This is a genomic window from Halomonas sp. E19 (genome assembly GCF_052439355.1).
Taxonomy (GTDB): Bacteria; Pseudomonadota; Gammaproteobacteria; order Pseudomonadales; family Halomonadaceae; genus Halomonas.
The window spans coordinates 57,672-169,135 of the sequence record NZ_JBNFWU010000001.1 but is presented as its reverse complement, the minus strand read 5'-3'; the positions used below and the strand labels follow the sequence as shown (position 1 = coordinate 169,135).

Genomic DNA, 111,464 nt, shown 5'->3' with positions numbered 1-111,464 from the left:
GACCGTTTACGCCCGGCGCAACGGCGCGGTGGCCGCGCCCACCGCCGGGCTGCACTTCGACGAGCCGCTGCTGGAGCGCCTGGCGGCGAAGGGCATCGAAAGCGCCTTCGTCACCCTGCACGTGGGCGCCGGCACCTTCCAGCCGGTGCGTGCCGACGATATCCGCGAGCACAAGATGCACAGCGAATGGATCGAGGTGAGCGAGGAAGCCTGTGCCAAGGTGCGTGCCGCCCAGGCTGCCGGGCGCCGGGTCGTGGCGGTGGGCACCACCAGCGTGCGCAGCCTGGAAAGCGCCTGCCTGAAGAGCGCCGACGGCCAGATCGCTCCCTACAGCGGCGAAACCGACATCTACATCTACCCCGGCTACGCGTGGCGCTGTGTGGATGCCCTGATCACCAACTTCCACCTGCCCGAATCGACCCTGATGATGCTGGTCGCCTCGTTCGCCGGCTATGAGACCACCATGGCGGCCTATCGCCAAGCCGTGGCCGAGCGCTATGCCTTCTTCAGCTATGGCGATGCCATGTTCCTGTCCCGCAACACGGCCTGATTCGACAACGGCGCCAACCCGGCGACCTGACACGAGCTGCCCGTGCAAAGAGAAGAGAGTTTCATGCGTAACGAATGCTTCATGTCCTTCGAGCGGCTGGCCAGCGACGGCCGGGCCCGTCGCGGGCGCCTTACTTTCCCTCGCGGCACGGTGGAAACGCCGGCGTTCATGCCAGTGGGCACCTACGGCACGGTCAAGGGCATGACGCCCGCCTCGGTGGAGCAGATCGGCGCCGAGATCATCCTCGGCAACACCTTCCATCTATGGCTGCGCCCGGGTACTGAAGTGATCGAGGCCCACGGCGACCTGCATGACTTTGCCCAGTGGCACAAGCCGATCCTCACCGATTCCGGTGGCTTCCAGGTCTTCTCGCTGGGCGAGATGCGCAAGATCACCGAGCAGGGCGTGCACTTCCGCTCGCCGGTGGATGGTGCCAAGGTCTTCATGGGCCCCGAGGAGTCGATGGCGGTGCAGCGCTCACTAGGCTCGGACGTGGTGATGATCTTCGACGAGTGCACGCCCTACCCGGCCACCGAGAAGGAAGCGGAGCTGTCCATGGAACGCTCGCTGCGCTGGGCCAAGCGTTCGCGGGATGCTCATGGCAGCTCGCCCTCGGCGCTGTTCGGCATCATCCAGGGCGGCATGTACCCAGAGCTGCGCCGGCGCTCGCTGGAAGGCCTGCTGGAGATCGGCTTCGACGGCCTGGCCATCGGCGGGCTCTCGGTGGGCGAACCCAAGGCAGAGATGATCGGAGTGCTGGACTACCTGCCCGAGTGGATGCCGGAGGCGACCCCGCGCTACCTGATGGGCGTGGGCAAGCCCGAGGACCTGGTGGAGGGCGTGCGCCGCGGCGTCGACATGTTCGACTGCGTGATGCCGACTCGCAATGCGCGCAACGGCCACCTGTTCACCTCAGAGGGCACGATCAAGATCCGCAATGCCAAGCACCGCCACGACACCCGCCCGCTGGAAGTCGGCTGCGACTGCTACACCTGCCAGAACTTCTCCCGCAGCTACCTGCACCACCTGGACCGCTGCGGCGAGATGCTTGGCTCGATGCTCAATACCATCCATAACTTGCGCTATTATCAGCGCCTGATGGCCGGTTTGCGCGGTGCCATCGAAGCGGGTACATTGGCTGACTTCGTGGCAGGCTTCTATGCGCAGCGCGGGCTGCCGGTACCTGACGCACCCCATTGACACTCCGGTCGGTGGCGCACTCGCTGCGCGCCGGCCGGCAACGCTATTTTTATTCGCGACCCCACTTACCCTCTCAGGAGACACGCTTCTCATGCTGGACTTCTTCATCTCCCCGGCCATGGCCCAGGACGCAGGCGCCGCAGGCGGCGGCATGGCCCAGATCATCATGCTGGTCGGCTTCGTACTGATCTTCTACTTCCTGCTGTGGCGCCCCCAGGCCAAGCGGGCCAAGCAGCACCGCGAGCTGGTCGGCGGCCTGTCCAAGGGCGACGAAGTGGTGATCGGCGGCGGCCTGGTGGGTCGTATCACCAAGGTGAGCGACGAGTTCATCACCTTGGAAGTGGCCGACAACACCGAAGTTCACGTGCAGAAGAGCGCCGTGGCCAACGTCCTGCCCAAGGGCACCATCAAGTCCATCTGACGTCGATGCGCCTCGCCCTTGCCAGCTGGCCCCACCCGGGCCGGGTGACGGCGAGGGTTGCATGACGACCGGGCGTCCCGCCGCCTTACCGGCGGTGACGCCCGGTCGCACTGCCGTCCTGTAGCCTTCTTACGCAACCTAGGCAGGGCTCCCATGCTCAACCGTTACCCCTTGTGGAAGTATCTGCTGATACTCATCGTGCTGCTTGTCGGCCTGGTCTACTCGCTGCCCAACCTCTATCCGGAAGACCCCGCGGTACAGATCAGCAGCGCCCAGGGCGACTCCACCCTTGATGAGGCGCAGCTCGACCGCGTTCAGCAGACCCTTCGCGATGCCGGCATCGGCATCAAGGCCATCGAGCGCGACGCAGCCAGCGTGCTGATCCGCCTCGACGACGCCGACCACCAGCTGCGCACCCGCGATCTGGTCGCCGAACAGCTCGGCAACGAGTTCGTGGTGGCACTGAACCTGGCCGAGTCCACCCCGGGCTGGCTGCAGGCCCTCGCCGCCTCCCCCATGACCCTGGGCCTCGACCTACGCGGCGGCGTGCACTTCCTTTTGGAAGTCGACATGGCCGCGGCCGTGACCCAGCGCCTCGAGGTCAATGCCAGCGCCATGCGCGAACAGCTACGCAGCGAGCGCATCCGCTACCGCGGCACCGACATCGACGGCCGCACGCTGACCATCACCTTCGCCAGCGAGGAGGATCGTGACACCGCGCGGCGCTTGATCAGCCGCGAGTTCCGCGACTTCGAATACAGCAGCGCCCAGGAGGGGCGAGCCTCGCTGCTGGTGATGACGCTGAGCGAGCAGGCAGTGGCCGAGATCCAGGACTACGCCGTCAACCAGAACCTCACCACCCTGCGCAACCGGGTCGACGAGCTGGGCGTGGCCGAACCGCTGGTGCAGCGCCAGGGCCCCGACCGCATCGTGGTCGAGCTGCCCGGCGTGCAGGACACCGTCGCCGCCAAGCGCGTAGTGGGCGCCACCGCCAACCTCGAGTTCCGCCTCGAAGCGCGCCCGGACACGCCGGACGCCGAGACCGAGACCTTCGCCTTCCGCAACAACCCGGGGCGCACCGCCGATTTGATGCGTGACGTGATCATCACCGGTGACAGCGTCTCCAGCGCCAGCCGCAGCTTCGACGAGAACGGCCGCCCCCAGGTCAATATCAACCTGGACGGCACCGGCGGCACCTTGATGAACCGCGCCACGCGCACCAACATCGGCCGCAACATGGCGGTGCTGTTCATCGAGCACAAGACCCGTGACCGCGTAGTGCTGGAGGATGGCGAGGAGGTCGTCATTCGCGAGCCCTATACCGAGCGCGGCCTGATCAGCCTGGCCACCATCCAGAGCGCGCTGGGCAACAGCTTCCGCATCACCGGGCTCGACTCGCCCACCGAGGCGGCGGAACTGGCCCTGCTGCTGCGCTCCGGCTCGCTGGCGGCACCGATCTACTTCGTGCAGGAGCGCACCATCGGCCCAAGCCTGGGCGCCGAGAACATCGCCCGCGGCGTGCTGTCGGTGCAGATCGGCCTGTTGCTGGTCGTGCTGTTCATGCTGATCCGTTACAAGGTGTTCGGCATCTTCGCCAACGTGGCGCTGGCGCTGAACCTGACCCTGCTGGTCGCCGCCATGTCGATGCTCGGGGCCACCCTGACGCTACCGGGCATCGCCGGCATCGTGCTCACCCTGGGCATGGCGGTGGATGCCAACGTGCTGATCTTCGAGCGAATACGCGAAGAGCTGCGCGGAGGGCTGTCGATCCAGCAGGCGATCCATGCCGGCTACGAGCGCGCCTTCACCTCGATCGTCGATGCCAACATCACCACGCTGCTGGTGGCGGTCATCCTGTTCTCGATCGGCACCGGGCCGGTCAAGGGCTTCGCCGTGACGCTGTCGCTGGGGATTCTCACCTCGCTGTTCACCGCGCTGCTGGTGACCCGCGCCATGGTGAACCTCACTTACAGCGGCAAACCGGTCAAGAAGCTATGGATCTAAGGCATTCCAACATGAGGTGCTTATGAAAACCCTCGTCAATCGACAGTTCGACTTCATGGGCAAGCGCCGGATCGCCTTTACGGTCTCGGCGGCGCTGATCCTGGCGTCGATCGTCTCGCTGCTGTTTCAGCAGTTGAATCTGGGGCTCGACTTCACCGGCGGCACGCTGGTGGAAGTGCGCTACGCCGTGGCGCCCTCGCTGGATGCCATTCGCCAGGTGCTCGAACAGGCCGGCTTTCGTGACGTTTCGGTGCAGACCTTCGGCGCCTCCACCGAGGTGCTGATCCGCCTGCAGCAGGCCTTCGACCCCGACGTAGGCGACCAGGTGGTCGGCCTGCTGCGCGCCGAAGGCGATGCGGTGCAGCTGGTGCGCGCCGAGTTCGTCGGCGCCCAGGTCGGCGAACAGCTGCGCGACCAGAGCGGCCTCGGCATGCTGGTGGCACTGGGCATCGTGATGCTCTACGTGGCCTTCCGCTTCCAGTACAAGTTCGCCATCGGCGCCCTGCTGGCGCTGATGCACGACGTGGTCATCGTGGTCGGTATCTTTTCGCTGTTCCAGCTCGACTTCGATCTCACCGTGCTGGCGGCCCTGCTGGCGGTGATCGGCTATTCGCTCAACGACACCATCGTCGTCTACGACCGCATCCGCGAAACGATTCGCACCTCGCGCATCGACGACATGCCGGCGATCTTCAACGAAGCAATCAACCTCACTCTGTCGCGCACGCTGGCCACGTCTGGCACTACCCTGCTGGTGCTGCTGGCCCTGCTGCTGCTGGGCGGCGACATGATCCACTACTTCTCGATCGCGCTGATCATTGGCGTGGTGGTGGGCACCTTTTCCTCCATCTACGTGGCCGCCGCCCTGCTGCTTGCCGTGAAGCTGGAGCGCAAGGACCTGATTCCGCCGAAGAAGGAAGCACACGAGGAGGAGGAGCAGCTGCCATAAGCCCGCCGATGCACCGTTCTCTGCGCTAAAACGACACCGCCCCGCAGCAGCGCTGCGGGGGCGGTTGTCATTCAATGCCTGAAGCAGGACTCAGAAGTGCGGTTTGAGCTGCTGCACCAGCGCCTTGAACAGGCGCGGGCCGGCCGCCATCAGCGGGCCTTCGGTCTCGATGCCGGGCTGGCCGTCGGGCGTGCCCAGCAGCGCGCCGGTTTCCTTGAGCAGCAGGGTGCCGACCAGGCGGTCCTGCTCTTCCAGCCCGAGCACGAAGGCGAAGTCGACGCGGCCTGCGGCCAGTTCGGCCATGTCGAGCAGGCCGCTGCCGGTGGCCAGCTGGGTCTCGACCTGGGGACCGAGCTGCTGGACCAGGGTCAGGTAGGCAGGCAGGTAGCGCGAGCGCTGCCAGCTTTCCGGCAGGCTCAGGGCCATCCGCGAACCGAGGATGCTGGTGGTCTTGGGCACGCGAATGCGCTTGCCGTTGTGCTGGGCACCGCGGCCGCGGCTGGTCAGGTATTCGTCGTCGCTGAAGGGGCAGATCACCACCGCATGCTCCGGGCGGCCCTTCACCAGGCAGACCACCGACAGGGCAAAGCCCTTGCCGGCCACGCCCAGGCTGGAGTAGCCATGGAAGGGCTCGATCCGCCATTCGATGTCGCGACCTTCGCCTTCGCCGGCGCGATAGGGAGTGAAGCGGCCAACCACGCCGTGCTGGGGATAGCCGCGGCTGAGCTGACGAACGATCAGGGTCTCGGCATTGCGGGCCGTATCTTCGAGCAGGCGCTCGAGGTTGTGTTCCTCGTGAGCATTTTCGATGCGCTCACGAATGCGCAAGAACTGTTCAGCGGCGCTGCGCGTGGCGCGCAGGGCGTATTGGACCATCGGATGCATGATCGGGCCTTGGAGCGTCGGTGATGTTAAAGAACGGGCGGGTTCGAGCGAAATGTCAACGCGATTCGGTCGAACGCGTGGCGCGCATCCTAGCAGAGTCGCTGCATGGGCGCCATGGCCGGTGACGGCATGGTAGACTCGCCCTCCTTTCCTGGGCATTCAACGGCAGAGGCTACATCGCATGCTCGACCGCATCCGCATCGTGCTGATCGGCACCAGCCACCCCGGCAATATCGGCGCCACCGCCCGTGCCATGCACAACATGGGCCTGACCGACCTGGTGCTGGTGGCGCCGCGCTGCGAACCGCTGACGAGCGAGAGCATCTCGCGGGCGTCCGGCGCCGATCACCTGGTGCACCAGGCCAAGGTGGTCGATACCCTCGAGCAGGCCGTGGCCGACTGCACCCTGGCCGTGGGCGCCAGCGCCCGCTCGCGCACCCTGCCCTGGCCGATGATCACGCCGCGGGCGCTGGGCGAGCGGCTGCCGACCGAACTCGCCGGCCCCGAGTCGCGCGTGGCGCTGGTGTTCGGCCGCGAGGACAGCGGCCTCTCCAACGCCGAGCTGCAGCGCTGCCACGCCCATGTGCACATCCCCACCAATCCGGACTTCAGCTCGCTCAACCTGGCCGCCGCCGTGCAGGTGCTAGCCTACGAGTGCCGCCTGGCCTGGCTCGCCGCCGCTGGAGCCGAGACGGAGCAGGAAGAGGAGCCACACCAGCCGCTGGCCAGCCATGACGAGCTCGAGCACTACTTCGCCCACCTGGAACGCACCCTGATCGCCATCGGCTTCCATGATCCGGCGCTGCCGCGCCAGCTGATGGCCCGGCTGCGGCGCTTCACCCTGCGCGCCCGCCCCGAGCGCATGGAACTCAACATCCTGCGCGGCATCCTGGCGGCGACCGAAAGGAGCCGCCGCGCAGCGGCCCGACGCCGCCCCGCTGCAGTCGCCGGAGGAAGCGCGGCGGGAGACTTGAACGCCACCCGCCGCACCCCCATATCGCAGACACTGCCTCCTGCGCCGCCCAGGCCGCTCACCGCCACCAAGGACCGCTGCATGTTTCAACGACTGCGCGAGGACATCAATAGCGTGTTCGCCCGCGACCCGGCGGCACGCAACTTCCTGGAAGTGCTGACCAACTACCCGGGCCTGCATGCGCTGCTGCTGCACCGCCTGGGCCACTGGCTGTGGCAGAAGAACCTCAAATGGCTGGCGCGCAGCCTGTCGACCTTCTCGCGCTGGCTCACCGGCATCGAGATCCATCCCGGGGCGAAGATCGGCCGGCGCTTCTTCATCGACCACGGCATGGGCGTGGTGATCGGCGAGACCGCCGAGGTAGGCGACGACGTCACCCTCTACCAGGGCGTCACCCTGGGCGGCACCAGTTGGAACAAGGGCAAGCGCCACCCCACGCTGGAAGCCGGCGTCATCGTCGGCGCCGGCGCCAAGATCCTCGGGCCCTTCACCGTTGGCGCCGGCGCCAAGATCGGCTCTAACGCCGTGGTCACCAAGGAGGTGCCGGCGGGCGCCGCGGTGGTCGGCATCCCCGGCAAGATCGTCAAGCGCAGCGACCCGGACGCCGCCGCGGTGCTCGACGTGGACCCGGAGCGCCGCGAGGCGATGCGCCAGAAGTTCGGCTTCGACGCCTACGGCATCAGCGAGGACATGCCCGACCCGGTGGCGCGCTCGATCCAGGCCATGCTCGATCACATGCACGCGGTGGACGAGCGCATCGAGCGCATGTGCTCGACGCTGCGCAAGCTCGATGCCAACTACCGCGAAGGCAAACTGCCCGAGCTGCGCGACGAGGACTTCGCCGACATGCTCTCGGATATCGACGCCTGCTGCGGGCCGCACCCGAAGGGCAGCACGCCGCGCACACGCGGCACGCGGCCGGACCCCGACAGTCGCGGCAATGGTTGACCTTAATCGTCGGGTTTTACCATAATGGACGCCTGATCGCCGCGACACGCCGCCCGGCAAATGGCCGGCGCCACGGGAGTCGAGTAGTGATGTCCATCCTGCGTCTGATGAGCCCGCCATGCGTTTGACCACCAAGGGACGCTACGCCGTCACCGCCATGCTCGACCTGGCGCTCAATGCCGAAAAGGGCCGACCAGCCTGGCGGATATCTCGCGTCGCCAGGAGATCTCGCTGCCCTACCTGGAACAGCTCTTCGCCCGCCTACGTCGTGCCAGTCTGGTCACGAGCGTGCGCGGCCCCGGCGGCGGCTACCTGCTGGCCCTGTCTCCCGCCGAAATCTCCATCGCCCGGGTCATCGACGCGGTCGATGAGAGCGTCGACGCCACCCGCTGCCAGGGGCTGTCAGACTGCCAGCAGGGCGACACCTGCCTGACCCACCACCTGTGGTGCGACCTCTCCGAGCAGATTCGCGGCTTCCTGAACAACATCACCCTGGGGCAGCTGGTCGAGCACGGCGACGTTCGCCGCATCGCCGCCCGCCAGCGCAGCCGCAGCAGCGACAACACCATCCTGACCTCACCCTGAGCCGCGACCCGCCTCGCCGCTCGGCCTGGAGACCCCCGCGCCCCCATGAGCGATCTCGTCTATCTCGATTACGCCGCCACCACCCCGGTCGATCCTCGCGTCGCCGCGGCGATGAGCCGCTACCTGACCCCGGACGGCCTGTTCGCCAACCCCGCTTCGCGCAGCCACATGCTGGGCTGGCAGGCGGAGCAGGCGGTGGAGCAAGCGCGTCGCCAGGTCGCCGACCTGATCGGCGCCGACCCGCGCGAAATCGTCTGGACCAGCGGCGCCACCGAGGCCGACAACCTGGCCTTGATCGGCTACATGCGCGCCAACCGGGAGCGCGGCCGGCACCTGGTGACCTCGGTCATCGAGCACAAGGCGGTGGTGGACACGGCCCTGGCGCTGGAGCGCGAAGGCTTCGAGGTGACCTGGCTGACGCCCGGCGCCGATGGCCGGGTCACGCCCGAGCAGCTGCGCCAGGCGCTGCGCCCCGACACCGCGCTGGTGTCGCTGATGGCGGTGAACAACGAGCTGGGCTGCATCCACGACCTGGCGGCGCTGGCCGAGGTGGCGCATGCCGGCGGCGCGCTGTTCCATGTCGACGCAGCCCAGGCCACCGGGCGCATCGACCTCGACGTGAGTCGCCTGGGCATCGACCTGATGTCGCTGTCGGGCCACAAGGCCTACGGCCCCAAGGGCATCGGCGCGCTCTATGTGCGAAGAAGCCCCGACCTCCGCCTCGAGCCGCTGATCCACGGCGGCGGACACGAGCGCGGCATGCGCTCCGGCACCCTGGCCACGCACCAGATCGTCGGCATGGGCGAGGCCTTCGCCCTGGCCGCGACCGAAGGCAGCGCCGAGCAGGCGCGCATCCTGGCCCTGCGGAACCGCCTGCTCGAGGGGCTGTCCGAGCTGAACGGCATTCACCGCAATACGCGGGTCGAAGTGGCTGTCCCGCACATCCTCAACCTGGCATTCGAGGGCGTGGACGGTGAATCGCTGCTCATGGCCCTGCGCCGCATCGCCCTATCGACCGGCTCGGCGTGCAACTCCGCCAGCGTCGAGCCATCCTATGTACTGAAGGGGATCGGCGTGCCGCGCGCGCTGGCACTGGCCTCGTTGCGCTTCAGCTTCGGCCGCTTCACCACCGAAGCCGACATCGACGCCGCCCTCGAGGCCGTGCGCCATGCCCTGCCGGGGCTGCGGCGCTAGGGCACGACACCAGTCCTCGACGCACGCACCCGCGGGTTCGTGCATTGGCCTTACCATCGACTGGCGCAACTGCCGCACGGACGGCAGCATCGCGCCAGCCACCTTCGCTGCAGGAGAATGAACATGGCGCAACTCTCGATTACCGCCGCCGCCGCCGAGCAGATCCAGCGCGCGCTCGACGAGCGTGGCCATGGCCTGGGCCTGCGCGTGACGGTCAAGCCCAGCGGCTGCTCCGGCTACAGCTACGTGCTCGACTTCGCCGACGAGGCCGCCAACGACGACGCTGTCTTCGAGGCCCACGGCGCCACCGTCTTCGTCGCCCCCGAGGCGCTTGAGATGCTCGACGGCAGCGAGGTCGACTATGTCTCGGAGGGGCTCAACCGCTTCTTCCGCTTCAACAACCCCAACGTCAAGGACCAGTGCGGCTGCGGCGAGAGCTTCACCGTCTGATACCAGGCCCGCCGCACGGGACGACGATTGTTCAACGCCCACCGGCAGCGGTATACTCTGCGCCCAACGTTTTCTCGCGCTGACGCATCGCCCTGCCGGCCTGGCCGACGGGGCGATGCGACTGCACCACGATCCGCAGCGCCACGCCCTGAAAACCCGCCACGGCGGCATCATCGCAGCGTGACGCGATCCCCCTGCGAACCTCAACGGAGACAGGCCCCATGGCAACCGAACGCACCCTTTCCATCATCAAGCCCGACGCTGTCGCCAAGAACGCCATCGGCGAGATCATCGCGCGCTTCGAGAAGGCCGGCCTCAAGGTCGTTGCCGCCAAGATGCTGCAGCTCGACGACGAGAAGGCCGGCGGCTTCTACGCCGAGCACAAGGAGCGTCCCTTCTTCAAGGACCTGGTCGGCTTCATGACCTCGGGCCCGGTGGTCGTTCAGGTGCTGGAAGGTGAAGACGCCATTGCCAAGAATCGCGAGCTGATGGGCGCCACCAACCCCAAGGAAGCTGCGCCGGGCACCATCCGCGCCGACTTCGCCGAGACCATCGACGCCAACGCCGTGCACGGCTCCGACTCTCCGGCTTCCGCCGAGCGTGAAGTGGCCTACTTCTTCAGCGCCGACGAGATCTGCCCGCGCTGATCGCCGCACCTGCCCTGCACTTCGCGGGGCGCTCTCGCCCCGCTCTCGCCCTGCCCCGACCTACGTGAAGCCATGACCACCAACACCGTCCAACGCACCAATCTGCTCGGCTTGTCCCGCGAGGAGATGGAAGCCTTCTTCCTCTCGATCGGCGAGAAGAAGTTCCGTGCCGCCCAGGTGATGAAATGGATTCATCACGAGGGGTGTGACGACTTCATGACCATGACCAACCTCTCCAAGGCGTTGCGTCAGCGGCTCTGCGAGGTGGCCGAGATCCGCGGGCCCGGCGTGGTCTACGAAGGCACCTCCAGCGACGGCACCCGCAAGTGGGTGCTGGAGGTGGAGGACGGCAGCTACGTGGAGACGGTGCTGATCCCGGCCGACAACGGCAAGCGCCGCACCCTGTGCGTGTCGTCCCAGGTCGGCTGTTCGCTCGATTGCAGCTTCTGCTCCACCGGCAAGCAGGGCTTCCAGCGTAACCTCACCGCCGCCGAGATCATCGGCCAGGTGTGGGTCGCCCAGCGCAGCGTGGGGCCACGCAAGGATACCGCCAATCGGCCGGTGACCAACGTGGTGATGATGGGCATGGGCGAGCCGCTGATGAACTACGACAACGTCGTGCCGGCCATGAAGCTGATGCTCGACGACAACGGCTACGGACTGTCCAAGCGCCGCGTCACGCTATCAACCTCCGGCGTGGTGCCGATGCTCGACAGGCTCGGCGACGAACTCGACGTGAGCCTGGCAATCTCGCTGCACGCCGCCACCGACGAGCTGCGCAGCGAGCTGGTACCGCTCAACCGCAAGTACAACATCCGCGCCCTGCTCGACGCCTGCCAGCGCTACCTGGCCAAGTGCGACGACACGCGCATGATCACCGTGGAATATACGGTGATCAAGGACGTCAACGACCAGCAGGAACATGCCACCCAGCTGGCCGAACTGCTGCGCGAACTGCCGTGCAAGATCAACCTGATTCCGTTCAACCCGTTCCCCCATTCGGGCTACGAGAAACCGTCGCGCAATCAGGTGATGCGCTTCCAGCAGTGGCTCTATGAACTTGGCTACACGGCGCCGATTCGCACCACCCGCGGCGATGACATCGACGCCGCCTGCGGCCAGCTGGTCGGCCGGGTGAAGGACCGCACCAAGCGCCACGAGCGCTACATCCGCTCGATCCAGATCGACGCGGACTGAAGCACCCGTCGCCTTGACTTCAACCCGTCACGGCGCTTTGATGGTCAGGCTTTTTCGGGGCTGCTGCACCCGCCTGATGCCAGCAGCAACCGGCCGTTTTTTCGTAACGCCTTTCATGAGGTTGCCATGACGCGCTTCCCCTGGTTGCCTAGCCGACGCACGCCGCTGCCGCTGGTGGCCATCGTCGCCGGCTCGCTGTGGCTCGGCGGCTGCGCCGCGCAGCCGGAAGAGCGGGCGGGTGCTGCGCACGATCCGGCCGCGGCGTTCACCGAACTGGGCATCGCCTACCTCGAGCGCAACAACCTGGCCCGTGCCATGGCGGCCCTGGACCGCGCGCTGCAGTTCTCGCCGGATAACCCCGAGGCGCTGCAGGCCATGGCCATCGTCTACCAGCGGCAGGGCGAGCATGCCCTGGCCGACAGCACCTTTCAGCGCGCCCTGCAGGCCGACCCCGGCTTCAGCCGGGCACGCAACAACTATGCGGCCTTCCTCTATTCACGCGGCCAGGTCGAGAAGGCCTGCCGCCAGCTCGAGCAGGCGTCGCACGACACCCAGTACGCCAGCCGCGCCCAGCTGTTCGTCAACCTGGGCCAGTGTCAATGGGAGATGGGCCACGTGCCGCAGGCCAGGCAGAGCCTGGAGCGCGCCAAGAATCTCGACCCGCGCAGCCCAGCGCCCTATTTCATGCTGGCCGAACTCGAGCTTGCCCAGGGCAATCTCGACGCGGCGCAGCAGCAGCTGAACCTTTACATCAGGCTGGCGGGCATGACGCCCGACGCCCAGGCGCTGGCCCGCGACATCGCCCGGGCCGGCGGCGACACCAGGCTTGTCACCCCCGGCCCCGACGGCCTGCGTTGACGTACCTTGACCCACGAATTCATGACGAAGGATGCTCATCCATGAGCGACAACCACGACAACGACGCCGTCGATTTCAGTTCCACGTCCTCCCCCGGGGAGCTGCTGCGCCGCGAACGCGAGACCCAGGGCCTTTCCGTGGAAGAAGTGGCGACGGCTCTCAATCTTCGCCCCGCCGTGGTGGTGGGCCTGGAAGCCGACAACTACGAGCAGGTGCCCATCGCCGCCTACCGACGCGGCTACCTGCGCGCCTATGCACGCCTGCTCGGCATCGATGACGGGCCGATACTCGCCGCCTATCGCCACAGCTTCGGCGGCCAGGAGACGGAGCACCGCGTGACCCCGGTGCAAGTGACCCGGCCGCCGTCGCGCATCGCCGCCTGGCTGTTCAAGCTGGTCACCCTGCTGGTGATCGCCGGTCTGATCGGCTTGACCTTGGCATGGTGGCAGAGCCGCGACGGCACCCAGGCACCGGAGCTCGGCGACAGCGGCCCGGTATCGGTGGAGCGGCTCGACGGCACCACCGTGGTCGAGGAGGAGCCTGCAGCCGAGATCCAGGAAGCCCTGCCACCGCTGCCGGCCGAAGGCGTCGACCCGCTTCGCACGGACGCCGCGGACGCCGAGGCACCGGCCACCGAGGTCGACCCCACCGGGGCCGTAAGGCTGGTGGGAGCAGGCGAGCCGGCGCTGCAGGACGAGGCCGAGCTCGACGGTGCAGTCGTCGAGGCCGCGCCGGAACCCGAAGCGCCCGCCGCCGAGGAAGCCGCCGAGCCGGACGAGGCGCCTGCCGCCACGGCCGATCGCAGCGTGCTGCAGCTGACCTTCAACGAGCAGTCCTGGACCGAGATCTTCGATGCCAACAATCGCCGTGTCTTCGTCGGCCTGCAGGAACCCGGCACCTCCGCACGCGTCGAAGGAGAGCCGCCGTTCCGCCTGACCATCGGCAACGCCACCGGCGTCGAACTGAGCTGGGGCGGCGAGCGCGTCGACCTGCGTGCCCGTGCGGGAGCCAACAACGTGGCCCGCTTCACTCTGGGAGATTGATACCGCCGCCATGCATTCCCCATCGCCTATCATTCGCCGCAAGTCCCGTCAGATCTTCGTTGGCCAGGTGCCTGTCGGGGGCGATGCCCCCATTTCCGTACAGAGCATGACCAACACCAATACCCTGGACGTGGACGCCACCGTGGCCCAGATTCGCCGGCTCGAAGATGCTGGCGCCGACATCGTGCGCGTCTCGGTACCCTGCATGGATGCCGCCGAGGCCTTCGGCCGCATCAAGCAGCAAGTTCAGGTGCCGCTGGTTGCCGATATCCACTTCGACTACAAGATCGCCCTGCGCGTGGCCGAGCTGGGCGTTGACTGCCTGCGCATCAACCCCGGCAACATCGGCAAGGAAGAGCGCGTGCGCGCCGTGGTCGCCGCCGCCCGCGACAACGGCATCCCGATTCGCATCGGGGTCAACGCCGGTTCGCTGGAAAAGGACCTGCAGCGCAAGTACGGCGAGCCCACGCCGGAGGCGCTGGTGGAGTCGGCCATGCGCCACATCGATCACCTCGACCGCCTCGACTTCCAGGAGTACAAGGTCAGCGTCAAGGCCAGCGACGTGTTCATGGCCGTGGCCGCCTATCGCCAACTGGCCAAGCTGATCGAACAGCCGCTGCACCTGGGCATCACCGAGGCCGGCGGCCTGCGCTCCGGCACGGTGAAATCCTCCATTGGCCTCGGCATGCTGCTGATGGACGGCATCGGCGACACCCTTCGCGTCTCGCTGGCCGCCGACCCGGTGGAGGAGATCAAGGTCGGCTACGACATGCTCAAGAGCCTGCGGCTGCGCAGCAAGGGCATCAATTTCATTGCCTGCCCGAGCTGCTCACGCCAGAACTTCGACGTGATCGGCACCATGAACGCCCTCGAGGAGCGCCTCGAGGACATCATGACCCTGCTCGACGTCTCGGTGATCGGCTGCATCGTCAACGGCCCCGGCGAAGCCAAGGAGAGCGACATCGGCCTGACCGGCGGCAGCCCCAACAACCTGGTCTACATCGACGGCAAGCCGGCCACCAAGCTGACCAACGACCACCTGATCGACGACCTGGAGCGCCTGATCCGCGAGAAGGTTCGCGAGAAGGAAGCCGCCGAGCAGAATGTGATCGCCCGCGGGGCCTGACCGGCCGCCGACCCACAAGGAGCCACCGTTGAGCAAGCCCTCATCAAGCAGCATGAAGAAACTCCAGGCGATTCGCGGCATGAACGACCTGCTGCCGGACCAGTCCGCCCTGTGGCAGTACTTCGAAGGCAAGGTGGCCACGCTGCTGCGCCGCTACGGCTACGCCGAGATCCGCACGCCCATCGTCGAGCAGACTGCGCTGTTCGCCCGCTCCATCGGCGAAGTGACCGACATCGTCGAGAAGGAGATGTACACTTTCGAGGACCGCAACGGCGATAGCCTGACCCTGCGCCCCGAAGGCACGGCGAGCTGCGTACGCGCCGCCATGGAGCACGGCCTGCTGCACAACCAGACCCAGCGGCTGTGGTACCAGGGGCCGATGTTCCGCCACGAGCGGCCGCAGAAGGGGCGCTATCGGCAGTTCCACCAGGTCGGCGTGGAGGCCTTCGGCCTCGAAGGGCCGGATATCGACGCCGAAGTCATCCTCCTCTCGGCGCGGCTGTGGAAGGAGCTGGGGCTGCTCGAGCACGTCACCCTCGAGCTCAACTCGCTCGGCTCCTCCGAGGCCCGGGCCGCCTACCGCGACACCCTGGTGGCCTACTTCGAGCGCCATCGCGACCAGCTCGACGAGGACTCGCTGCGCCGTCTCACGAGCAACCCGCTGCGCATTCTCGACTCCAAGAATCCGGACATGGCGGCGATGCTCGCCGATGCCCCCAAGCTGATGGATCACCTCGACGATGCCTCCCGCGAGCATTTCGCCGGGCTCACCGCCCTGCTCGAGGCCGCCGGCATCGACTACGTGATCAATCCGCGCCTGGTACGCGGCCTCGACTACTACGGCCGCACGGTGTTCGAGTGGACCACCACCGCGCTGGGCAGCCAGGGCACCGTGTGCGCCGGCGGCCGCTACGACGGCCTGGTCGAGCAGCTCGGCGGCAAGCCGACCCCGGCGGTCGGCTTCGCCATGGGCATCGAGCGGCTGGTGCTGCTGCTCGACACCCTGGGGCTGGTCCCCAGCGCCGCACTGGCCGAGCTGGACGTCTATCTCATGGCCATGGATGATAGCGCCGAGCGCGACGCCCTGCTGCTTGGCGAAAACCTGCGCGAAGCGCTGCCCGAGCTGCGTCTGCAGCTTCACTGCGGCGGCGGCAGCTTCAAGAGCCGGATCAAGAAGGCCGACAAGAGCGGTGCCCGCCTGGCCCTGCTGCTCGGCGAAGACGAGCTGGCCAAGGGCGAGGTCACGCTGAAATTCCTGCGCGAAGCGCGCGACCAGCAGCGCCTGCCGAAGGCCACGCTGGGCCAGGCGCTCGGCGACCTGCTGTCGACCGGCGCCTGAGTCCCGAACCGAACTGCCAAGATCTTGCCGTTTTAAAGGAGGCCGCCCGTGGCGGAGCTGAGAACCGAAGAAGAGCAGCTGGATGCCATCAAGCGCTGGTGGAAGGAGAACGGCACCGCGCTGATCGCCGGGGTGGCCATTGCCATCGCTGCCGTGGTGGGCTGGAACGCCTGGCAGAGCTACCAGGAGAACCAGGCACAGGCGGCCTCGATGCGCTATCAGCACCTGGTCAACCTCACCGCCGAGGCCGAGCTGGACGCCACCCGGGTCAGCGAGGCGCAGGCACTGGTGGCCGAGATCACCGACAGCCATTCGCGCACCCTGTATGCCGACCTGGCGCGCCTGATCGACGCACGCCTGGCCGTCAGCCAGGGTGAGCTGGGACAGGCCCGCGACACCCTCGAATCACTGATCGACGCCAGCCGCCGCGACTACATCCAGGGGCTGGCCCGCCTGCGCCTGGCCCGGCTGCAGCTGGAAGAGGGCTCAGCGGAAGCCGCGCTGGACACTCTTTCCGGCGCCATCCCCTCCTCGCTCGCCGCCCAGCAGGCCGACGTGCGCGGCGACGCGCACCTGGCGCTCGGCCGCGAGGACGAAGCGCGCCAGGCCTGGCAGGACGCACTGACTTACGCCGAGCAGCGCAACCAGCCGGTCTACGGCGTGCAGCTCAAGCTCGAAGCGCTCGGCATCGAGGAGGCCACCCTATGAACCGCGTCACGCTCCGCAGGGCCGCCTGCGCCCTTGCCGCCACCTTCGCCCTGGGCCTGCTGGCCGGCTGTGCCAACAAGGCCGAGCCTCGCTACGCCCCCAAGGATCTGCAGCGCTTCGAGGCCACGGCCACGCTGGCGACCGACTGGCGCCAGCGCGTCGGCCAGGGCCTCGGGCGGGCGCACTACCCCATCGCTCCAAGCCTCGACGGCGGCACGATCTTTGCCGCCGACGAGCGCGGCCGCATCATGGCCGTGGATGCCACCAGCGGCGAGCGCCTGTGGCAGAAGGAGCTCGGCGTAGGCGTTTCCAGCGGCCTCACCGCCGTGGCCAACCAGGTCTACTTCGGCACCCGCAACGGTGAAGTGCTGGCCCTGAACCAGCGCGACGGCGAGATCGCCTGGCGCTCGCGGGTCGCCAGCGAAGTGCTGGCCCCGCCGCAGCCCAACCAGCAGCTGCTGGTGGTCAAGAGCGTCGACGGCTCCGTCACGGCGCTCGACCGCCGCACCGGCCAGGAGCGCTGGGTGCACACCACCACCGAGCCCGCCCTGACCCTGCGCGGCACCGGCACGCCGTCGGTGATCGACCCGGTCACCTTCGTCGGCCTTGCCAGCGGCCGCCTGGTCACCCTGGACAACCGCAGCGGCCAGCCGCTGTGGGAGCGCCGCATCGCCGTGCCGCGCGGGCGCAGCGAGGTCGACCGCCTGGTCGACCTCGCTGGCCAGCCGGTGCTGACGCCGGACGGTCGCCTGTTCGTCACCAGCTACAACGGCCGCCTGGTCGCGCTCGACGCCACCAGCGGCGAGACCCTGTGGGACCGCGAGCATTCCAGCCACCAGACCCCGGTCCTGGTCGGCGATCGCCTGTTCACGGTCAGCGAGGCCAGCCACGTCACCGCCTTCGACGCCCGCAGCGGCGAGGAGCTGTGGCGCAACCGCGATCTCGAAGGGCGCTGGCTGACCGCGCCGGCGTTTGCCGACGGCCAGCTGGTGGTGGGCGACTTCGAAGGCTACCTGCACCTGCTCGACATCCAGACTGGCCGCTTCACCGCTCGCACCCGTATCGATAGCTCCGGCATCAGCATCAGGCCGATGACCGACTTCCGCCGCATCTACGTGCTGGCCAACAACGGCCGCCTCGAGGCTCTGGAACTTCGCCGATGACCCCTGTGATTGCCCTGGTCGGCCGCCCCAACGTGGGCAAGTCGACCCTCTTCAACCGCCTGACCCGCACCCGCGACGCTCTGGTCGCGGACTTCCCCGGGCTCACCCGCGACCGCAAGTACGGTAACGGGTTGCTCGGCGGCAAGGCCTACACGGTGATCGACACCGGCGGCATCAGCGGCGACGAAGAAGGGATCGACGCCGCCATGGCCGAGCAGTCGCTGGTCGCCATCGACGAGGCAGACATCGTGCTGTTCATGGTGGACGCCCGTGCCGGGCTCCACGTGGCCGACGAGGCCATCGCCAACCACCTGCGCGTCAACCAGAAGAAGACCTGGCTGGTGGTCAACAAGACCGACGGCCTCGAAGAACATTCGGCTATGGCCGACTTCTGGACGCTGGGGCTGGGCGACCCTCACCCCATCGCCGCCGCCCATGGACGCAACGTCACCACCCTGATCGAGGAAGTGCTAGCGCCCTTCCCCGAGCGCGACGAGAGCATCCCGGCGGACGTCGGCACCAAAGGCATCCGCATCGGCGTCATCGGTCGGCCCAACGTGGGCAAGTCGACGCTGGTCAATCGTCTGCTGGGCGAGGAGCGGGTCGTGGTCTTCGACGAGGCCGGCACCACCCGCGACGCCATCGAGATCCCCTTCGAACGGCGCGGCAAGCCCTACGTGCTGATCGATACCGCAGGCGTCAGGCGACGCAAGAACGTCAGCCTGATCGCCGAGAAGTTCTCGATCATCAAGACCCTGGAAGCGATCAAGGAGTGCCATGTCGCGGTCATGGTGCTTGATGCCAGGACCGGGCTGGTCGAGCAGGACCTGCACCTGCTCGACTTCGTGCTGACCTCGGGACGCGCGCTGGTGCTGGCGGTCAACAAGTGGGACGGCCTGGAGAGCGAGGCCAAGGAGGACATGCGCGCCGAGCTCAAGCGCCGCCTGGGCTTCGCCGACTACGCCGAGCTGCACTTTATCTCAGCGCTGCATGGCACCGCGGTGGGCGATCTCTACCCCTCGATCGAGCGCGCCTTCGCCTCGGCCCACTCCCGCTGGTCGACCAACCGCCTCACCACGCTGCTGCAGGACGCCGTGAGCCAGCATCCGCCGCCGCTGGTGCATGGCCGCCGGATCAAGCTGCGCATGGCCCACCAGGGCGGCACCAACCCGCCGATCATCGTGGTGCACGGCAACCAGACCGAGGCGCTGCCCGAAGCCTACAAGCGTTTCCTGACCAACACTTTCCGCAAGGTACTCAAGGTGCGCGGAACGCCGATCCGCTTCGAGTTCCGCTCCGGCCAGAACCCCTTCAACCCGCTGGCCGGCGCCAGCGACCGGGAAAAGGCCAAGCAGCGCGAGCTGGGGCGCACCAAGGAGGCGCGCAAGAAGCGCCGCTGACCCACACCGGCCGCCCGGCCGAGCAATACCCGGTCGCCCGTCCTGGGCGATCGTGCCACCCCACCCTGACAAACCGCTTCATCCAACGGGAGGAGCCGATGTTTTCGACTCGCGTGCTGTCGTTCTTCAACCCGCGCCGCCGCTGGCGCCTGATCGCTCCGCTGAGCCTGGCGATGCTGCTTACCGGCTGCCTGGCCCTGCCCCAGACCGGGCTGTTCGCCTTCCGCCTCGCGGTGACCTCGCTGGGCGTGGAGGATGTGCGCATCGGCCCCTATTCGGTCCAGGCCGGGCTGGATACCAGCGACGTCGCCTCGCTGATCGCCTCCAGCCTCGGCATGGGCAGCCTGCCGGTGCAGGCCACCCTGGCCATGGGCCTGTCGCTGCCGGCCGGGATGCCGCCGGTGGAAATGGCGGGCTTTCGCTGGACCCTCGACGTACCCGGCGCCGAGCCGGTCAGCGGCAACTACCAGCAGGACGTGACGCTGACCTCAGGTGACGATGCCCGCCTGCGCCTGCCGGTCGCCTTCGACGTGCTGGCAACGGATCGCCGCCGCCTGGCCCCCATGGTGGAGCTGGCCAGCCAGCTCGCTAGCCAGGGCGAGCTGCCCGCCGGCAGCGAACTGGCGATCACGCCGGGCAGCCTGCGCGGCCTGGGCGTAACCCTGCCTGCCGGACTTTGGACACCGACCCTGCGCTTCGGGGTGGGTGAAAACGGCGAGCTGACACCGCAGCGCTGAGGCCGGCGCGCCTGGCGGCTACTCGCCGTGCAGCCGGCGACGGCCGATCCACTGACAGGCGAACTGCCAGGCGCCCCGCCCGCTGCGCCCGCCGCGCAGCGTGGCGTAGCGGATCGCCTCGGCGCGGGCCTCGGCGCCCCAGTCCGCCGCGCTGCCCAGTTGGGTAACCCAATGGCAGCACGCCTCCAGGTAGGTGTCCTGGCTGAATGGATAGAAGCCAAGCCATAGGCCGAAGCGGTCGGAGAGCGAAATCTTCTCCTCCACCGCATCGCCGTGGTGCAGCTCCTCTCCCACCAGGCGCGAGCCCTGGTTGTCGGCCATGGACTCCGGCAGCAGGTGGCGGCGGTTCGAGGTCGCGTAGAGCAGCACGTTGGGCGGCGGGCCGGTCAGCGCGCCGTCGAGCACGCTCTTGAGCGCCTTGTAGGCATCGTCGTGGCCCTCGAAGGAGAGATCGTCACAGTAGACCACGAAGCGCTGCGGCTGCCGGCGCAGCTGTTCGACCAGCAGCGGCAGCCCGGCCAGGTCGTGACGATCGACCTGCACCAGGCGCAGCCCCTCTTCCGCCAGGCTGTTGAGCAGCGCCCGGATCAGCGACGACTTGCCGCTGCCGCGCGAACCCCACAGCAGCGCATGGTTGGCCGGCAGCCCCTGCAGGAACGCACGGGTATTGTCGACCAGCGCCAGCTTCTGGCGCTCGATGCCCAGCAGGTCATCCAGGCTGAGCGCATCGCGCGGCGGCACCGGCAGAAGCCGGCCGCCCAGCGGATGGCGCTGCCACAGCGCCGCCACGTCGCGCTCCCAGTCCACCTCCTGCGGGGCGGGCGGCAGCCAGTGCTCCACATGATCCAGCAAGCGGCTCAGGCGTCTGCTCAGCTCGGCATCCATCGGCGTCTCCTCGAGACTTTCACGGTTCACGGTTGACCTTGTTACGCTTCGGGGTATCTTGTGGCGAACCGCCACTCCCGTCCAGGGTCTCAAGGGATCTGCTCGAAGAGGTATCGAACATGCGCTGGATTCGCTGTGTTGCCGTGGCCACCCTGGCCTTGACCCTAACCGCCTGCACGACGTCGCCGACCGGCCGCCAACAGCTCACCCTGATGTCGGATGCACAGCTCAACCAGATGGGCCGCGAAGCCTTCCAGCAGTACCAGCAGGATCTGCCGCCGGCGGGCCCGGCACAGCAGCGCTATGCGCAGTGCGTTGCCGACGCCATCATTGCCGTGCTGCCGGAGCGCGAGCGCCAGCAGGACTGGCAGATTCGCGTGTTCGAATCGGAGCAGGCCAACGCCTTCGCGCTGCCCGGTGGCTACATGGGCGTCAATACCGGGCTGCTGGCCATCGCCAGGTCCCCGGACCAGCTCGCCTCGGTGATCGGCCACGAGATCGGTCACGTGCTGGCCCGCCACGCCAACGAGCGCGTCTCGACCCAGGCTTCGACCCAGCTGGCGCTGTCGGTGCTCTCCTCGGCGGCCGGCATGCAGGGCCCTGGCGGCGAGCAGCTGATGGGCGCGCTGGGCCTCGGTGCCCAGTACGGCGTGCTGCTGCCCTTCTCGCGCCGCCACGAGAGCGAGGCCGACATCATCGGCCTGCGGCTGATGGCCGATGCCGGCTTCGACCCGCGCGCCAGCCTCGAGCTTTGGGAGAACATGAGCGCCCAGGCCGGTGGCGCCCGGCCACCGGCCTGGATGTCCACCCACCCCAGCCACGGCCAGCGCATGCAGGGCCTGCAGGCCGAGATGCCCGACGCCCTGGCGCGCTACGAGCAGGCCCGCCAGGCGGGGCGTCAGCCCAACTGCCCGCGTCCCTGAGGCGCAGTCACCCTTACCGCACGCGGCGTCTGCCGCGTGCCGATCTTTCGACAGGAATCCGTGATGTTGCGTCTTGGTCTGCTGCTGCTGGTCCTGCCCCTGCTGGTGCTGATGGGGCTCTATTTCTGGGAGCTGAGCAGCGTGCGCGAGTGCACCCTGGTCCAGAATGGGCACTGGGACTACCTGGCGGGGGCCTGCCGCGACACGCCCCAGCCCTTCGTGTCTTGGATGGAGCGTATGCCCTGGCTGGTCAATGGCGGCATGCTGCTGTCGGTGGCCGGCATGGTGATGTGCATGCTCGGCCTCTACGTCAAGCGCCGCTGAGCCTTACAGAGCTCGTCTGAGCCGCTCGCGCACCGGTCCGGTGTCGGGGCGCTTGCCACGCCACTGGAAGAACGACTCGGCGGCCTGCTCGACCAGCATGCCCAAGCCGTCGAGGGTGCGCGCCCCGCGCGCTGCGGCCCAGCGCAGGAACACGGTGGGCTCGGCGCCGTACATCATGTCGTAGGCGGTGGCGTGCGGGGCGAAAAGCGCATCGGGCAGTGGCGGAAGCTCGCCCGAAAGGCTCGCGCTGGTACCATTGATCACCAGGTCGAACGGCCCGTCCAGCGTCTCGAAGCCGCCCCCGCACCTCGCCCAGATCGGCGAAGTCCTGCGCCAGCGCCGCCGCCTTGGCCGCGGTGCGGTTGGCGATGACCACGTAGCGGGGCTGGCCGGCCAGCAGCGGCTCAAGCACGCCGCGCACCGCCCCGCCTGCACCGAGCACCAGAATACGCGCCCCTTCCAGCGTCACCCCATGGTGCTCAAGATCGCGCACCAGGCCGACGCCGTCGGTGGTATCGCCGTAGGTGAGAGCATTCTTGCCCAGCACCAGCGTATTGACCGCGCCGGCCCGCCGGGCGCGCTCGCTCAGGGTGTCGCAGAGCCGGAAGGCCTCTTCTTTGAACGGCACGGTGACGTTGGCGCCCTGCCCGGCTTCGGCCGTGAACCTGTGCCAGGCACCGGTAAAGTCATCCAGCGGCGCGGCAATGGCGGTGTACTCGATGGCCTCGCCGGTCTGTTCGGCAAAGGCGGCATGGATCAGCGGCGACTTCGAGTGAGAGATGGGGTTGCCGAAGACGCAGTAACGGTCGGTCATGAAGAGGCTCCTCCCCTGCCATTTCGCCCAGCCAGTCGCGAGGGCGCAGATACTCCCGATACAGCACCTCTTCGGCGCTGCCCGGTTCCGGCGTCCAGCCATAGGACCAGCTCGCCAGCGGCGGCATCGACATCAGGATCGACTCGGTGCGCCCGCCGCTCTGCAGTCCGAACAGGGTGCCGCGGTCCCACACCAGGTTGAACTCGACGTAGCGCCCGCGGCGGTAGAGCTGGAAGGTCCGCTCGCGTTCGCTCCACGGCGTCGCGCGGCGCCGCCGCACGATCGGCAGGTAGGCGTCGAGGAAGGCATCGCCCACCGCACGCTGGAAGGCGAAGCTGGCGTCGAAGTCCCACTCGTTGAAATCGTCGAAGAACAGCCCGCCTACGCCGCGGGTCTCCTCGCGGTGCTTGAGGTAGAAGTACTCGTCGCACCAGGCCTTGAAGCGCGGGTAGACTTCGTCGCCGAAGGGCGCGCAGGCGTCGCGGGCAATCCGGTGCCAGTGCACCACATCCTCGTGCACCGGGTAGTAGGGAGTGAGGTCGAAGCCGCCACCGAACCACCACACCGGCGCCTCGCCCGCCTTCTCGGCGATGAAGAAGCGCACGTTGCCGTGGCTGGTCGGCACGTGGGGATTCTCGGGGTGCAGCACCCAGGACACTCCCACCGCATGGAAGCCGCGCCCGGCCAGCTGGGGCCTTGCTGCGGTGGCCGAGGGCGGCAGCTGGTCGCCGTAGACATGGGAGAAGTTGACGCCGCCCTTCTCGAATACCCGCCCCTGCTCCATGACCCGGGAGCGGCCGCCGCCGCCGCCCTCGCGCTGCCAGCGCTCCTCGCGAAACTCGGCGCCGCCATCCTCGGCGGCGAGGCCGGCGCAAAGCCGATCCTGCAGGTCGAGCAGATAGTGTTTCACCGTGTCGAGATTGGCACGCGCCATGTTCCGTCTCCCCAGGTCGTTGGCCGGTTCAGGCGCGCAGCACCTGCCCCGTGCGCAGGTCGCGAATGGTACTGGGGCGATCCAGCCCGCCGAGCTCACCCGCCAGGATGGCGTCGAGCTCATCGCCGAAGATCTCGCGCACCTCGGCGGCGCTCATGGCCGAAGGCTCGCTGGCCTTGTTGGCCGAGGTCGACACCACCGGTCCACCGTAGGCCTGGCACAGGGCCGCCACGCCGGCATGCGCACCGACGCGCAGCGCCACGCAGTCATGGGCGCCGCGCACCAGCGCGTGGGTGCGGCCGTTGTCGGGCACCAGCCAGGTGTTGGGCCCCGGCCAGCTCGCGACCAGCGGCGCATGCAGCTCGGGCGGCAGCCCCTCGAGCCAGGGAGCGAACTGCTCGATGGTGGCCGCTACCAGGATCAACCCCTTGGCGGGGTCGCGCTCCTTGAGCCGCAGCAGGCGCGCCACGGCCTCGTCGTTGTCGGGGTCACAGCCCAGGCCCCAGACGCCTTCAGTGGGGTAGGCAATTACACCGCCGGCACGCAGCGCAGCGACGGCAGCATCGAGAGAGTCGGCCACGTTGTTCAATCTCCTGCAGGGCGGTAAGCCGCTTACGCCACGGCCCGGTTGCCGCGGCGCGCTTGGGGCCGCCATGCTAGCACGCCTGGGCGTTTTCCGGCAGGCGCACCCAGCCGCCCGGCGCCTGGGTCACGCGGCCATCGAGTTCGAGTTCGAGCAGGCGGCGCTGGCATTCGGGCACGCTCAGTCCGGTCAGATGGACCAGCGCATCGAGGGGCGACGGCGCATCGCTGAGCCAGCGCAGCAGCGGGTCGGCCTTGGCACTGGGGCTAGTGCTGGAATGGATGCCGGCGCTGAGGGCAGCACCCACCCCTGGCAACCCAAGCGCAGCCGGAGACGCCGCGGCCCACTGGCTTAGCTCCTCGAGCAGGTCGTCGAGGTGGCGCACCAGCACCGCCCCTGGCGGATCAGCTGCAGGCAGCCACGCGCCTGGGGGTTGTGGATCGAGCCCGGCAGGGCGAAGACTTCGCGGTTCTGCTCCATGGCCAGCCGCGCACTGACCAGCGAGCCGCTCTTCTCGGCGGCCTCCACCACCAGCACCCCCAGCGAGAGCCCGGTGATGATGCGGTTGCGCCGGGGAAAGAAGCCGGGGTGGGCCCGGGTGCCGGGCGGGTGCTCGGCAAGGATCAACCCGCCTTGGCCGAGCAGCTGATGATAGAGCCGCGCATGGCGCGGCGGGTAGATGACGTCGACCGCGCAGCCCAGCACCGCCACGCTGCGCCCCCGGCATCGAGCGCGGCCTGCTGGGCCGCCCCGTCGACGCCCAGCGCCAGGCCGCTGACCACGCACCAGTCGCGCCCGGCCAGCTCGCGGGCGAAGCGGGCGGCGTTGGCCAGACCCTCGCGGGTCGGCCGACGCGAACCGACGATGGCAAGCCCGGGCGGCTCGAGCGCCGCCAGGTCGCCCAGGCCCCACAGCAGCGGCGGCGGATCGGCGATCTGCTCCAGCAGGGCCGGCCAGGCGGGGTGACCCGGGTACAACAGGTAGCGCCCCGGTGCGGCGGCCTGCCAGGCCAGGTCGGCCTCGACCTCTGCCGTCAGCGGGCTGCGCTGCGGATGGTCGAGCCACAGCCGCAGCGACAGCGCGGCATCCCGCGGTAGGCAGGCCAACCAGCCGGCGGGCCAGGCCGGCTGGGCTGCTCTCACCTCAGCCAGCCGCGCGGCCCCCAGCCCCGGCAGGCGCACCAGCGCCAGCCAGTCGCGCAGCGCCGGTTGCACCACTGCCGCAACGCTCATCGCTGGGCCCCCCTCCCGCGGCCAGGCGAGTGCAGGCGGTCGCCCACCTCGAGGGTGCGGCTGGCACGCATCACCAGCCCATAGCTCATCTTTTGGTAAGGCCGGAAGACCATGACCAGGCCGGCCTCGCTGCCGGGCAGGCGCAGCGATTCGCCGGTACGCGGGTCGACCACCCGCTCGCCCAGTTGCTCGACCTGCAGCACGTGGCCCACCTCGAGGCCGTCGCGCAGGCCACGGTCCAGGGCGACCACCTGCAGCCGGCCGATGAAGCGCACGCCCCCGGTACCGCGAGCAGGGTGCCGTCGACATCGTGCTGCGGCGCCCGGGGCAGGAAGTCGGTGGCCAGCTCGCGCGACTCCAGCGGCAGCACGATATCGTTGTTGCGGATCTCCTGGCTTGAGGAGAGCACCTCGAGCACCGCAATGCCGTCCTCCAGGCGCTCGACGCGCGCCTGGCCGAGGCTCTCCAGCTCGAGCCCCAGCAGCTCGCCCGTGACCGGGTCCTGGTAGCGCTCGCCGCGGCGGTAGATGCCGTAGCGCATGCCGCGCTGCAGTTCGCCGCGCGCATAGAGACGGTCGCCGGCACCGCTGATGATACGGCGATCGTTGCCGGCGACCACGTAGGCCAGCTCGTTAAGGGCATCGGGGTCGTCGACCACGCGGTGGTCACGCAGGAAGTGGCGCACGACGTCCAGCGGGATCGGCTCGATCGCCTCGCGGGCCGGCACGCGGCGCACCTCGGGCGAGAGCCGCACCTCGCCCTGGCCGCGCTCCAGCCCGAGGCAGGGCCGGCCGTTGCAGTCGTACAGGTAGACGACGTCGCCGGGGTAGATCAGGTGGGGATTACGGATGTGAGGATTGACCTGCCACACCTCGGGCCACTGCCAGGGCTGCTGCAGGAAGCGCCCGGAAATCCCCCACAGGGTGTCGCCGCGCACCACGGTGTAGCGCTCCGGCGCATCCGCACGCAGGCCTTGGTCCCAGCCGAGCCCCTGGGCCTGTGCCTGGGTGGCCGCCAGTAATAGCCCCATGCCTGCCAGCGCAGCCATGCCGCCGGCCCCGGCAAGGCGCCAGGCGCGCCTCGCTCGCGTGATTATTCCCGCCATGTCCCTGCCCTCGCCTTGCCTGCGGTTCGTCGCGCTCCGGTTTATCGACCCGGTTCATTGCGCTCCGGTTTATCGCGCTCCGGATCAGCACTCTCCGGTTCTTCGCGCTCTGGTTCAATGCGCTCTGGTTCAATGCGCTCTGGTTCAACGCACGGCGCACTGGGAACCCGCACGGCGTGTTATAGTCTCTTGCTATGAGTACGATATGAGGCCAGGCGGTTTCGCCCAGGCCTAGCGCCCTCTAGAATAAGGGCAATTCACGCATGACAGCACAACGGTGATTCCAACGCCATGGCCAAATTACCCATCCTCGAGTTTCCCGACGAGCGGCTGCGCACCAAGGCAGCACCGGTCGATGTGGTGGATGACGAGGTTCGCCAGCTGGTCGACGACATGCTCGAAACCATGTACGACGCTTCCGGCATCGGGCTGGCCGCCACCCAGGTGGACGTACACCGCCGCGTCATCGTCATGGACGTCAGCGACGACCGCGCCAGCCCGCTGGTACTGATCAACCCAAGCTACACCCCGCTCGGCGACGCCCGCGAGCTGATGTCCGAGGGCTGCCTGTCGATCCCGGAATATTACGCCGAAGTGCCGCGCGCATTGAAGGTGCAGCTCAAGGCGCTCGACCGCGACGGCAACCCCTACGAGCTGGAAGCCGATGGCCTGCTGGCCCACTGCATTCAGCACGAATACGATCACCTCGAAGGGGTTCTGTTCGTCGACTATCTGTCGCCGCTCAAGCGCGACCGGGTGCTGAAGAAGATGCAGAAGCGCCACAAGCTACAGTCGGCCTAGCCCTGCCCGCCGCTGACCGAAGGCCGACGTCGACACGTCGGCCTTCGTCGTTTGGCGCCGGCTCCGTTATCATGCAGGCATCGCCCACTGGCAAGGCCTCGCCAACATGTCTCGACCCCTGCGCGTCATCTTCGCCGGAACCCCCGACTTCGCCGCCGAAAGCCTCAAGGCGCTGCTCGCCAGCCCACACCGCACCGTCGCCGCCTACACCCAGCCCGATCGCCCCGCCGGGCGCGGGCGCAAGCTCACCGCCAGCCCAGTCAAGGCGCTGGCGCTGCAGCACGGACTGCCGGTGCTGCAGCCCGAGACGCTCAAGAGCGCCGAGGTTCAGGCCGAGCTGGCCGCCTTCGAGGCCGACATCATGGTGGTGGTAGCCTACGGGCTGCTGCTGCCCCAGGCGGTGCTGGACATTCCGCGGCTCGGCTGCCTCAACGTCCACGCCTCGCTGCTGCCGCGCTGGCGCGGCGCGGCGCCGATCCAGCGCGCCATCGAAGCCGGCGACCGCGAGAGCGGCGTGACCATCATGCAGATGGACGCCGGCCTGGACACCGGCGCCATGCTGCTGACGCGGCGCACCCCGATCACCGCGACCACTACCGGCGGCGAGCTGCACGACACTCTTGCCGCCCTCGGCGGCGAGGCCGTCGTCGAGGCTCTGGATGCGCTCGCCGCGGGCCGCCTGGCCGCCACTCCCCAGCCCGAGGCGGGCGTGACCTATGCCGCCAAGCTCTCCAAGGCCGAAGCCGAGCTGGACTTTGGCCAACCCGCCGCCGCGCTGGCCGCCAAGGTACGCGCCTTCAATCCCTGGCCGGTGGCCTGGTGCCAACTGGGCGACGAACGGCTGCGGCTGTTGATGGCCGAAGCGGCGCCGCGCCGAGCCGAGGACCCCAACGCCGCGCCGGGCACCCTGCTCGGCCACGACCCCGACGCCCTGCGCATCGCCTGCGGCGAGGCCGGCAGCGAGGTGCTGCGGGTAACCCAGGCGCAGCTGCCGGGCGGCAAGCCGCTGGCGGCCCGCGACCTGCTCAACGCGCACCGCCAGCGCCTGGCGCCGGGCGTACTGCTGGCCACCGGCCACGAGGAGAGCCGCTGATGCATCGTTCCACGCCTGCTTCCCGCGCCGCCGGCAAGGCCGTTCAGGACGGCGGCCAGGCCGTGCGCGTCAGCGCGGCACGCGCCCTGGTGCCGGTGATCACGGGCAAGGGTTCGCTGGCCGAGCTCGACGACCATCAGGTCGTCATCCGCGACCGCGCGCTGTTTCGCGCCATGTGCTACGGCGTCTGTCGCACCCTGCCGCGACTCGAGGCCCTGGCCGCGCTGCTGCTCAAGACGCCGTTCAAGAGCCGCGATGCCGACGTGCAGGCGCTGCTGCTGCTGGGCATTCACCAGCTGCTCTATCTGCGCATCCCGGCCCACGCCGCGGTGGGTGAGACCGCCGGTGCGGCCCGCCAGTTGGGCAAGGAGTGGGCAACCAAGGTACTCAACGGCTGCCTGCGCCGGCTGACTCGTGAAGCCACGGCGCTGCAGGCCGAAGTCGACCAGGATCCCGCCGTGGCCCTGCTGCATCCGCGCTGGCTGCTCAAGGCGCTGCGCCAGGCCTGGCCCGACGACTGGCGCGCCATTGCGGCGGCGAACAACGAGCCCGGCCCGATGACGCTACGCATCAACCGCCGCCACGGCGACCGCGAGGCCTACCTGGCGCGACTGGTCGAGAGCGGCATCCAGGCGCGGCTCTGCCTGCACTCACCCGACGGGCTGGTGCTGGAGAAGCCCTGCGATGTGCATGTGCTGCCGGGGTTCGCCGAGGGCGACGTCAGCGTGCAGGACGAAGCCGCCCAGCTCGCCGCCGAGCTGCTGGGGCCGGTGCTGGCCCCGCGCCCCGGCGGGCGCGTGCTGGACGCCTGCTGCGCACCCGGCGGCAAGACGGCGCATCTGCTCGAACTGTTCGACATCGAGCTGCTGGCGCTGGACAGCGACGCCGTGCGCCTGGCCCGCGTGGAGGACACCCTGGCGCGCCTCGGCCTCACGGCCACGCTGGTGCACGCCGATGCCACTCGCCGCGACTGGTGGGACGGCACGCCGTTCGACGCCATCCTGCTCGACGCCCCCTGCTCCGGCACCGGGGTGATCCGTCGCCACCCCGACATCAAGCGACTGCGCCGCTCCTCGGACATCCCCAGGCTCGCCGAGCTGCAGGCCCGCCTGCTCGACAACCTCTGGCCGCTGCTGCGCCCCGGCGGCTCGCTGGTCTACGCCACCTGCTCGGTGCTGCGCGAAGAGAACGACGAACAGCTCAAGGCCTTCCTGCAGCGCACCCCGGACGCCGAGGTCACCACCCCCCGCGAGGTGAACTGGGGGCGACCGGCCGGCGACGGGCGGCAGCTGCTGCCGGAGGCAGAGCATCACGACGGCTTCTTTTATGCCAGACTGAGGCGGCAGGGCTGAGGCCCTGTCATCGAATCGACGGACGACAAGGAGGACGCATGAGCGATCACGTCTACAAGCAGGTCGAACTGACCGGCTCATCGGAAACGAGCATCGAGGACGCCATCCAGCGGGCCATCAGCAAGGCGTCGGCCAGCCTGCACGACATGCGCTGGTTCGAGGTCACCGAGACTCGGGGGCACATCGAGAACGGCCGGGTCGCTCACTGGCAGGTAACGGTGAAGGTCGGCTTCACCCTGGACTGACACCAGGCGCGGGGCCTATGCCCCATTCGGCGGCTGGTTTATGCTAGTCGCTAATGCTGCGGCGCCACAACGGCGTCGCCAGCCGTTACGGACCCGTTAGCCATGAAGATCATCATTCTTGGCGCCGGCCAGGTGGGTGGCACCCTGGCCGAGCATCTGGCGCGAGAAGAGAACGACATCACGGTCGTCGACACCGATAGCGAGAAGCTGCGCGAACTCCACACCAAGCTCGACATCCGGACCGTGACCGGTCCCGGCTCTTACCCGGCCATCCTGCGCCAGGCCGGCTGCGAAGATGCCGACATGCTGATCGCCGTGACCAGCGCCGATGAAGTCAATATGATCGCCTGCCAGGTCGCCCACACCCTGTTTCGCACCCCCACCAAGATCGCCCGGGTCCGCGCCACCGCCTACCTCACCCGCAAGGGGCTGTTCGCCCACGAGGCGGTGCCCATCGACGTGCTGATCAGCCCCGAGCAGGTGGTCACCGACCACATCCGCCGCCTGATCGAGCACCCCGGCGCGCTGCAGGTGCTGGAGTTCGCCGGCGGCCTGGTGCAGCTGGTGGCGGTGAAGGCCTACTACGGCGGCCCGCTGGTGGGCCAGGACCTTGGCTTCCTGCGCCGCCACATGCCCAGCGTGGATACCCGCGTGGCGGCCATCTACCGCCGCAACCGACCGATCATCCCGCGCGGCGACACCGTGATCGAGGCCGACGACGAAGTCTTCTTCATCGCCGCCCGGCGCGATATCCGCGCGGTGATGAGCGAGCTGCGCCGGGTCGAGCGCGACTTTCGCCGGATCATGATCGCCGGGGGCGGCAACATCGGCGAGCGCCTCGCCGAGCATCTCGAGCACAGCCATCAGGTCAAGATCATCGAGCACGGCCTGGAGCGCTGCACCGTGCTTTCCGAGCGGCTTGACCGCACCGTGGTGCTGCACGGCAGCGCCACCAACAAGCGGCTGCTGGAAGAGGAGAACATCGAGGACTGCGATATCTTCTGCGCGCTGACCAACGACGACGAGGTCAACATCATGTCGTCGATGCTGGCCAAGCGCATGGGCGCCAAGAAGGTGCTGACGCTGATCAACAACGCCGCCTACGTCGACCTGGTGCAGGGCGGCGAGATCGACATTGCCATCTCGCCGCAGCAGGCCACCATCGGCAGCCTGCTGACCCACGTGCGCCGCGGTGACATCGTCAATGTGCACTCGCTGCGTCGCGGCGCCGCCGAGGCGATCGAGGCGATCGCCCATGGCGACAAGCAGTCGTCGAAGGTGGTGGGCCGCGCCATCGGCGAGATTGACCTGCCGCGTGGCACCACCATCGGCGCCCTGGTCCGCGGCAAGGAGGTGCTGATCGCCCACGACGACGTGGTGGTGGAGTCCGGCGACCACCTGATCCTGTTCGTGATCGACAAGCGGCGTATCCGCGAGGTGGAGCGGCTGTTCCAGGTCGGGCTGACGTTCTTCTGATGACGCGATCCTCGACCCTGTCCACGACGCTAGCCACGCCCCCGGCCACGACGCTGGCCTCGGCTCGTTGCCCGGCGCTATCTACGCTGCCAGGCGAAGCAAGGAGCGCCGCCCGATGAGCCTGCGCATCATCCTGCGTATCCTGGGACTGCTGCTGATGATGTTCAGCCTGACCATGGTGCCACCGATCCTCATCTCGCTGCTGTTCGGCGACGGCCAGTGGGACGCCTTCGCCATCGCCATCCTGATCACCGTGCTGACCGGCCTGCTGATGTACCTGCCGAACCGCCGCGCGCGCAAGGAGCTGCGCACCCGCGACGGCTTCCTGATCGCCGCGCTGTTCTGGAGCGTGCTGGGGCTGTTCGGCTCGCTGCCGCTGATGCTGACCGGCGATGCCGCACTGTCGATCACCGACGCCGTGTTCGAATCCTTCTCGGGGCTGACCACTACCGGCGCCACGGTGATCACCGGCATCGAGTTCCTGCCCGAATCGATCCTCTATTACCGCCAGCAGCTGCAGTGGCTGGGTGGCATGGGGATCGTGGTGCTGGCCGTGGCGATCCTGCCGACGCTCGGGGTCGGCGGCATGGCCCTGTACCGCACCGAAATCCCGGGGCCGCTCAAGGACTCCAAGCTGACGCCGCGCATCACCGAGACAGCCAAGGCACTGTGGTACATCTACGCCGCCCTCACCGTCACCTGCATGCTGGCCTACATGGCCGCCGGCATGAACTGGTTCGATGCCCTGGGGCACAGCTTCTCCACCGTGGCCATCGGCGGCTTCTCCACCTACGACGCCAGTATCGGCCACTTCGACAGCGCCCTGATCGAACTGATCTGCATGGCCTTCCTGATCATTTCGGCGATGAGCTTCAGCCTGCATTTCCTGGCCTGGCGCGGCAGACAGCTACGCCATTACGTGCAGGACCCGGAGGCACGCTTCCTGCTGCTGTTTCTCGCTGGGCTGGGCGTGATCACCGTGGTCTCGCTGTGGCTGACCGGCACCTACGACACCGAGCGAGGGCTGCGCCACGGCCTGTTCCAGGTGATATCCATCGCCACCACGGCCGGCTTCGGCGTGGCCGATTTCGCCGCCTGGCCAGGCGCATTGCCCTTTTTGCTGTTCATCGCCGCTTTCATCGGCGGCTGCTCGGGCTCCACCGGCGGCGGCATGAAGGTGATCCGCATCATCCTGATCTTCAAGCAGGGCATGCGCGAGGTGATGCGCCTGATCCACCCCAACGCGGTGATCGCGGTCAAGGTGGGCCGAGTCAGCGTGCCCGACGGCATCGCCCAGGCGGTATGGGGCTTCTTCTCGGCCTACCTGATGCTGTTCTTCCTGATGCTGGTGGGAGTCATGGCCACCGGCGTCGATCAGGTCACCGCCTGGTCGACGGTGGCTTCGGCCTTGAACAACCTGGGCCCGGCCTTGGGTGAGGCCGCGGCGCACTATGGTGAACTGCCGGCGATGGCCAAATGGATCCTGGTCATGGCCATGCTGCTCGGACGCCTGGAAATTTTCACCGTGCTGGTGCTGTTCACTCCCGCCTTCTGGCGCCGCTGAGGCGCCGTCCCCTCAGCGGTGCCCCTTCCTGTGCTGAATCACGCCCTTTTCGCCATGCCTGAGGCTGGCTAGCCCCAGGCTTGACCACCGTCAATTACATAAAGACGACAAGAAGTAAAAATTTTTTTACAAGTTACTTACCTTTCTCATTCTGTTATATTAGACGACTAATTGTCCAATTATTGTATAGCCCCCCCCTGACGATACCCGCTGGAGCCCCACATGACACTGACTATCAAGGCGAGGCTCTTCGTGCTGCTCGCCGTTCTCCTGGCCATGCTGACCGGCGTCGGCACCCTGGCAATCGTCGGCATGAGCCGCATGGAAGCCGCCATCGACACCATCTACGAAGACCGGCTCATTCCCACTCGCCAGCTCAGCCAGATCGACCAGCTGATGCGCGACAACATCATCCAACTGGGGCTGCTAGCCAACTTCGATCCAGTCCTAGCCGGCACCGGCACCCGGCAGGACGATGGCCTGGCCGAGACGGCCGCGCTGCTGCAGGTTATCCAGGACAATGCCGCGGAAATCACCGAACTCTGGGCCGCCTACATGGCCACCACCTTGACCGCGGAAGAGGCAATGCTCGCCGAGCGATTCATCGGCCAGCGCAGCCAGTTTGTTCAGGAAGGGCTGCAACCTGCCATGACACTCTACGAGGGCGGCCGCTTCGCCGAGGCGCGCCGGCACATCAGCCAGGCCGTGATGCCGCTGTACCGCCAGGCCAACGGCACGGCGCTGGCACTGCTCGACCTGCAGGATCGGGTAGCGCGGCAAGAGTTCACCACCGCCCAGGCCCAGGCCGATATCAGCCGCAACCTGACGCTGGCCACGCTGCTGCTGGCGCTGCTGGGCGCCCTGGCCTATGGCTACTGGCTGGTACGCTCCATCGATCGGCCACTGCAGCGCATGATGGGCTACTTCGCCGCCATGTCCGAGGGCAACCTGACCAGTCGCATCGAGATCGGGCGGCGCGACGAGATCGGCCAGACCCTCGAGAGCCTGCAGGGCACCCAGTCCAAGATCCGCGAACTGGTGGTCTCCATCCAACGTTCCGTGGACAACATCACCACCGGCGCCAGCGAGATCGCCGCCGGCAATACCGACCTGGCCCGACGCACCGAGGAACAGGCCTCCGCCCTGCAGGAAACGGCCAGCAGCATGGAGCAGGTGGCGGCCACGGTGAAACACAACACCGACAACACCACCCAGGCCAACCGACTGGCCCGGGAGGCGGCCGACTCGGCCACCGCCGGTGGGGAAAAGGCGCGCCAGGCCATGGCCAAGATGCAGGAGCTCAGCGCCAGCTCTGAGAAGATCAGCGGCATCATCAGCGTGATCGACAGCATCGCCTTCCAAACCAACATCCTGGCACTGAACGCCTCGGTGGAGGCCGCCCGCGCCGGCGAGCAGGGCCGCGGCTTCGCCGTGGTGGCCCAGGAAGTGCGTACCCTGGCACAGCGCTCGGCTGACGCCGCCAAGGAGATCCAGCAGCTGGTCAATCTCAATACCGACATCGTCAAGGACGGCAGCCAGTTCGTCGAACAGGCCGGACACGCCATGCAGGGCATCGTCAGCGACGTCGACAAGGTATCGGCTCTGATGGAGGAGGTGACCCGCGGCTCCCACGAGCAGAGCTCGGCAGTCGACCAGGTCAGCGTCGCAGTCAGCCAGATGGACCAGGCCACCCAGCAGAATGCCGCCCTGGTGGAGCAGACCGCCAACGCCTCGGCCTCGCTGGAGCGCCAGGCCAGGTCGCTCGGCCAGGCGGCAGCCTTCTTCAAGGTCGGCGAAGCCGCAACGGTGGCGCTGGCGCCACCCGCCGAAGCCGCCAACCACGAGACGGCCCAGGCCAGGCAAATCGACCCGCGTCCGGCACGCCGCGACGACCCGAGGACCTACGCGCCACAGGGCCATCGCGCACCAGCCAGGGAGCCGGAGTGGGAGGCCTTCTGAGCCTTCCCAGCGCAGCCCTGCCAACAATAGACTGCTGAGAGACCGCCCATGCTGCGCTGCTTCGATCGACTCTCGCTGGAGGCACGCTTTTTCCTCGCGTTCGCCCTGCCCCTGGTAGTGATCGCCTGGATGACGACCTTCGGCGCACTGGAGCGCCAGAAGGTCGTCGTCAACATGCGTGAACTGCAGAGCCTGACCCGCGTGGCGGTGCAGGCGGGCGGCCTGGTGCATCACCTGCAGATCGAACGCGGCATGGGGGTGGGCTTCATCGGCAGCCGGGGCGCGAACTTTGCCGAGACCCTGCCGGCCGCGCGCGAGGCCACCGATGCCCAGGCGCAACGCTTCCTGGTCCACCTGCAGCGCTTCGACCTGCCCCACCTCGAGACTCACCATCGCCAGCAGGACGCCATTCGCCAGCTTTCGCTGCCGGACGAAGCGCCGGGCACTTTCCATGAGGTATCAGGCCGCTACCTGACCACGCTGCGCGGGCTGAGCGACATCGCGGAACAGCTCCGGGAGCTGGCACCCATGCGCCAGCGCATCGACGCCCTGGCCATCGGCCACCGCGAAGCGACCGACTACTACACCCAGATCAACCTGCAACTGCATGCGCTCGTCATCCAACTGGCGCACCTTTCCCACCAGAGCGAGATCCAGCGCCAGCTGGTCGCCTACCATGCGCTGATGATGCTGAAGGAGCTGGCGGGGCTGGAGCGGGCCGCCGTTTCCACATCCTCGCCAGCGGCGAGTTCAGCAACGAGATGCACCGCTATCTGCTGCGCCTCGCGGGGCAGCAGGAGGCTTACCACACCACCTTTCAACGCCTGGCCGACAGCCCCGTCGCCGCCCATCTCTCCACCACGCTGGATAGCAGCAACCTGCTGCAGCTGACGACCTTTCGCGACGCGCTGCTGGCGCGCGCCAACGACGCCGAATCGCCCGGGGCGGACCTGCCGGCCAATCTCGCCCTGCCGACGCCCGAGCAGTGGTTCGCCTGGAAGAGCCGCCACATCGAGGCGATCAAGGAAGTGGAAGACGGCCTGGCCACCGCCATCATCGCCAAGGCACAGGCGCTGCAGGAGAGCGCCCGCTTCGACCTGTTCCGCTACCTGACGCTGTCACCGCTGGCCGTGGCGATCGCCCTGCTGCTCGCATACCTGATCATTCGCCAGCTGCACGCGCGGCTGCAGATGGCCGCCACCATCTTCAACCACACCCACGACGGCATCACGGTCACCGACAGCGAGGCCAATATCCTCGAACTGAACCAGGCCTTTTCCGATATCACCGGCTACTCACGTGACGAGGTCCTGGGCCAGAACCCGCGCTTGCTGCAGTCCGGCCACCAGAGCAAGACCTTCTACAAGACGCTGTGGCAACAGCTGCTGACGTCCGGCACCTGGCAGGGCGAGATCTGGAATCGACGCAAGAACGGCGAGGTCTATGCCGAGCTGCTAAGCATCAGCGCCGTCTACGACAAGCGCGGGCAGACGCAAAACTACGTGGCGGTATTCTCCGACATCACCGAGCGCGTCAGCGAACATCAGCGCCAGCTGAAGCATAGCGCCTATCACGACCCCTGACCGGTCTGCCCAACCGCATGCTGCTGGCCGACCGGCTCGAACATGCGCTGAACCTGAGCCGGCGCAATCAGCAGTCGGTGGTGGTGGCAGCGCTCGACCTGGACAACTTCAAGGCGCTCAACGAGCGCCACGGCCATGCCGTGGGCGACCAGGTGCTGAAGATCCTGGCCAAGCGCTTTCGCCTGTCGCTGCGTGAGGGCGACACCCTGGCCCGGCTGGGCGGCGACGAGTTCACGGTGGTCATCGAAGGGCTGGAGTCGAGCGAACAGGTGGACCTCATCATGCAGCGCCTGCAGCAGGAGGCCTGCGCCCCGCTGCACGTCGGCGGCACCACCCTGCTCTGTTCGGCCAGCATGGGCGCCACGCGGTTCCCCGAGGACGCAGGCGATGCCGACATCCTGCTGCGCCACGCCAGCCAGGCCCTGCACCTGGCCAAGCTCAACGGACGCAACCGACTGCAGTGGTTCGACCCCCAGCAGGATCGCCACCAGTCGGAGCTGTCGCAGCTGGTCAGCCGCCTGGAGGCAGCCCTGGCCGACAGCGAGCTGCAGCTCCACTACCAGCCCAAGGTCGACATGGTCAGCGGCGCACTGGTGGGCGCCGAAGCCCTGCTGCGCTGGCATGATCCCAAGCGCGGCCTGGTGCCGCCCGGCGATTTCCTGCCAGCCATCGAGCACCACCCCGTTTCGGTCACGATAGGCCAATGGGTCATCGAGACGGCGCTGGCCCAGATCAAGGCCTGGCGAGACCAGGGAGCCGACATCCGCGTGAGCGTCAATATCGGCGCCCTGCAGCTGCAGCAGCCCGATTTCATCGCCCGCCTTCGCACCAGCCTGGCCGACTACCCCGAGCTGCCCCCGAGGCGCTGGAGCTGGAGATTCTCGAGAGCGCCGCCATCGGCGACATACGGCGTGCCGGCACCGTCATCGCCGAGTGCCGCGCCCTGGGCGTGGGAGTCTCGCTGGATGACTTCGGTACCGGCTACGCGGCGCTCGAATACCTCAAGTACCTGCCCGCCGAGCGGCTCAAGATCGACCGCACCTTCATCGGCGACATGCTGGTCGACGGCGGCGACCTGGCCATCGTCAAGGGCATCATCGCCCTGGCCGACGCCTTCGGCTACCAGGTCATCGCCGAGGGGTGGAAAACGAGGCCCAGGGCGCCCGCCTGATCGAGCTGGGCTGCCGGCAGGCCCAGGGCTTCGGCATCGGCCGGCCGATGCCGAGCGACGCCATGCTCGCCTGGTACCAGGAGTGGCAGCCATACCCGAGCTGGCAAGCGGCAGACGCCTGAGCAGGCAGGGTTTGGTCCGACCCGGGTCATCATGGATAATCGGGCCTCTCACTCAAGCAAAGCGATGCCTCCATGACCGACCCCCAGGACCCTCTGATCGACCCGTACCGCGAAGGCGAGTTCAGCGGCCCATGCCGAGTCGTCGAGCTGAACGGCACCTGCTACACGCTGCTGGGTACCGCCCATGTCTCGGCCGAAAGCGCCGAGGACGTGCGGCGGCTGATTCGCTCCGGTGACTTCGACGCCGTGGCCATCGAGCTGTGCGATTCGCGGCATCAGAACCTCAGCAACCCGGACGCCCTGGGCCAGCAAGACCTGTTTGAGATCTTCCGCCAGGGCAAGGCCGGCATGGTGGCGGCGAGCCTGGCACTGGGCGCCTTCCAGCAGCGCCTGGCCGAGCAGTCGGGCATCGAACCCGGCGCCGAGATGCGCGCCGCCCTGGAGGAGGCCGGCCGGCACGAACTGCCGCTGCTGCTGATCGACCGCGACGTGGGCATCACGCTCAAGCGCATCTACCACAACGTGCCCTGGTGGCAGCGCTTCTCGCTATTCACCGGCCTGCTCGGCAGCCTGCTGTCACGCGAGGAGGTCAAGCCCGAGGAGATCGAGCGGCTCAAGGAGGGCGACGTGCTGGAGTCCACCTTCAGCGAATTCGCCACCGAGTCCGAGGCGCTGTTCACCCCGCTGATCACCGAGCGCGACCGCTACATGGTGCTGCGCCTGGCCGAGCAGGCCCGCCGGGGAGTTTCGCAACGTGCTGGTGGTGATCGGCGCCGGCCACCTGAAGGGCATGGTCGAACGGCTGGAGCAGCCGCTGCCCGCCTCGCCCCGGGCGGAGCGGGAAGCGCTGGAGGTAACGCCGCCGCCGTCGCCACTGTGGCGCGCCATCCCCTGGATCATCACCGCGCTGGTGCTGACCGGCTTCGCCATCGGCTTCTCGCGCAACACCGAGCTGGGCTGGCAGCTGGTGGGCGAATGGTTCCTGATCAACGGGGTGCTGTCGGCACTGGCCACGCTCATCGCACTGGCCCACCCGGTCACGGTGGCGGCGACCTTCTTTGCCGCTCCGCTCACCTCGCTCAACCCCACCATCGGCGCCGGTTTCGTCGCCGCGGGGGTGGAGCTGTTCATGCGCAAGCCCAAGGTGCGCGACTTCGCCACCCTGCGCCATGACGTCACCGAGCTGAAAGGCTGGTGGCGCAACCGGGTCTCGCGCACCCTGCTGGTGTTCCTGCTGGCCACCCTGGGCTCGGCGGCGGGTACCTGGATCGCCGGCTTCCGCATCGCCGGCGCCCTGTTCGGTTCTGCCAACTGACCGCATGGCGCCAGCTGCGCGCACGGCGCCGCCTGGCTAGGCGGCGCCGCGCCGGGCCAGCAGCCGCTTCATCGCCGCGGTGGGCATCTCCAGCTTCTCGCAGCGCCGGCTGGCGTCGTAGCTCACGTTGAAGGCATCGAAGTAGTCGTCGAGCACCTGGGCGGCGACTTCGTCGCCGCTCTGGCGCAGCAGTTCGGCGCCCACTTCTGCGGTGCACAGGTGCGCCGCCGAGGCCGGCTTGCGCAGGCGATAGCGCGTCAGCCGCTCGGTAGCCAGCGGCAGCACCGGCAGCCGGTCGAGGTAGGGGCTCTTGCGGAAGATGCGCCGCGCCTGGCGCCAGGTGCCATCGAGCAGGATGAACACCGGGATCCGTCCCCTGGCCTTGATCTCGTGCACCGCCTCCATGCCCACCACGCGCTCGGCGTAGTCGGGCTGGTCGTCGGGGAAGATCACAAAGGGCGCGAAGCGCACGTCATCGAGCAGCGCCAGCAGGCGCGCGTCCGGTGCGGTGCGATACCAGGTGAAGACCTCGGTGGCCGGCAGCACGTCGCGGATCAGCCGCCCGGTGTTGGTGGGCTTGTGGTGCTCCAGCGGATGGGTGATCAGCCAGATGCGCGCCTCGCTCTCGGCGTCGGCCTGGTAGGGGCACAGGCAGTTGAGCACCGGCAGCTGGCAGCCGGGGCAGCGTTCGGTGAAGCTGCCCCGCGCCTTGAATTCGCGCCGCGGCGGGCGCGGATGCCCGGTGGCCGGGTCGCACGCCGTGGTGGCGTCGCAGCGGAAAAGGGACGAGTGCGGGCCGGCTTGGCCAAGATCATGCGACATGGGGCGCCACCGAACGAAAAAGGGGCGGCATTCTAACACGGGGTACGGCGCCTACGCAGGCGCCTGGACTCATGCCAGCAGCGTTTCCGGCAGCCACAGCCGCCCTTCGCGCTTCCAGTAGCGCACCAGGGCCGGCACCCCCTGGCTGGCCGGCTGGGCCAGCCGGGTCACGCCCGGCGGGGCCAGGTGTTCGGCGGCCGGGTCCACCAGCACGCTGGGAGCGTCGAGCGGCGCGTGGTCGAGCAGCGAGGCCGCCGGCATCACGGCCAGCGAAGTACCCACCACCAGCAGCAGATCGGCCTCGGTGACCAACTCACAGGCCTCCTCGAAGTGCGGCACGCTCTCGCCGAACCACACCACGTCGGGACGCAGCTGGCTGCCCTTGTCGCAGATGTCGCCCAGTTCGATTCCGCCGCGGGGCAGCGGGTACTGCATGCGGTTGTCGACCGTGGAGCGCGCCTTGAGGATCTCGCCGTGCAGGTGCAGCACGTTGCGTGAGCCGGCCCGCTCGTGCAGGTCGTCGATGTTCTGGGTGATGATGCTGACGCGAAAGCCCTGCTTCTCCAGCGCCGCCAGCGCCTTGTGGGCGGCGTTGGGTCGCGCCCGGCGCACCTGGTCGCGGCGCTGGTTATAGAAGTGCAGCACCCGCGCGGGGTCGCGCCGCCAGGCCTGGGGGTCGCAACCTCCTCGATGGGGTGGTCGGCCCACAGCCCGTCGCCGGCGCGAAAGGTCTGGATACCGCTCTCGGCGCTGATGCCGGAGCCGGTGAAGACCACCAGATGCGGTCGCTTCGCTTCTGCCATGCTTCGCCTCGCCATCGCCCACCCGTTACCGGGTTGGACATCAGTAGACCAGGCCGTTCCCTCGCTTGCCCCGAAACGCTGCTTGTTGCGATAGGGATAGACGTCGATCACCCGCCCATCGACGATCGCCTGCTGCAGCGACTTCCAGTAGTCGGCGTCGAACAGCTCGCCGTGCAGCTGATAGAAGAGCTTGCGTAGCCTGATGTCGGCGAACAGGAACGGGCCGAATTCCTCGGGGAAAATATCATTCGGCCCCACCGAGTACCAGGGCTCGCCGGAGAGCTCCTGCTCCGGGTACATCGGCTCGGGAATGTGGCGGAAGTTGCACTCGGTGAGGTAGCACACTTCGTCATAGTCGTAGAAGATCACCCGGCCGTGGCGGGTCACACCGAAGTTCTTCAGCAGCATGTCGCCGGGGAAGATATTGGCCGCGGCCATCTGCTTGATGGCGTTGCCATAATCCTTGAGCACCGCGCGGGTCTCCGCCTCGTCGCACTGCTCCAGGTAGAGGTTGAGCAGGGTCATCATGCGCTCGGTGTAGCAGTGCCTGATGATCACCTTGTCGCCCTTGAGCTGCACGGTGGCGGGCGCCACCTCCAGCAGGTGTGCGAGGCACTCCGGGGCGAAGTGGTCCCGGCGTGCGATGAAGTTCGAGAATTCCTGGGTGTCGGCCATGCGCCCGACCCTGTCGTGGCGCTTCACCAGGCGGTACTTCTCGCGCACGGTGTCATGGCTCATCTGCTTGGAGGGGTCGAAGCGGTCCTTGATGATCTTGAACACGGTGCGCGACGACGGCAGCACGAATACCGCCATGACCATGCCGCGCACCCCGGGGGCGATGATGAACTGATCCTCGCGCTTGGCCACCTGGCGGTTGAGCGCACGGAAGAATTCGGTCTTGCCGTGCTTGAAGAAGCCGATCGCCGAGTAGAGTTCGCCCTCGGGCTTGTCGGGCATCAGCTCCTGCAGGTAATCGACGAACTCCCCGGGCACCTGCACCTCGACCTGGAAGTAGGCACGGGTGAAGGAGAAGATGATCGAGACCTCGTCCGACTCGATCAGCACCGTATCCAGGTGCAGCCCCTTGCCCTCGTCGTGGAGCACCGGCAGCACCAGCGGCAGCTGCTGCCCGCCGCCGCGAATCCGCCCCACCAGGTAGGCCCCCTTGTTGCGGTAGAACACGCTCTTGAGCAGCTCCGCCTCGGCGTCCGGCGCGTCGAGAATCGCCTGGGGCAGGTGGTTGCGCAGGAACTCGCCGCCCAGGCGCACGTCGCGCTCGAGATCATCGAAGGGATTCTCGAACGGCGCCTCGGTGAGCCCCCAGCGGATCACCGCCTCCCAGTCGCCGTTCACCGGCAGCCGCCGCCAGGGCTCCAGGCCCGAGTGGTGGGCCGCGGCGTCCCGCGAGCTGTAGACGAACATCCAGTCGTTGCGGATGTGGCGGTGATGGAAGATCGAGCAGAACAGCGAGTTGAAGTAGGTCTCGGCCAGCTCGTAGTCGAGCCGCTCGCTGATCAGTTGCGCGTAGTGCTGGCGTGCCTCGCGCCAGCACTCGCAGTGGGTCAGGTCCTCATCGCTCAGCGCCCGCTTGAGCCGCGCCAGGGTCTCGCCGACCTTCTCCTCGTAGAGATTGATCCGCTCCGCCGAGGCCTGCTGCGCCTCGCGCCAGGCCGCATCGCGGAAGCGCCGGCTGGCGTCGGCGGTGATCTCCTTGAAGCGGGTACGGTATTCGTCGAAGCCGTGCAGGATGGTGGCAGCGAGACGATAGGCAGGCGAGTGCTTCATGGTGGGCTCCGGGCAGCGAAGCCACTAGCTTCGCGGATTCACGCGGGCAACGCGAGCCGACCATGGTGGAGCGCATTCCAGCTCGGCGACAGATCGCTTGTGATCTCGTTGCCAGGCCCGTCATCGACTCATCATCGCGCTGCCACCACGCCGTCAGTTCGCGTCGCGCACACTCCTGGCAGATCCACGGACGCGAGGTTACCATGCGCATCTGTCTTGTCAGCGAAACTTGGGCGCCCGACATCAACGGTGTCGCCCATACGCTCGACCACCTGAGCCGGGAATTGCTCGGGCGCAGCGTAGCGCTGCAGCTGATTCGGCCCCGGCCGGCTGAGGGTACGCCCGGGCGGCGCACCCCGGCATGCAGGCCGAGCTGCAGGTGAAAGGGATTGGCATGCCCGGCTACCCCGCCGTGCGCCTGGGACTGCCCGCCACGCGGCGCATCCAGGCGCTGTGGCGACAGCAACGCCCCGACGTGGTCTACCTGGCCACACAGGGCCCGCTGGGCTGGTCGGCTCGCCGCGCTGCACGGCGCCTGGGTATTCCCCTGGTGGCCGGCTGGCACACCAACTTCGACCACTACTGCCGTAACTACGGCGTGCCCTGGCTGGCCCCGCTGCTGCTACACGGCCTGCGCCAGTTCCACGACGCCTGCCACGCCACGCTGGTGCCTACCCAGCGCCAGGCCCAGGCGCTCGCCCGGCTCGGCTTCAAGCGCCTGGCCGTGATGGGCCGCGGCGTCGACCCTGCCCGCTTCTCGCCGACGCTGCGCTGCCAGGCGCTGCGCCAGCGCTGGGGCGCCGATGCGCATAGCCCGGTGGCGCTCCACGTCGGGCGGCTGGCCCCGGAAAAAACCTCGGTCTGCTGTGCGAGACGCTGCACGCCATGCGCGCTGCCCGGCCCGACATGGCGCAGGTGATCGTCGGCGACGGCCCGTCGCGGCGCTCGCTGGAGAAGGCCCTGCCGCGGGCGCATTTCACCGGCTTCATTCCACCGGATGCGCTGGCGCGCCACTACGCCAGCGCCGACCTGTTCCTGTTCCCCTCGCTCTCCGAAACCTGGGGCAACGTGGTGCCGGAAGCGATGGCCAGCGGTCTGGCGGTGGTGGCCTTTCGCCATGCTGCTGCCGCCGAACTGATCGAGAGCGGCGTCGGTGGCGTCACCTTGCCCATCGACGACGCCGAGGGCTTCCGCGACACCGCCGTTGCGCTATGCCAGCTGCCTGCCCGCTACGCCCAGATGGGCCGCGCGGCGCGCCTGCGCGTGCAGGCCTGCGGCTGGCCGGCCGTTGCCGACACTTTCCTTTCCACCCTCGACCAGGCTCGGGAGATGCCCCATGCGTCAGCGCGCGCCTATGGCGTTTGACTGACTCGACTTGCTGGAATGACCTTTAACTGGCCAGCTGATACCGCCTCGCACGGCAAGCCTACCAGGGCAGCGCTTCGCCGTTGCTGTGCCAGAAGCCGCCGCTGGTCTCGAGCGTCAGCGCTGCGATGCGCGCCGCGATGCCGGAGGCCGCTTTCTCGGGCGGGATCAGCCCACCGAAGTTGACCATGCGGGTCTGCACGTAGCCGGGATGGAGCTGGGCCACCGCGATGCCCCTGGGCTTGAGGTCGATGGCCAGCGACTTGCCGAAGGCGTTGAGCGCCGCCTTGGAGGCACGGTAGCCGTAGCGCCCGCCGGAGTCGTTGTCGGCGATCGAGCCCATGCGGCTGGTGACGTTGGCGACCTTGCTGCCCTGGCCAAGGTTGTCCAGCAGCGCCTCGGTCACGCGCAGCGGACCATAGGCGTTGACCTCCATCTGCTCGCGTATCGAGTCGAAGTCGAGCGTACCCAGTGACTCGTCGCGCAGCAGGCCGGCATTGTTGATCAGCAGATCGATCGCCTGCCCCCGCAACGCTTCCGCCAGCCGGGCGGCGTGCTCGGGCTGGGTCACGTCGATTCCCTCGATCACCTGGTCGGCCACCTCCTCGAGCTCGCTCGACGCGGCGCGGCACACGCCGATGACGTGCCAGCCCTCATCGTGATAGTGGCGGGCCAGGGCCAGGCCGATGCCGCGATTGGCGCCGGTGATCACTACGCAGGAAGCCATGGCGTTTCCTCTGTCGCGAATGAATGTCGCTCACCAGTGTGGCCAAGCGCGCACAGAGTGCAAGCGCCGGCCGGGCGCATACCGCTCGGCGGCGGCGCGCCATATAATGGTTACACGATGTCACCTTCTGCCGGCGGGTCCGCCTCGCCCCCTGCCCTTCACCAAGGAAGCGCCCATGGCCACTCGCGCCTATTCCGTGCCCCTCGCCGCCCTGGGTGGTGGCGCCGTCGGCTTCGTCGTTGGCTGGCAGCTGCCCGCCACCGCGCCCGACACCCTCCCGGTCATCGACGACGTCCACGCCGAGGTCGCCGCCCCGCCGCGGCTGGTGCTCGGCGAGCGCCAGCGCGGCGAGATCACCACCGCCAGCGAACTCAACGGCAAGGACGGCAGCCGCTTCGAACGCTACCTGCTGCCGCTGGAGCGGGGCACACTGCTCGAACTCGAGCTCGACGGCCCGCTGCAGGGCGCCCTGGCGCTCTACGATGCCCACCAACAGCTGCTGGTCGCCGGCCCGGCGCAGGACAGCCATGTCGCTCCGGCCGCCACCTCACTGCGCCGGCGCATCGACGAGAGCGGCGACTACCTGGTGGTGATCAGCGGGCAGGATGTGCACAGCTACGGCCCCTACACCCTGGCCAGCCGGCAGATGACGCTCACCACAAGCGACACCCTGGCCATGCCGTCCCAGGCCGACGGCTGGCTGCAGGAGGGCGGCGACACCTATACGGTGACCATCGAGGAGAGCGGCCTGTACCAGTTCGAGATGCGTTCGAGCGACCTGGATGCCTACCTGGTGCTGGAAGGCCCCAACGGCTACCGCCGCGAGGATGACGACAGCGCCGGCCAGCTTGATGCACGCATCGCCGACTTCCTCGAAGCCGGCGAGTATCGCCTCACCGCGCGCGCGGCCTATGGCCAGGCCAGCGGCCTCTACACTCTGCGGCTAGGCCCGCACGAAACCGCCTCTGGCGAAGCCCTGCGCAACAGCGGCGAGCTGCGGATCGACGAACCCCTGCACGGGTGGTTCAGCGGCTCGCCGCTGGTGTATCGCCTGGCGCTGGAGACGCCCGCCGCGGTCACCCTCGACCTGCTCTCCGCCGACTTCGATGCCTTCCTGGAGCTGCGCGGCGACGACCTCTTCGTCAGCGATGACGACGGCGGCGAAGGGCTGAACGCCCGGCTGCTGCAGCCGCTGCCGGCGGGGCGCTACGAGGTGGCGGCGCGCAGCCATAGCGGCAGCGGCAGCGGCCTGTTCGAGCTGCGCGCCGCGGCGATCCCCTGGAGGCCCAGCCCGGCAATGGCCGGCTCGGCATCGGCAGCGCCGTTCAGGCCTGGCTCGAACCGGGCTCCCGCAGCGTCTACGAGGTAGTGATCGAGGAACCCGGCCCCTATCGCCTGGACCTGCATTCGAAGGATTTCGACGCCTTCCTGGAGTTGGAAGGCGAAGGCCTAGCGCTCAGCGACGACGACGGCGGCGGCGAGCTCAACGCCCGTATCAGCGCCCACCTGGCGGCAGGCACCTACCGCACCACGGCCCGCGCCTACGGCAACAGCGAAAGCGGGCACTATACGCTGCTGCTCAGCGCGGAGTAGCGTGGGTCAACTCCGTCGGCCAACCGACCCGCCTCACCCCTTGGCGACGAGAAAAGCCCCGGCAGCCGCCATCAGCGCCCCGGCGGAGCGGTTGGCGCCCCGCATGGCGCGCTCGGTCTGCAGGAAGCGGCGGGCACCGCCGGCTCCCGCGGCCACCAGCATCAGGCCGAGCATCAGCCCGGCGAAGGTCAGGGCGACGGTCAGCGGCATGTCCCCCGCGGCCAGGGCGGTCAGGTCGACGAAGGTCGGCAGGAAGGCGATGTAGAACAGGATGACTTTGGGGTTGGAGGCGGAGATGAGGAAGCCCTGCAGGAACCCCTTCACGATGTCGCTGCGACGGGGCACCACGGCCAGCGCGGCGGCGGCGCCGACCGGCGAGCGCCACAGCTTCCAGGCCAGGTAGAAGAGGTAAGCGGCACCGGCATAGCGGATCAGCGTGAACGCCTCGCTGTAATGCTCGGCCAGCACCGCCAGGCCGTGGAAGGCCAGCAGCAGGTAGAACAGGTCGCTGAGCGTCATGCCTAGCGCCAGGGCCAGCAGGCACGCGCCCCCGAGGCCATGCCGCGGGCCAGGATGGCGAAGATGCCGGGGCCCGGGGTCACGGCAAAGACGAAGATGGCCAGGAAGTAGAGCAGCGCGCTTTCGGGGGTCATGGGGATCTCACCGCGGGGAGCCGGGGTTTGATCATGCCCGACGCCAGCGGGTCATGGCCAGCCCGAGCCGGCGCCGTGCGGCATCATGCCGCCAACCACAGCGCCAGCGTCAGGACGATCAGCAGCAGGATCACGCTGGCCAGGGTCCCCGCCCACTTGGCAATCACATGCAGCATGGCACCTCCTAGACGATATCGAAGCGGTCGGAAAAGATGTGGGTGGGGGCCACACCCTGGGCAATCAGGGCCTTTTCGGCGGCATTCATCAGCGGCTCCGGGCCGCAGATGAAGTACTGCCGGCGCCCGTCGTCGCGTGGCAGCCGCCGTTTCACCAGCGCCTCGTCGATCTTGCCGCTCTCGCCTTTCCACTCGGGCTCGGGATCGCTGATCACATGGATGACGTCGAGGTCGAGGCACTCCTCCAGCTCAGCCAGCTCGTCGCGGAAGGTGGCGTCCTCCCAGGTCTTGTTGGCATACAGCAGCCACAGTGGGCGCGTATCGCCCTGGTCGCGCAGCGAGCGCAGGATGCTCATGATCGGGGTAACGCCGATGCCGCCGGCGATCAGCACCTGCGCCGGAAGCATTCTCCGGGTCGGGCACGAAGGTGCCGTAGGGGCCTTCGACGAAGGCGCACGTACCCGGCGCCACCTCGGGCAGGGAGTTGGTGAAATCGCCTAGGCGCTTGGCGGTGAAGGCGAAGCGCTTGCCGTCACTGGCCGAGGAGGCCACCGAGAACGGGTGTTGCTGCAGCGAGAAGGGCGTGTCGCCCAGAGTGATCCAGATGAACTGGCCGGGGGCGAAGTTTAGCCGGTGGTCGCCTTCGGCCTGCAGGGTCAGGGTGGCGGCGTCGCCGCGTTCGGGCTCGTTGGCCACGATTCGCCAGGGGCGCCTGCGCAGGCGCCAGGGCCGCAACAGACGCGATTCGACGACGAGCAGCAGCGAAAGCCCCACTACCGCGCCGAGCAGCAGCGTGGCGACCGCCCCTCGGTGTAGTGCTGCACCATGACGGCATGCCCCAGCCCGCCGGCCACGATGAACAGCGTCAGCGCGCCGTGCAGCGCGCGCCACGCTTCATAGGAGAGCCCGAAGCGAGTGCGCCACAGCGAGCTGGCCACTAGTGCCAGCGTGGCCGCGACCAGCAGGATCAGCGTCACCGCACGCAGGGTGTCCTCTCGCGGGTCGAGATACTCGAGCCAGCCGGGACGCGTCGAGAGCATGACGATGGGATGCGCCAGCACCAGTAGCAGGGCGAAGATGCCGGTCTGGCGATGAAACTGCAGAAGGTTGTCGTAGCCGAGGGTCGCGGCAAACCAGCGATGGCGCCCCGAGATCACCGCCTGGCTGGCCAGTACGCCAAGGGCCAGCAGCCCCAGCAGCGCACCGAGTTCGGCACCCAGCTCACGCCCGGCGGGTGGGCGCGTGAGCAGCACCACGGCAATGGGCAGCAGTGCCAGCAGCAGATAGGCACCGCTCCAGAGCAGCGCGCTTCGAGCCAGTCGATGCATGCGGACCCTCCTTGTACGCGTGTCTGCTCAAGATAGTGCGTCAACACGCAACCAGCTGAAACATTATGTTATTCCGGCTTTTGGCCCGCCCCGCGGCGTTGCTGCTACGCTGAAGCAGGAGGCTCGTTCACCCCGCTGGAGGAGGAAGCCATGTCAGGGCAGATGGAACATGCCAACCTGTTCGAGGATGCGCGCTCGCACCTGGAGGACGTCTTCGCCGCCATCGACGTGCCTGGTGACGCCAGGGAACGCCTGATGCAGCCCAACCTGTCGCTGCAGGTCAGCGTGCCGGTGCGCATGGATGACGGCAGCCTCAAGGTCTTTCCCGGCTGGCGGGTGCAGTACGACACCACCCTGGGACCGGCCAAGGGCGGCATTCGCTTTCATCCCGACGTAAGCCAGGCCGAAGTGACCACGCTGAGCTTCTGGATGGCGGTGAAGTGCGCCGTGGTCGACCTGCCCTACGGCGGCGGCAAGGGGGCGTGAAGGTGGACCCCAAGCAGCTGTCTAAGCTGGAGCTGGAGCGGCTGGCACGCAGCTACATTCGCGCCATCGCCGATGTGGTAGGCCCTGAGCGCGACATTCCCGCACCGGACGTCAATACCAACGCCACCGTGATGGGCTGGATGGCCGACGAGTTCGATCACCTTGCGCGCGGCAAGGTGCCGGCCGCCATCACCGGCAAGCCGCCGGCGCTGGGCGGCTCGCAGGGCCGGGTAGCCGCCACCGGACGCGGCGCCCTGCACGTGCTCGACCTGTGGGCCGAGCGTGAGCAGCGCAAGCCCGAACAGACCACGGTGGCCATCCAGGGCTTCGGCAACGCCGCGTACCACTTCGCCCGCCTGGCCCATGAGCGGGGCTATCGGATCGTCGCGGTGTCCGACTCCAAGGGCACGATCTACAGCCGCGAAGGCCTCGACCCCGACGCCATCATGGAGCAGAAAGAGCGCAACAAGCGGCTGCACGACATGGTCTACTGCGACGATTCCGTGTGCATCGCCGAGAACGTGGAAAAATTGGAGCGCGACGAGCTGCTCACCCTCAAGGTCGACGTGCTCGCCCTGGCTGCGCTGGAGAACCAAGTACATGAGGAGAACGTCGACCAGCTGCGCTGCGGCGCCGTTCTGGAGATCGCCAACGGCCCGGTCACCGGTCAGGCCGATGTGCGCCTGGAAGAGCGCGGCGTACCGGTGCTGCCCGACGTACTGGCCAACACCGGCGGGGTGATCGTCAGCTATTACGAGTGGGTCCAGAACCGTAGCGGCGAGCGCTGGGCCGAAGAGGATATCAACAAGCGGCTGGCCAAGCGCCTGAAGGCGCAGAGCGACAAGGTGTTCGAGCGCGCCGAGCGTGACGGCATCTCCTATCGCAAGGCCGCCTATCGCCAGGGCATCGAGCGCATCGCCCATGCCATTCAGCTACGCGGCCAGTGCCAGGACAGCGAATGAGCGCCACCCGGCGCGGGGTGACAATCCCGGGCCGGGCGGCGACAATGGCGCCCCTCGCCGACAGGAGACGGGCCCGATGGCACAAGCGCTGCCGCTGCTTTACCAGGACGACTGGCTGGTTGCCGTGCACAAGCCGGCGGGCCTGCTGGTGCATCGCTCGCCGCTGGCCGGCGGCGAGCGCGAATTCCTGCTGCAGCGCCTGCGCGACCAGCTGGGCCAACGCGTCTATCCAGTTCACCGGCTGGACCGCCCTACCTCCGGCGTGATGGTCTTTGCCCTCGAGCCCGCCACTGCGGCGCGGCTGGGCGAGGCTTTCACCGAGCGCCACGTGGCCAAGCGCTACCTTGCCGTGGTGCGCGGCGTTGGGCCCGCCCAGGAGCGGCTCGACTACGCCCTGCGCGAGGAGGACGGCCGCCGGCCCAAGGCGGAGATGCCGGCGCTGGAGGCCGTGACCGAGGTGCGCCGGCTCGACAGCGTAGAGCTGCCGGTGCAGGTGGACCGCTACCCCATGAGCCGCTATTCACTGATGGAGGTGCGCCCGCAGACCGGACGGCGCCATCAGATTCGCCGCCACCTCTCGCGGCGCGGCTATCCGATCATCGGCGATGCCAAGCACGGCAAGGGCAACCACAACCGCTTCTTCGCTGAACGCCTGGCCTGCCCGCGGCTGCTGCTGGCCGCCGTCGAACTGGGCTTCGCCCACCCGGAAAACGGCGCGTGGCTGAGCCTGAGCTGCCGCCTGGACGCGCCCATGACGGCGCTGTTCGAGCGCTTCGGCTGGGCCGGCCACCTGCCGGTCGACCGCGCCAGCTGGCCGGCAACCGCTGCGCCTTGCCCGGCCTGAGTTCACCCGTTTCAACCCGGAGACGCCCCGCACCCCCATGACCGCCCCGTCTGCCCTCCCCCGTTTCGCCCGCCGCGCAGGACGACCATGCGCTGCGCTTCGGCGGCATTCGCCGCCTTTACGGCAACCGCGCGTTCGAGCGCTTCCGCACCGCCCATGTGGTGGTGGTGGGCGTGGGCGGCGTCGGCAGTTGGACCGTGGAGGCGCTGGCCCGCTCCGGCATCGGCCGGCTCACGCTGATCGACCTCGACGATGTGTGTGTCTCCAACGTCAACCGCCAGCTGCACGCGCTGGACGGCCAGATTGGCCGCCCCAAGGTGGCAGTGCTGGCCGAGCGCTGCCGAGCCATCCAGCCCGGCATCGAGGTGGTGGCCGACGCCGCCTTCGTCACCCCGACCAACCTGGCCGAGCGCATCCCCGACGACGCCGACTACGTGGTCGACGCCATCGACAGCGTGGCGGCCAAGGCAGCGCTGATCGCCTGGTGCCGACGGCGCAAGCTGCCTATCGTGGTGGCTGGCGCCGCCGGCGGCCAGACCGATCCCACGCGCATCATGGTGGCCGACCTCACCCGTACCGAGCACGACCCGCTGCTGGCCAAGGTGCGCGCCCGGCTGCGCCGGGATTACGGCTTCTCGCGCAACCCCAAGCGGCGCTTCGCCGTGGAGTGCGTCTATTCCGATGAGCAGCTGGTCTATCCAAGCGCGGACGGGGAAGTCTGCCTGCAGAAGCCGGCCGGCGGCGAATCGACCCGGCTCGATTGCGCCTCCGGCTTCGGCGCCGCCACCTTCGTCACTGGCAGCTTCGGCTTCGTCGCTGCCTCCCGGGTGCTGGCGCGCCTGGCACGCCAGGCTGAGAGCGTCGACGCACCTGGCAATGTCTCCCCTGACAACTTCGCCCCCTGACCTGGAGTCGTGCGTGATGTCTCACTCTCTTCCCGTTCCCGGCATCTACAGCCATTACAAGGGCAACCGCTACGAGGTGCTCGGCGTGGCCCACCACAGCGAGACCGAAGAGCCGCTGGTGGTCTACCGCGCGCTGTACGGCGATTACGGCCTGTGGGTGCGCCCGCTCGCCATGTTCACCGAGACCGTCGAAGTGCGCGGCGAGCCGGTGCCGCGCTTCGAGCTGGAGAAAGCGTTTTAGCTTCTCCCTTGACGCTAGCCGTGATGCGACCACCCCCGTAATCTGCTTCTCCGGAATGACACCCCCCAAGCCCGATAGCGGGTGTCGAAGGCCGGGGCGGTGAGCGACCTGCCGGCCAGGTCGGCCGGCGACTCGATGCCGCAGTCCATGCGCACCAATACCGAGGCCGGCGTAACTGTCGTAGACAACGCAAATGAAAACGGCACCGACGAGAGCCGGTGCCGTGGGTCTTGGCAGTACGAGCGCCGGCTACGTTACTCGTCGCCGGCTTCCTGCATCTGCTTGAGCATGTAGTTCTCGATGCCGACCTTGTCGATCAGGCCGAGCTCGGTCTCGATGTGGTCGATGTGGTCTTCCTCGTCGGCCAGAATCTCGCGGAACAGGTCACGGGTGACGTAGTCCTTGACCTGCTCACAGTAGGAGATGGCTTCGATATAGTCGTTGCGGCCATCGTGCTCGATCTTGAGATCGCTCTCGAGCATCTCGCGCACGTTCTCGCCGATATGCAGCTTGCCGAGGTCCTGCAGGTTGGGCACGCCCTCGAGGAACAGGATGCGCTCGATCAGCTTGTCGGCATGCTTCATCTCGTCGATGGACTCGTCGTACTCCCACTTGGCCAGCGCCTTCAGACCCCAGTCCTTGTACATCTTGGCATGCAGAAAGTACTGATTGATCGCCACCAGCTCGTTGCCGAGGGATTTGTTGAGGTATTCGATGACCTTGGCGTCGCCTTTCATTGCTGTCTCCCATTCTTGGCTGTCTGGGTGTCTTGCCTGTTTGTGTGTCTGGCCTTCGGAGTTCCCAACACACCACGTCACGTCCAACTAGACATGTTAGACAGTATTAACGCAAGAATGCAAAAAATCCAACCGGGACAATCGGTTGGATTCTTCGAAAAAAGAACGGGAGTGATTGGCATCGCAGCGGCAGCGCACCTGCCGGAGCCGAGCGGCCGTGATGCTAGACGGCGTAAGCAAGGTCGTCGGTGGAAGCCATCAGCTCGCTCTTGATCGCCTCGCGGGCGATGGTCTTACCGACGCACGCGCATTTTCCGCATTGGGTACCGCAGCCAGTATCGCGCTGGACGTCACGCCAGCTGCGAGCGCCATCCGCCACGCTCTCGCGGATCTTGCGGTCTGACACGCCCTTGCAGAGACATACGTACATCGGCATCACCTCGCTGTGCTTACGAGGTTTAATGTAAATGATTCGCATAGCCTATCGCAAGAGAAAAGCGCTTATTTTTTGACCAGCGTCAGGGTTCGCCTCGCCGAAGTCAGCGCTTGGGCACCACCACCACCTGCGTTCCCGAGACGATATCGGGCCAGCTGCGCCGCTCGGCGTCGAGCAACACCCACAGGTAGCCCAGACCGAAGGCCGCCAGTGAAAGCCAGGCCACGAGATAGCGCACCAGGCTCTGCCCCAGCGTGATGGTGCGGCCGTCACGGGTCTGAACCCGCAGCCGCCAGGCCTGCATGCCCAGCGTCATGCCGCCACGCGTCCACGAATAGGCGAAGAACGCGAAGGCGCCCGCCAGCAGCAGCAGTTGCAGCGTGATGCGCTCCAGCACGCCGCTGCCCACCTCCTCCGCCGCCAGGCCAAGGATGAAGCGCAGGAACGCCACGTGGGCGATGCCGAGCAGGATCCAGATTGCGAGAACCAGGAAGGCGTCGTAGAGCATCGCGCCGAGCCGCCTTCCGAGTGGCGCCGGCCACACATCGTCGAGTTGGGTGAAACGTCGTTGCATCGAAACCTCGCTCAATTGCATCGCAGCGTGACGCGGCACAGGGCGCACGTCCTCATCCCGAGCGGCGCAGCAGGTAAAAGCCTACGGCCGCACACAGCACGATCGGCGACAGTACCGCCCACACCGGCGAGAAGCCGAACACGGTGGAGGCCGGCGCCAGCAGGTCCTGCAGGTACTTGAACGATAGCCCCACGATCACGCCGTAGAAGACCCGCGTCCCGGCCGCCACGGTGCGCAGCGGCCCGAACACGAACGACGCCGCCACCAGCACCAGCGAGGCCATGGTCAGCGGCATCAGCATCTTCTGCCAGAAGTAGAGCAGCGGCTGGGTGGCCTGCAGCCCCTGGCCTTGGAGGAAACGGGCATAGGCCCACAGCTCGCTGGGCGCCTGACTGTTGATCGGCAGCAGCAAGCGGTTGAGCTGGGCCGGGGTCAGGCTGGTCTCCCAGGGGTGCTGGGCACGGTGCTCCGCTTCGGTGCGGTCGTCGAAAAAGCGCGTGATGCCCACCTCTTCCAGCTGCCAGCTGCCGTCGCGCCACACGGCGCGCTCGGCTACCACGGCCTCGCGCAGCTCGCGCCCCTCGAAGCGGTAGCGGGTCAGGTCGAGCACGGTGTCGTCGGCGCGGATGGCACCGAAGCGGTAGACGCTGTCGCCTTCGCGCTGCCAGCCGCCGCGCTGAGTCAGCACCGCGCCCTCGCCCTGCAGCTGTTCCAGGCGCCAGGCGCTGGCGAACTGCTCGGTGCGTGGGCTGACGTACTCCGAAGTCAACAGCACCACGGCCACCACCAGGATGATCGGCTTCATCACCCCCCACAGGATGCGGGCCAGCGAGCGGCCGGCGGCGCGCATCACCGTCAGCTCGTTGCTCGACGCCATGCTGCCCAGGCCGATCAGCGCGCCGATCAGCACTCCCACCGGGGCATACTGATAGAAGCGCCAAGGCAGGCGCATGAGCAGATAGAGCAGCACCTGGAAGGCGCCGTAGTTGCCTTCCACGTCATCCAGGTCGTTGATGTAGGAGATCACCAGATCGAGCCCCAGCAGCACCACTTGCACGACGATGATCGCCCCCAGCACGTTGCGGGCGATGTAGCGGTCGAGACGATCAGCCACCATCAACGCATCCCCCTGCGCTGGTGGTGCATCAACAGCCCAAGCCCAAGCGCCAGGAACACCAGGTGGATCGGCCACATGCCGATCGCCGCCGGCAGCGTGCCGCGCCCGATCGCGTCCAGCGCCGCCAGCAGCAGGCTGAGGTAGCAGATATGCAGGAAGATGGCGGGCAGCAGCTTGGCGAAACGCCCCTGGCGCGGATTGACCCGCGAGAGCGGCATCGCCATCAGGGTCAGGATGAACACCATCAGCGGCAGCGAGACCCGCCACTGCAGCTGGGCGCGGGCGCGGTCGGAGTCGTCGCGCAGCAGCTCCGCCGTGGTGGCGTACTCGGTGGACTCCAGCTCGCGCCGCTCGCCGCCGAGCGACAGGCGCACGGCGTAGGTGTCGAACTCCAGCCGCTCGGCCTCGAAGCGCCCCGGGTCGACGCTGTAGCGTTCGCCGTCGGCCAGCACCAGGAAGCGGCTGCCGGTGTCGGGGTCGACGGTCTGGTAGCCGCTGCCGGCGCGGGTCACGGCGGTTTCCGGCGAGCCGTCGCGGCGCCGCTGGCGTTCACTGATGAACACCTCCTGCATGCGGCTGCCGTCATCGCTGAACGACTCGGTGTAGGCGGTGCGACCGCCGCCGAAGTCCTGGAAACGCCCCGGCGCCAGGGCGGTGAAGTCGAGCCGGCTGCGCTGGTCCTCCAGCATCACCGCGTTGTGCAGCGCCCCTGCGGGCGTCAGCCACAGGCTGCACAGCCCCACCAGCAGCGCCACCAGGGTGGCCGGCACCAGGCTCACCTGGAACAGCCGGGCGGGGCTGATGCCGCAGGCCACCAGTACGGTGATCTCGCTGTTGAGATAGAGCTGCCCGTAGGCCAGCAAAATGCCGAGAAAGAACGCCAGCGGCAGAATCAGTTCGAGAAAGCCCGGCAGGTGAAAGAGCATCAGGTTGCCGAGAATGGTGGCCGGGATGTCGCCCTCGGCGGCGTCGGTGAAGTAGCGAATGAACCGGCTGCCCATGATGACCAGCAGCAGCACGCCGGCGACGGCGGCCATGGTCAGCAGGATCTCGCGGGTCAGATATCGAAAGATGATCATGCGGCGTCTTCCATGCAATGGCGCCATGCCTTGAGTACACTGGGGTGATTCGGCAGTGGCCCGGAGCCGTGCCGGCATTATCCAGAATCCCCCATCGCTTGTCTTGTGGAGTCACCATGGAATTCCCAGTTCACACGGCCAACCCTGCCAAGGCCGAATCGGCCTGTCTCGTGGTCCCGGTCTTCAAGGGCGGCGACCTGCTGCCCGCCGCCGCCAAGCTCGACAATGCCAGCGAGGGGCTGATCGGCCAGCTGATTGCACGGGGCGACTTCGATGCCAAGCTCGGCAGTGTGCAGCTGATTCCCTTCGCCCCCGGCCTCGGCGCCGAGCGCCTGCTGCTGGTGGGCCTGGGCGAGCGCGACAAGTGTCAGGAGCGCGCCTTCATCAAGGCCCTGGACGCCGCCTTCACCGCCGTGGCCGGGCTTGCGGTGGAAGACGCCGCGGTGGCCTTTGTCGACGTGCCGGTGGCCGAGCGCGGCGTGGCGTGGAAGGCGCGCATGACCGCCGAGGCAGCACAGCGTGCGGTCTACCGCTTCGACGAGTTCAAGTCGGAAAAAGCGCCGCGCCCGCGGCTCGAGCGCGTCACCCTGCTGCTTGGCGAGGCCGATGCCGCCGACGAAACCCGCGAAGGCGCACGTATCGGCAACGCCGTGGGCCAGGGCGTGGCCTATACCCGCACCCTGGGCAACCTGCCGGGCAACGTCTGCACACCGAGCTACCTGGCCGACCAGGCCGAGCAGCTCGGCCGTGAGTCGGGCGGCACCCTCGAGGTCGAGATCCTCGACGAAGCCGCGCTGGAGGAGCTCGGCGCCCACAGCCTGCTCTCGGTGGGCCGCGGCAGCGAGCAGCCCTCGCGGCTGATCGTGATGAAGTACCAAGGCGCCGAGAACGCCGACGAGGCCCTCACGTACTGGTCGGCAAGGGCATCACCTTCGATACCGGCGGCATCTCGCTCAAGCCCGGCGAGGCCATGGACGAGATGAAGTTCGACATGTGCGGCGCGGCCAGCGTGTTCGGCACCGCCAAGGCGGTACTCGGCATCCGCCCCAAGCTCAATTTGGTGTTCATCGTCGCCGCCGCCGAGAACATGCCCGACGGTCGCGCCACCAAGCCCGGCGACATCATCAAGACGCTCAAGGGCCTCACCGTGGAAGTGCTCAACACCGACGCCGAGGGGCGCCTGGTGCTGTGCGACGCCCTGACCTACGCCGAGCGCTTCGAGCCTGCCAGCGTGGTCGACATCGCCACCCTCACCGGCGCGGCGATCATCGCCCTGGGCCACCACGCCACCGGCCTGCTCTCCAATGACGACGATCTGGCGCTGGATCTGCTCGACGCCGGCGAGGCGGCCTGGGATCGCGCCTGGCACCTGCCGCTGTGGGACGAGTACAAGGAGCAGCTCGACTCCAACTTCGCTGACATGGCCAATATCGGCGGCCGCCCGGCCGGCACCATCACCGCGGCCTGCTTCCTCTCGCGCTTCGCCGACAAGTTCCCTGGGCGCACCTGGACATCGCCGGCACCGCCTGGACCTCGGGCAAGCAGAAGGGCGCCAGCGGCCGCCCGGTGGGTCTGCTGACCCAGTATCTGCTCGACCGCGAGGAAGAGTCGCGCCAGGTCGATGGCAACGCCTGACGCCGCCAAGGTTGCCAACACGGGCGCCAACCGTTACATCTGACGCCATGCACGCCTCGGGCCGCCGGCCCGAGGCGTCGAAGAACCCCAAGAAAACGCCGGAATCCCGGCATAGCGGAGACCCTTTGCCGTGCCCAACGCCAACTTCAAGATGCTGCCCACGACCGTTCCCACGGCAGCCAACCTTCGCGACGACATCCTTGCCAACCCCGGCTTCGGCCGCTACTTCAGCGACCACATGGCCCACGTGCGCTGGACGGCCGAGGCCGGCTGGCACGGCCATGAAGTCCGCCCCTACGGCCCGCTGACCCTCGACCCGGCGGCCGCCGTCCTGCACTACGGTCAGGAGATCTTCGAAGGCATCAAGGCCTACCGCCACGCCGACGGCTCGATCTGGTCGTTCCGCCCGGAGAAGAACGCCGAGCGCTTCCGCCGCAGCGCCCGTCGCCTGGCGCTGCCCGAACTCAGCGACGAAGACTTCGTCGGCTCGCTCCAGGCCCTGCTCGCCCAGGACCACGCCTGGGTGCCGACACCCCGCGACGAGGCCGATGAATCCAGCCTCTACCTGCGCCCGTTCATGATCGCCAGCGAGAAGTTCCTCGGCGTGCGCCCCGCCCATGAGGTCGACTATTACGTCATCGCCTCCCCGGCCGGCGCCTACTTCAAGGGCGGCATCGCCCCAGTGTCGATCTGGCTCTCCTCGCACTACAAGCGCGCTGCCCCCGGCGGCACCGGCTTCGCCAAGTGCGGCGGCAACTACGCGGCCTCTTTGGCTGCCCAGAAGGAAGCCGAGAAGTACGGCTGCAGCCAGGTCGCCTTCCTCGATGCCACCGAGAACAAGTGGATTGAGGAGCTGGGCGGCATGAACCTGTTCTTCGTCTACAAGGACGGCCGCCTGGTCACCCCGCGCCTGACCGACACCATTCTCGAGGGCGTGACTCGCGACTCGGTGCTGACCCTCGGCCGCGACGAAGGCCTGACGCCGGAAGAGCGCGCCATCAGCATCGACGAGTGGCGCGACGGTGTGGCCTCAGGCGAGATCGCCGAGGTCTTCGCCTGCGGCACCGCGGCGGTGATCACTCCGGTGGGTCAGCTGGTCACCGAAGACGGCACCGTGCAGATGCCCGACGCCGGCAACGAGATCGCCAAGCGCCTGCGCGGCAAGCTGCTCGATCTGCAGTACGGTCGCGCCGAAGACAAGCACGGTTGGTTGACCAAGCTGATCTGACAAGGATTCCCTGCTGCGCTCGAGATCCTGGCCGCCGGCGGTGCTCACGATCCTCATTGAGCAACAGTCAACTCCGGTCGCTCCGCTCCGGCGGCGGCCAGCCTCTCATCGCTCGCGACGGGAATCCACGCTTCGTTAATGACATTTGAGTCTGCTACCTAGACGAGGGGCGTCGGGGACAGGGTGAAGAGGAGGTCTTTTGCTATGGATGGCAAAAGTAGCGCCCAGGGATGGGTTCACAGCGCCTCCTCGTAACCCTGTCGCCGGCAAAGCCCCTCTGCCACCGAGGTCAGAGAGCCTTCCATGACCCAGGTCGACTTCTACATTCTCCCCGACACCACGCTGGAAGCGCGGCTCGACTTCGCCTGTCGACTGGCCGAGACCATCGCCGGCAAGGGCTACCGGCTGCACCTGCACGCCGAGGACGAGGCCATGGCCAGTGATCTCGACGAGCGGCTGTGGACCTTCCGCCCCGAGGCCTACCTGCCCCACGCCCTGCTCGGCAGCGAGATGGCCGAGAGCGTGGCGGTGACCATCGGCTGGGAACAGCCGCCCGAGCCCAGCGCCGAAGCGCCCATGGCGCTGCTCAACCTCGACCCGGGCATCCCTGAGTGGTTCTCGCGCTTCGAGCGGGTCGCCGAGATCATCAACCAGCATCAGCAGGTGCTCGTCGCCAAGCGCGAGTGCTGGCAGACCTACAAGCAGCGCGGTTATCCCGTCAAGGCACATCAGCTCAAGGGGTGAGTCCTGCCCCCGGCGCCCCTCTGAAGTGTTAACACACCTGGCTGACGCCCACTCCCCCATCGCGCTATAATCGAGCCCATTTTTCGCACGCTTTCGATGACTTCCCGCCGCCCGGCCCACGACCCGGCGGCGATCATTTCTGGACCCGGAACGCCCCATGGACAAGACCTACCAACCCGAGCAGATCGAATCCCGCTGGTACGAGCGCTGGGAGGCCGACGGCCGCTTCGCCCCTCGGGCGAGGGCGAACCCTACTCGATCATGATCCCGCCGCCCAACGTCACCGGCAGCCTGCACATGGGCCACGCGTTCCAGGACACCATCATGGACACGCTGATCCGCTGGCGCCGCATGCAGGGCAACAACACCCTGTGGCAGGTGGGCACCGACCACGCCGGCATCGCCACCCAGATGCTGGTCGAGCGCAAGGTCGCCGCGGAAGAGGGCAAGAGCCGCCACGACCTGGGCCGCGAGGCGTTCATCGACAGGGTGTGGGAGTGGAAGCACGAATCCGGCGGCCACATCACCCGCCAGCTGCGCCGCATGGGCGCCAGCGTCGACTGGTCGCGCGAACGCTTCACCATGGACGATGGCTTCTACAAGGCGGTGCAGGAAGTCTTCGTGCGGCTCTATGAAGAGAACCTGATCTATCGCGGCAAGCGCCTGGTCAACTGGGACCCCACCCTGCACACCGCCATCTCCGACCTCGAGGTCGAGAACCGCGAGCAGCAGGGCCAGTTCTGGCACTTCCGCTATCCGCTGGCCGACGGCGTGACGACCGATGCCGGCCTCGACTACCTGGTGGTCGCCACCACCCGCCCCGAGACCCTGCTCGGCGATACCGGCGTGGCGGTCAACCCCGAAGATCCGCGCTACGCCTCGCTGATCGGCAAGTTCGTCGAGCTGCCCTTGGTCGGCCGCCGCATCCCCATCGTCGCCGACGAGCACGCCGACATGGAGAAGGGCTCCGGCTGCGTGAAGATCACCCCGGCTCATGACTTCAACGACTACGAGGTGGGTCGTCGCCACGGCCTGCCGCTGATCAACGTCTTCACCCAGGACGCGGCGATCCTGCCCCAGGCCGAGGCCTTCGACATCCAGGGCCGCCCGCTGCCCGAGATCGATCCCAGCCTGCCCCAGGCCTATGCCGGCCTCGACCGTTTCGAGGCGCGCAAGCGGATCGTCGCCGACATGGAAGCCGCCGGCTTGCTCGAGCAGATCGAGACGGTCAACAACACCCTGCCCTTTGGCGACCGCTCCGGCGACGTCATCGAGCCGCTGCTCACGGACCAGTGGTTCGTCGCCGTGGAGAGCCTGGCCAAGCCCGCCATCGCCGCGGTGGAGAACGGCGACATCCAGTTCGTGCCCAAGAACTACGAGAACATGTACTTCTCGTGGATGCGCGACCTGCAGGACTGGTGCATCTCGCGTCAGCTGTGGTGGGGCCACCGTATTCCCGCCTGGTACGACGCCGAGGGCAACGTCTATGTCGCCCGCACCGAGGCCGAGGCCCGCAAGAAGCACGGCCTGGGTGACGATGTCGTCCTGACCCAGGACGAAGACGTGCTCGACACCTGGTTCAGCTCGGGGCTGTGGACCTTCGGCACCCTGGGCTGGCCGGAGCAGACCCCGGAGCTGGCGACCTTCCACCCCTCCAGCGTGCTGGTCACCGGCTTCGACATCATCTTCTTCTGGGTCGCGCGGATGATCATGCTGACCCTCAAGTTCACCGGCGAGGTGCCGTTCAAGACCGTCTACGTGCACGGCCTGGTGCGCGACGGCCAGGGCCAGAAGATGTCCAAGTCGAAGGGCAACGTGCTCGACCCCATCGACCTGATCGACGGCATCACCCTGGACGAGCTGCTCGAGAAGCGCACCGGCAACATGATGCAGCCGCAGAAGGCCAAGGCCATCGCCAAGGCCACCCGCGACGAGTTCCCCGAGGGCATCGAGCCCCACGGCACCGATGCGCTGCGCTTCACCTTCCTCTCCCAGGCCACCACCGGGCGCGACATCAAGTTCGACATGGGCCGCCTCGACGGCTACCGCAACTTCTGCAACAAGCTGTGGAACGCCTCGCGCTACGTGCTGATGAACGCCGAGGGCCAGGACTGCGGAGCAGACGGCGGCGAGGTCGAGCTGTCGCTGGCCGACCGCTGGATCGTCTCGCGCCTGCAGCAGACCGAGGCCCAGGTGACCAAGGCGATGGAGGAGTTCCGCTTCGACCATGCGTCGCAAGCGCTCTACGAGTTCGTCTGGAACGAGTACTGCGACTGGTACCTGGAGCTCTCCAAGCCGGTACTGTGGGACGAAGGCGCCAGCGAAGCGGCCAAGCGCGGCACCCGCCGCACCCTGGTGCGGGTGCTGGAGGCGATCCTGCGCCTGGCCCACCCGATGATGCCGTTCATCTCCGAGGAGATCTGGCAGCGCGTGGCACCGCTGGCGGGCAAGGCTGCGGGCGACGGCAGAGAATCGATCATGGCACAGCCGTGGCCCGTGGCCGAGCAGGAGAAGATCGACGAGCAGGCGACCCGCGACATCGAGTGGCTCAAGGGCGTGATCGTGGCAGTGCGCAACGTGCGTGCCGAGATGAACATCGCCCCGGGCAAGCCGCTGGAGGTGCTGCTGACCAAGGGCTCGCAGGCGGATCGCGAGCGCCTCGAGGCCAACCGCCTGTTCCTCGCCAAGCTGGCCAAGCTGGAAAGCGCCACCTGGCTCGACGACCCGAGCCAGGCGCCGCTGTCGGCCACGCAGCTGGTCGGCGACATGGAGGTGCTGGTGCCCATGGCCGACCTGATCGACAAGGACGCCGAGCTCGCCCGCCTGGCCAAGGAGATCGACAAGCAGGACAAGCTGATCGGCGGCATCGAGAACAAGCTCGGCAACGAGAGCTTCGTGGCCAAGGCGCCGGAGGCGGTGGTCGAGAAGGAGCGCGGCAAGCTCAAGGAGTACCAGGCGGCTCGCGCCGTACTGCTCGAGCAGCGCGACAAGATCGCCGCGCTGTGACAGCGGCCCGCAACCGCCGCGTGGTGACTTTTCAGCGGCCCGCAACCGCCGCGCGGTGACTTTTCAGCGGCCCGCAACCGCCGCGTGGTGACTTTCAGCGGCCCGCAACCGCCGCAGGGTTAGCCTTCCGGTCGGCCGCATACCGCGGCCGACCGGAAGCCAGGGAACGCGACCTAAGTGGCCCTTGGCAAGGCAGGCAGCGGCTATGTGCCGCTGCGGGCCACTGGCTTGATGCGCATTAGGGAACACTGTTCTGATATGCGCGTTTCGCCTAGAATGGTGGCACTCACTCATCACCTCGTGTCGTCCCGATGCCTCAGACCGATTCCACCTTAGCGCTTGGCCGCATCCTGCTGTTCAACCTTCTTGGAGCCTTTCTGGTCCTGTCGTGGCTCTCCCCGGGGCTGTTGTTCTGGACCGAACTGGACGACGCGGTCTTCTTCACCACCAACGCCTGGCTGACCGAAGAGAACGAAGCCTGGGTGCTGTTCGTGGCCGCCACCAACAATCGACTGTTCGATGTCTTCAGCCTGTTCGTGCTGCTGGCAATCTACCTCTGGGCCATCAGCCGCGATTCCAACACCCGGCATCGCCTGCTGCGCTGGGGCGGCATCGGCCTAACCATGCTGCTGTCGGCGGTCTTTATCGCCCAGGGCGTGCGCATGGCAGTGCCCTACACCCACCCGAGCCCCACCCTGGTGTACGAGAATGCCAACCTGGTGACCCAGATGGTCGACTTTGCCACCAAGGACAGCTCCGGCAGCAGTTTCCCCGGCGACCACGGCGTCAACCTGATTCTCTTCACCGCCTTCATGTGGCGCTTCGCGGGCTTCCGGGTCATGCTGGTCAGCACCCTGTTTGCCGTACTGCTCAGCGCACCGCGCATCCTCAGCGGCGCCCACTGGTTCAGCGACGTCTACTTTGCCGCCCTGGCCATCAACTTGATTGTCACACCCTGGATTTTGCTCACCCCGGTGGGGCCCGGCCTGGCAAGGCTGATCACGTCGGGCTTGATCAAGGTGCGCAACGCCCTGCCGGGGCGCTGAAACGCGGCATGCAAGCAGCAAAAAGCGCGGAGACGATCCGCGCTTTTTTTGGTTTTTCTGCTGGGTTTTGCTCAATTGGCCTTGCGCCAGCCTCCCAACACGCGCTGATCCGGACCGAAGAACACCAAACGGTCGTGGTCGATCAGAAAGCGATAGGCATTTTCCATCATCCCGGTGACGCGCCGGGCATCATCGAGCTGCGGGCAGGCCATGCGGGTGGTACTCAGCTGGCTGAACTGGATGCGGTTGCCCTCATCGAGCTGCACCCGGCCATTGAGCGTGTTGCAGCCGTCGCTGCCCGTCACCCGTCCATCGGGCGAGACGATGAAGTGCGGCGTACTGGGCATGGCAAGGCGCTCGTCGGTGCCGACCAGCAACAGGTTCCAGCGCTGCCCCACCACGGGATGGTCGGATGCCACCGCCGGGCCATCGCGGCGGGTCGTATCGGCAGGCTGGCTGCCGCAGGCGGCCAGGGTCGCTGCCGCCAGCACCAGCAGCAGCGCCCGGCCAAGGCGTGTCTTGATCGTTGTCACTCAGGATTCCTTCTCGTTCTACCAGGTGCCGGTATTTTCCATGGAGGCCCAGGGCTCCTGGGCGCTAGCGGGTCGCCCTTTTGCAGCAGCTCCACCGAGATGCCGTCGGGGCTGCGCACGAAGGCCATGTGGCCGTCACGCGGTGGGCGAAGGATGGCCACCCCACCCGCCTGCAGCCGATCGCACAGCGCATAGATATCGTCGACGCGGTAGGCCAGGTGGCCGAAGTTGCGTCCGCCGCCGTAGTGTTCCGGATCCCAGTTGTAGGTCAGCTCGAGCTCGGGAGCCTTGAGCCGCTCCGAGCGCGCCGCATCCTCGGGCGCCGCCAGGAACACCAGGGTGAAGCGGCCCTTCTCGTTCTCCTTGCGCCGCACTTCACGCAGGCCCAGCAGGTCGCAGTAGAAGTGAAGGGACGCCTCCAGGTCGCTGACGCGCACCATGGTGTGCAGGTATTGCATGGCCACCTCGTTCCGTTTCGTCGGGGGAATCAGTCGAAAGTGTACTCGCTGAAAATCTGCGGAGTACGATCCGCGTGCTGCCAGGTCAGCACCGAATAGTCATCATAGCGCCCCGTTTCCATGCCCGGCGAGCCATGCGGCATGCCCGGCACGGTGAGGCCCACCACATCGGGGCGCTCCTGCAGCAGGCGATGGATATCGGCGGCCGGCACATGGCCCTCGATCACGTAGCCGTCGACCAGCGCGGTGTGGCAAGAGGCGAGCTCCGGCGTCACGCCGTGCTCCTGCTTGATCGCTCGCATGTCGCGGGTCTTGTGCTGGCGCACCTCGAAACCCGAGTCCCTGAGGTGATCGGCCCAGTCGGTGCAGCAGCCGCAGTTGGGATCCTGGTACATCTCCACCACCAGCCCGGCCTGGGAGCTGGCACCGGGTGTAAAGGCGAGATAGAGGGCCAAGGCACCGCCGCCCAGCAGGGAGAGGACGGTCACCTTTTTCGTCTTGCGATTCATGGGTAGGCTTTTCATGCTGGGTGGCTCCTGAAGCGTTGACGCCGGATAATGGAATCGTGACAAGCCCCCGAGGGCTTGCCAATACCCACGAAGGGAAAGAGAGCGGAAATGTCGCACTATTGTGATCTGGCACCCGGCCACCCCTTTCACGGCCCCTACCACGACACGGAATACGGCTTCCCTGTCTCCCACGACCCGGCGCTGTTCGAGCGCCTGGCGCTGGAGATCAACCAGGCCGGCCTGTCCTGGCTGACCGTGCTGAAGAAGCGCGACGCTTTCTCTCGGGCCTTTGACCACTTCGACGTCGATCGAGTTGCCGACTACGGCGACGCCGAGCGCGAGCGGCTGCTGCAGAACAGCGCCATCATTCGCAACCGACGCAAGATCGAGGCCGTGATCCACAACGCCGGCGTGATACGCGAGCTACGCGAGCGCCACGGCAGCTTCGCCGCCTGGCTCGATCACCACCACCCGCTGACGAAAGAGGCGTGGGTCAAGCTGTTCCGCCGTACCTTTCGCTTCACCGGCCCGGAAATCGTCGGTGAATTCCTCATGAGCTCAGGCTACCTGCCGGGGGCTCATCGCGAGGATTGCCCCGTGCAGGCGCGAATCCTTGCCGCCGGTCCCGCCTGGTGCCGGGCCTGAAACACAAGTCGCCTTACGCAGGAACAGGAGGAGGTCTTTGGAATGGATACCTTGACACAGGCCGCGCTGGGCGCCGCCGTCGGGGGCGCCGTGCTGGGGCGGCGGCTGGGCCGCAAGGCGGTAGTGATCGGCGCGGCGCTGGGCACCCTGCCCGACCTCGACGTCTTCCTCGACTACGGCGACGCCGTGCTCAACGTCACCGAGCACAGGGGGTTCACGCACTCACTGTTCGTCCTCACCGGGCTCGGCACGCTGCTGGCACTGCTGGCGTGGCGCTTCGCCCCGGCGCGGGACATCACGCTCAGGCGCTGGTGGGCGTTCTTCGTGCTCGCCTTGGTCACCCACCCGCTGCTCGACGTGCTGACCACCTACGGCACCCAGATCTGGTGGCCGCTGGACGTGCGCCCCAGCGCCTGGCCGGTGGTCTTTATCATCGACCCGCTCTATACCCTGCCGCTACTGGTGGGCATCGGTATCGCACTGATCACCGGCAACGGTTTCCGCGCGCCGGCCTGGGGGCTGGCGCTCTCCTGTGCCTACCTGCTGTTTGCCATGGTCGCCAAGGGCGTGATCGAGCACCGACTGACGCCGGTACTGGCGGAGCGCGGGCTAAAGGATGCGCCCCGGCTGGTGCAGCCTACCCCGTTCAATACCCTGCTGTGGCGAGTCACCATCATCGACGGCGACGACCACCATGAGACCCTGATCGGCCTGCTCGACGGCGATACGCCGCCGGTTGTGGAAACGTTTCGGCGCGGCGCCGAGCTCGAGCCCGCCGCCCTGGAACTGGAGAAAGGCGAGCGGCTCCACTGGTTCGCCGGGCCTTACCTGCGCTATGAAGTCCGCCAACGCGACGGCCGGGAAACCCTGGTCGCCACCGATGTGCGACTGGGGTTCCCCGGCTTCTATGCCTTCAGCTATGCGCTGGCGACCCGCGAGGGTGAGACGTGGCAGGCGCTGGCGCCCACCGAGATGATCACGCCCGATGCACGCGCCGACCTGGACGCCCTGGGCCAGCTGGCGGCCCGCATCCTGACCCCCGAGGCCAGGCTATGCACCAGCGATTTCGTCACCGACCGCTGGGTGGCGGAGGTGCCCGAGGCGTGCTGAGCCCTACAGCCCGGCCACCAGGCCATCAATGGCCTGGCGGGCCTCCTTGAGCGCGGCATCGCGCCGACCCTCGCCCATGGCAAGCCCTTCGGCATAGACCACCGACACGTCGCTGATGCCGATCATGCCCAGCATCGCCTTCAGGTGCGGGGTCTGGGTGTCGAGCGCGGTGCCGGCGTACTGGCCGCCGCGAGCGGCCAGGATCACGGCGCGCTTGCCCTGCACCAGCCCCTCGGGCCCCTGCTCGGTGTAGCGGAAGGTGACACCGGCACGCATCACGCGGTCGAACCAGGCCTTGAGCTGGCTCGGAATGCCGAAGTTGTACATCGGCACCGCCAGCACCAGCACGTCGTGGGCCTGCAGCTCATCGATCAGCGCATCGGAGCGCTGTACCAGCACCTGCTGTTCGGCGGAGCGTTCTGCGGCGGCGACCTGCCAGCTGGAGAGCTCCTCGAGCCCCAGGTGGGGCAGCGATTCGGCGGCCAGGTCGCGCTGGGTGACGGCGAGGTCGTCGCGCTCCGCCGCGCGATGGCGGAAATGGCTGGCCAGGGCGCTGGATTGGCCGTGCTCGCCGAGAATGGAAGAGGTAAGGAGCAGAATGCGGTTTGCCATGACGGTCTCCCTCGATGGGTCAGGTGATGAACGCCATGTTACGTTTATTTTTTACAACGAAAAGCGCATAGTTTTGCGTTTTTCTTTCTAAAAAACGAAAATAAAGGCCGCAACAGCCGGGGACGCACCAGCAAAAAGCCCCGCCGGTTGGCGGGGCCGAGCTGGCGACAGAAACGACCCGCGAACGGCGTCGTCGATCAGCCGCCGAAGTTCTGGGCGACGAAGTCCCAGTTCAGCACATTCCAGACGTTCTCGAGATACTTGGGGCGGGCGTTGCGGTAGTCGATGTAGTAGGCATGCTCCCATACGTCGATGGTCAGCAGCGGGGTCTGGCCGTGGGCAATGGGAGTGTCCGCATTGCTGGTGTTGACGATGTCGACGCCGCCGTCGGCGGTCTTGATCAGCCAGGTCCATCCGGAGCCGAAGTTGGCCACGGCATTGGCGTTGAAGGTTTCCTTGAACTTAGCGAAGGAGCCGAACTTGGCGTTGATCGCCTCGGCCAGCGCACCGCTCGGCTCACCGCCACCGTTGGGCGCCAGGCAGTGCCAGTAGAAGGTGTGGTTCCACACCTGGGCCGCCTGGTTGAACAGGCCACCGGAAGAGGACTGGATGATCTCTTCCAGGGACTTGTTGGCGTCCTCAGTGCCGTCAGTCAGCTCGTTGAGCTTGGTGACATAGGCCTGGTGGTGCTTGCCGTAGTGATACTCGAGCGTCTCGGCAGAAATGTGCGGCTCGAGCGCGTTCTTCTCGTAGGGCAGTGCCGGCAGTTCAAATGCCATTGTTGTGGCTCCTTGCTGTTCACGGTGAATGACGGGGCGATCCAGGCCTGTCAGGGGCCTGGCCTGTCTCTCAGGCCAGGCCCCAATTCCCCTCGACTTGCCTGAGCGCCGCCCCGCCGGTATTTTCCAAGAAGACACTAGATTAATTCCGAGCCACGTCATGTCAAGCAACGATGAGTCCACGCCCGCCACCGACACCGCCGAGCGCCTGCTGTACCAGCTCAAGATCCGCGGCCCACAGTCGGCTGCCGCCCTGGGTGAACGGCTTGGCACTAGCGGCGAGAACGCCCGCCAGCAGCTCGCCAAGCTGGCCCGCCAAGGTCTGGTGGCCCAACGCCCGCTGCCAGGCGGCGTCGGTCGGCCGACGATCGAGTGGCGGCTCAGCGAAGCCGGTCATGCTCGCTTTGCCGATGGGCATGCAGAGCTGGCCTCGCGCCTGATCGTCAGCGTGCGCGATACCCTGGGCGACGAGGCGCTGGCACGTCTGATCGAGGCGCGCCAGGCCGAGACCCTGGCGCAGTATCGTCAGGCCCTGGCCGGCAGCGACAGCCTGGAAGCCAGGGTGCAGCGGCTGGCCGAGATTCGCTCGCGGGAAGGCTACATGGCGGAGTGGCAGCGCGAGGCGGACGGCAGCCTGCTGCTGATCGAGAACCACTGTCCGATCTGCCGTGCCGCCAGCACCTGCCCGGATCTCTGCCGCTCGGAGCTGGCGGTGTTCCGCACCGTGCTGGGAGAGAGCGCCAGCGTCGAGCGCACCGATCACGTGCTGGCCGGCGCACGACGCTGCGTCTATCGGATTGAGGAGCTTTGAGGCGCGATGCCTTGGCCACAGCCTCTGTAGGTTTGCCCTTCAAAGGTCAGCGTAACCCGGGCCGGGAACGGCTCGCCGCTCATGTCGTCGAAGCAGGCACGCGCCTCCAGGCGCAGCTCGAACGGCGCTTCGCCACGCCTGCTGGCAAGCCTGACCCGCCCGCCGGCGTTGTCCATCGCCACGACACGATAGGGCAAGGACAGCTCGCGAGCGCCATAATCAAGCACCAGCCTCAGCTCGGGGGCGTCATGTCGCAGGTTGACGTGCCAGCCCGGCTCGTTGCCACGCCCGTGAAACATCACGCCGGGGCGCTGCTCGCGGGTCAGCGCCGAACGCGCCATGGCGGCAGTACAGTCGAGTCGGCCGTTGGCGCTTTCTACCACGGCTTCTCCCCCTTGTTCCAGAAGCTGAGCTCGCCCTGCTGGTAGCGCGCTCCGCTGGCGACCACCGCCGGCGCCAGACGATAGCCGCCGTGGGCCGACCACAGCCGCAACTCGCGCTCACCGAAGGCGGTCACCAGATCCTGCTGCGGCGTGCAGCGCCAGGCCTCGAAGCGCTCGGCACCGCCGGGAAACAGCAGCGAGGGCAGCAGCGGCGCCGTGCTGGCCCCCTGCCCGTCTGCAGAGCGCGGCCCGTCGATGGGAGCGGAAGCACAGCCGATCAGCAGCAGCGAGCCGGCGGCGAGAAGCGCCGCACGAAGGAGGCGAACGGTCGGAGCATGGGGCTATTCCTCGAGCAGTCGGACACCACAGCATACCAGGCACCGGCCCTGCGGGCCGGCGCCTGGTGTCAGGCGGGGTGCTGACGTCAACCGTAGCGGCGGCGCAGCTCGCGTGCCGCCTGGACCATGTTGGCCAGGGCCGGCTCCACCTCGGCCCAGCCGCGGGTCTTGAGGCCGCAGTCGGGGTTGACCCACAGCCGCTCGACGGGAATGCGCTCGGCCGCTTTCTCCATCAGCCGCACCATCCACGCCACCTCGGGCAGATTGGGGGTATGGATGTCGTAGACGCCCGGGCCGATCTCGTTGGGATAGGCGAAGTCCTGGAAGGCGTCGAGCAGTTCCATGTTCGAACGCGATGTCTCGATGGTAATGACGTCGGCATCCAGCGCGGCGATAGCGGCGATGATGTCGTTGAACTCGGAATAGCACATGTGGGTATGAATCTGGGTGGCGTCGCGCACGCCCGATGCGGTCAGACGGAAACACTCCACCGCCCAGTCGAGATAGGCCTGCCACTCGCCCTGGCGCAGCGGCAGCCCCTCGCGCAGCGCCGGCTCGTCGATCTGGATCGCCGGGATGCCGGCAGCCTCCAGGTCGATCACCTCGTCGCGCAGGGCCAGGGCGATCTGCCGGCAGGTCAAGTCCCGCGGCTGGTCGTCACGCACGAAGGCCCACTGCAGCATGGTCACCGGCCCGGTCAGCATGCCCTTCATGGGCCGCTTGGTGAGTGACTGGGCATAGCGGCTCCAGGCCACTGTCATGGGCGCTGCACGGGCCACGTCGCCGACGATGATCGGCGGCTTGACGCAGCGCGAGCCGTAGCTCTGCACCCAGCCGTTGCGGGTGAAGGCAAAGCCGTCGAGCTGCTCGCCGAAGTACTCCACCATGTCGTTGCGTTCGGCCTCGCCGTGCACCAGCATGTCCAGCCCCAGCGCCTCCTGGCGCACCACGGCATCGGCGATCTCGGCGCGCATCTGCGCCTCGTAGGCGTCCTGGGTCAGCTCGCCCTGCTTGAAGGCGCGACGGGCGGTGCGAATCTCCGCGGTCTGCGGAAAGGAGCCGATGGTGGTGGTGGGAAACAGCGGCAGCCCGAGCGCACGCTGCTGGGCCTTCACCCGCACGGCGTAGGGGTTGTCGCGCACAAGGTCGTTGTCGCCGATGCGGCGCAACCGCTCGTCGACCTCGGGGCGATGCAGCCGGGGCGATTCGCGGCGCGCATCGAGGGCGGCCGTGGCCGCTGCCACCTGGGCGCGATCCCCGGCGGTGGCGCGCCCATCGAGAAGCCGCGCCAGGGTCACGGTCTCGTCGAGCTTCTGGCGGGCGAAGGCGAGCCAGCCTTTCAGCTCGGCGTCCAGCTCCGGCTCGGCGTCGAGATCGACCGGCACATGCAGCAGCGAACAGGAGGGCGCCAGCCACAGCCGCTCGCCCAAACGCATGCGGGCATCAGCCAGGCGCTCACGCAGCGCGGCGAGGTCGGCGCGCCAGATGTTGCGGCCGTCGATGGCGCCCACCGAGAGCACCTTGTAGCCCGGCAGGTTATCGAGCACCGTGGCCAGCTGCGCCGGGGCGCGTACCGCATCGATATGCAGGCCGTCCACCGGCAGGCTTACCGCCAGTTGGAGATTGTCGCCCAGTGCGCCGAAGTAGGTGGCCACCAGCAGCTTCACCGGCGCCGAGCGCAGGGCGTTGTAGGCCGCCTCGTAGGCTTGCCGCCACGCCTGGGGCAGGTCCTGCACCAGCGCCGGCTCGTCGAGCTGCACCCAGTTCACCCCCAGGTCGGCCAGGCGGGCCAGAAGCTCGCCGTAGACCGGCAGCAGGTCGGCCAGCAGCGACAGCCGGTCGAAGCCTTCCTCTTGTGCCTTGCCCAGCCACAGCCAGGTCAAGGGGCCGGTGAGCACGACCTTGACCGCGTGCCCGGCGGCACGGGCCTCTTTCACCTCGTCGAACAGGCGGGTGCTGGCCAGACGGAAGGTCTGGCCCGGGTGCAGCTCCGGCACCAGGTAGTGATAGTTGGTATCGAAGTACTTGGTCATCTCGCAGGCGGCCGCCGGCGTGCCGCTGGGCGCGCGGCCGCGGGCCATGCGAAACAGGGTGTCGAGCGACACCTCGCCGCGAGCGAGCTCTTCCTCGGCGCCGAAGCGCGGCGGCACCGCGCCGAGCAGCAGCGAGACATTGAGTACCTGGTCATAGAAAGCAAAGTCACCCACGGTGACGAGATCGAGGCCGGCGTCACGTTGGTCCTGCCAGTGGCGCGCACGCAGCTCGCGGCCAGTTTCCAGCAGCGCGGCCTGGTCGATGTCGCCGCGCCAGTAGGCTTCCAGTGCGTGCTTGAGTTCGCGCTGGGCGCCGATACGTGGATAGCCAGAAACATGAGCCAATGTCATGATGACGCCTCTTCTGCATGAATGATGCAGTAGAGTCTCGCTTGGCCGGATCAATTGAATCAAACTAAACTTTCTAATTCAAAACATGAAAACAGCTCATTCATGATCGAACTTCGCCATTTACGCACCCTAGTCGCGCTACGCGACGCCGGCTCCCTGGTGGAAGCTGCCGAGCGCGTGCACCTGACCCAGTCGGCGCTTTCCCATCAGATCAAGGATCTGGAAGACAGGCTGAATACACCGCTGTTCGTACGCAAGACGCGCCCGGTCGAGTTCACCCGCGCAGGCCAGCGGCTGCTGGCGCTGGCCGAACAAGTGCTGCCGCAGGTGCGGATGGCCGAGCGCGACGTGGCGCGGCTCAACGGCCAGGAGCCAGGTCGCCTGCATATGGCGATCGAATGCCATAGCTGCTTCCAGTGGCTGATGCCCACCATCGACCGCTTCCGCGATCACTGGCCGGAAGTGGAGGTCGATATTCCCGGCGGCCACCATTTCGACCCTCTTCCCGCGCTGTCCCGCGAGCAGCTCGACCTGGTGATCACCGCCGACCCCCAGCCCCTGGCCGGCGTCACCTACGAGCCGCTGTTTCGCTACCAGAGTCTGCTGGCCGTGTCGCGCCAGCATCGCCTGGCCAACCACAGCGCCGTCACCCCCGACGAGCTGGCCGACGAGACGCTGATCACTTACCCGGTGGAGCACAGTCGGCTGGATATCTTCACCCAGTTCCTGACTCCCGCCGGGGTACGCCCCCGCGAGGTGCGCACCGCGGAGCTGACGATCATGATGATGCAGCTGGTGGCCAGCGGACGCGGCGTCTGCGCCCTGCCCAACTGGGCGCTGACGGAGTATCTCGAACGCGACTACGTGAAGGCCGTCAGGCTCGGCGCGGAGGGAACCTGGGGCACGCTGTTTGCCGCCATACGCGAAGAGAGCCGCAGCCAGCCCTGGATGGAGGATTTCCTGCGCACCGCGCGGGAGACCTCCTTCGCCGTACTCGACGGCATCAGGCCCGCTTAGGCGGTACGATCGGCAGCAGCAGCGAGAACCGCGCGCCGCCCAGCTCCTGGCTGTCGTCGACCACCACGCTGCCGCCATGCCAGGCCATGACCTTCTGCACGATGGAGAGTCCCAGGCCGTAACCGCCGGAGCGGCGCGTGCGGCTATCGTCCAGGCGGGCGAACGGCTTGAAGATCATCTGGCGCTCTGTGTCCGGCACGCCGGGACCGTCGTCCTCAATATCCAGGCGCACCAACCGGGTTTCCTCAGTGACCTGGACTCGCACCCGCGACTGGGCGTGACGGCAGGCGTTGGCCACCAGGTTCTGCAGGGCGCGCTGCAGGTAGCGCGGATCGGCCAGCACCTCGACGTCGGGGCCAGGTGCCAGTTCGAGCTGCAGGTGGGCATGCAGCGGCGCCAGCGTGTCGATCACGCGCATGGCCATGGCGCGACAGTCGATCCGGCTGCGCTCCAGGTTGGCCCCGTTGACGATGCCGCTGTCGAGGCGGGCATAGGTGAGAATCTCGTCGATCAGCTGATCGAGTTCCTCGATGTCGCCGTCGATGCCTCGCAGTTGGCGGCGAATGGCCGGGTCCTCGGTCATGTCCTCGACCATCTGCATGGCGAAGCGAATGCGCGCCACCGGCGTGCGCAGCTCATGGGAAACGGCGCGGATCATCTCCTGCTGCGAACGTAGCAGCGACTGCACCTGAGCCGCCATGGCGTTGAAGGCCATGCCGACCCGGCCGATGAAGCCGCCGCCGTCGACCTTGACCCGCGTATCGAGCCGCCCGCCCGCGATGCGCCCGGCCGCCAGCTCCAGGCGCGCCAACCGGGCTTCTACGCCGCGCACGATCAGGTAGATGATCGCCGCCAGCACGCCGAGCATGATCAACAGCACCAGCAGCAGCAGCGAGATCGGCGTCGGTTCCAGCGCCGACACTGGTCCGATCGACAGCCACTGCCGGGTACCATCCGCGGAGGGCACCGCCAGATAAACCGTGAGCGCCCAATGCCCTGGCAGCAGGCGGATCACCAGCTCGCCTTCGCGTAGCCGGGTCAATTGGTGGCTGTCCAGGCCGTCGGGGGCCAGGTGGCTGAGGCGAATCGCCAGGGCCTGGCTGGTCACGCTTTCCAGCCGCTGCTGGCGAGCCTCGCCGTCAACCTCGGCCAGCCAGTCGCCCAGCATCTGCGCCAGCCCGCGCAGCTGGCGCTCGTTGAGCCCGGAGAGCCGTGCCTCGAGAATCCGCCCTTCGCCCGGCAGCCGCAGGAACATGCGCCACGTCTCCTCGCCCTCCATGACGACCAGCACGCTGCCCCGCTCCAGACGGCGCTGGGCAAACCACCCCAGGTTGGCATTGGCCGGTTCGCGCAGCGACTGGCCGCATGTCGAGCAGGTCGCCCTGCTGGGTCAGCCAGTCGCCCCGGGCATTGGGCGGCAGCGCGGAAACCTTGCGGGCGAGCAACTGCATCGGGGCTTCCGCCAGCTGCTCGCGGTACTGCTCTACACGGATTCGGTCGACCAGCGCCAGGCCCATCAGGGCCAGAGCGAAGGTGAGCAGCAGCGCCAGGGCCAGGGCCAGGTAGACCCGCAGGAAGGTGCCATCAGCCAGGAACCGCTGCATGGATCAGGCGTCCTTGACGAACAGATACCCCTTGCTGCGTACCGTCTTGATGCGATGCGGATGGTTGGGGTCGTCGCCGATCTTGGGGCGTATCCGCGACACGCGCACGTCGATGGAGCGGTCCTGGCCGTCGTATTTGATGCCGCGCAGGTCGCTGAAGATCTCTTCGCGGGTGAGCACACGCCCGGCATTGCTGGCCAGCAGCCACAGCAGGTCGAATTCGGCGCTGGTGAGGTCGATCCGTTCGCCCTCGAGCCAAGCCTCTCGCGTGGCGCTGTCGACTTCCAGGTTGCCGAAGGAGAGCCGTGCATCGCCGGTCTGCTCGGTGTTGTCGGCACGCCGCAGCAGCGCCCGCATACGGGCCAGCAGCACCCGCGGCTGCACCGGCTTGGGCACGTAGTCGTCGGCGCCCATCTCCAGTCCCAGCACCTGATCCATGTCGTCGGTGCGGGCGGTCAGCATCAGTATCGGCCCCGCGTACTCGGGCCGCGCCCGGCGACAGATCGACAATCCGTCCTCTCCGGGTAGCATCAGATCGAGAATCACCAGATCCGGCTGCAGCGCCAAGATTTTTTCCACGCCGCGCGAGCCTTCGGACTCCACGGTGACCTTGAAGCCATTTCCTTCAAGGTAGTCGCGAGTGAGCTCGGCCAAGCGAACGTCATCCTCGATAATCAGCACGTGTTCCATGTCGCTGCTTTCCAGGTTGTCATCCATCCTAGTTTCCCCGTGCTGGGCATTTCTTTGTGATTCGGGACACCCTGTCCCTCCTTCGCTAAATCAAGGATACCCGAATTAGCGTAGTTCGCCTGCCCGCGATTGCATGCCGTTTGCATTCCGTTGCCGCGCGGTCAGCCAGCGAAGCATAGCTCGGTAACCAACCAACAACCAAAAAAGCCCACCGAAGAGACACAGCTCACTCACAGGTTATCCACTTGATGACGGGGGCAAACCACTCTATCTTGTGCTCACCCTCAAGATAACCACAAGATGATGTGCTCCTAGCAAGCGACTCCGCTGCTGTCAACGCCCATCGTCCACCTGACGTCTGCCCGAAAGAAGAAGGGAATCCGATCCATGGAACAGCTCCAGCCCACCGCCCCCGACCTGGCCATCACCGCTCCCCGGGCTCTGCGGGTGATCAAGCGTACCGGTGACGTCGTCGCGTTCGACGCCAGCAAGATCGCCGTGGCCATGCGCAAGGCCTTCATCGCCGTGGAGGGCGACAACGTCAGCGCCTCCTCGCGGGTTCGCGACTTCGTCGACCAGGCCAGCCAGGGCATTGCCAGCGCCTTCCTGCGCCGCATGCCCGACGGCGGCACGGTGCACATCGAGGACATTCAGGATCAGGTCGAGCTGGCACTGATGCGGGCCGGTGAGCAAAGGTGGCCCGCGCCTACGTACTCTATCGCGAGGAGCACGCCCGCGCCCGCGCCGCCGCCGGCGGCGACATCGAAAAGCCGCATCCCACGCTCAACGTCACCCTCGACGACGGCAGCCGGCGGCCGCTCGACCTCGGCCGCATCGAGACGCTGGTGTTCGACGCCTGCGCCGGGCTCGAGAACGTCGACCCCAACCGCATCGTCGAGGCATCGCTGAAGAACCTCTACGACGGCGTCTCGGTGGAAGGTGTCTCCCAGGCGCTGATGATGACCGCGCGCACCCTGGTGGAGAAGGAGCCCAACTACACCTACGTCACCGCGCGGCTGCTGCAGGACAGCCTGCGCCGCGAGGCGCTTTCCTTCCTCGAGATTGCCGAGGAGGCCACGTTCGGCGAGATGGCCGAACTCTACAAGCCCGCCTTCCAGGCCTATGTCGCCCGCGGCATCGAGTATGAGCAGCTCGACCCCAAGCTTGCCGAGTTCGATCTCGAACGACTCGGCGAGGCGCTGGACCACACCCGCGACAACGCCTTCACCTATCTGGGCCTGCAGACCCTCTACGACCGCTACTTCATCCACAGGGATGACGTGCGCTACGAGCTGCCCCAGGTGATGTTCATGCGCGTGGCCATGGGCCTGGCGCTGAACGAGGACGACCGCGAAGCGCGCGCCATCGAGTTCTACGAGCTGCTCTCCAGCTTCGACTACATGGCCTCGACGCCGACCCTGTTCAACTCGGGCACCGTCAGGAGCCAGCTCTCCTCGTGTTATCTCACCACCGTGCCCGACGATCTCGATGCCATCTACAGCGCCATCCGCGACAACGCCCTGCTCTCTAAGTGGGCCGGCGGCCTGGGCAACGACTGGACCCCGGTGCGCGCCCTGGGCTCCTACATCAAGGGCACCAACGGCAAGAGCCAGGGCGTGGTGCCGTTCCTCAAGGTGGTCAACGACACCGCCGTGGCGGTGAACCAGGGCGGCAAGCGCAAAGGGGCGGTGTGCGCCTACCTGGAGACCTGGCACCTGGACGTCGAAGAGTTCCTCGAGCTGCGCAAGAACACCGGCGACGACCGCCGCCGTACCCACGACATGAACACCGCCAACTGGGTGCCCGACCTGTTCATGAAGCGGGTCTTCGACGACAAGGAGTGGACGCTGTTCTCGCCCGCCACCTGTCCCGACCTGCACGACCTCTACGGCGCCGCCTTCGAGCAGCGCTACGAGGAGTACGAGGCGATGACCCGCTCGGGCCAGCTCAAGCTGTTCAAGCGCGTGCGCGCCAAGGACCTGTGGCGCAAGATGCTCTCGATGCTGTTCGAGACCGGCCACCCGTGGATCACCTTCAAGGACCCGTGCAACCTGAGAAGCCCCCAGCAGCACGCCGGCGTGGTGCACTCCTCCAACCTGTGCACCGAGATCACCTTGAACACCAGCGTCGACGAGATCGCGGTGTGCAACCTGGGCTCGGTCAACCTCGCCCGTCACGTGGTCGACGGCAAGCTCGACGACGCCAAGCTCAAAAAGACCGTGCGTACCGCCGTGCGCATGCTCGACAACGTCATCGACATCAACTACTACGCGGTGCCCCAGGCGCGGAACTCCAACCTCAAGCATCGCCCGGTGGGGCTTGGCATCATGGGCTTCCAGGACGCCCTCTACGCCCAGGACATCGCCTACGCCTCCGAAGAGGCGGTGGAGTTCGCCGACCGCTCCATGGAGCTGATCAGCTACCACGCCATCGAGGCCTCCTCAGACCTCGCCGCCGAGCGCGGCCGCTACCAGAGCTTCGAGGGCTCGCTGTGGAGCCAGGGTATCCTGCCCATCGACTCCATCGACAAGCTCAAGACCGAGCGCGGCGAGAAGTACATCGAGGTCGACACCAGCGCCACCCAGGACTGGGATCGCATGCGCAGGAAGATCGCCGACCAGGGCATGCGCAATTCCAACGTGATGGCGATTGCCCCCACCGCGACGATCTCCAACATCTGCGGCGTATCGCAGTCGATCGAGCCGACGTATCAAAACCTCTACGTGAAATCGAACCTCTCCGGCGAGTTCACCGTGGTCAACGCCTACCTGGTTCACGACCTCAAGGCGCGAGGCCTGTGGGACGAGGTAATGATCAACGACCTCAAGTACTACGACGGCTCGGCGCAGCCCATCGAGCGCATCCCGGACGACCTCAAGGCCAAGTACGCCACCGCCTTCGAGGTGGAGCCCAAGTGGCTGGTGGAGGCCGCCGCGCGGCGCCAGAAGTGGATCGACCAGGCGCAGTCGCTGAACCTCTACATCAAGGGTGTCTCGGGCAAGAAGCTCGACGTGACCTACCGCATGGCGTGGTTCCGCGGGCTCAAGACGACCTATTACCTGCGCGCCCTGGGCGCCACCTCGGTGGAGAAGTCCACCGTGGACCGCGGCACGCTCAACGCGGTGAGCAACCAGGCGCCTACGGCTGCTCCGACACCGGCCCCTTCAGCGACACCGGCAACGGAACCGCGCGGGGTGGAGGACTTCCTCACCGGCAAGGCGGGCAGCGGCTCGCGCGCGCCAAGTGCTGCGGAAATAGACGATCTGGGCTGCGAGGCCTGCCAGTAGGTTAACAAGCTGGCTGCGCTCGGCCATACGGCGTTGGAAATTGGTGCGGAATGCTCATTTACAAACACGTAAACTCCGCTTCCTTACCAATTTCCGCCTTGTCTGGCCATCGCTCGCACAGCTTCGCACGCATCGAGAATTTTTCTGATCCGAACGATATCTCGGATCCAGCTATATAAAGGTGAAGCCATGCTGAACTGGGACGAGTTCCACGAAGACGAGACTCCAGTCGCCGAGCAGCCGGCGAAGGCGACTCCGGCCCTGCCGCCAAACCGCAGCCGGCTGAGCAGGCTGATGCCAACGCAGTGAACGAAGCCGGGGGTAGCTATCAGGTAGCCGACAGTGACCGCCTGGCTCGGGCGCGCAAGTCGCTGGAGGAGCTCGACGTGGCCGCCGGCCTCGAGGAGCTGGAGATGGGCGCGGCGCGCATCGAGGTCAGCGACAAGCAGATGATCAACGCCCGTGCCGACCTCAACCAGCTGGTGCCCTTCAAGTACGAGTGGGCGTGGCAGAAGTACCTGGACGGCAGCGCCAACCACTGGATGCCCCAGGAAGTGAACATGAACGCCGATATCGCCCTGTGGAAGAGCCAGGATGGCCTGACCGAGGACGAGCGGCGCATCGTGATGCGCAGTCTGGGTTATTTCTCCACCGCCGACTCGCTGGTGGCCAACAATCTGGTGCTGGCGCTATACCGCCTGATCACCAACCCCGAGTGCCGCCAGTATCTGCTGCGCCAGGCCTTCGAGGAGGCGATCCACACCCACGCCTACCAGTATTGCGTGGAGTCGCTGGGCATGGATGAAGGCGAGGTCTTCAACATGTACCGCGAGGTACCGTCGGTAGCCGCCAAGTCGGCCTGGAGCCTCAAGCACACCCAGTCGCTGGCGCGCCCGGACTTCAATACCGGCACGCCCGAAACCGACCAGGAACTGTTGCGCAACCTGATCGCCTTCTACTGCGTCACCGAGGGCATCTTCTTCTACTGCGGCTTCAGCCAGATCCTCTCCATGGGCCGGCGCAACAAGATGACCGGCGTTGCCGAGCAGTTCCAGTACATCCTGCGCGACGAGTCGATGCACCTGAACTTCGGCGTCGACATGATCAACCAGATCAAGATCGAGAACCCACACCTGTGGACTACCGAGTTCCAGGACGAGGTCACCCAGATGATCCTCGAGGGCACCGAGCTCGAGATCGCCTATGCTCGCGACTCCATGCCCCGCGGCGTGCTGGGCATGAACGCGGCGATCATGGAAGGGTACCTGCACTTCATCTGCAATCGCCGCCTTGCCCAGATCGGCCTCAAGGAGCAGTTCCCCGGCGCGCAGAACCCCTTCCCGTGGATGAGCGAGATCATTGACCTGCGCAAGGAGAAGAACTTCTTCGAGACCCGGGTCACCGAGTACCAGGTCGGCGGTGCGCTGAGCTGGGATTGATCACCACGCAAGCCCCACTCACCGCTGGGTGGGGCGCTTACCAAGCAAGACCAAGGAGTCATCGACCTGGATGTAGCCACTGCGACCAACAATCGATACCAAAGTGAGGTAAACGTCATGGGAAGTTTCCACTCGCACGACCATGCACAGCCCACCGCAGCGCAGGCCCCTCGTGATGCCCAGGCCTGGCAGTCAGCCCTCGACCTGGCGCTCGCCGCCCACGGCGGTCCCAACGCCCTGGCCCATTACCCCCATGTGGCCTTCGCCTTTCCCGCATCTTCCCCCAACCCTTATACCCTCGACTTTCCCCTGCTCGACTACCGGGAACTCAAGGAGTGGGCGAGCTCACGAGGCTGGCGGGTCCGACCTGCGCTCGAGCGCGCCCCGGCAGGAGAGAAGTACCGTCCTCCGGTTTGCTTCTCGCGCCTGCCCAACCGATATCACTGAGCCGACGGGGAGCGCGTCCGGTTTGTGGGCCTGCCAACGGCATTGCCTAAGCCCCTGACGTTGCCGTGGCAGCCTGCTGCTCCTACGCTCGGGTTAGCGATTCAGCAAGATGGGCAAGGAGGCCCACCGTGCAGACCGAATGGAAGAGCGGCAACACAATCACCCTGATACCCGACAGCGAGCGCTTCATCCCGGAGCTGCTCGAAGCCATCGACAACGCCCAGGAGTCGGTGTGGTTCGAGCAATACCTGATCGAGTCGGGGCGGGTCACCCGCCGCTTCCTGGACGCGCTGGTTCGCGCTGCCCAACGTGGCGTCGAGGTGCGGGTGGTCCTGGACAGCTTCGGCGCCGTGGGACTCGGCCGCGGGGAGCGTGAACGCCTATCCTCGGCCGGTGTGGCCCTGCGCCACTACAATCCGTTCATGATGCGACGGCTGCGCCGCAACCTGAATCGCAACCATCGCAAGATGCTGCTGGTCGATCGTCGCGTGGCCTATACCGGCGGCTATTGCCTGACCGACGACTACCTGGGCGACTGGTTCGACGTGGTGGTACGCGCCGAAGGGCCGGTGGTGGAGGACTGGATCACCCTGCTAGCCGACCTCTGGGAGTCTTCCCGCACCCGCGGCGACAAGGCCCCCATCCAGCGCAGTCTCCCCGCCGAGGCCACGGTAGTCGACAGCGTCGGTGACATGCAGGCTCGCCTGGTGCACAACGAGGGGCCGAGCGACAAGACCATCCGACATTCGCTTCACTACCGCATGACCACGGCCGAGAAACGGCTTTGGATGTACACCCCCTACTTCCTGCCCTCGCGTCAGCTGCGCCGCCTGGTCTGCAATGCCGCCGAACGTGGCGTGGACGTCCGATTGCTGGTGGCCGGCAAGGGGCACGATCACCCCAGCGTGCGCTACGCCGGCCAGCGGCATTTCGGTGAGCTGCTGGAGGCCGGCATCCATATCTACGAGTACCAGCCTCGCTTCACCCACGCCAAGTTCTGTATCGTCGACGACTGGGTGACCGTGGGCTCGTGCAACTTCGACCACTGGAGCCTGCACTGGAATCTCGAAGCCAACGTGGAAGTGGAACACCCCGGGTTTGCGACCGAAGTCGCCGAACTGTTCGAGCAGCATACTGCCGAGAGCCGGCCCATCACGCTGGACGGCTGGTCGAAGCGCCCCAGTGCACAGCGCTACCGCGAGCGCCTTGCCGCGCTGATCAGCGCCTGGCTGGCCGGGATACGTTAATATCGCTCCGCTCGCCCTGGATGGGCACCATCATTTCCCTGATTCGATGAAGGCAATGCATCCCAGAGTTCGCAGTGCACTCAAGCACTTTTCCACGGCCGGCCTACTATTGGGCACGCTGCTGTTCGCCTTTTCACTCACGCCCAGCCTGCTGCCCAGACCCACCTACGCCCAGGGATCGTTTCGGGGCTCTCCTTCTCGGCCGGCTATGCGCTGGGCTTCATCACCCACTGGCTATGGGACTACCTGCAGCTTCCCCGGCCCGGGCCGCGTACCGAGCGGGGCATCAAGCCGAGCGCAGCGGCAATCTGCCTGATCATCTCGGGGATCTTCCTGTGGCAGGCCTCGGCCTGGCAGAACAGCCTTCGCGACCTGATGGGCCTGGAGGAGGTCAGTGGGGTACGCCCTTTCAGCATCGCCCTGATCGCCCTGGCGCTGTTCACCCTGCTGTGGCTGCTGGTCAAGCTCTTCAGGCTGACCTTTCGCTATCTCGCCCGCAAGATGCGCCGCTTCGTGCCGCACCGGGTGTCAAACCTGCTGGGGGTCGTGTTTGCCGCGGCGCTGTTCTGGTCAATCATCGACGGGGTCATCTTCACCCTGGCCCTGCGGGCTGCCGACAACTCCTTCCAGCAACTCGACGAGCTCATTCTCGACGAGATACCACCGCCTGCCGACCCCATGAAGGCCGGAAGCTCCCACTCCCTCATCAGTTGGGAGGCGCTGGGAGGGCGCGGCCGCCGCTTCGTCACCCAGGCGCCCTCCGCGGAGGATATCGGCCGCTTCACCGAGGCCGAAACCCGCGACCCCGCCCGGGTCTATGTCGGCTTGAGCGCGGCCGACACTCCAGCCGAGAGAGCTGAGCTGGCGCTGAATGAACTCATACGGATCGGCGCCTTCGAGCGCTCCGTGCTGTTGCTCGCCACGCCGACCGGCAGGGGCTGGGTCGATCCCTCTGCCCAGAATACCGTGGAGTACCTGCATCGCGGCGATATCGCCACCGCCACCATTCAATACTCCTACCTGCCAAGCCACCTGGCGCTGCTATTCGAGGGTGAGTACGGTGCCGAAAACGCCCGAGCGCTGTTCACTACCGTCTATGAATACTGGTCGAGGCTCCCCGAAGCACAGCGTCCACGCCTCTACCTACACGGGCTCAGCCTCGGTTCGCTCAACTCCGACCTGTCGTTCGATTTCTACGACATCATCGACGACCCATTCCACGGCGCGCTGTGGAGCGGTCCGCCGTTTCGCAACGAGACATGGCGGGCCGTGACAAGCGAGCGCGACGCGGGCTCGCCTGCCTGGCTGCCCACCTTCCGCAATGGCTCGGTGGTTCGCTTCATGAACCAGTATCAGGGGCTGGGCGCCCCGGACCAAGCCTGGGGCGATTTCCGCATCGCCTTCCTGCAGTACGGTAGCGACCCGATCACATTCTTCGAGCCGCAGATCCTTTACCGCGAGCCGGAATGGATGCGCGAGCCGCGGGCGCCAGACGTGCTACCCGAGCTGCGCTGGTTCCCCGTGGTGACCATGCTGCAACTGCTCGGCGACCTGGCCGTGGGCCGTGCACCGCCCGGCTATGGCCACAGCATGGCCGCCGAGCACTACTTCGATGCCTGGGTGGCGCTGACGGAACCGCAGGGTTGGAGCCGAGAGGAGCTGGCACGGCTGCGCGAGCGCTTCCGGCAGTCGCATTAGCTGTTGCCACCTTGTTCCTTCCTGCGCCGCCAGCGCCCATAGCGGCTGGCCAGCGGCGCCGCCGTCATGCCGTGGGCGACCATGGAAGCTACCACGATCAGGGTGCCTGCGGTCCAGGCCAGGTTGTAGCCGGTGCGGCTCGAGACCAGTGCAGCGTAGTAGAGCGCCGACACGCCGATGGGCCCGAACCAGCCCATGATCAATGTGATCGGCCAGTCACGCAGCGTCGGCAGTCCGGGCCTTAGCAGCAGGATCATCGGCAGTCGACGCAACAGCAGCACCAGAAGGGCCAGCAGCAGACCCGAGGCCCCCAGCGCTCGCCACTCTGTCCAGGGGGCTATCAGGCCGAACAGAATGAAAACCGGCATCGTCAGCAGGGTATTGACCGCCTCCTGTACGTTGTCCTCTTCGCTGCGCTCCTTGCCGCCCACCTCCTGGTCGAAAGCCAGGCCGGCGGCAAAGACTCCCAGGATGCCATTGGTACCGAGCAGCGACCCCAGCCCGAGCACCAGAATGGTGAGGGCCAGGGTGATGGACAGGAACGAAGGCTGGTCAAGGTAACCCCGCGCTTCCGACCACTGCAGGGCACGCCCCGACGCCCAACCCAGCACTGCGCCGACCAGTACGCCTGCTCCGATCTCCCATAGCCAGACCTTGGCAAACCAGCCCAGCCAGGCGTCACCTATGGGCAGCGTCAGCAGCAGGATAGGCAGCAGCACGAAGGGATAGGCCAGGCCGTCATTGGCCCCGGATTCGCTGGAGAGCAGGTGGCGATAGTCTTCGGGCAGGTTCTCCGTGGCCACCCCGCCGGTGACGATCGAGGAGGCCACCACCGGGTCGGTTGCACAGATAGTGCCGCCCACCAGCAGCGCCATCAACAACGGCAGCCCGAGCACCCAGTGGGTCAGCAGTGAGCTGATCAGGAACATGGCCGGCATGCCGAGGCCCAGCAATACCAGCAGCGAGCGCCAGTGGGCGAAGGGATAGCGCGGCGGCAGGCGAAGCGCGATGCCCATCAGGCTGATACCCAGCGTCAGCCGGGCCGTTTCCTCGAGAATTCTCTGGCCATCACCCCATCGGGACGGGTCGAGGATTTCCAGGCCAAAGGGCCCAACGCCACGCCGAACAGAAAGGCGAACAGCGGCGCGGAGAGCCAGGAGCGGTCCAGCGGACTCGACAGCAGGCCCACGACCATCACCAGACCACCCACGACTGCGAGGGCAACGTTCAGCTGCTCCATGCCGACTCCTTGCGCTCCTTGCCAGGCTACTCCTAACCTAGGCAACCGCAGGCGGGGCGTAAACCAGAGGGCTCGTCTTGATGAATTGCACGACGCGCCATCCCTGGTCTAAAGTAGTTTCATCGGCAACTAATCAGGAGCTGTCACGATGAACGACAAGTCACGCAGAAGCGTCATCAAGCGCATCTACGTACCCACCCAGGTGCGTCATCTCCCCAACGGCGAGCGAGTCACCATTCCCGGGCACTATCGCAAGCCGAACGAAGGGTAGCGTTGCATCTACCTCCAAGCCGCAGCTTATCGCTAGGGGACAAGCGGCGGCTTTGCCTTGAAAAAGTTTAGGTAAGTTAAAATTAAGAAATAAGCATTTGAGTAACATGCTCGTCCCTCACCTCAGGCACAAGAATATCCAACTCGGTGCCCCTCGGGGCTTGGCTCGTGCCCGGTAGTTGCCGGCCAAGCGCTCGCTCACGAGGGTAAACCGGAAGCCTGACAGGCTCAGCAGAACGGTTCTGGAGACTAGTGAAAGAACGACGATCGGTGCTGCACCGTGCTGCTGGTGCATGCATGCCTCCTCCCTGGCAGGAACCTTGGACAATGCCACCGGGAGGCCGTTCTGGCTTCCCGGGGTCAGCCTTGCTTGTTACAGTTAGGGTAGATCATTCAACCAAAGGTATGTCAGCGGTTCCCCAATATTGTAGAGGGTATGGGCAGCAGAGGTACTGACATTTTTTAATTAGCAAAGATTTATGGATGACGACCCATTCAAACTGAAGTATCCTTTAACCCAACCGGTACACTTCGCTCTCTCCTTCTAGCGCAACTGCGACTGCTACTGATCTGAAGCATTGATGAAGTGTGACATGACCTCATCTGAAAGGTGTATCACTTATGGTTCACCGGCTTTTTAAGAAAGCTCCCATCAGGGTCTGGGCAATCAAACAGGTCGACACGGCGACTCTCCACCTGTGCGGGCCAGGAACTTTAGAAACTAATCTAAAGCATCGCATGGCATTGGAAGCACTGCGCTGCGGGCAGTATCACGACGCCGTGCGCATCGGTAACTCAGGCACAGTACTCAATGCCCGTCTGTTGGCCGCAGTGGTGCCACTCGGAGACCTACGCCTGGTGGACGACGATAATTGCGCTGAATGGCGGGGGCGCGTCTGGTCTGTTTCCCATGTGCCTCAGCGGGCTTGGGTATTCGACAGGCCCTTGGTGGCCGAACCTAACCCAACGGACGGCTTACCCGCACTCATCAGTCGAGAAGATGTATCGCATATTCGACGGAACATACGCCAGGATGCGACTCCCTCGTGGAAAGTCTCATTTCGCCCGATGGATACGTTGGAAGATTCAAACAGGGATCTGGATGCCGCGATCGAGGAGGCACAGCGCAGGCGAAGAATAGTCCACAAAGGTTGGCGAGAGGATGGCTCATGGGGTCCGTTGGATGAGAACAAAAAATAAGTTACTTCCAGCTCTCAATTGATGGCATACCATTTCCATTTCCACCGCCCCCACCGAGATCTACTTCACCTAATGCCTCGTCATAGGTAATACCACCTCCACCAGAAACCTCTACTGTTTTTCCTCTGGCAGAACCGTTCAGCCCACCTCCCGCAGTAACTTTCACGTTGGCGAATGGCGCATAAACGTTTGCCGCCGCCCTAGCACTTCCACTTATTGTTACGCCTGACTGGCTCGGAAGAATATCCTCTTTAGTAGAATAAAGCGAAAATGTAGGCCTGCCATTTGTCACCTGAGGAATACTGGACATTTGAGTAGAACTAAGTATATGGGTGGTGCCCGTCACGAATATTGTCAACGTACTGCCGGAGTCAATGGTGAGCCCCAGACCACCACCACTCCCCAACGTGAGATTACCATTCACAAAAAGGACAACGTCTCCTCCAGAGACATTCATTTCACCATTTGTCAGTGTCAGGTCACCCGTTCTAATTACTGGAACCTCTCCTTCGAAGCCTAGCACTGAAGAATTCACAGACTCTGCCAGCACAACATCCTCCTGCACATTCCAAGTTTGATCAAATGAAGTTATTTTATCTGGAGTCACTGTAGCGTTGACTCTCGGCCAGTTACCTACAGTGATATTTCCATTGGATGGCATTGAAAACTGTTCAATCACGGTTGGGAGCGAGACTGCATCGCACTCGCTTGTAGGGACTGGCGAAACGGCAGAGTGGGTACCACTGGACACGCCCCCACCTGCAAATGAACTTGTTTCTTTCCAGCTGTCATAATTATTATAAATATTACCAGCAGCTTTTACCGAGCCCTCGACATAAGCACCGGTATTCGCAAAGGTAACGTCCCCACCTGCGCTCAGATTTCCACCCAAGGTAGCACCATTGTTAAACTCGACATTGCCATCAGCATTAACACCACCTGAAAACTGTGCAGTATTATTAAGAAAAACATTTCCCTTAGTAAAAACCCCACCACCATAAGCCACACTTGCATTCACCAACACATCGTTATTTGCTCTAATATCCCCTCCTACACCTCCACTACCCGAGGTATAAACTGCGCCTGTCGCCAGAACGTCGCCCTCAACATATGTTCCACCTGTCAAGCTAACGTCGGCATTTTCAGACAGTGTTCTAACACGGCTATCAATATTCCCACCTCCGTTAACAACCACACCCTCACAACCAACCACTCCATCCGAAAACGGGCTTTCGGGTCCGCCGCCTCCCCCAAGGTCTATTTTAACAAAAATAATCTCGCTTACTGCAGCACGCCCATAGTCAACAGCTCCCATCGTCACAATGTAAAAATTTTCTTCTTCTTTCAAAAGATAGAAATGACAATTAATTTCACCCTCACAGGCATCTGGAGAAACACCAACAAGGTTAGAAAAGTTTTGCCAAGTATAGCCAGAAAGAGCGCTTAAACTAAGAACATCACCGAAATCATCTGAGCTCAACAAATTACCGCCTTCTCCCCAGGCTTCCGCCACAGCGCGCTCAGCACCCATTTGGGCCAACGAAGCCGCACGATAATTCCCCGCTAACCGTTCATCAATCAGCGAAGACTGCATGCCGGAAAGTCCCAGAATAAGCGACATCGCAAGCATGGATAGGACAACGACTAGAGCTGCTCCATTTTGATTTTTCATACAACACCCCTCCAGAACCTAGTTACCCGCTACTGCTACGCTGCGATTCATTGCATGGAATCTCAGGCTGTCAAGCTCCCCTTCCAACTGTATATCAATACAGTAAAGGCCAGGAGCATCACATCCGCCGGAACTTCCATCAAATCTTTCCAACCCTAAAACACCTTCAACAATCGGCTGCTTGTCATCATCCACACTAAGACTTAAAACACCATTTTCGACTGTATAAATATGACAACTTCCATCAACACTAAAAGCAAAGCCCTCGCCAGCCCCACAAGGGACAGATAGATTGGCTCGGCGAACATCACGAATCAATGTTTCTGTAACGAAGGTCAAAGCTGCTTGCTTCTTGCTTAGCTCTTCAATATCACGAAATGTCTGGAATCCCATCAGAAACAGCTGCCCGGCACCAAGGATGATGATCAGGCCGATCACCAGCGCTACCATCAGCTCAACAAGGGTAAAGCCAGCCTGGCTCGAAGCATTAGTGGGGGCGGCTAACGGAAGCATGGGGTTGGGATCTCTCATAGCTCTGGCAGCCGGAACTGGTAAACGAAGGCATTACCGCTCTCGCCATCCGAGTAGCGCTCCTCCTGCCAAGAGATGGAAACGGTATATTCACAGTCGGAGGCGCCGGGACTGACATTGCTCGCAACATTGGTCAACACCCTTCCCGTACCGAACCACTGCGTCAGCCAGTCTCCATGAACATTACTGGCCGTCGGGCACGAGCCGTCATTGCTCGCCAACCATGCCCAAGCCCTTTCTTGGGCATCGATGGCGGCCAGGCTCACCACCGCCCGTTGGTAGCCCATGTGCGCGCTCTGTAACGCCCTGAGTTGCATGGCCGCCACGCCGAGCAGCCCGATGGAGAGCACAACCAGGGCAACCAGCGCCTCTATTAGAGTAAAGCCACGCTGCCGATTCGCCATCATGAGCCACCCCGCCCAATTCGGCCAAAGCCACTGATCTGAATGGTTTTGCTATCAACCGTCAATGTACAGCCGCCATCACAGTCCGAACTCTCGACAATCTGCCCCAGCCGATTGAATTCAACGACGTTGCTATCCGAGACGCTCACCCCAGCCCTGCTGGCTTGACGTACGCGGATGGCATTATCGCTGCCGTCGTCTGTGACGTAGACCCGGTACTCCCATGGCGAGCTCGCCATGACTTCAAAGGAGACGTTCTGTCGCCGCTTTATTGCCTCACTTCTGGCAAGATTTAACCCCGACAAAACTTCATTGTAGTCACTTGCAAGGCGATTACTGGCCATCATACTCTGGAAGCCCGGCACCGCAATCGTCGCGATGATCGTCATCACAGCGATGGTTACCAGTAGCTCAATCAGAGTGAAGCCAGAGTTTTTCATGACATCACCAACAGCTTTCCGGTGCTCTATTACCAAGATGATTGTATGTCATAACACCACCATTACTGGTGCAGCCATCCCTACTATTTACCGAGCTTGACACAAGATAGCCTTGACCGCCTGCAGGGCTTGGAAAAGAAACCGTTATTGTGTACTCCTGATCTGGCGACATAATGCTCGAACCAACTAGTGAACAATCCGAATGGTTATATGTATGATATTGTGTGTAACAGCGCTCCATAATTCCCGCTGCTTCTAGCAGCCCTGCTTTGGCATCTGCCCTTAACGACCGCTCCACGTATCCTCGATAGCTCGGCACAGCGATCGAGGCCAGAATGGCGATCACAGCCACGGCAATCATCAGCTCGATCAGGGTGAAGCCGCGTTGCAGCCGGCAAAGGCACCGCGGGGATTTTTGAGCCAGGCGGGCTAGGGTCATCACTCGCCGCTCCTCCGCTTCCAGTTACACTTCGTTTCAGTATGTATCATGACGCCTTCATCTGCTAGAGACCTCATGAAAAAAGCCGGGGCAGGGCCCGGCTTGTCATTCTCGCACAGAAGGAGAAAACTCATACATTGGGTAGGAGGCGTGTCTCTGCCCTTTTCTCAGTTTGGCGAGTCGCTGGCGATCACCTGCTCGCGCAGCTCGCGGGGCATGGAGAAGGTGATGGTCTCCTCGCGGCCGGCCAGTTCCTCCGGCGCCTGGGCGCCAAGACCCTGCAGGCGTTCGATCACTCCCTTGACCAGCACTTCCGGAGCGCTCGCTCCGGCGGTGATGCCCACGCTGGAAACCCCTTCGAGCCACGCCGGATCGATTTCGTCGGCGTTGTCGATGAGATGGGCCGGGGTGCCGACCCGCTCGGCCAGCTCGCGCAGGCGGTTGGAGTTGGAGCTGTTGGGGCTGCCCACCACCAGCAGCAGGTCGCAGCCGGCGGCCAGCTCGCGCACGGCGTCCTGGCGGTTCTGGGTGGCGTAGCAGATGTCGTCCTTGCGCGGCCCCTGGATCTCGGGAAACTTGGCGCGCAGGGCGTCGATCACCCGAGCGGTGTCGTCCATCGAAAGCGTGGTCTGGGTGACGAAGGCGAGCTGGCTTGGGTCATTGACCTCAAGCCGCGCTACGTCATCCTCGTCCTCGACCAGATAGATGGCGCCGCCATGGGACGTGTCGTAGCGCCCCATGGTGCCTTCCACCTCGGGGTGGCCAGCGTGGCCGATCAGGATGCACTCCTGGCCGCGGCGGGCGTAGCGCAGCACCTCCATGTGCACCTTGGTCACCAGGGGGCAGGTGGCGTCGAACACCTTGAGCCCGCGCCGCTCGGCATCGTCCTGCACCGCTCGCGACACGCCGTGGGCGGAGAAGATCACGATGACGTCGTCGGGCACCTCGTCGAGCTCCTCGACGAAGATGGCGCCACGGCTGCGCAGGGTATCGACCACGAAGCGGTTGTGGACCACTTCATGACGCACGTAGATGGGCGGGCCGAAGACATCCAGCGCGCTATTGACGATCTCGATGGCGCGATCGACGCCGGCGCAGAAGCCGCGGGGATTGGCCAGCCGGATTCGCACGGGGTTAGCTTGCATGGTTACGTCGCCTTGATGCGTCGGGGCATCCGATAATGGAGTCAAGTCAGGGTTATCTCGAAGCCCTTACGGCAGTCGACCCTCGCGCTGGCGGTCAATGTGTCTGCGCGGGCTTCACGTCCAGCACCTCGACCTCGAAGGTCAGGGTACGCCCCGAGAGCGGGTGATTGAAGTCCACTTCCACATGCCGCTCGTCGACCGCAACGACCACGCCCGGCAGCTCACCGCCGGCAGGGTCGGCAAACGACATCATGGTGCCCACCTCCGGCTCGATCTCCTTGAAGTCGTCGCGGCTGAGCCGCTGTACGTTCTGCGGGTTGCGCTGGCCGAAGGCGTGCTCCGGCGTGATCTCGAAGCTACCGCTCTCGCCTTTCGCCAGGCCCTTCAGCGGACGCTCGAAGCCCGGCGGCAGGTTGCCGTCGCCCACCTGAAAGGTGGCCGGCTGCTTATCGCGGGTGGAGTCGACCACGGTGCCGTCCTCCAGCTTGAGGGTGAAGTGCAGCGTCACTTCCATGCCTTCGTCGATGCGGTATTCGCTCATGATGGTGCTCTCGTTGGTGGGCTCATGCACAGGCGCCGGGCTCAGCCGCGCCGGCGAGCCTGCTTGCGCCCTTCGAAGACAGATTCCCAGATCAGGCCGATGGCGCCCAGGGTGATGCCGATGTCCGCCACGTTGAAGGCCGGGTAGTACCAGCCGGCCACGTGGAAGGAGAGAAAATCGACCACGTAGCCGTGCACCAGGCGATCGTAGAGGTTGCCGAGGGCACCGCCGATGATCAGCGCCAGCGAGGCGCCGAGCAGCTTCTCGTCGGCCTTGAGCCGGCTCATCCAGATCGTCAGGCCCACCGTGGCGCCCACCGCGATGATGGCGAAGAACCAGCGCTGCCAGCCGGGATGGCCGGCCAGGAAGCTGAACGCCGCTCCGGTGTTGTGCAGCAGCGTGAGGTTGAAGAATGGCAGCACCTCCACCGGCTGGCCGTAGCTCAGCACGCTGGACATCAGTGCCTTGGTAGCCAGGTCCAGCACCACCACCGCGGCGGCCAGCCACAGCCAGCGCAGCGGCTTGCTCATCGGCGGCACCGAAGTGCCGCTGTCATCCTGCTTGTTACGCATAGTGGCGAGTCTCACCCGGCCCCTCCGGCAGGTTGATGATGCAGCGACCACAAAGGTCGGGGTGCTCGGCGTGGCTGCCCACGTCTTCGCGATGGTGCCAGCAGCGCTCGCACTTCTGGTGCGAGCTTGCCGAGACGGCCACCTTGAGGCCGTCGAGTTCGGTGGCCTCGGCGGCGCTACCCTCGGCCAGGGGCGCCAGACGCACTTCGCTGGTCAGCATCACGAAGCGCAGCTCCTCGCCCAGCTTGGCCAGGGTGGCGTGCAGGGCGTCGTCGACGAACAGGGTCACCTCGGCGGCCAGGCTGCCCTTGATCACCTTGGCGTTGCGGGCATCCTCCAGGCACTTGTTGACCGCCTGCTTGACCTCGAGCACCTGCTCCCAGAACCCGCGGCCCAGCTCGGCGTCGGGCGCCAGCGTGGAGAGGCCGTCGTAGTAGGTCTCGAGCAGCACGCTGTCGCCCTTGCTGCCGGGAATGTGCTCGTAGATCTCCTCGGCGGTGAAACTGAGGATCGGCGCCACCCAGCGCGACATCGCCTCGACCACGTGGTAAAGCGCGGTCTGGCAGCTGCGCCGAGCCAGGGAATCGGTCGGGGTGGTGTACTGGCGGTCCTTGATCACGTCGAGGTAGAAGCCGCCGAGCTCCCGCGAGCAGAAGGTGTGCACCTGCTGGTAGACATCGAGGAAGCGATACTCCTCGTAGGCCTTCTCGATGCGCGCCTGCAGCTGGGCGGCGCGGTCCACCACCCATTGGTCCAGCGCCAGCATATTGTCAAAGGCCACCACATCACGCTCTGGGTCGAAGCCATTCAGGTTGCTGAGCAGGAACCGCGCGGTGTTGCGGATGCGGCGGTAGACGTCGGCGGTGCGCTTGAGGATCTCGTCGGAGACCGCCATTTCGCCAGAATAGTCGGTGGAGGCGACCCATAGCCGCAGGATGTCGGCGCCGAGCTTGTCCATCACCTCCTGCGGCGCCACCACGTTGCCCATCGACTTGGACATCTTGCGGCCCTGGGCGTCTACGGTGAAGCCATGAGTCAGCAGGCCGCGGTACGGCGGGTGGCCGTCGATGGCGCAGCCGGTCAGCAGCGAGGAGTGGAACCAGCCGCGGTGCTGGTCGGAGCCCTCCAGGTAGAGGTCGGCGCGCGGGCCGCCCTCGTGGCCATGCGGGTGCGAGCCGCGCAGCACGTGGCGATGGGTGGTGCCGGAGTCGAACCACACGTCCAGCGTGTCGGTGACCTTCTCGTACTGGGCCGCCTCGTCGCCCAGCAGCTCGACCGGGTCGAGACGGAACCAGGCGTCGATGCCCTCGCGCTCGACGCGCTTGGCGGCCTCTTCCATCAGCTCGACGGTGCGCGGGTGCAGCTCGCCGCTGGCCTTGTGCAGGAAGAACGGGATCGGCACGCCCCAGTTGCGCTGGCGCGAGATGCACCAGTCGGGGCGGTTGGCGATCATGGCGTGCAGGCGCGCCTGGCCCCAGGCCGGGGTGAACTGGGTGGCCTGGATGCCCTCCAGCGCCCGCTCGCGCAGGGTGCGGCCGTCGTGCCCTTTCACGTCCATGCCCACGAACCACTGTGCCGTGGCGCGGTAGATCACCGGCGTCTTGTGGCGCCAGCAGTGCATGTAGCTGTGGGTGATGACCTTGTGCGCCAGCAGCGCGCCCACTTCCTCCAGCTTGGCGACGATCTGCGGGTTGGCCTTCCAGATCAGCTGGCCGCCGAAGAACGGCAGGTCGTCGGCGTAGACGCCGTCACCCTGCACCGGGCTCTTGATCTCCTCGAACGCCATGCCATGGGCGCGGCAGGTGACGAAGTCGTCGACGCCGTAGGCCGGGGCGGAGTGGACGATACCCGTGCTGCCCACCTCGGACTCGACGTAGTCGGCCAGATAGACCGGCGAGAGGCGATCGTAGAACGGGTGGCGGAACTCGATCAGGTCGAGTGCCTGGCCCTTGGCGGTGGCGATCACCTCACCCTGGAGTTCGTAGCGCTCCAGACAGCTCTCGACCAGCTCTTCGGCCAGCACCAGCAGGCGGCTGCCGGTATCGACCAGGGCATAAGTGAACTCGGGATGCACGTTGAGCGCCTGGTTGGCCGGCACGGTCCAGGGCGTGGTGGTCCAGATCACGATGGCGGCGGGCTTGGGCAGCGACGCCAGGCCGAAGGCGGCCGCCAGCTTGGCCTCGTCGGCGGCCGGGAAGGCCACGTCGATGGCGTCGGACTTCTTGTCCTGGTACTCCACCTCGGCCTCGGCCAGCGCCGAGCCGCAGTCGAAGCACCAGTTGACCGGCTTGAGCCCCTTGAACACGTAGCCGGCGGCGACCATGTCGGCCAGGGCGCGGATCTCGCCCGCCTCGTTGGCGTAGTCCATCGTGCGGTAGGGGTGGTCCCAATCGCCGATCACGCCCAGGCGCACGAAGTCGGCGAGCTGGGTCTGGATCTGCGAAGCGGCGTACTCGCGACACAGGGCCCGCGCCTGTTCGGGCTCGAGGTGCTTGCCGTGGGTGGTCTCCACCTTGTGCTCGATGGGCAGGCCGTGGCAGTCCCAGCCGGGCACGTAGGGGGCGTCGAAGCCGGCCAGGTTCTTCGACTTGACGATGATGTCCTTGAGGATCTTGTTGACGGCGTGACCGATGTGGATGCTGCCGTTGGCGTAGGGAGGGCCGTCGTGCAGCACGAAGGTCTCGCGGCCGCGGCGCTCTTCACGCAGGCGCTGGTAGAGCTTCATGTCCTGCCACTGCGACACCCGACCGGGCTCGCGCTGGGGCAGGTTGCCGCGCATGGGGAAGTCGGTTTCGGGCAGGTTCAGTGTGTGCTTGTAGTCGCTCATAGCCTGGGAGTCAGCCGTCGTCTTGGTCGGCGGAGCGTCCCGCCGAGGATTCGAAAGTCGCGGCCTCGCGCGCCAACGGCGCCGATGCCAAGGGAAGAGAGTCATCCGCCAGGTCTGGCTCCCTGGCGGCCTGGCACGGTGAGGCAAAGTAGCCCCGCGCGCGCGCCTGGTCGGCCTGGATCTGCTGCTTCAGCGCATTGAAATCATCGAACTTCACCTCGCCGCGCAGCCTGGCGCAGGGGAACACCGTAAGTCGCTGGCCGTAGAGGTCGCCGTCGAAGTCGAACAGGTGCACTTCGAGCACCGGTCGGTCGCTACCCACCGTGGGCCGCCAGCCGATGTTGGCCACCCCGGCCAGGCATCGCCCATCGGGCAATTCGGTCATCACCGCATAGACGCCGCGCAGCGCCAGCGGCAGGCGCGGTAGCGGCAGGTTGGCGGTGGGCACGCCGATGGTGCGCCCCAGCTTCTGGTCGGCGACCACGCGGCCACCGAGGCGATAGGGGCGGCCCAGCATCCGCGCCGCCTGGGCGAAATTGCCGCTGGCCAGCAGCGTGCGCACCCGGGTGCTGGAGACCCGCTCGTCGTCGAGCGCGAAGGTGCGCGTATGTTCGACGCTGTAGCCCTCGCGGCCACGCCGCTCGCCCTCTTCGGCCAGCAGGCCGAAATCACCGCTGCGGTCGCAGCCGAAGCGGAAGTCATCACCGACCACCAGGTGGCGCACGCCAAGTCCTTCGACCAGCACGCGGTCGATGAATTCCACCGCGGTAAGGCTGCGCAGGCGGTCGTTGAACGGCAGGCAGAGCACGTAGTCCACCCCGCTCTCACCGAGCAGGCGCACCTTCTCGCGCAGCCGGGTCAGCCGCGGCGGCGCCTGGTCGCCGGCGAAGAACTCGCGTGGCTGGGGCTCGAACACCACTACCGTGACCGGCAGGCGCAGCTTCGAGGCCTGCTCGCGGCACTGGTCGAGAATCGCCTGGTGGCCGCGGTGCACACCATCGAAATTGCCGATGGTGGCCACGCAGCCGCGATGCTCGTCGCGCAGATTGTGCAGTCCTCGAATGACTTCCATTAAATGGTCACTTGTCCTTCTGGTTGAAAAACGTGTAAAGGGGGTGATTATAGCGAACCCCGCCCCTTGGCAGCCGACTGCCTCTGATCTCGACGCCACGCCAGCAGGGCTGTTACATCCTAGCCTTTCATACGGAAATGCCGCGGCCTGACGCCCAAAGCCGCCAGCCAGGCAAAGTAGACCGCCGCTCCGGTCACCACCAGCAGCGCCAGCCACTGCACACGCGTCCAGACATCCCAGCCGAGCCACTGCTGCCATCCCGGCGCCAGCCAGGCGAGCCCCAGGCTCATCACCACGCAGCCGCCGACAAGCTGGACCGCATAGCGACCCCAGCCGGGCTGGAACACCAGCACACCCTGCTTGAAGAGCAGCCAGCCCAGCAGCCCGGCGTTGAGGAAGGCCGACAGCGCCGTGGCCAGGGCCAGGCCGGCGTGAGCCAGCGGCCAGATCAGAATCAGGTTGAACACCATGTTGGCCACCATGGCGATGATGCCGATCTTGACCGGAGTCTTGGTGTTCTGGCGGGCAAAGAAGCCCGGCGCCAGCACCTTGATCAGCATGAAGGCGATCAGGCCGAAGGCATAGGCGCGCAGGCTCATCGCCGCCATGGCGATGTCGTGCTCGGTCATGGCGCCGTAGTGGAACAGCGAGATCAACAGCGGCTCGGCAAGGATCGCCAGTGCCAGTGCCGCCGGCAGCCCCAGCAACAATACGGCACGCACCGCCCAGTCGAGCATGGCGGCAAAGTGCTCGCCCGACTGCTCGGCGTGTCGCTTGGAGAGCGCCGGCAGGATCACCGTGCCGATGGCGATGCCGAACACGCCGAGCGGCAGTTCGACGAGGCGATCGGAGTAGTAGAGCCAGGAGACGCTGCCGGGTGCGAGCAGCGAGGCCAGCACGGTGTCGAGCAGCAGGTTGATCTGCGACACCGAGACACCGAACAGCGCCGGCGCCATCAGCACCAGAATGCGCTTTACGCCGCCGTGGGCAAAGTTGGGCCAAGGCCGCGGCATCAGACCCAGCCGCACCAGGAACGGTACCTGGAAGGCAAGCTGGGCAGCCCCGGCAATGAGCACGCCCCAGGCCAGCGCCATTGCCGGCTCGCTCATCAGGGGCGTGAGCAGCAGCGCCGCCCCGATCAAGGAGAGATTGAGCAGGACCGGGGTGAAGGCCGGCACGGCGAAGCGGTTCCAGGTATTGAGTACGCTGCCGGCAAAGGCGGTGAGCGAGACCAGCAGCAAGTAGGGAAATGTCAGCCGCAGCATGTCGGCGGTCAGCGCCAGCTTGGCCGGGTCGCGACCGAACCCCGGGGCGAAGACCCACACCAGCCAGGGTGCGGCGAGCATGGCCAGCGCGGTGATCAGCGCCAGTACCGCCGTGAGGCTGCCGGCCACGGCATCGAGCAGCTCGCGCACCTCGCGCTTGCTGCCGCGGGTGGCGTATTCGGAAAGAACCGGCACGAAGGCCTGGTTGAAGGCGCCCTCGGCGAACAGGCGGCGCATGAAGTTGGGGATCTTGAACGCCACGAAGAAGGCATCGGCTCCGCTGCCGGCACCGAACAGGGTCGCCACCACCACGTCGCGCACCAGTCCCATGACCCGCGAAAGCATGGTCATGGCACTGACCACCAGGCCGGAACGCATCAGCCCACCGGCCTTGGGCGCCACGGCACGGTCGTCATCGGCCACTCGGGGAGTGGTCGACTCGGCGCTTTCAGGCAGCTTCTCGGGTTCCGTCACCGTCTCACTTCCTCGGCCTTCCTCTTCTACGTGGCTCATCCAGGCACAAAAAACCGGCCGCAGCCGGTTTTTCGCGAGCGTCGTGGAACGTGTGGCCCATGGCCCTGGCGTTCGTGACGTCTCCAGGCGTCCGGCTTACGCAGCCAGCGCCTTAATTCGCTTGTTCAGGCGGCTCTTCATGCGCGCAGCCTTCTTCTTGGAGAGCACGTCCTTGTCGGCGATACGGTCGATGACCGGCTGCGCCTTCTGGAACTCGCTCACAGCGGTGGCGTGATCGCCGCCGTTGATGGCCTTGAGGACGCGCTTCACGTAGGTACGCACCATGGCGCGCTGGCTCGCCTTCAGAACACGGCGACCTTCCGCCTGACGGGCACGCTTGCGGGCTTGCTTGCTGTTTGCCACTGACTATCTCCTGGAAAACTTTAACGCCGCCCGGTCTGGGGCGGCATCGATAACGATTTGTCCGGCCTGGAAATTTCTCGCTCCTGCCGGTCTAGCCTTTTCGACAACGCCAGGGTTGTCGACGGGCCGTGTCTGAGAGGATGGCGCATCCTACCACAGATGCGCGCCATCATGCTACAGGCCGCGAACGGCCTGGCTCATAGCACGACCAGGTTGTCGCGATGAATCAGTTCCGGCGCTTCCATGTAGCCGAGGATTGCCTCGATCTGGTGGCTGGGCTGGCCGAGCAGCCGCCGTGCTTCGTCGGCACCGTAGTTCACCAGCCCCTTGGCAATTCGCTGGCCCTGCTCATCGATACACAGCACCATGTCGCCGCGCACGAAATCCCCGAGAGCGCCTTGACTCCCACCGCCAGCAGGCTCGAGCCGCTGCCGCGCAGTACCTTGACCGCCCCGGCGTCCAGCGTGAGGCTGCCGCGCACCTGAAGCTGGCCGGCCAGCCAACGCTTGCGCGCCGCCATGGGTGCCTCTTCCGGGCACAGCAGCGTGCCCAGAGACTCCCCTTCGGCCAACCGGGTCAACACTTCAGGCTGGCGACCGCTGGCAATTGCCGTGACGGCGCCGGAGCGCGCCGCCAGCCGCGCCGCCTGAACCTTGGTGGTCATGCCGCCGCGCCCCAGCGCACCACCACCCCCGGCCATGGCTGCCAGCGCCGGGTCATCGGCGCGGCCTTCGCTGATCAGCCTGGCCTCGGGATTATGCCGCGGGTCGGCGTCAAACAGCCCTTCCTGGTCGGTGAGGATCACCAGCGCCTCGGCCTCGAGCAGGTTGGCTACCAGTGCGCCCAGGGTGTCGTTGTCCCCGAAGCGGATCTCGTCGGTGACCACGGTGTCGTTCTCGTTGATCACCGGCACCACGCGCAGGTCGACCAGGGTGCGCAGCGCCGAGCGCGCATTGAGGTAGCGCTTGCGGTTGGAGAGGTCATCATGGGTCAGCAGCACCTGGGCGGTGATCAACCCGTGACGGGCGAAGTGGTGCTCGTAGCACTGGGTCAGGCCGTTCTGGCCCACCGCGGCGGCGGCCTGCAGCTCGTGCACCGCCGAAGGGCGCACCTGCCAGCCCAGCCGCACCATGCCGGCTGCCACGGCGCCTGACGACACCAGCACCACCTCGACACCCTGGCGATGCAGCGCGGCGATCTGGTCCACCCAACCGCCGATGGCCGCCACGTCGAGCCCGCGTCCATCGTTGGTCAGCAGCGCACTGCCGATCTTCACCACCACCCGGCGAGCGCCACGCAGCGCATCGCGACCCGGAACCCGCTCGTTGCTCACCTATTCACTCTCCAACAAGGCTGAACCTCAAACCCAGAGAAACTGAGCGCCTTACTCTACATATTCGACCTCGACGTCATAGTCATCATCGTCGAAATCATCATCGTCATCCTGATCGCGGTGCTTGCGCTTGCGCCCCAGCCGCGCCTCGGTGCGCGCTACGGCCTCGGCTTCCATGCGCTCACGCATCTCGCGCTCGCGCTCGGCGGCTTCCTCGTCCTCGTGCTCCAGCCGGCGCTGCTCGGTGAGCCAGCGATGTGCTGCCTGCACCAGGGCATCGGTGCCCTCGCCGCTGATCGCCGAGATACGGTACACCGGCCCCTCCCAGGCCAGCCCTTCGACAATGGCGGCCACCCGCGCCTCGCGCTCCTCTTCAGGCACCAGGTCGAGCTTGTTGATCACCAGCCAACGCGGCCGCTCGGCCAGGGTCGGCGAGAATTGCTCGAGCTCATGGGCAATGGCCTGGGCCGCCTCGACCGGGTCGGACTCGTCGAAGGGGGCCACGTCGACCACATGAAACAGCAGGCGGGTGCGGGTCAGGTGCTTGAGGAAACGCAGCCCCAGCCCGGCACCGTCGGAGGCCCCTCGATCAGCCCCGGCACATCGGCCATCACGAAGTGCTCGTGCATGCCCAGCTTCACCACGCCGAGGTTGGGCACCAGGGTGGTGAAGGGGTAATCGGCCACCTTGGGCTTGGCCGCAGACACCGAGCGAATCAGGGTCGACTTGCCGGCGTTGGGCATGCCCAGCAGGCCGACATCGGCCATTACCTTCATCTCCAGGCGCAGGTTGCGCCGGCTCGCCGTCGGTACCCGGCGTGGTCTTGCGCGGCGCCCGGTTGGTCGAGGACTTGAAGTGAATGTTGCCAAGCCCGCGGCGCCCACCCTGGGCCACCAGCACCTGCTGGCCGATCTCGGTGATGTCGGCGATGACTTCGAGGGTGTCCTCGTCGATCACCGTGGTGCCTACCGGCACCTTGACCACCAGATCGTCGCCGGCGCGGCCGCTCATCTGCCGCCCCTGGCCGGGGCGGCCGCTCTCGGCCTGGTAGAAGCGTTGGTACTTGAAGTCGATCAAGGTGTTGAGCGAATCGTCGCCCACCAGGTAAACGCTGCCGCCATGCCCGCCGTCGCCGCCGTCGGGACCACCCTTGGGCACGTACTTCTCGCGGCGGAAGCTGAGGCAACCGTTACCGCCCCTGCCGGCCTCCACGATGATCGAGGCTTCGTCGACGAACTGCATGTGTGACTCTCCCGACGGTCTCTGCCGTCATGATACAAGAAGGCCCCGCCTGGGCGGGGCCTTCCATTACCGGTTCGTGCTGTCTCAGGCAGAGACGACGCTGACGAACTTGCGGTTCTTCGGACCCTTGGTCTCGAACTTGATCACACCGTCGCTCAGGGCGAACAGGGTGTGGTCGCGGCCGACGCCGACGCCGGTGCCGGCGTGGAAGCGGGTGCCGCGCTGACGCACGATGATGTTGCCGGCGGTGACGACCTGGCCACCGAACAGCTTGACACCAAGGCGTTTGGATTCGGAATCGCGGCCGTTACGGGTAGAACCGGCTGCCTTCTTATGAGCCATTGCAAAGCCCTCGCTCGTTAAGGGGAAGCCGCTTAGGCGGAAATCCCGGTGATCTTGACTTCAGTAAACCACTGACGGTGGCCCTGACGCTTCATGTGATGCTTGCGACGACGGAACTTGATAATGCGGATCTTCTCGCCACGGCCGTGGGAAACGATCTCGGCAGCCACCTTGGCACCGTCGACCAGCGGGGCGCCAACAGTCACGTTGTCGCCATCGGCAACCAGCAGCACTTCGTCGAACTCGACGGTTTCGCCGGTGGGGATTTCCAGCTTCTCGAGCTTGAGAGTCTGGCCTTCCTCAACGCGGTACTGCTTGCCACCGCTCTTGATAACAGCGTACATGTATCTCTCTCCAGAACTCATCGGGGTTGGCTCTTCATCGGCCTGCTTCGAGTGGCGCCCCTTTTGGCAGCCATCTGGCAGGGAGCATGATGAGTGGGTCGCGCATTATAACGGCGACAAGCAAGCCATTCAAGCGCCTCCTGAGTTCGACGACATCCCATGCCGCCCGGCACTCCGGCGCGCCGCTGCACAGCTTGACGCCTACATGGGGGCGCCATAGCATGAGCCGCAGCCCAAGGCCACTGCCACGCCCGGCATGCCGGCCCAACAGCCCGATGATACTGCCCCATGCCAGCCAACGCCTCTAGCCACCCGACTGACAGCAACGCCTCCGCCTCGTCACTGCATGCGGCGGTCGTCGACGATTTTGCGGCAGTCAATCGCACCATCATGACGCAGCTGGCCTCGCGGGTTCCGCTGGTGGAGACCATCGGCCAGTACATCATTGCCAGCGGCGGCAAGCGCCTGCGCCCGTTGCTGGTGCTGCTGTCGGCCCGCGCACTGGGTTATCAGGGTGAGAAGCACATCTCGCTGGCCACGCTGATCGAGTTCATGCACACCTCGACGCTGCTGCACGATGACGTGGTCGACGAGTCTCACATGCGCCGCGGGCGGGCCACCGCCAACGATGCCTGGGGCAACGCTCCTCGGTGCTGGTGGGCGACTACCTCTACTCCCGTTCGTTCCAGATGATGGTGGAGATCGGCTCGCTCAAGATCATGGACGTGCTCTCCAGCGCCACCTGCGTGATCGCCGAAGGTGAAGTGCAGCAGCTGACCAATGTGGGTAATCCCGACATCGACGAGGCGGTCTACTTCGAGACCATCCAGGGCAAGACCGCCATGCTGTTCGAGGCCGCCACCCACAGCGGCGCGATACTGGCCGGGGCCGACCCGCAGCAGGAAGCAGCGCTGCAATACTATGGCCGCTACCTGGGCCTGGCCTTCCAGCTGGTCGACGACCTGCTCGACTACCAGGGCGACGCCAAGGCAATGGGCAAGAACGTGGGCGACGACCTCGCCGAAGGCAAGCCCACCCTGCCGCTGATCCAGGCCATGGCTGCGGGCACCCCGACCAGACCCGGACGATCCGTCAGGCCATCCGCAAGGGCGGGCTGGAGCATCTGGATGAAGTCCTTGCCATCGTGCGCGATACCGGCGCGCTGGACTACACCCGTGCACGGGCCGAGGAGATGTCGGCCAAGGCCTTGGAGCAACTCGATCTGCTGCCGCCCAGCCGCTTCCGCGACAGCATGGCCGAGCTGGCCCGACTGGCGGTGGAGCGCAAGAACTGAAGTTAAAGCGGCAGGGCTTGCATGACGTAGGCTTTTGCGTATAATGCCCATCCGTTGGCCAGAGGCCGACATCGAGCCGCTGAACAGGCAGCGTTGCGTCAGGGTTCGACAAGCAAGACACGGAGTATAGCTCAGCTTGGTAGAGCGCTGCCTTCGGGAGGCAGAGGTCGTAGGTTCGAATCCTGCTACTCCGACCAAAGAATACAGTCAAAACCGCCACTTACGGATCATACCGGGTGGCGGTTTTGCATTGCGCCCTCCTGGGCCAGGCCAGGCGACAATCCTAGCGCAAATGACAGCCCCGCATAGCATGCTGCTAGCTGTGCGGTCGCCTCGGCACGGCCGATGCCTCACAGAATGCCTCGAGGCGCGGCGCCTCACGCCCCCTTCCCGCAGACCGAGCCAGGCGCTCGCCGAGCCACACGGTGCTTGCCCCCATACCAGGTGGGCGGTAATCATCAAGCGGCGGCGCTGGGCCGGGTGTCGATTCGGCGGCGCCAGGATATGCAGCGCCGGAATCCAGCCGAAGTAGCTGGCCGCCCACACGAGCACGCCGTAGCCGCTGCCGTAGACCAGCGGGTGCTCCACCTTTTCGCACACGACCGGGTACAGCGCCCCGGTAATGGCGCCATAGCCAAAGTGACTGAGCAGGCTCAGCTCGCCTTGCCGCTTGTCATCTAAGGCGTCGTCCAGCCCGGCCTTGTGCAGCATATCCTCGGTGATTTCGCGTGGCGGCAGCGGGTAGCGCTCTTCGCGGGGTAGGCGCCGATAGAGCGCCTCCATCGCCAGCGTCATGGGAACGGTGGCCAGCAGCCCACCGATGGCTCCTGCCAGGTAGCGGTTCATGGCGTCCTCCTTGATGCCCAGGGTTGACACCCTTCACCATAGACGAGCCCCCGGACGAGACTCCAACCCGGGCGCGCCATGTCGAGGCTGGCGCTCCCTTGCGCTACAGCAGAGGCTCTAGCGGCAGCCACCGACTCAACCCGGCCCCCACATGGCGCCAGAAGCCGCCGGGCTCCTGGGTCAGCCGCACCGGGCCCTGGTCCCGCAAGGTTTCCCAGTAGAGTCGGCCTGTCTCGTCGCGTCCGACCCGATAGCTCAGGGTGGGTGTCTTGCCGACTTCGGCCAGGCCATGCAGCTGCGCGGCCAGCCCCGGACTTTCGACCAGTACCCCCACTTCGGTATTCCACCACACGGAGCGCGGGTCGGCGTTGGCGGAACCGACGAAGACCCGCTCCTCATCAAGGCCGAGCGCCTTGATGTGCAGGGCCGAGGCCGACATCCCCACCGCAAGGCTCGCCTCATCATCGGGCTCGAACTCGGCACGCAGCTCATAGAGCGCGACCCCGCTGGCCAGCAGCGCAGGACGATAGCGCTGGTAGGCGCCGTGGACCAGCGGCACATCGGTCGCTTCCAGCGAGTTGGTGAACACCTCCACTTCGACCCCCGACTCGGCGAGCGCTCGCAGCCACTGGCTGCCTTGGCGGCCGGGCACGAAATAGGCGGAGATCAGCGTCAGCCGCCGGGTCGGCTCGCCCGCCTGAGCCAGCAGCTGGCCCGCCATGGTATGCGCCAGCGCCGGCCGGCCCCGCCAGGCCGGCTTGCCGGGCGGGTCCCACAGCGCCACGCCCTCGCCCCAGTGCAACCGCCCCACCAGCGGCCCCTGCGTCGCATCGGCATAGCGCTGCCTGAGATCCGCGAAATAGGGCGAGTCGGCCTCGCTGTCGAACCACTCGGCCAGCGCAGCCTGCAGCGTCTGCCAGGCGTCATCGGTAACGGCGTGGTAGCGCCCGATCGGCTGTGCCAGGCCGTGGTTCCAGTAGAGGTGAAAGCTCTGCGACAGGGGCGACCACCGGGCCGAGGGCCAGCAGGTCGAGATCGGTGAAGTTGCGCGGCTCGCCGGCGCTGTAGTACTCGTCGCCCAGGTTGCGCCCGCCGACGATGGCGAGCGCCCCATCGGCCACCCACAGCTTGTTGTGCATGCGGCGATGCTGGCGGGCGGCCTGCGGCGCCGAGGCCAGCACCCGGCCGGTCAGGGTGCCCCGTGCCAACCCCAACGCATTGTAGACGCGCACCTGGATGTTGGGATGACTGTCGAGCGCCGCCAGCTGCGAACCCTGGCCCACCGCGCCGATGTCGTCGATCAGTAGGCGCACCTCGACGCCGCGCTCGGCGGCAGCCAGCAGGCGAAGCAGCAGCACGCGGGTAGTCAGGCCATCGCCCATCAGGTAGGTCTGGATATCGAGGCGGCGGTCAGCCTGCTCGGCGAGCAGCACCCGCAGGCGAAAGGCGTCCTGGCCGCGGGAGAGCAGGGTGAAGCCGCTCTTGCCGGGATACGGCGACGCGGTGACCGCCGCCCACTGGCCAAGCCAGGTGGCCTCGATCTCAGCCGGGGTCAGCGGTGCACCATGAGGACGCGCCGCAGGGTGGCCGGCACAACCGGCCAGCAGCAGGCTAGTCAGCAGCCAGACAGCCTGCCAAGTGATTTTCCTTGCCCGGTGGCGGCGGCAGGACTCAGGGGTGGTCATCGTCATCCGACAGGCGGCGATCCATCGCCTTGCGCGCCTGGTTGCGCCGATACAGCCGGGCCAGCGCGATCCCCAGGGCAAACGCGATCATCACGGCCAGCGTGACGCCCTGCCAGGGCCGGGCGGCCTCGCCGCCCATCAGGGTTTCCAGCGTGATGATCAGGATGAAGCCCAGCGCCTGGCTGGCGATGGCCAGGGCGCGCAGGGTGTCGAAGGAGGTGTTGACCATGGAGGGCTCCCGCCGGATGACAGTGCTGCCAGTGCGCAGTAGGCTTGGTCTGCCTGATGCACTGCGATGAGCAAGTGTGTGATTCTACCCGGTCTTGCCGCTTGCGCCGACCCTGTTCTTGGAGCCGAACCGATGGACGCCTTCGCCCTGGGCCCCGTACTGATCTCCCTGCCGCGCCTCTACACCATCGGCTGCGCCCTGCTGCTGCTGCTGGCGGCCTGGCTGCTGCTGGGGCTCTCTCCCACGGAGCGCGCCCGCTGGTTCAACGGCCTGGTGCTGGCCTGGGTGCTCGGCGCCCGCCTCGGCCACGTGGCCATGCATCTCGACGCCTACGCCGCCGCGCCGCTGGATGTGCTCAAGCTATGGCAGCCCGGCTACCACGGCCTGTGGGGGCTGCTGGCGGCGCTGATCTGGACCGCCTGGTCGCTGCGCGCCCGGCTGCTGAGCATGATCGGCGCCATGGGGCTCACTATCGGCGCCTCGGCGCTGTGGCTGGTGCTGGTCACGCTCTCGCCGCTGGGCGGCATGCCGCTGCAGGCGCTGCCCGACCTCACCCTGGAGAATCTCGACGGCGAGCCGGTCAACCTGCAGGCGCTGCGCGGCGAACGCGTGGTGGTCAACCTGTGGGCCACCTGGTGCCCACCCTGCCTGCGCGAGATGCCGTTGCTGGCCGAAGCCGACACCCGCGAAGGCGTCACCGTGGTGGTGGTCAATCAGGGGAGACGCTGCTGCAGGTGGCTCGCTACCTGGACGAGCAGGGCCTGGTGTTTCGCTACCCCTGCTCGATCCGAGCCAGTCGCTGCTGATGACGCTGGAGGCGCCCGGGCTGCCCACCACGGTGCTGTTCGACGCCTCGGGCCAGGCCGTCGAGCGCCACGTGGGAGAACTCTCACGCGCCCAGCTCGACGGCTGGCTGCGCCGCCACTGACCTCGCGCTTCATTTGCCCGCCCTGCGCCGCCGCGCTTAAGCCGCGGCGGGCTTTGCGTTAGAATCGCCCGCCCTGCTGCCGGCGCCTGAACGGCGCCGGCACACCGTGTTCCGTTTCGACCGAGGCATCATGAGCGACTTTTCACCCGGCCAGCGCTGGATCAGCGACGGCGAGGCCGACCTGGGCCTGGGCACCATCCTCAGCTGCGACAATCGCAGCGTCACCGTCCTGTTCGCCGCCAGCCAGGAAACCCGCACCTACAGCAGCCGCCAGGCGCCGCTGACCCGTGTGGCGTTCGGCAGCGGCGACCGCATCCAGTCCGCCGAGGGCTGGAGCCTGACCGTCGACGACAGCAAGGAGGTCGGCGGGCTGATCGTCTACATCGGCGAGGACGACCAGGGCGAGCTGCGCGAACTGCCCGAGGCCAAGCTGGCCGACAGCATGCAGTTCGACCAGGCCCGGATCGCCTGATGACCGGCCAGGTGGACCGCAACGACTGGTTCGACCTGCGTTTTCGCACCCTGCATCACTACCACCGGATCGAGCAGAATCCCACGCTGGGACTCGCCGGGCCGCGCATCGACCTGATTCCGCATCAGCTCTACATCGCCGACGAAGTGGCCCGCCGCCACGCCCCGCGCGTGCTGCTGGCCGACGAGGTGGGGCTCGGCAAGACCATCGAAGCGGGGCTGATCCTGCATCGCCTGCTGCTCACCGGCCGCGCCGAGCGGGCGCTGATCCTGGTACCGGCCAGCCTGACCCACCAGTGGCTGGTCGAGCTACTACGCCGCTTCGCTCTCAACGTGACGCTGCTTGACGAACAGCAGAGCCTGGCCCAGGCCGAGAGCAACCCGTTCGAGTCGGGCCAGCTGATCCTGGCCAGCCAGGACTGGCTGTTCGCCAACCCGCGCCGGCAGGAGCAGGCTCAGGCCTGCGTCTGGGACCTGCTGATCGTCGACGAAGCCCACCACCTCGACTGGCACGAGGAGCAGGTGGGGCCCGGCTACGCCTGCGTCGAGCGCCTGGCCGGCGCCGTACCGGGGGTGCTGCTGCTGACCGCCACGCCGGAGCAGATGGGCCTGGAGAGCCACTTCGCCCGGCTGCGCCTGCTCGACCCCGACCGCTACCACAACCTGGCAGCCTTCCGCGAGGAGGAGCAGCACTACATCGAGGTGGCCGCCGCCATCGACGCGCTGGAGCGGCTGCCCGGCGGCGGCGCTGCCGACCGTGATACCGTCGGTGCCGTCATCCGCGAGCCCGACAGCCTCGCCCTGCTCGCCACCCTGGCCAACCCCGAGAGCAGTGAAGCGCAGCGCGCCAGCGCACGCGATCAGCTGCGCGACCAGCTGCTGGACCGCCACGGCACCGGCCGGGTGATGTTCCGCAACAGCCGTCGCCACGTGGGCGGCTTCCCCGAACGCCGCCTGCACCAGGCCACGCTGCCGCTGCCCTCGGCCTATCGCCGGGTACTGCGCAAGCTCGAACGCGACGAGGACTACCTCGACGAACTGCTGATCGAGACCGGCCTCGATCACCCCGACGTGCTGATCTACCCCGACGCGACCTACAGCGCTCTGTCCGACGACCCACTCAATACCGAGCCCTGGTGGCAGTTCGACCCGCGCGTGAGCTGGCTGCTCGAGCGCCTCGCCGACGACGGCGAGGACGGCTTCGCCAACGACAAGGTGCTGGTGATCGCACATGGACGCGAGACCGCCCAGGGGCTGGCCGAGGCGCTGCGCGTGCTGGGCGGGTTCCACGCGCCGGTGTTCCACGAAGGGCTCACCCTGGTGGAACGCGACCGCGCCGCTGCCGCCTTCGCCGACGAGGAAGAGGGCTGCCAGGTCCTGGTGTGCTCGGAAATCGGCTCGGAGGGGCGCAACTTCCAGTTCTGCCGCCACCTGGTGATGTTCGACCTGCCGCAGCATCCCGACCAGCTCGAGCAGCGCATCGGCCGCCTCGATCGCATCGGCCAGCGGCATGCCATCGAGATCCATGTACCGATGTTCGAAGCCAGTCCCGGCGAGCGCCTGCTGCGCTGGTTCCGCGACGGTATGGCCGCCTTCCAGGCGCCCCACGGCATCGGCAACGAACTGTTCGCTGCCTTCGGCGACGCCGTGGCCGAGGCCCTGCTCGACGAGGAGAGCCTCGACGAGATCATCGGCGAGACGCGCGCGCTATTCGAAAACCGCCTGGCCGCCCGCGACGCCGGGCGCAACCGGCTGCTGGAGCTCAACGCCTGCCGCCCGGCGCAAGCCGAGGCCGTGGCCAGGGCGATCCGCGAGCTCGACCATGACCCTGCCCTGCCGCGCTACCTGGAGCAGGCACTGGATATCTTCGGCGTCGACAGCCAGGAGCTCGGCGGCGGCCTGCTGCACCTGCAGCCCAGCCCGCAGATGCTCGACGGCCTGCCCGGCCTGGCCAAGGGCGAGGAGGGCTTCACCGCCACCCTGTCGCGGGCGCGGGCGCTGGCCCGCGACGACGTGCAGCGACTCTCCTGGGAGCACCCGCTGCTGCGCGAGATGATGGGGCGCATCCTCGACGGCACCATGGGCAATACCGCGCTGGCGCTGCTCAAGCATCCGGCCATAGCGCCCGGGCGGCTGATGGCAGAGCTGGTGTTCCGCACCCACTGCCCGGCGCCCCGGCGGCTGCACGTCAATCGCTTCCTGCCGCCCACGGCGGTACGCGTGCTGCTCGACGAGTCCGGCGCCGTGCTTACCGACAAGGTTTCCTTCACCGGACTGTCGAAGAATCTGCAGAAGGTCAAGAAGGCCATGGCGCGCGACCTGATCCGCAGCCGCCATGACCAGCTGCGCGAGCTGCTCGGCCAGGGCGAACAGGAAGCCGAGCGCGAACTGCCGAGCATCGTCGAGGCTGCTCAGGTGCGCATGCGCCGCAGCCTCGATGCGGAGCTGGCCCGGCTGGAGGCGCTGGCGCGCCTCAACCCGGCGGTACGGGAGGAAGAACTCGAGGCCCTGCGCCGCGAACGCCGCGAGCTCGACGCCGCCATCGAAGGTACCCGGCTACGGCTGGATTCGGTGCGCGTCATCGTCACCGTGGGCGACTGAAGATATCCGCCAGCGCCAGCTCGAGGGTGGGGAAGCGAAACTCGAACCCCGCCTCGAGCAGGCGCGCCGGGCGCATGTCGGCACCCGTCAGCAGCAGCCTGGCCATCTCGCCGAACGCCGTCTCCAGCACGAAGGCCGGTACCGGCAGGCAGGCGGGCCGCTTGAGCTGGCTGGCCAGGGTACGAGTGAACTCGGCGTTGGTCACCGGGTGCGGCGCGCTGGCATTGAACGGGCCGTCGAGGTCGCCGCGCTCGAGCAGGAACAGGATGCTGCGCACCAGATCCTCGCGATGCACCCAAGGCATGAATTGGCGCCCGTCGCCGAAACGCCCGCCGAGCCCCAGGCGGAACGGCGGCAGCATCTTCTCCAGGCTGCCGCCCCTGGTCCAGCACCAGGCCAATCCTCAGCAGAACCACGCGGGTACCGAAACCCGCCGCCTCCCTGGCGACTTCTTCCCAGCGCTGGCACAGGCGGTGGGCGAATTCATCATGGGGCGGGGTCTGCTCGGTCACCTCGCGGCTGCCCTGATCACCGTAATAGCCCATGGCCGAGCCCGAAATCATCGTTCGCGGCGCCCTGCCGTGGGTCGACTTGAGCTGTTCGCAGAGCATCACCAGGTCGCGCGTGACATTGACCCTCGACTCGATCAGGCGATGCTTCTGCGCATCGCTCCAGCGTCTGGCAGCGATCGACTCCCCGGCAAGGTTGACAATGGCATCCGGCGGCGTATCGATGAAGTCGAGCACCGAGCGGCGCACATCGGCCGACTCGGGCAGCTTGGACCTGGCGGCCTGCGGGTCACGAGATACCACCAGTAGACGATGCCCCGCCTCCTTCAGGCGCAGGCACAGCCGCTGCCCCACGAAACCGCTGCCCCCCGTGATCAGCACACGCATGGCACCCTCTCCTCTTCAGCGGCGAACAGCATTATACAATCGTTGTACACTTCTGCTATTGTAAGGGCTATTCTCCCCCTGCGCGAGGCTTGGGCATGTCCGCATCGTCAACGCTCAGTATTGCCGTCATCGGCGCCGGCATCGCTGGCCTGGCCTGTGCACGCACGCTTCAGAATGCCGGACTTGCGGTCACCGTGTTTGAGAAGTCGCGCGGCCCCGGGGGCGCATGACCAGCCGCCGGTTCGACGAAGCCACTCTGGATCTCGGCGCCCAGTTCTTCAGCGTACGTCATGAAAGCTTTCGCCGCGAAGTGACCCGCTGGCTGGCGGCCGGCGTGGCAGCGCCCTGGCCATGGAAGCTCTGGCACATCGACGGGAAAACATGGCATTACCAGCACGACGGACGCGAGCGCTACTGCGGCCAGCCACGCATGAGCGCCATCACCCGACACCTGGCCGAAGGGGTGGCGCTGCACACCGAGTGCCGCATCGACGGTCTGAGCCGGCGCGACCACGCCTGGTGGCTGCATGACCCGCATGGCGAGTGCCATGGCCCCTTCGATTGCGTAGCTATCAGCGCTCCTCGCCTCAGGCGCTGGCGCTAGTGGAAGACCACGAC

At 66.6% G+C, this 111,464-nt stretch carries 98 protein-coding genes, 1 tRNA gene and 22 pseudogenes (2 of these 121 cut by a window edge); 66 read left to right on the top strand and 55 right to left on the bottom strand.

All coding sequences use genetic code 11. The annotated features are described in order from the left end of the window. The 5 genes from queA to secF all read left to right on the top strand — a co-directional run. On the top strand, positions 1-550 hold the 3' portion of the coding sequence (gene queA, locus ACUDAL_RS00940) for a tRNA preQ1(34) S-adenosylmethionine ribosyltransferase-isomerase QueA (RefSeq protein WP_444676796.1). The gene continues 491 nt to the left of window position 1, outside the view; 550 of the gene's 1,041 nt are visible here — the last part of the coding sequence; the start codon falls outside the window, past its left edge; the stop codon is at positions 548-550. A gap of 81 nt (positions 551-631) precedes the next feature. Next, positions 632-1,750, top strand: coding sequence for a tRNA guanosine(34) transglycosylase Tgt (gene tgt / locus ACUDAL_RS00935; RefSeq protein WP_444679270.1), 1,119 nt, complete (start codon positions 632-634; stop codon positions 1,748-1,750). A gap of 91 nt (positions 1,751-1,841) precedes the next feature. Further along, on the top strand, positions 1,842-2,171 hold the full coding sequence (gene yajC / locus ACUDAL_RS00930; protein WP_444676795.1) for a preprotein translocase subunit YajC: 330 nt from the start codon (positions 1,842-1,844) through the stop codon (positions 2,169-2,171). Positions 2,172-2,324: 153 nt separating this feature from the next. Beyond that, the gene (secD, locus tag ACUDAL_RS00925; protein WP_444676794.1) at positions 2,325-4,175 is read left to right on the top strand and encodes a protein translocase subunit SecD; all 1,851 of its coding nucleotides are present in this window, start codon (positions 2,325-2,327) and stop codon (positions 4,173-4,175) included. A 22-nt stretch (positions 4,176-4,197) separates the two neighbouring features. Beyond that, entirely contained in the window at positions 4,198-5,124 is a 927-nt protein-coding gene (gene secF, locus ACUDAL_RS00920) for a protein translocase subunit SecF (RefSeq protein WP_444676793.1), read from the top strand. Between the two features lie 90 nt (positions 5,125-5,214). On the opposite strand, the gene ACUDAL_RS00915 is transcribed toward secF, so the two are convergent. Then, positions 5,215-6,009, bottom strand: a complete 795-nt coding sequence (locus ACUDAL_RS00915) for an inositol monophosphatase family protein (RefSeq protein WP_444676792.1) — start codon at positions 6,007-6,009, stop codon at positions 5,215-5,217. Positions 6,010-6,190: 181 nt separating this feature from the next. Between ACUDAL_RS00915 and trmJ the strand changes: the two are divergent. From trmJ to ACUDAL_RS00840, 15 genes and pseudogenes are all read left to right on the top strand, one after another. After that, positions 6,191-6,925, top strand: a pseudogene (trmJ, locus tag ACUDAL_RS00910) (tRNA (cytosine(32)/uridine(32)-2'-O)-methyltransferase TrmJ); the annotation flags it as partial. A gap of 138 nt (positions 6,926-7,063) precedes the next feature. After that, complete coding sequence (gene cysE / locus ACUDAL_RS00905; protein ID WP_444679269.1) at positions 7,064-7,930, top strand: serine O-acetyltransferase; 867 nt, start codon at positions 7,064-7,066, stop codon at positions 7,928-7,930. Between the two features lie 118 nt (positions 7,931-8,048). After that, positions 8,049-8,515 (top strand): annotated as a pseudogene (iscR, locus tag ACUDAL_RS00900) (Fe-S cluster assembly transcriptional regulator IscR). A gap of 45 nt (positions 8,516-8,560) precedes the next feature. After that, positions 8,561-9,709: an aminotransferase class V-fold PLP-dependent enzyme gene (locus ACUDAL_RS00895; RefSeq protein ID WP_444676791.1), complete on the top strand. Its 1,149-nt coding sequence runs from the start codon at positions 8,561-8,563 to the stop codon at positions 9,707-9,709. Positions 9,710-9,832: 123 nt separating this feature from the next. After that, positions 9,833-10,159 carry a HesB/IscA family protein gene (locus tag ACUDAL_RS00890; protein WP_444676790.1) on the top strand — a complete coding sequence of 109 codons (327 nt, stop codon included), beginning with the start codon at positions 9,833-9,835 and terminating at the stop codon, positions 10,157-10,159. 221 nt (positions 10,160-10,380) lie between these two features. After that, complete coding sequence (gene ndk, locus ACUDAL_RS00885; protein WP_444676789.1) at positions 10,381-10,806, top strand: nucleoside-diphosphate kinase; 426 nt, start codon at positions 10,381-10,383, stop codon at positions 10,804-10,806. Positions 10,807-10,878: 72 nt separating this feature from the next. After that, positions 10,879-12,003 (top strand): 23S rRNA (adenine(2503)-C(2))-methyltransferase RlmN, encoded by a 1,125-nt coding sequence (rlmN, locus tag ACUDAL_RS00880; protein ID WP_444676788.1) that lies wholly within the window; start codon positions 10,879-10,881, stop codon positions 12,001-12,003. Positions 12,004-12,129: 126 nt separating this feature from the next. Next, entirely contained in the window at positions 12,130-12,861 is a 732-nt protein-coding gene (gene pilW / locus ACUDAL_RS00875) for a type IV pilus biogenesis/stability protein PilW (RefSeq protein WP_444676787.1), read from the top strand. A gap of 41 nt (positions 12,862-12,902) precedes the next feature. Continuing rightward, positions 12,903-13,904 (top strand): RodZ domain-containing protein, encoded by a 1,002-nt coding sequence (locus ACUDAL_RS00870; RefSeq protein ID WP_444676786.1) that lies wholly within the window; start codon positions 12,903-12,905, stop codon positions 13,902-13,904. A 10-nt stretch (positions 13,905-13,914) separates the two neighbouring features. Further along, positions 13,915-15,030, top strand: coding sequence for a flavodoxin-dependent (E)-4-hydroxy-3-methylbut-2-enyl-diphosphate synthase (gene ispG, locus ACUDAL_RS00865; protein WP_444676785.1), 1,116 nt, complete (start codon positions 13,915-13,917; stop codon positions 15,028-15,030). Between the two features lie 52 nt (positions 15,031-15,082). After that, positions 15,083-16,369 (top strand): histidine--tRNA ligase, encoded by a 1,287-nt coding sequence (gene hisS / locus ACUDAL_RS00860; RefSeq protein ID WP_444679268.1) that lies wholly within the window; start codon positions 15,083-15,085, stop codon positions 16,367-16,369. Between the two features lie 48 nt (positions 16,370-16,417). Continuing rightward, the gene (locus tag ACUDAL_RS00855; RefSeq protein ID WP_444676784.1) at positions 16,418-17,077 is read left to right on the top strand and encodes a YfgM family protein; all 660 of its coding nucleotides are present in this window, start codon (positions 16,418-16,420) and stop codon (positions 17,075-17,077) included. Next, a complete protein-coding gene (gene bamB, locus ACUDAL_RS00850) occupies positions 17,074-18,240 on the top strand; it encodes an outer membrane protein assembly factor BamB (RefSeq protein WP_444676783.1) in 1,167 nt (388 codons plus the stop codon). Before ACUDAL_RS00855 ends, bamB begins: the two co-directional genes overlap by 4 nt. Next, positions 18,237-19,640, top strand: coding sequence for a ribosome biogenesis GTPase Der (gene der, locus ACUDAL_RS00845; protein WP_444676782.1), 1,404 nt, complete (start codon positions 18,237-18,239; stop codon positions 19,638-19,640). The genes bamB and der overlap by 4 nt, the downstream gene beginning before the upstream one ends. Positions 19,641-19,738: 98 nt before the next feature. Next, positions 19,739-20,377, top strand: coding sequence for a hypothetical protein (locus ACUDAL_RS00840; protein ID WP_444676781.1), 639 nt, complete (start codon positions 19,739-19,741; stop codon positions 20,375-20,377). An 18-nt stretch (positions 20,378-20,395) separates the two neighbouring features. Here the strand turns inward: ACUDAL_RS00840 and ACUDAL_RS00835 are convergent, their stop codons facing one another. Then, positions 20,396-21,262, bottom strand: coding sequence for an ATP-binding protein (locus tag ACUDAL_RS00835; protein ID WP_444679267.1), 867 nt, complete (start codon positions 21,260-21,262; stop codon positions 20,396-20,398). A 119-nt stretch (positions 21,263-21,381) separates the two neighbouring features. Between ACUDAL_RS00835 and ACUDAL_RS00830 the strand changes: the two genes are divergently transcribed. Beyond that, complete coding sequence (locus ACUDAL_RS00830) at positions 21,382-22,185, top strand: M48 family metallopeptidase (RefSeq protein ID WP_444676780.1); 804 nt, start codon at positions 21,382-21,384, stop codon at positions 22,183-22,185. 63 nt (positions 22,186-22,248) lie between these two features. Next, a complete protein-coding gene (locus tag ACUDAL_RS00825; protein WP_444676779.1) occupies positions 22,249-22,509 on the top strand; it encodes a hypothetical protein in 261 nt (86 codons plus the stop codon). 3 nt (positions 22,510-22,512) lie between these two features. Here ACUDAL_RS00825 and aroE read toward each other — a convergent pair. From aroE to ACUDAL_RS00800, 5 genes and pseudogenes are all read right to left on the bottom strand, one after another. Continuing rightward, positions 22,513-23,266: pseudogene (gene aroE / locus ACUDAL_RS00820) on the bottom strand (shikimate dehydrogenase). Beyond that, positions 23,196-24,257 carry an oxygen-dependent coproporphyrinogen oxidase gene (gene hemF, locus ACUDAL_RS00815; RefSeq protein ID WP_444676778.1) on the bottom strand — a complete coding sequence of 354 codons (1,062 nt, stop codon included), beginning with the start codon at positions 24,255-24,257 and terminating at the stop codon, positions 23,196-23,198. The pseudogene aroE and the gene hemF overlap by 71 nt, the downstream one beginning before the upstream one ends. A 28-nt stretch (positions 24,258-24,285) precedes the next feature. Then, positions 24,286-24,837: an L-threonylcarbamoyladenylate synthase gene (locus ACUDAL_RS00810; RefSeq protein WP_444676777.1), complete on the bottom strand. Its 552-nt coding sequence runs from the start codon at positions 24,835-24,837 to the stop codon at positions 24,286-24,288. Positions 24,838-24,913: 76 nt separating this feature from the next. Then, a pseudogene (dprA, locus tag ACUDAL_RS00805) lies at positions 24,914-26,072 on the bottom strand (DNA-processing protein DprA). Then, positions 26,069-27,120 (bottom strand): annotated as a pseudogene (locus tag ACUDAL_RS00800) (LysM peptidoglycan-binding domain-containing protein). The pseudogenes dprA and ACUDAL_RS00800 overlap by 4 nt, the downstream one beginning before the upstream one ends. 348 nt (positions 27,121-27,468) lie before the next feature. On the opposite strand from ACUDAL_RS00800, the gene def reads away from it, so the two are divergent. The 12 genes and pseudogenes from def to ACUDAL_RS00740 all read left to right on the top strand — a co-directional run bounded on the left by def (position 27,469) and on the right by ACUDAL_RS00740 (position 39,858). Beyond that, on the top strand, positions 27,469-27,978 hold the full coding sequence (def, locus tag ACUDAL_RS00795) for a peptide deformylase (protein WP_444676776.1): 510 nt from the start codon (positions 27,469-27,471) through the stop codon (positions 27,976-27,978). Positions 27,979-28,084: 106 nt separating this feature from the next. Next, positions 28,085-29,071 carry a methionyl-tRNA formyltransferase gene (gene fmt, locus ACUDAL_RS00790; RefSeq protein WP_444676775.1) on the top strand — a complete coding sequence of 329 codons (987 nt, stop codon included), beginning with the start codon at positions 28,085-28,087 and terminating at the stop codon, positions 29,069-29,071. Beyond that, positions 29,071-30,423, top strand: a complete 1,353-nt coding sequence (rsmB, locus tag ACUDAL_RS00785) for a 16S rRNA (cytosine(967)-C(5))-methyltransferase RsmB (RefSeq protein ID WP_444676774.1) — start codon at positions 29,071-29,073, stop codon at positions 30,421-30,423. Before fmt ends, rsmB begins: the two co-directional genes overlap by 1 nt. A gap of 38 nt (positions 30,424-30,461) precedes the next feature. After that, complete coding sequence (locus ACUDAL_RS00780; RefSeq protein WP_444676773.1) at positions 30,462-30,668, top strand: dodecin; 207 nt, start codon at positions 30,462-30,464, stop codon at positions 30,666-30,668. Positions 30,669-30,770: 102 nt separating this feature from the next. Continuing rightward, the gene (gene trkA, locus ACUDAL_RS00775) at positions 30,771-32,144 is read left to right on the top strand and encodes a Trk system potassium transporter TrkA (protein ID WP_444676772.1); all 1,374 of its coding nucleotides are present in this window, start codon (positions 30,771-30,773) and stop codon (positions 32,142-32,144) included. Positions 32,145-32,259: 115 nt separating this feature from the next. Next, positions 32,260-33,708 carry a TrkH family potassium uptake protein gene (locus tag ACUDAL_RS00770; RefSeq protein ID WP_444676771.1) on the top strand — a complete coding sequence of 483 codons (1,449 nt, stop codon included), beginning with the start codon at positions 32,260-32,262 and terminating at the stop codon, positions 33,706-33,708. 222 nt (positions 33,709-33,930) lie between these two features. Beyond that, a complete protein-coding gene (locus ACUDAL_RS00765; RefSeq protein WP_444676770.1) occupies positions 33,931-35,667 on the top strand; it encodes a methyl-accepting chemotaxis protein in 1,737 nt (578 codons plus the stop codon). Between the two features lie 48 nt (positions 35,668-35,715). Beyond that, positions 35,716-36,662: pseudogene (locus ACUDAL_RS00760) on the top strand (nitrate- and nitrite sensing domain-containing protein); the annotation flags it as partial. 195 nt (positions 36,663-36,857) lie between these two features. Then, a complete protein-coding gene (locus tag ACUDAL_RS00755) occupies positions 36,858-37,250 on the top strand; it encodes a PAS domain-containing protein (RefSeq protein WP_444679266.1) in 393 nt (130 codons plus the stop codon). Positions 37,251-37,267: 17 nt separating this feature from the next. Next, a pseudogene (locus ACUDAL_RS00750) lies at positions 37,268-38,421 on the top strand (putative bifunctional diguanylate cyclase/phosphodiesterase). Next, positions 38,391-38,543: a hypothetical protein gene (locus tag ACUDAL_RS00745; RefSeq protein WP_444676769.1), complete on the top strand. Its 153-nt coding sequence runs from the start codon at positions 38,391-38,393 to the stop codon at positions 38,541-38,543. The pseudogene ACUDAL_RS00750 and the gene ACUDAL_RS00745 overlap by 31 nt, the downstream one beginning before the upstream one ends. A 72-nt stretch (positions 38,544-38,615) precedes the next feature. Next, positions 38,616-39,858 (top strand): annotated as a pseudogene (locus ACUDAL_RS00740) (TraB/GumN family protein). 36 nt (positions 39,859-39,894) lie between these two features. Here ACUDAL_RS00740 and ACUDAL_RS00735 read toward each other — a convergent pair. From ACUDAL_RS00735 to aceK, 3 genes and pseudogenes are all read right to left on the bottom strand, one after another. Beyond that, a complete protein-coding gene (locus ACUDAL_RS00735; RefSeq protein ID WP_444676768.1) occupies positions 39,895-40,680 on the bottom strand; it encodes a tRNA-uridine aminocarboxypropyltransferase in 786 nt (261 codons plus the stop codon). A 69-nt stretch (positions 40,681-40,749) separates the two neighbouring features. Then, a pseudogene (locus tag ACUDAL_RS00730) lies at positions 40,750-41,483 on the bottom strand (SIR2 family NAD-dependent protein deacylase). Positions 41,484-41,540: 57 nt separating this feature from the next. Beyond that, positions 41,541-43,268: pseudogene (gene aceK / locus ACUDAL_RS00725) on the bottom strand (bifunctional isocitrate dehydrogenase kinase/phosphatase); the annotation flags it as partial. Between the two features lie 203 nt (positions 43,269-43,471). Between aceK and ACUDAL_RS00720 the strand changes: the two are divergent. Genes ACUDAL_RS00720 through ACUDAL_RS00710 form a run of 3 tightly spaced genes read left to right on the top strand, consistent with a single transcriptional unit; the run spans position 43,472 to position 44,633 of the window. Then, entirely contained in the window at positions 43,472-43,651 is a 180-nt protein-coding gene (locus ACUDAL_RS00720; RefSeq protein WP_444676767.1) for a hypothetical protein, read from the top strand. Continuing rightward, entirely contained in the window at positions 43,648-44,187 is a 540-nt protein-coding gene (locus ACUDAL_RS00715; protein ID WP_444676766.1) for a glycosyltransferase, read from the top strand. The genes ACUDAL_RS00720 and ACUDAL_RS00715 overlap by 4 nt, the downstream gene beginning before the upstream one ends. Further along, on the top strand, positions 44,154-44,633 hold the full coding sequence (locus ACUDAL_RS00710) for a glycosyltransferase (RefSeq protein ID WP_444676765.1): 480 nt from the start codon (positions 44,154-44,156) through the stop codon (positions 44,631-44,633). The genes ACUDAL_RS00715 and ACUDAL_RS00710 overlap by 34 nt, the downstream gene beginning before the upstream one ends. Before the next feature lie 61 nt (positions 44,634-44,694). Here the strand turns inward: ACUDAL_RS00710 and ACUDAL_RS00705 are convergent, their stop codons facing one another. Further along, positions 44,695-45,360, bottom strand: a complete 666-nt coding sequence (locus tag ACUDAL_RS00705; protein WP_444676764.1) for an SDR family oxidoreductase — start codon at positions 45,358-45,360, stop codon at positions 44,695-44,697. Between the two features lie 175 nt (positions 45,361-45,535). On the opposite strand from ACUDAL_RS00705, the gene ACUDAL_RS00700 reads away from it, so the two are divergent. Together ACUDAL_RS00700 and ACUDAL_RS00695 are read left to right on the top strand one after the other, a co-directional pair. Next, entirely contained in the window at positions 45,536-46,729 is a 1,194-nt protein-coding gene (locus ACUDAL_RS00700; protein ID WP_444676763.1) for a hypothetical protein, read from the top strand. Beyond that, positions 46,729-46,953 carry a hypothetical protein gene (locus ACUDAL_RS00695; protein ID WP_444676762.1) on the top strand — a complete coding sequence of 75 codons (225 nt, stop codon included), beginning with the start codon at positions 46,729-46,731 and terminating at the stop codon, positions 46,951-46,953. Before ACUDAL_RS00700 ends, ACUDAL_RS00695 begins: the two co-directional genes overlap by 1 nt. 33 nt (positions 46,954-46,986) lie before the next feature. Here ACUDAL_RS00695 and ACUDAL_RS00690 read toward each other — a convergent pair whose 3' ends face one another. The 5 genes and pseudogenes from ACUDAL_RS00690 to ACUDAL_RS00670 form a co-directional block, all read right to left on the bottom strand. Next, positions 46,987-47,472, bottom strand: a complete 486-nt coding sequence (locus ACUDAL_RS00690) for a LysE family translocator (RefSeq protein WP_444676761.1) — start codon at positions 47,470-47,472, stop codon at positions 46,987-46,989. A gap of 2 nt (positions 47,473-47,474) precedes the next feature. Then, on the bottom strand, positions 47,475-47,606 hold the full coding sequence (locus ACUDAL_RS00685; RefSeq protein ID WP_444676760.1) for a hypothetical protein: 132 nt from the start codon (positions 47,604-47,606) through the stop codon (positions 47,475-47,477). A 184-nt stretch (positions 47,607-47,790) separates the two neighbouring features. Then, entirely contained in the window at positions 47,791-48,189 is a 399-nt protein-coding gene (locus ACUDAL_RS00680; RefSeq protein ID WP_444676759.1) for a ferredoxin--NADP reductase, read from the bottom strand. 76 nt (positions 48,190-48,265) lie between these two features. Continuing rightward, a pseudogene (locus ACUDAL_RS00675) lies at positions 48,266-48,478 on the bottom strand (ferredoxin reductase family protein); the annotation flags it as partial. A 77-nt stretch (positions 48,479-48,555) separates the two neighbouring features. Beyond that, entirely contained in the window at positions 48,556-49,110 is a 555-nt protein-coding gene (locus ACUDAL_RS00670; RefSeq protein WP_444676758.1) for a ferric reductase-like transmembrane domain-containing protein, read from the bottom strand. A gap of 150 nt (positions 49,111-49,260) precedes the next feature. Here ACUDAL_RS00670 and ACUDAL_RS00665 point away from each other — a divergent pair. The 5 genes and pseudogenes from ACUDAL_RS00665 to ACUDAL_RS00645 form a co-directional block, all read left to right on the top strand. After that, positions 49,261-49,694: pseudogene (locus tag ACUDAL_RS00665) on the top strand (Glu/Leu/Phe/Val family dehydrogenase); the annotation flags it as partial. A gap of 33 nt (positions 49,695-49,727) precedes the next feature. After that, positions 49,728-50,558 carry a Glu/Leu/Phe/Val family dehydrogenase gene (locus ACUDAL_RS00660; protein ID WP_444679265.1) on the top strand — a complete coding sequence of 277 codons (831 nt, stop codon included), beginning with the start codon at positions 49,728-49,730 and terminating at the stop codon, positions 50,556-50,558. Positions 50,559-50,634: 76 nt separating this feature from the next. Next, positions 50,635-51,402 carry a pseudouridine synthase gene (locus ACUDAL_RS00655; protein ID WP_444676757.1) on the top strand — a complete coding sequence of 256 codons (768 nt, stop codon included), beginning with the start codon at positions 50,635-50,637 and terminating at the stop codon, positions 51,400-51,402. Between the two features lie 92 nt (positions 51,403-51,494). Then, on the top strand, positions 51,495-52,307 hold the full coding sequence (tcdA, locus tag ACUDAL_RS00650) for a tRNA cyclic N6-threonylcarbamoyladenosine(37) synthase TcdA (protein ID WP_444679264.1): 813 nt from the start codon (positions 51,495-51,497) through the stop codon (positions 52,305-52,307). A 16-nt stretch (positions 52,308-52,323) separates the two neighbouring features. Continuing rightward, a complete protein-coding gene (locus ACUDAL_RS00645) occupies positions 52,324-52,548 on the top strand; it encodes a DUF1653 domain-containing protein (protein WP_444676756.1) in 225 nt (74 codons plus the stop codon). A 254-nt stretch (positions 52,549-52,802) separates the two neighbouring features. On the opposite strand, the gene bfr is transcribed toward ACUDAL_RS00645, so the two are convergent. The 5 genes from bfr to lptF form a co-directional block, all read right to left on the bottom strand. Beyond that, positions 52,803-53,285 (bottom strand): bacterioferritin, encoded by a 483-nt coding sequence (gene bfr / locus ACUDAL_RS00640; RefSeq protein ID WP_444676755.1) that lies wholly within the window; start codon positions 53,283-53,285, stop codon positions 52,803-52,805. Between the two features lie 223 nt (positions 53,286-53,508). After that, entirely contained in the window at positions 53,509-53,715 is a 207-nt protein-coding gene (locus tag ACUDAL_RS00635; protein WP_444676754.1) for a (2Fe-2S)-binding protein, read from the bottom strand. Positions 53,716-53,824: 109 nt separating this feature from the next. Next, on the bottom strand, positions 53,825-54,295 hold the full coding sequence (locus ACUDAL_RS00630; protein WP_444676753.1) for an RDD family protein: 471 nt from the start codon (positions 54,293-54,295) through the stop codon (positions 53,825-53,827). Positions 54,296-54,347: 52 nt separating this feature from the next. Then, positions 54,348-55,412 carry an LPS export ABC transporter permease LptG gene (gene lptG, locus ACUDAL_RS00625; RefSeq protein ID WP_444676752.1) on the bottom strand — a complete coding sequence of 355 codons (1,065 nt, stop codon included), beginning with the start codon at positions 55,410-55,412 and terminating at the stop codon, positions 54,348-54,350. Next, positions 55,412-56,491: an LPS export ABC transporter permease LptF gene (lptF, locus tag ACUDAL_RS00620; protein ID WP_444676751.1), complete on the bottom strand. Its 1,080-nt coding sequence runs from the start codon at positions 56,489-56,491 to the stop codon at positions 55,412-55,414. The genes lptG and lptF overlap by 1 nt, the downstream gene beginning before the upstream one ends. 116 nt (positions 56,492-56,607) lie before the next feature. Between lptF and ACUDAL_RS00615 the strand changes: the two are divergent. The 5 genes and pseudogenes from ACUDAL_RS00615 (at position 56,608) to ACUDAL_RS00595 (ending at position 64,150) form a co-directional block, all read left to right on the top strand. Continuing rightward, positions 56,608-58,126, top strand: a pseudogene (locus ACUDAL_RS00615) (leucyl aminopeptidase). Between the two features lie 151 nt (positions 58,127-58,277). Continuing rightward, entirely contained in the window at positions 58,278-59,354 is a 1,077-nt protein-coding gene (locus tag ACUDAL_RS00610) for a branched-chain amino acid aminotransferase (protein WP_444679263.1), read from the top strand. A 303-nt stretch (positions 59,355-59,657) separates the two neighbouring features. Beyond that, entirely contained in the window at positions 59,658-60,098 is a 441-nt protein-coding gene (locus ACUDAL_RS00605; protein ID WP_086508068.1) for a DNA polymerase III subunit chi, read from the top strand. Positions 60,099-60,255: 157 nt separating this feature from the next. Then, a pseudogene (locus ACUDAL_RS00600) lies at positions 60,256-63,104 on the top strand (valine--tRNA ligase). Between the two features lie 311 nt (positions 63,105-63,415). Next, positions 63,416-64,150 (top strand): phosphatase PAP2 family protein, encoded by a 735-nt coding sequence (locus tag ACUDAL_RS00595; protein ID WP_444676750.1) that lies wholly within the window; start codon positions 63,416-63,418, stop codon positions 64,148-64,150. Positions 64,151-64,221: 71 nt separating this feature from the next. Here ACUDAL_RS00595 and ACUDAL_RS00590 read toward each other — a convergent pair whose 3' ends face one another. The 3 genes and pseudogenes from ACUDAL_RS00590 to ACUDAL_RS00580 form a co-directional block, all read right to left on the bottom strand. Continuing rightward, a complete protein-coding gene (locus tag ACUDAL_RS00590; protein ID WP_444679262.1) occupies positions 64,222-64,674 on the bottom strand; it encodes an META domain-containing protein in 453 nt (150 codons plus the stop codon). Between the two features lie 27 nt (positions 64,675-64,701). Then, positions 64,702-65,141: pseudogene (locus ACUDAL_RS00585) on the bottom strand (VOC family protein). 29 nt (positions 65,142-65,170) lie between these two features. Next, positions 65,171-65,665, bottom strand: a complete 495-nt coding sequence (locus tag ACUDAL_RS00580; RefSeq protein WP_444676749.1) for a DUF411 domain-containing protein — start codon at positions 65,663-65,665, stop codon at positions 65,171-65,173. Positions 65,666-65,758: 93 nt separating this feature from the next. Here ACUDAL_RS00580 and ACUDAL_RS00575 point away from each other — a divergent pair, with 93 nt between their 5' ends. Further along, positions 65,759-66,295: a DNA-3-methyladenine glycosylase I gene (locus ACUDAL_RS00575; RefSeq protein ID WP_444676748.1), complete on the top strand. Its 537-nt coding sequence runs from the start codon at positions 65,759-65,761 to the stop codon at positions 66,293-66,295. Between the two features lie 42 nt (positions 66,296-66,337). Next, entirely contained in the window at positions 66,338-67,405 is a 1,068-nt protein-coding gene (locus ACUDAL_RS00570) for a metal-dependent hydrolase (RefSeq protein WP_444676747.1), read from the top strand. Between the two features lie 3 nt (positions 67,406-67,408). Here ACUDAL_RS00570 and ACUDAL_RS00565 read toward each other — a convergent pair whose 3' ends face one another. Further along, positions 67,409-68,017, bottom strand: a complete 609-nt coding sequence (locus ACUDAL_RS00565; protein ID WP_444676746.1) for an FMN-dependent NADH-azoreductase — start codon at positions 68,015-68,017, stop codon at positions 67,409-67,411. A 197-nt stretch (positions 68,018-68,214) separates the two neighbouring features. Next, positions 68,215-68,796: a superoxide dismutase gene (locus ACUDAL_RS00560; protein ID WP_444676745.1), complete on the bottom strand. Its 582-nt coding sequence runs from the start codon at positions 68,794-68,796 to the stop codon at positions 68,215-68,217. 160 nt (positions 68,797-68,956) lie between these two features. Between ACUDAL_RS00560 and ACUDAL_RS00555 the strand changes: the two genes are divergently transcribed. Beyond that, positions 68,957-69,607: a helix-turn-helix transcriptional regulator gene (locus ACUDAL_RS00555; RefSeq protein ID WP_444676744.1), complete on the top strand. Its 651-nt coding sequence runs from the start codon at positions 68,957-68,959 to the stop codon at positions 69,605-69,607. On the opposite strand, the gene ACUDAL_RS00550 is transcribed toward ACUDAL_RS00555, so the two are convergent. The 3 genes from ACUDAL_RS00550 to metE form a co-directional block, all read right to left on the bottom strand. Next, positions 69,586-69,990 (bottom strand): COG3650 family protein, encoded by a 405-nt coding sequence (locus ACUDAL_RS00550; RefSeq protein ID WP_444676743.1) that lies wholly within the window; start codon positions 69,988-69,990, stop codon positions 69,586-69,588. The two genes, ACUDAL_RS00555 and ACUDAL_RS00550, sit on opposite strands and share 22 nt — an antisense overlap. Beyond that, positions 69,984-70,124, bottom strand: coding sequence for an MliC family protein (locus ACUDAL_RS00545; RefSeq protein WP_444676742.1), 141 nt, complete (start codon positions 70,122-70,124; stop codon positions 69,984-69,986). Before ACUDAL_RS00545 ends, ACUDAL_RS00550 begins: the two co-directional genes overlap by 7 nt. Before the next feature lie 290 nt (positions 70,125-70,414). Next, positions 70,415-72,712, bottom strand: a complete 2,298-nt coding sequence (metE, locus tag ACUDAL_RS00540; RefSeq protein ID WP_444676741.1) for a 5-methyltetrahydropteroyltriglutamate--homocysteine S-methyltransferase — start codon at positions 72,710-72,712, stop codon at positions 70,415-70,417. A gap of 102 nt (positions 72,713-72,814) precedes the next feature. Between metE and ACUDAL_RS00535 the strand changes: the two genes are divergently transcribed. Next, on the top strand, positions 72,815-73,729 hold the full coding sequence (locus ACUDAL_RS00535) for a LysR family transcriptional regulator (RefSeq protein WP_444676740.1): 915 nt from the start codon (positions 72,815-72,817) through the stop codon (positions 73,727-73,729). Here the strand turns inward: ACUDAL_RS00535 and ACUDAL_RS00530 are convergent. Both ACUDAL_RS00530 and ACUDAL_RS00525 read right to left on the bottom strand, forming a co-directional pair. Next, the gene (locus ACUDAL_RS00530) at positions 73,716-75,020 is read right to left on the bottom strand and encodes an ATP-binding protein (RefSeq protein ID WP_444676739.1); all 1,305 of its coding nucleotides are present in this window, start codon (positions 75,018-75,020) and stop codon (positions 73,716-73,718) included. The genes ACUDAL_RS00535 and ACUDAL_RS00530 overlap by 14 nt on opposite strands. A gap of 316 nt (positions 75,021-75,336) precedes the next feature. Continuing rightward, positions 75,337-76,050: a winged helix-turn-helix domain-containing protein gene (locus ACUDAL_RS00525; RefSeq protein ID WP_444676738.1), complete on the bottom strand. Its 714-nt coding sequence runs from the start codon at positions 76,048-76,050 to the stop codon at positions 75,337-75,339. Between the two features lie 360 nt (positions 76,051-76,410). Here ACUDAL_RS00525 and ACUDAL_RS00520 point away from each other — a divergent pair. The 5 genes and pseudogenes from ACUDAL_RS00520 to ACUDAL_RS00500 all read left to right on the top strand — a co-directional run bounded on the left by ACUDAL_RS00520 (position 76,411) and on the right by ACUDAL_RS00500 (position 84,141). Next, positions 76,411-79,310 (top strand): annotated as a pseudogene (locus tag ACUDAL_RS00520) (ribonucleoside-diphosphate reductase subunit alpha). A gap of 189 nt (positions 79,311-79,499) precedes the next feature. Beyond that, positions 79,500-80,749, top strand: a pseudogene (locus tag ACUDAL_RS00515) (ribonucleotide-diphosphate reductase subunit beta). 117 nt (positions 80,750-80,866) lie between these two features. Then, a complete protein-coding gene (locus ACUDAL_RS00510) occupies positions 80,867-81,196 on the top strand; it encodes a hypothetical protein (RefSeq protein WP_444676737.1) in 330 nt (109 codons plus the stop codon). 128 nt (positions 81,197-81,324) lie between these two features. Beyond that, on the top strand, positions 81,325-82,443 hold the full coding sequence (locus tag ACUDAL_RS00505) for a phospholipase D-like domain-containing protein (protein ID WP_444676736.1): 1,119 nt from the start codon (positions 81,325-81,327) through the stop codon (positions 82,441-82,443). A gap of 108 nt (positions 82,444-82,551) precedes the next feature. After that, the gene (locus tag ACUDAL_RS00500; RefSeq protein WP_444679261.1) at positions 82,552-84,141 is read left to right on the top strand and encodes an alpha/beta hydrolase; all 1,590 of its coding nucleotides are present in this window, start codon (positions 82,552-82,554) and stop codon (positions 84,139-84,141) included. Here the strand turns inward: ACUDAL_RS00500 and ACUDAL_RS00495 are convergent. Further along, complete coding sequence (locus ACUDAL_RS00495; RefSeq protein ID WP_444679260.1) at positions 84,138-85,199, bottom strand: cation:proton antiporter domain-containing protein; 1,062 nt, start codon at positions 85,197-85,199, stop codon at positions 84,138-84,140. The two genes, ACUDAL_RS00500 and ACUDAL_RS00495, sit on opposite strands and share 4 nt — an antisense overlap. After that, positions 85,175-85,381, bottom strand: a complete 207-nt coding sequence (locus tag ACUDAL_RS00490) for a hypothetical protein (RefSeq protein ID WP_444676735.1) — start codon at positions 85,379-85,381, stop codon at positions 85,175-85,177. Before ACUDAL_RS00490 ends, ACUDAL_RS00495 begins: the two co-directional genes overlap by 25 nt. Positions 85,382-85,529: 148 nt before the next feature. Here ACUDAL_RS00490 and ACUDAL_RS00485 point away from each other — a divergent pair, with 148 nt between their 5' ends. Further along, positions 85,530-85,652 carry a hypothetical protein gene (locus ACUDAL_RS00485; RefSeq protein ID WP_444676734.1) on the top strand — a complete coding sequence of 41 codons (123 nt, stop codon included), beginning with the start codon at positions 85,530-85,532 and terminating at the stop codon, positions 85,650-85,652. A gap of 1,200 nt (positions 85,653-86,852) precedes the next feature. Here ACUDAL_RS00485 and ACUDAL_RS00480 read toward each other — a convergent pair. The 16 genes and pseudogenes from ACUDAL_RS00480 to rplU form a co-directional block, all read right to left on the bottom strand. Continuing rightward, positions 86,853-88,523, bottom strand: coding sequence for a DUF7305 domain-containing protein (locus ACUDAL_RS00480; RefSeq protein ID WP_444676733.1), 1,671 nt, complete (start codon positions 88,521-88,523; stop codon positions 86,853-86,855). Positions 88,524-88,541: 18 nt separating this feature from the next. Then, entirely contained in the window at positions 88,542-89,054 is a 513-nt protein-coding gene (locus ACUDAL_RS00475; protein WP_444676732.1) for a PilW family protein, read from the bottom strand. Then, the gene (locus tag ACUDAL_RS00470) at positions 89,051-89,461 is read right to left on the bottom strand and encodes a type IV pilus modification PilV family protein (protein WP_444676731.1); all 411 of its coding nucleotides are present in this window, start codon (positions 89,459-89,461) and stop codon (positions 89,051-89,053) included. The genes ACUDAL_RS00475 and ACUDAL_RS00470 overlap by 4 nt, the downstream gene beginning before the upstream one ends. Next, the gene (locus ACUDAL_RS00465) at positions 89,458-89,898 is read right to left on the bottom strand and encodes a GspH/FimT family pseudopilin (RefSeq protein ID WP_444676730.1); all 441 of its coding nucleotides are present in this window, start codon (positions 89,896-89,898) and stop codon (positions 89,458-89,460) included. The genes ACUDAL_RS00470 and ACUDAL_RS00465 overlap by 4 nt, the downstream gene beginning before the upstream one ends. 4 nt (positions 89,899-89,902) lie before the next feature. Then, on the bottom strand, positions 89,903-90,337 hold the full coding sequence (locus tag ACUDAL_RS00460) for a type IV pilin protein (RefSeq protein WP_444676729.1): 435 nt from the start codon (positions 90,335-90,337) through the stop codon (positions 89,903-89,905). Between the two features lie 167 nt (positions 90,338-90,504). Continuing rightward, positions 90,505-91,482 (bottom strand): 4-hydroxy-3-methylbut-2-enyl diphosphate reductase, encoded by a 978-nt coding sequence (gene ispH / locus ACUDAL_RS00455; protein WP_444676728.1) that lies wholly within the window; start codon positions 91,480-91,482, stop codon positions 90,505-90,507. 94 nt (positions 91,483-91,576) lie between these two features. Then, positions 91,577-92,023: an FKBP-type peptidyl-prolyl cis-trans isomerase gene (fkpB, locus tag ACUDAL_RS00450; protein ID WP_444676727.1), complete on the bottom strand. Its 447-nt coding sequence runs from the start codon at positions 92,021-92,023 to the stop codon at positions 91,577-91,579. 41 nt (positions 92,024-92,064) lie between these two features. Continuing rightward, entirely contained in the window at positions 92,065-92,595 is a 531-nt protein-coding gene (gene lspA / locus ACUDAL_RS00445) for a signal peptidase II (protein ID WP_444679259.1), read from the bottom strand. After that, complete coding sequence (gene ileS / locus ACUDAL_RS00440) at positions 92,588-95,422, bottom strand: isoleucine--tRNA ligase (RefSeq protein ID WP_444676726.1); 2,835 nt, start codon at positions 95,420-95,422, stop codon at positions 92,588-92,590. Before ileS ends, lspA begins: the two co-directional genes overlap by 8 nt. A 10-nt stretch (positions 95,423-95,432) precedes the next feature. Next, entirely contained in the window at positions 95,433-96,494 is a 1,062-nt protein-coding gene (ribF, locus tag ACUDAL_RS00435; RefSeq protein ID WP_444676725.1) for a bifunctional riboflavin kinase/FAD synthetase, read from the bottom strand. 119 nt (positions 96,495-96,613) lie between these two features. After that, positions 96,614-98,137 (bottom strand): murein biosynthesis integral membrane protein MurJ, encoded by a 1,524-nt coding sequence (gene murJ / locus ACUDAL_RS00430; protein WP_444679258.1) that lies wholly within the window; start codon positions 98,135-98,137, stop codon positions 96,614-96,616. A 231-nt stretch (positions 98,138-98,368) separates the two neighbouring features. After that, positions 98,369-98,635, bottom strand: a complete 267-nt coding sequence (gene rpsT / locus ACUDAL_RS00425) for a 30S ribosomal protein S20 (RefSeq protein WP_444676724.1) — start codon at positions 98,633-98,635, stop codon at positions 98,369-98,371. Between the two features lie 197 nt (positions 98,636-98,832). Then, positions 98,833-99,968: pseudogene (gene proB / locus ACUDAL_RS00420) on the bottom strand (glutamate 5-kinase). A gap of 51 nt (positions 99,969-100,019) precedes the next feature. Next, positions 100,020-101,210, bottom strand: a pseudogene (gene cgtA, locus ACUDAL_RS00415) (Obg family GTPase CgtA). Between the two features lie 84 nt (positions 101,211-101,294). Continuing rightward, positions 101,295-101,552, bottom strand: coding sequence for a 50S ribosomal protein L27 (gene rpmA / locus ACUDAL_RS00410; protein WP_444676723.1), 258 nt, complete (start codon positions 101,550-101,552; stop codon positions 101,295-101,297). Between the two features lie 32 nt (positions 101,553-101,584). After that, entirely contained in the window at positions 101,585-101,896 is a 312-nt protein-coding gene (gene rplU / locus ACUDAL_RS00405; protein ID WP_444676722.1) for a 50S ribosomal protein L21, read from the bottom strand. A gap of 288 nt (positions 101,897-102,184) precedes the next feature. On the opposite strand from rplU, the pseudogene ispB reads away from it, so the two are divergent. Then, positions 102,185-103,190, top strand: a pseudogene (ispB, locus tag ACUDAL_RS00400) (octaprenyl diphosphate synthase). A 120-nt stretch (positions 103,191-103,310) separates the two neighbouring features. Continuing rightward, positions 103,311-103,387: transfer RNA gene (locus tag ACUDAL_RS00395), tRNA-Pro, on the top strand. Positions 103,388-103,397: 10 nt separating this feature from the next. Here ACUDAL_RS00395 and ACUDAL_RS00390 read toward each other — a convergent pair. From ACUDAL_RS00390 to ACUDAL_RS00375, 4 genes are all read right to left on the bottom strand, one after another. Then, positions 103,398-104,036: a hypothetical protein gene (locus ACUDAL_RS00390; RefSeq protein WP_444676721.1), complete on the bottom strand. Its 639-nt coding sequence runs from the start codon at positions 104,034-104,036 to the stop codon at positions 103,398-103,400. Between the two features lie 103 nt (positions 104,037-104,139). After that, positions 104,140-104,757 (bottom strand): phospholipase D-like domain-containing protein, encoded by a 618-nt coding sequence (locus ACUDAL_RS00385; RefSeq protein ID WP_444679257.1) that lies wholly within the window; start codon positions 104,755-104,757, stop codon positions 104,140-104,142. Positions 104,758-104,959: 202 nt separating this feature from the next. Beyond that, positions 104,960-105,727 carry a phospholipase D-like domain-containing protein gene (locus tag ACUDAL_RS00380; RefSeq protein WP_444676720.1) on the bottom strand — a complete coding sequence of 256 codons (768 nt, stop codon included), beginning with the start codon at positions 105,725-105,727 and terminating at the stop codon, positions 104,960-104,962. Then, on the bottom strand, positions 105,708-105,950 hold the full coding sequence (locus ACUDAL_RS00375; RefSeq protein ID WP_444676719.1) for a hypothetical protein: 243 nt from the start codon (positions 105,948-105,950) through the stop codon (positions 105,708-105,710). The genes ACUDAL_RS00380 and ACUDAL_RS00375 overlap by 20 nt, the downstream gene beginning before the upstream one ends. Before the next feature lie 132 nt (positions 105,951-106,082). On the opposite strand from ACUDAL_RS00375, the gene ACUDAL_RS00370 reads away from it, so the two are divergent. Continuing rightward, positions 106,083-106,940, top strand: a complete 858-nt coding sequence (locus tag ACUDAL_RS00370; protein ID WP_444676718.1) for a redoxin family protein — start codon at positions 106,083-106,085, stop codon at positions 106,938-106,940. Between the two features lie 68 nt (positions 106,941-107,008). After that, positions 107,009-109,950, top strand: a pseudogene (gene rapA, locus ACUDAL_RS00365) (RNA polymerase-associated protein RapA). On the opposite strand, the gene ACUDAL_RS00360 reads toward rapA, so the two are convergent. Together ACUDAL_RS00360 and ACUDAL_RS00355 are read right to left on the bottom strand one after the other, a co-directional pair. Next, positions 109,934-110,056, bottom strand: a complete 123-nt coding sequence (locus tag ACUDAL_RS00360) for a DUF1731 domain-containing protein (RefSeq protein WP_444679256.1) — start codon at positions 110,054-110,056, stop codon at positions 109,934-109,936. The pseudogene rapA and the gene ACUDAL_RS00360 sit on opposite strands and share 17 nt — an antisense overlap. Before the next feature lie 247 nt (positions 110,057-110,303). Further along, a pseudogene (locus ACUDAL_RS00355) lies at positions 110,304-110,846 on the bottom strand (NAD-dependent epimerase/dehydratase family protein); the annotation flags it as partial. 95 nt (positions 110,847-110,941) lie between these two features. Between ACUDAL_RS00355 and ACUDAL_RS00350 the strand changes: the two are divergent. The 3 genes in view from ACUDAL_RS00350 to ACUDAL_RS00340 are tightly spaced (each overlapping or abutting the next) and all read left to right on the top strand, a layout consistent with a single transcriptional unit that may run on beyond the window. After that, on the top strand, positions 110,942-111,076 hold the full coding sequence (locus ACUDAL_RS00350) for an FAD-dependent oxidoreductase (RefSeq protein WP_444676717.1): 135 nt from the start codon (positions 110,942-110,944) through the stop codon (positions 111,074-111,076). Continuing rightward, the gene (locus ACUDAL_RS00345) at positions 111,073-111,450 is read left to right on the top strand and encodes a hypothetical protein (RefSeq protein WP_444676716.1); all 378 of its coding nucleotides are present in this window, start codon (positions 111,073-111,075) and stop codon (positions 111,448-111,450) included. Before ACUDAL_RS00350 ends, ACUDAL_RS00345 begins: the two co-directional genes overlap by 4 nt. After that, positions 111,408-111,464, top strand: partial view of a hypothetical protein gene (locus ACUDAL_RS00340; RefSeq protein WP_444676715.1) — the beginning only. 549 nt of this gene lie beyond the right edge of the window; 57 of the gene's 606 nt are visible here — the first part of the coding sequence; its start codon is at positions 111,408-111,410; its stop codon lies beyond the right edge, outside the window. The genes ACUDAL_RS00345 and ACUDAL_RS00340 overlap by 43 nt, the downstream gene beginning before the upstream one ends.

Coding starts and splice junctions, on each gene's coding strand:
- tgt (WP_444679270.1), top strand. CDS start 632: ATGTCCTTCGAGCGGCTGGCCAGCGACGGCCGGGCCCGTCGCGGGCGC.
- yajC (WP_444676795.1), top strand. CDS start 1,842: ATGCTGGACTTCTTCATCTCCCCGGCCATGGCCCAGGACGCAGGCGCC.
- secD (WP_444676794.1), top strand. CDS start 2,325: ATGCTCAACCGTTACCCCTTGTGGAAGTATCTGCTGATACTCATCGTG.
- secF (WP_444676793.1), top strand. CDS start 4,198: ATGAAAACCCTCGTCAATCGACAGTTCGACTTCATGGGCAAGCGCCGG.
- ACUDAL_RS00915 (WP_444676792.1), bottom strand. CDS start 6,009: ATGCATCCGATGGTCCAATACGCCCTGCGCGCCACGCGCAGCGCCGCT.
- cysE (WP_444679269.1), top strand. CDS start 7,064: ATGTTTCAACGACTGCGCGAGGACATCAATAGCGTGTTCGCCCGCGAC.
- ACUDAL_RS00895 (WP_444676791.1), top strand. CDS start 8,561: ATGAGCGATCTCGTCTATCTCGATTACGCCGCCACCACCCCGGTCGAT.
- ACUDAL_RS00890 (WP_444676790.1), top strand. CDS start 9,833: ATGGCGCAACTCTCGATTACCGCCGCCGCCGCCGAGCAGATCCAGCGC.
- ndk (WP_444676789.1), top strand. CDS start 10,381: ATGGCAACCGAACGCACCCTTTCCATCATCAAGCCCGACGCTGTCGCC.
- rlmN (WP_444676788.1), top strand. CDS start 10,879: ATGACCACCAACACCGTCCAACGCACCAATCTGCTCGGCTTGTCCCGC.
- pilW (WP_444676787.1), top strand. CDS start 12,130: ATGACGCGCTTCCCCTGGTTGCCTAGCCGACGCACGCCGCTGCCGCTG.
- ACUDAL_RS00870 (WP_444676786.1), top strand. CDS start 12,903: ATGAGCGACAACCACGACAACGACGCCGTCGATTTCAGTTCCACGTCC.
- ispG (WP_444676785.1), top strand. CDS start 13,915: ATGCATTCCCCATCGCCTATCATTCGCCGCAAGTCCCGTCAGATCTTC.
- hisS (WP_444679268.1), top strand. CDS start 15,083: ATGAAGAAACTCCAGGCGATTCGCGGCATGAACGACCTGCTGCCGGAC.
- bamB (WP_444676783.1), top strand. CDS start 17,074: ATGAACCGCGTCACGCTCCGCAGGGCCGCCTGCGCCCTTGCCGCCACC.
- der (WP_444676782.1), top strand. CDS start 18,237: ATGACCCCTGTGATTGCCCTGGTCGGCCGCCCCAACGTGGGCAAGTCG.
- ACUDAL_RS00840 (WP_444676781.1), top strand. CDS start 19,739: ATGTTTTCGACTCGCGTGCTGTCGTTCTTCAACCCGCGCCGCCGCTGG.
- ACUDAL_RS00835 (WP_444679267.1), bottom strand. CDS start 21,262: ATGGATGCCGAGCTGAGCAGACGCCTGAGCCGCTTGCTGGATCATGTG.
- ACUDAL_RS00830 (WP_444676780.1), top strand. CDS start 21,382: ATGCGCTGGATTCGCTGTGTTGCCGTGGCCACCCTGGCCTTGACCCTA.
- ACUDAL_RS00825 (WP_444676779.1), top strand. CDS start 22,249: ATGTTGCGTCTTGGTCTGCTGCTGCTGGTCCTGCCCCTGCTGGTGCTG.
- hemF (WP_444676778.1), bottom strand. CDS start 24,257: ATGGCGCGTGCCAATCTCGACACGGTGAAACACTATCTGCTCGACCTG.
- def (WP_444676776.1), top strand. CDS start 27,469: ATGGCCAAATTACCCATCCTCGAGTTTCCCGACGAGCGGCTGCGCACC.
- fmt (WP_444676775.1), top strand. CDS start 28,085: ATGTCTCGACCCCTGCGCGTCATCTTCGCCGGAACCCCCGACTTCGCC.
- rsmB (WP_444676774.1), top strand. CDS start 29,071: ATGCATCGTTCCACGCCTGCTTCCCGCGCCGCCGGCAAGGCCGTTCAG.
- ACUDAL_RS00780 (WP_444676773.1), top strand. CDS start 30,462: ATGAGCGATCACGTCTACAAGCAGGTCGAACTGACCGGCTCATCGGAA.
- trkA (WP_444676772.1), top strand. CDS start 30,771: ATGAAGATCATCATTCTTGGCGCCGGCCAGGTGGGTGGCACCCTGGCC.
- ACUDAL_RS00770 (WP_444676771.1), top strand. CDS start 32,260: ATGAGCCTGCGCATCATCCTGCGTATCCTGGGACTGCTGCTGATGATG.
- ACUDAL_RS00765 (WP_444676770.1), top strand. CDS start 33,931: ATGACACTGACTATCAAGGCGAGGCTCTTCGTGCTGCTCGCCGTTCTC.
- ACUDAL_RS00755 (WP_444679266.1), top strand. CDS start 36,858: ATGGCCGCCACCATCTTCAACCACACCCACGACGGCATCACGGTCACC.
- ACUDAL_RS00735 (WP_444676768.1), bottom strand. CDS start 40,680: ATGTCGCATGATCTTGGCCAAGCCGGCCCGCACTCGTCCCTTTTCCGC.
- ACUDAL_RS00720 (WP_444676767.1), top strand. CDS start 43,472: ATGCGCATCTGTCTTGTCAGCGAAACTTGGGCGCCCGACATCAACGGT.
- ACUDAL_RS00710 (WP_444676765.1), top strand. CDS start 44,154: ATGCGCGCTGCCCGGCCCGACATGGCGCAGGTGATCGTCGGCGACGGC.
- ACUDAL_RS00705 (WP_444676764.1), bottom strand. CDS start 45,360: ATGGCTTCCTGCGTAGTGATCACCGGCGCCAATCGCGGCATCGGCCTG.
- ACUDAL_RS00700 (WP_444676763.1), top strand. CDS start 45,536: ATGGCCACTCGCGCCTATTCCGTGCCCCTCGCCGCCCTGGGTGGTGGC.
- ACUDAL_RS00690 (WP_444676761.1), bottom strand. CDS start 47,472: ATGACGCTCAGCGACCTGTTCTACCTGCTGCTGGCCTTCCACGGCCTG.
- ACUDAL_RS00685 (WP_444676760.1), bottom strand. CDS start 47,606: ATGACCCCCGAAAGCGCGCTGCTCTACTTCCTGGCCATCTTCGTCTTT.
- ACUDAL_RS00680 (WP_444676759.1), bottom strand. CDS start 48,189: ATGCTTCCGGCGCAGGTGCTGATCGCCGGCGGCATCGGCGTTACCCCG.
- ACUDAL_RS00670 (WP_444676758.1), bottom strand. CDS start 49,110: ATGCATCGACTGGCTCGAAGCGCGCTGCTCTGGAGCGGTGCCTATCTG.
- ACUDAL_RS00660 (WP_444679265.1), top strand. CDS start 49,728: ATGGGCTGGATGGCCGACGAGTTCGATCACCTTGCGCGCGGCAAGGTG.
- ACUDAL_RS00655 (WP_444676757.1), top strand. CDS start 50,635: ATGGCACAAGCGCTGCCGCTGCTTTACCAGGACGACTGGCTGGTTGCC.
- ACUDAL_RS00645 (WP_444676756.1), top strand. CDS start 52,324: ATGTCTCACTCTCTTCCCGTTCCCGGCATCTACAGCCATTACAAGGGC.
- bfr (WP_444676755.1), bottom strand. CDS start 53,285: ATGAAAGGCGACGCCAAGGTCATCGAATACCTCAACAAATCCCTCGGC.
- ACUDAL_RS00635 (WP_444676754.1), bottom strand. CDS start 53,715: ATGTACGTATGTCTCTGCAAGGGCGTGTCAGACCGCAAGATCCGCGAG.
- ACUDAL_RS00630 (WP_444676753.1), bottom strand. CDS start 54,295: ATGCAACGACGTTTCACCCAACTCGACGATGTGTGGCCGGCGCCACTC.
- lptG (WP_444676752.1), bottom strand. CDS start 55,412: ATGGTGGCTGATCGTCTCGACCGCTACATCGCCCGCAACGTGCTGGGG.
- lptF (WP_444676751.1), bottom strand. CDS start 56,491: ATGATCATCTTTCGATATCTGACCCGCGAGATCCTGCTGACCATGGCC.
- ACUDAL_RS00610 (WP_444679263.1), top strand. CDS start 58,278: ATGCTGCCCACGACCGTTCCCACGGCAGCCAACCTTCGCGACGACATC.
- ACUDAL_RS00605 (WP_086508068.1), top strand. CDS start 59,658: ATGACCCAGGTCGACTTCTACATTCTCCCCGACACCACGCTGGAAGCG.
- ACUDAL_RS00595 (WP_444676750.1), top strand. CDS start 63,416: ATGCCTCAGACCGATTCCACCTTAGCGCTTGGCCGCATCCTGCTGTTC.
- ACUDAL_RS00580 (WP_444676749.1), bottom strand. CDS start 65,665: ATGAAAAGCCTACCCATGAATCGCAAGACGAAAAAGGTGACCGTCCTC.
- ACUDAL_RS00575 (WP_444676748.1), top strand. CDS start 65,759: ATGTCGCACTATTGTGATCTGGCACCCGGCCACCCCTTTCACGGCCCC.
- ACUDAL_RS00570 (WP_444676747.1), top strand. CDS start 66,338: ATGGATACCTTGACACAGGCCGCGCTGGGCGCCGCCGTCGGGGGCGCC.
- ACUDAL_RS00565 (WP_444676746.1), bottom strand. CDS start 68,017: ATGGCAAACCGCATTCTGCTCCTTACCTCTTCCATTCTCGGCGAGCAC.
- ACUDAL_RS00560 (WP_444676745.1), bottom strand. CDS start 68,796: ATGGCATTTGAACTGCCGGCACTGCCCTACGAGAAGAACGCGCTCGAG.
- ACUDAL_RS00555 (WP_444676744.1), top strand. CDS start 68,957: ATGTCAAGCAACGATGAGTCCACGCCCGCCACCGACACCGCCGAGCGC.
- metE (WP_444676741.1), bottom strand. CDS start 72,712: ATGACATTGGCTCATGTTTCTGGCTATCCACGTATCGGCGCCCAGCGC.
- ACUDAL_RS00535 (WP_444676740.1), top strand. CDS start 72,815: ATGATCGAACTTCGCCATTTACGCACCCTAGTCGCGCTACGCGACGCC.
- ACUDAL_RS00525 (WP_444676738.1), bottom strand. CDS start 76,050: ATGGATGACAACCTGGAAAGCAGCGACATGGAACACGTGCTGATTATC.
- ACUDAL_RS00510 (WP_444676737.1), top strand. CDS start 80,867: ATGGGAAGTTTCCACTCGCACGACCATGCACAGCCCACCGCAGCGCAG.
- ACUDAL_RS00490 (WP_444676735.1), bottom strand. CDS start 85,381: ATGGAGCAGCTGAACGTTGCCCTCGCAGTCGTGGGTGGTCTGGTGATG.
- ACUDAL_RS00485 (WP_444676734.1), top strand. CDS start 85,530: ATGAACGACAAGTCACGCAGAAGCGTCATCAAGCGCATCTACGTACCC.
- ACUDAL_RS00480 (WP_444676733.1), bottom strand. CDS start 88,523: ATGAAAAATCAAAATGGAGCAGCTCTAGTCGTTGTCCTATCCATGCTT.
- ACUDAL_RS00475 (WP_444676732.1), bottom strand. CDS start 89,054: ATGAGAGATCCCAACCCCATGCTTCCGTTAGCCGCCCCCACTAATGCT.
- ACUDAL_RS00470 (WP_444676731.1), bottom strand. CDS start 89,461: ATGATGGCGAATCGGCAGCGTGGCTTTACTCTAATAGAGGCGCTGGTT.
- ACUDAL_RS00465 (WP_444676730.1), bottom strand. CDS start 89,898: ATGAAAAACTCTGGCTTCACTCTGATTGAGCTACTGGTAACCATCGCT.
- ACUDAL_RS00460 (WP_444676729.1), bottom strand. CDS start 90,337: ATGACCCTAGCCCGCCTGGCTCAAAAATCCCCGCGGTGCCTTTGCCGG.
- ispH (WP_444676728.1), bottom strand. CDS start 91,482: ATGCAAGCTAACCCCGTGCGAATCCGGCTGGCCAATCCCCGCGGCTTC.
- fkpB (WP_444676727.1), bottom strand. CDS start 92,023: ATGAGCGAATACCGCATCGACGAAGGCATGGAAGTGACGCTGCACTTC.
- lspA (WP_444679259.1), bottom strand. CDS start 92,595: ATGCGTAACAAGCAGGATGACAGCGGCACTTCGGTGCCGCCGATGAGC.
- ileS (WP_444676726.1), bottom strand. CDS start 95,422: ATGAGCGACTACAAGCACACACTGAACCTGCCCGAAACCGACTTCCCC.
- ribF (WP_444676725.1), bottom strand. CDS start 96,494: ATGGAAGTCATTCGAGGACTGCACAATCTGCGCGACGAGCATCGCGGC.
- murJ (WP_444679258.1), bottom strand. CDS start 98,137: ATGCGTTCCGGCCTGGTGGTCAGTGCCATGACCATGCTTTCGCGGGTC.
- rpmA (WP_444676723.1), bottom strand. CDS start 101,552: ATGGCTCATAAGAAGGCAGCCGGTTCTACCCGTAACGGCCGCGATTCC.
- rplU (WP_444676722.1), bottom strand. CDS start 101,896: ATGTACGCTGTTATCAAGAGCGGTGGCAAGCAGTACCGCGTTGAGGAA.
- ACUDAL_RS00390 (WP_444676721.1), bottom strand. CDS start 104,036: ATGAACCGCTACCTGGCAGGAGCCATCGGTGGGCTGCTGGCCACCGTT.
- ACUDAL_RS00385 (WP_444679257.1), bottom strand. CDS start 104,757: ATGGCGGGCCAGCTGCTGGCTCAGGCGGGCGAGCCGACCCGGCGGCTG.
- ACUDAL_RS00380 (WP_444676720.1), bottom strand. CDS start 105,727: ATGACGATGACCACCCCTGAGTCCTGCCGCCGCCACCGGGCAAGGAAA.
- ACUDAL_RS00375 (WP_444676719.1), bottom strand. CDS start 105,950: ATGGTCAACACCTCCTTCGACACCCTGCGCGCCCTGGCCATCGCCAGC.
- ACUDAL_RS00370 (WP_444676718.1), top strand. CDS start 106,083: ATGGACGCCTTCGCCCTGGGCCCCGTACTGATCTCCCTGCCGCGCCTC.
- ACUDAL_RS00360 (WP_444679256.1), bottom strand. CDS start 110,056: ATGGCCAGGCTGCTGCTGACGGGTGCCGACATGCGCCCGGCGCGCCTG.
- ACUDAL_RS00350 (WP_444676717.1), top strand. CDS start 110,942: ATGTCCGCATCGTCAACGCTCAGTATTGCCGTCATCGGCGCCGGCATC.
- ACUDAL_RS00345 (WP_444676716.1), top strand. CDS start 111,073: ATGACCAGCCGCCGGTTCGACGAAGCCACTCTGGATCTCGGCGCCCAG.